General features: G+C 66.8%; 100 protein-coding genes, 1 other RNA gene and 1 pseudogene (2 of these 102 running past the window's edge). 56 read left to right on the top strand and 46 right to left on the bottom strand.

Annotation, left to right across the window (positions count from 1 at the left end):
• Positions 1-825 carry the 3' portion of a 16S rRNA (adenine(1518)-N(6)/adenine(1519)-N(6))-dimethyltransferase RsmA gene (rsmA, locus tag HUA78_RS36270; protein ID WP_174458123.1) on the top strand. The gene continues 57 nt to the left of window position 1, outside the view, so 825 of the gene's 882 nt are visible here — the last part of the coding sequence; its start codon lies off the left edge, out of view; its stop codon occupies positions 823-825.
• Positions 826-856: 31 nt separating this feature from the next.
• Here rsmA and HUA78_RS36265 read toward each other — a convergent pair whose 3' ends face one another.
• Positions 857-1138 carry a hypothetical protein gene (locus HUA78_RS36265; protein WP_141647303.1) on the bottom strand — a complete coding sequence of 94 codons (282 nt, stop codon included), beginning with the start codon at positions 1136-1138 and terminating at the stop codon, positions 857-859.
• A 227-nt stretch (positions 1139-1365) separates the two neighbouring features.
• Between HUA78_RS36265 and HUA78_RS36260 the strand changes: the two genes are divergently transcribed.
• From HUA78_RS36260 to HUA78_RS36240, 5 genes are all read left to right on the top strand, one after another.
• A complete protein-coding gene (locus tag HUA78_RS36260; RefSeq protein ID WP_174458122.1) occupies positions 1366-2010 on the top strand; it encodes a deoxynucleoside kinase in 645 nt (214 codons plus the stop codon).
• A 165-nt stretch (positions 2011-2175) separates the two neighbouring features.
• Positions 2176-3102: a 3-methyl-2-oxobutanoate hydroxymethyltransferase gene (gene panB, locus HUA78_RS36255; RefSeq protein ID WP_174478283.1), complete on the top strand. Its 927-nt coding sequence runs from the start codon at positions 2176-2178 to the stop codon at positions 3100-3102.
• Between the two features lie 2 nt (positions 3103-3104).
• A complete protein-coding gene (gene panC, locus HUA78_RS36250; protein ID WP_174478282.1) occupies positions 3105-3959 on the top strand; it encodes a pantoate--beta-alanine ligase in 855 nt (284 codons plus the stop codon).
• Positions 3960-3975: 16 nt separating this feature from the next.
• A complete protein-coding gene (gene smpB / locus HUA78_RS36245; RefSeq protein WP_141647299.1) occupies positions 3976-4467 on the top strand; it encodes an SsrA-binding protein SmpB in 492 nt (163 codons plus the stop codon).
• 32 nt (positions 4468-4499) lie between these two features.
• Positions 4500-5039 (top strand): ClpXP protease specificity-enhancing factor SspB, encoded by a 540-nt coding sequence (locus tag HUA78_RS36240; protein WP_174478281.1) that lies wholly within the window; start codon positions 4500-4502, stop codon positions 5037-5039.
• A gap of 52 nt (positions 5040-5091) precedes the next feature.
• Here the strand turns inward: HUA78_RS36240 and HUA78_RS36235 are convergent, their stop codons facing one another.
• From HUA78_RS36235 to HUA78_RS36210, 6 genes are all read right to left on the bottom strand, one after another.
• A complete protein-coding gene (locus HUA78_RS36235) occupies positions 5092-7026 on the bottom strand; it encodes a serine/threonine-protein kinase (RefSeq protein WP_174478280.1) in 1935 nt (644 codons plus the stop codon).
• Between the two features lie 25 nt (positions 7027-7051).
• Complete coding sequence (locus tag HUA78_RS36230) at positions 7052-7393, bottom strand: DUF971 domain-containing protein (RefSeq protein WP_174464353.1); 342 nt, start codon at positions 7391-7393, stop codon at positions 7052-7054.
• A gap of 70 nt (positions 7394-7463) precedes the next feature.
• Positions 7464-9170 (bottom strand): HD domain-containing phosphohydrolase, encoded by a 1707-nt coding sequence (locus HUA78_RS36225; RefSeq protein WP_174478279.1) that lies wholly within the window; start codon positions 9168-9170, stop codon positions 7464-7466.
• A 19-nt stretch (positions 9171-9189) separates the two neighbouring features.
• The gene (locus tag HUA78_RS36220) at positions 9190-10089 is read right to left on the bottom strand and encodes a peptidoglycan-binding protein LysM (protein WP_174478278.1); all 900 of its coding nucleotides are present in this window, start codon (positions 10087-10089) and stop codon (positions 9190-9192) included.
• On the bottom strand, positions 10086-10535 hold the full coding sequence (locus tag HUA78_RS36215; protein ID WP_141647293.1) for a FecR family protein: 450 nt from the start codon (positions 10533-10535) through the stop codon (positions 10086-10088). Before HUA78_RS36215 ends, HUA78_RS36220 begins: the two co-directional genes overlap by 4 nt.
• Before the next feature lie 60 nt (positions 10536-10595).
• Positions 10596-11399, bottom strand: coding sequence for a carbon-nitrogen hydrolase family protein (locus tag HUA78_RS36210; RefSeq protein WP_174458116.1), 804 nt, complete (start codon positions 11397-11399; stop codon positions 10596-10598).
• Positions 11400-11608: 209 nt separating this feature from the next.
• Here HUA78_RS36210 and rimP point away from each other — a divergent pair, with 209 nt between their 5' ends.
• From rimP to purB, 16 genes and pseudogenes are all read left to right on the top strand, one after another.
• Positions 11609-12094, top strand: a complete 486-nt coding sequence (rimP, locus tag HUA78_RS36205; RefSeq protein ID WP_141647291.1) for a ribosome maturation factor RimP — start codon at positions 11609-11611, stop codon at positions 12092-12094.
• Between the two features lie 61 nt (positions 12095-12155).
• Positions 12156-13856, top strand: coding sequence for a transcription termination factor NusA (nusA, locus tag HUA78_RS36200; protein ID WP_141647290.1), 1701 nt, complete (start codon positions 12156-12158; stop codon positions 13854-13856).
• Between the two features lie 91 nt (positions 13857-13947).
• On the top strand, positions 13948-14166 hold the full coding sequence (locus HUA78_RS36195) for a YlxR family RNase P modulator (RefSeq protein WP_246137650.1): 219 nt from the start codon (positions 13948-13950) through the stop codon (positions 14164-14166).
• A gap of 137 nt (positions 14167-14303) precedes the next feature.
• Positions 14304-14555, top strand: a pseudogene (locus HUA78_RS47835) (translation initiation factor IF-2 N-terminal domain-containing protein); the annotation flags it as partial.
• 15 nt (positions 14556-14570) lie between these two features.
• A complete protein-coding gene (infB, locus tag HUA78_RS36190) occupies positions 14571-17486 on the top strand; it encodes a translation initiation factor IF-2 (protein ID WP_371745746.1) in 2916 nt (971 codons plus the stop codon).
• Positions 17487-17594: 108 nt separating this feature from the next.
• Positions 17595-18203 carry a DUF503 domain-containing protein gene (locus tag HUA78_RS36185; RefSeq protein ID WP_174458114.1) on the top strand — a complete coding sequence of 203 codons (609 nt, stop codon included), beginning with the start codon at positions 17595-17597 and terminating at the stop codon, positions 18201-18203.
• A complete protein-coding gene (gene rbfA, locus HUA78_RS36180) occupies positions 18200-18559 on the top strand; it encodes a 30S ribosome-binding factor RbfA (protein ID WP_141644243.1) in 360 nt (119 codons plus the stop codon). Before HUA78_RS36185 ends, rbfA begins: the two co-directional genes overlap by 4 nt.
• A 32-nt stretch (positions 18560-18591) precedes the next feature.
• Positions 18592-19467 (top strand): tRNA pseudouridine(55) synthase TruB, encoded by an 876-nt coding sequence (gene truB / locus HUA78_RS36175; RefSeq protein WP_174478277.1) that lies wholly within the window; start codon positions 18592-18594, stop codon positions 19465-19467.
• A 209-nt stretch (positions 19468-19676) separates the two neighbouring features.
• Positions 19677-19946, top strand: a complete 270-nt coding sequence (rpsO, locus tag HUA78_RS36170; RefSeq protein WP_141644273.1) for a 30S ribosomal protein S15 — start codon at positions 19677-19679, stop codon at positions 19944-19946.
• A 376-nt stretch (positions 19947-20322) separates the two neighbouring features.
• Entirely contained in the window at positions 20323-22494 is a 2172-nt protein-coding gene (gene pnp / locus HUA78_RS36165) for a polyribonucleotide nucleotidyltransferase (protein ID WP_174478276.1), read from the top strand.
• A 163-nt stretch (positions 22495-22657) separates the two neighbouring features.
• Positions 22658-23464, top strand: a complete 807-nt coding sequence (locus HUA78_RS36160) for a hypothetical protein (RefSeq protein WP_141644246.1) — start codon at positions 22658-22660, stop codon at positions 23462-23464.
• Between the two features lie 8 nt (positions 23465-23472).
• Entirely contained in the window at positions 23473-24483 is a 1011-nt protein-coding gene (locus tag HUA78_RS36155) for a M23 family metallopeptidase (protein ID WP_174467455.1), read from the top strand.
• A gap of 134 nt (positions 24484-24617) precedes the next feature.
• The gene (gene dut / locus HUA78_RS36150; RefSeq protein WP_174464349.1) at positions 24618-25073 is read left to right on the top strand and encodes a dUTP diphosphatase; all 456 of its coding nucleotides are present in this window, start codon (positions 24618-24620) and stop codon (positions 25071-25073) included.
• Positions 25074-25185: 112 nt separating this feature from the next.
• Positions 25186-27747: an SUMF1/EgtB/PvdO family nonheme iron enzyme gene (locus HUA78_RS36145; RefSeq protein ID WP_174478275.1), complete on the top strand. Its 2562-nt coding sequence runs from the start codon at positions 25186-25188 to the stop codon at positions 27745-27747.
• Entirely contained in the window at positions 27744-28688 is a 945-nt protein-coding gene (locus HUA78_RS36140; protein ID WP_174458109.1) for an ABC transporter substrate-binding protein, read from the top strand. Before HUA78_RS36145 ends, HUA78_RS36140 begins: the two co-directional genes overlap by 4 nt.
• The gene (gene purB, locus HUA78_RS36135; protein ID WP_141644250.1) at positions 28685-29998 is read left to right on the top strand and encodes an adenylosuccinate lyase; all 1314 of its coding nucleotides are present in this window, start codon (positions 28685-28687) and stop codon (positions 29996-29998) included. The genes HUA78_RS36140 and purB overlap by 4 nt, the downstream gene beginning before the upstream one ends.
• A gap of 32 nt (positions 29999-30030) precedes the next feature.
• Here the strand turns inward: purB and HUA78_RS36130 are convergent, their stop codons facing one another.
• From HUA78_RS36130 to HUA78_RS36110, 5 genes are all read right to left on the bottom strand, one after another.
• On the bottom strand, positions 30031-30990 hold the full coding sequence (locus HUA78_RS36130; RefSeq protein WP_174464346.1) for a phosphoribosylaminoimidazolesuccinocarboxamide synthase: 960 nt from the start codon (positions 30988-30990) through the stop codon (positions 30031-30033).
• 77 nt (positions 30991-31067) lie between these two features.
• Positions 31068-31658, bottom strand: coding sequence for a hypothetical protein (locus tag HUA78_RS36125; RefSeq protein ID WP_141644252.1), 591 nt, complete (start codon positions 31656-31658; stop codon positions 31068-31070).
• A gap of 458 nt (positions 31659-32116) precedes the next feature.
• Positions 32117-32389: a vegetative protein gene (locus tag HUA78_RS36120; protein WP_141644253.1), complete on the bottom strand. Its 273-nt coding sequence runs from the start codon at positions 32387-32389 to the stop codon at positions 32117-32119.
• A gap of 145 nt (positions 32390-32534) precedes the next feature.
• On the bottom strand, positions 32535-33788 hold the full coding sequence (locus HUA78_RS36115; protein WP_174467457.1) for a S1C family serine protease: 1254 nt from the start codon (positions 33786-33788) through the stop codon (positions 32535-32537).
• 86 nt (positions 33789-33874) lie between these two features.
• Positions 33875-34162: a hypothetical protein gene (locus tag HUA78_RS36110; protein WP_174458105.1), complete on the bottom strand. Its 288-nt coding sequence runs from the start codon at positions 34160-34162 to the stop codon at positions 33875-33877.
• 95 nt (positions 34163-34257) lie between these two features.
• Here HUA78_RS36110 and HUA78_RS36105 point away from each other — a divergent pair, with 95 nt between their 5' ends.
• On the top strand, positions 34258-35334 hold the full coding sequence (locus HUA78_RS36105) for a CFI-box-CTERM domain-containing protein (RefSeq protein WP_174464344.1): 1077 nt from the start codon (positions 34258-34260) through the stop codon (positions 35332-35334).
• A gap of 62 nt (positions 35335-35396) precedes the next feature.
• Positions 35397-35909, top strand: coding sequence for a TlpA disulfide reductase family protein (locus HUA78_RS36100; RefSeq protein ID WP_174478293.1), 513 nt, complete (start codon positions 35397-35399; stop codon positions 35907-35909).
• A 314-nt stretch (positions 35910-36223) separates the two neighbouring features.
• Here HUA78_RS36100 and HUA78_RS36095 read toward each other — a convergent pair whose 3' ends face one another.
• From HUA78_RS36095 to HUA78_RS36085, 3 genes are all read right to left on the bottom strand, one after another.
• Positions 36224-38224: an OmpA family protein gene (locus tag HUA78_RS36095; RefSeq protein WP_254624088.1), complete on the bottom strand. Its 2001-nt coding sequence runs from the start codon at positions 38222-38224 to the stop codon at positions 36224-36226.
• A gap of 76 nt (positions 38225-38300) precedes the next feature.
• Positions 38301-39911 carry a pitrilysin family protein gene (locus tag HUA78_RS36090; RefSeq protein ID WP_174458103.1) on the bottom strand — a complete coding sequence of 537 codons (1611 nt, stop codon included), beginning with the start codon at positions 39909-39911 and terminating at the stop codon, positions 38301-38303.
• On the bottom strand, positions 39911-41272 hold the full coding sequence (locus tag HUA78_RS36085; protein WP_141644258.1) for a pitrilysin family protein: 1362 nt from the start codon (positions 41270-41272) through the stop codon (positions 39911-39913). Before HUA78_RS36085 ends, HUA78_RS36090 begins: the two co-directional genes overlap by 1 nt.
• A gap of 230 nt (positions 41273-41502) precedes the next feature.
• Between HUA78_RS36085 and ssrA the strand changes: the two genes are divergently transcribed.
• Positions 41503-41868: a transfer-messenger RNA gene (gene ssrA, locus HUA78_RS36080) on the top strand.
• A 13-nt stretch (positions 41869-41881) separates the two neighbouring features.
• Here ssrA and HUA78_RS36075 read toward each other — a convergent pair.
• The 11 genes from HUA78_RS36075 to HUA78_RS36025 form a co-directional block, all read right to left on the bottom strand.
• Positions 41882-43105: a tyrosine-type recombinase/integrase gene (locus tag HUA78_RS36075; RefSeq protein WP_174478274.1), complete on the bottom strand. Its 1224-nt coding sequence runs from the start codon at positions 43103-43105 to the stop codon at positions 41882-41884.
• Positions 43102-43329 carry a helix-turn-helix domain-containing protein gene (locus HUA78_RS36070; RefSeq protein WP_174478273.1) on the bottom strand — a complete coding sequence of 76 codons (228 nt, stop codon included), beginning with the start codon at positions 43327-43329 and terminating at the stop codon, positions 43102-43104. The genes HUA78_RS36075 and HUA78_RS36070 overlap by 4 nt, the downstream gene beginning before the upstream one ends.
• A complete protein-coding gene (locus tag HUA78_RS36065; RefSeq protein ID WP_174478272.1) occupies positions 43326-44258 on the bottom strand; it encodes a DNA cytosine methyltransferase in 933 nt (310 codons plus the stop codon). Before HUA78_RS36065 ends, HUA78_RS36070 begins: the two co-directional genes overlap by 4 nt.
• 11 nt (positions 44259-44269) lie before the next feature.
• Positions 44270-44839 (bottom strand): hypothetical protein, encoded by a 570-nt coding sequence (locus HUA78_RS36060; RefSeq protein ID WP_174478271.1) that lies wholly within the window; start codon positions 44837-44839, stop codon positions 44270-44272.
• Positions 44840-44899: 60 nt separating this feature from the next.
• Positions 44900-46909, bottom strand: a complete 2010-nt coding sequence (locus HUA78_RS36055; RefSeq protein ID WP_174478270.1) for a DNA polymerase — start codon at positions 46907-46909, stop codon at positions 44900-44902.
• An 83-nt stretch (positions 46910-46992) separates the two neighbouring features.
• Entirely contained in the window at positions 46993-47523 is a 531-nt protein-coding gene (locus tag HUA78_RS36050) for a hypothetical protein (RefSeq protein WP_174478269.1), read from the bottom strand.
• A gap of 197 nt (positions 47524-47720) precedes the next feature.
• Positions 47721-49418, bottom strand: a complete 1698-nt coding sequence (locus HUA78_RS36045; protein WP_174478268.1) for an ATP-binding protein — start codon at positions 49416-49418, stop codon at positions 47721-47723.
• A gap of 151 nt (positions 49419-49569) precedes the next feature.
• On the bottom strand, positions 49570-51492 hold the full coding sequence (locus HUA78_RS36040; protein WP_174478267.1) for a helicase: 1923 nt from the start codon (positions 51490-51492) through the stop codon (positions 49570-49572).
• Positions 51493-51931: 439 nt separating this feature from the next.
• Positions 51932-53170, bottom strand: a complete 1239-nt coding sequence (locus tag HUA78_RS36035; protein WP_371745745.1) for a PD-(D/E)XK nuclease family protein — start codon at positions 53168-53170, stop codon at positions 51932-51934.
• A 201-nt stretch (positions 53171-53371) separates the two neighbouring features.
• Positions 53372-54226 carry a hypothetical protein gene (locus HUA78_RS36030; protein WP_174478265.1) on the bottom strand — a complete coding sequence of 285 codons (855 nt, stop codon included), beginning with the start codon at positions 54224-54226 and terminating at the stop codon, positions 53372-53374.
• 124 nt (positions 54227-54350) lie between these two features.
• Positions 54351-56687, bottom strand: coding sequence for a VapE domain-containing protein (locus tag HUA78_RS36025; protein WP_371745744.1), 2337 nt, complete (start codon positions 56685-56687; stop codon positions 54351-54353).
• 534 nt (positions 56688-57221) lie between these two features.
• Between HUA78_RS36025 and HUA78_RS36020 the strand changes: the two genes are divergently transcribed.
• The gene (locus HUA78_RS36020) at positions 57222-57935 is read left to right on the top strand and encodes a sigma-70 family RNA polymerase sigma factor (protein WP_174478264.1); all 714 of its coding nucleotides are present in this window, start codon (positions 57222-57224) and stop codon (positions 57933-57935) included.
• 18 nt (positions 57936-57953) lie between these two features.
• On the opposite strand, the gene HUA78_RS36015 is transcribed toward HUA78_RS36020, so the two are convergent.
• On the bottom strand, positions 57954-58376 hold the full coding sequence (locus HUA78_RS36015) for a hypothetical protein (RefSeq protein WP_174478263.1): 423 nt from the start codon (positions 58374-58376) through the stop codon (positions 57954-57956).
• A 639-nt stretch (positions 58377-59015) separates the two neighbouring features.
• On the opposite strand from HUA78_RS36015, the gene HUA78_RS36010 reads away from it, so the two are divergent.
• From HUA78_RS36010 to HUA78_RS35935, 16 genes are all read left to right on the top strand, one after another.
• Positions 59016-59420 (top strand): hypothetical protein, encoded by a 405-nt coding sequence (locus tag HUA78_RS36010; protein WP_254624087.1) that lies wholly within the window; start codon positions 59016-59018, stop codon positions 59418-59420.
• Complete coding sequence (locus HUA78_RS36005) at positions 59413-60825, top strand: terminase large subunit domain-containing protein (RefSeq protein WP_174478261.1); 1413 nt, start codon at positions 59413-59415, stop codon at positions 60823-60825. The genes HUA78_RS36010 and HUA78_RS36005 overlap by 8 nt, the downstream gene beginning before the upstream one ends.
• A gap of 8 nt (positions 60826-60833) precedes the next feature.
• On the top strand, positions 60834-62180 hold the full coding sequence (locus tag HUA78_RS36000; protein WP_254624086.1) for a phage portal protein: 1347 nt from the start codon (positions 60834-60836) through the stop codon (positions 62178-62180).
• Positions 62181-62215: 35 nt separating this feature from the next.
• Positions 62216-62992, top strand: coding sequence for an HK97 family phage prohead protease (locus HUA78_RS35995; RefSeq protein ID WP_174478260.1), 777 nt, complete (start codon positions 62216-62218; stop codon positions 62990-62992).
• A gap of 4 nt (positions 62993-62996) precedes the next feature.
• Positions 62997-64088, top strand: coding sequence for a phage major capsid protein (locus HUA78_RS35990; protein WP_174478259.1), 1092 nt, complete (start codon positions 62997-62999; stop codon positions 64086-64088).
• Positions 64089-64099: 11 nt separating this feature from the next.
• Positions 64100-64513 carry a hypothetical protein gene (locus tag HUA78_RS35985; protein WP_174478258.1) on the top strand — a complete coding sequence of 138 codons (414 nt, stop codon included), beginning with the start codon at positions 64100-64102 and terminating at the stop codon, positions 64511-64513.
• Between the two features lie 79 nt (positions 64514-64592).
• Entirely contained in the window at positions 64593-65249 is a 657-nt protein-coding gene (locus HUA78_RS35980) for a hypothetical protein (RefSeq protein ID WP_174478257.1), read from the top strand.
• A complete protein-coding gene (locus HUA78_RS35975) occupies positions 65249-65572 on the top strand; it encodes a hypothetical protein (RefSeq protein WP_174478256.1) in 324 nt (107 codons plus the stop codon). The genes HUA78_RS35980 and HUA78_RS35975 overlap by 1 nt, the downstream gene beginning before the upstream one ends.
• A complete protein-coding gene (locus tag HUA78_RS35970) occupies positions 65572-65988 on the top strand; it encodes a minor capsid protein (RefSeq protein ID WP_174478255.1) in 417 nt (138 codons plus the stop codon). Before HUA78_RS35975 ends, HUA78_RS35970 begins: the two co-directional genes overlap by 1 nt.
• 40 nt (positions 65989-66028) lie before the next feature.
• The gene (locus HUA78_RS35965; protein WP_174478254.1) at positions 66029-66445 is read left to right on the top strand and encodes a hypothetical protein; all 417 of its coding nucleotides are present in this window, start codon (positions 66029-66031) and stop codon (positions 66443-66445) included.
• A gap of 41 nt (positions 66446-66486) precedes the next feature.
• The gene (locus tag HUA78_RS35960) at positions 66487-66879 is read left to right on the top strand and encodes a phage tail tube protein (RefSeq protein WP_371745743.1); all 393 of its coding nucleotides are present in this window, start codon (positions 66487-66489) and stop codon (positions 66877-66879) included.
• Positions 66879-67532 (top strand): hypothetical protein, encoded by a 654-nt coding sequence (locus HUA78_RS35955; protein ID WP_174478252.1) that lies wholly within the window; start codon positions 66879-66881, stop codon positions 67530-67532. The genes HUA78_RS35960 and HUA78_RS35955 overlap by 1 nt, the downstream gene beginning before the upstream one ends.
• Before the next feature lie 24 nt (positions 67533-67556).
• Positions 67557-67910: a phage tail protein gene (locus tag HUA78_RS35950; RefSeq protein WP_174478251.1), complete on the top strand. Its 354-nt coding sequence runs from the start codon at positions 67557-67559 to the stop codon at positions 67908-67910.
• Positions 67911-68131: 221 nt separating this feature from the next.
• The gene (locus tag HUA78_RS35945; protein ID WP_174478250.1) at positions 68132-70504 is read left to right on the top strand and encodes a phage tail protein; all 2373 of its coding nucleotides are present in this window, start codon (positions 68132-68134) and stop codon (positions 70502-70504) included.
• Between the two features lies 1 nt (position 70505).
• Positions 70506-71267, top strand: a complete 762-nt coding sequence (locus HUA78_RS35940; protein WP_174478249.1) for a hypothetical protein — start codon at positions 70506-70508, stop codon at positions 71265-71267.
• Positions 71268-71272: 5 nt separating this feature from the next.
• A complete protein-coding gene (locus HUA78_RS35935; RefSeq protein WP_174478248.1) occupies positions 71273-74512 on the top strand; it encodes a hypothetical protein in 3240 nt (1079 codons plus the stop codon).
• Between the two features lie 41 nt (positions 74513-74553).
• Here HUA78_RS35935 and HUA78_RS35930 read toward each other — a convergent pair whose 3' ends face one another.
• Positions 74554-75159 carry a hypothetical protein gene (locus HUA78_RS35930; protein WP_174478247.1) on the bottom strand — a complete coding sequence of 202 codons (606 nt, stop codon included), beginning with the start codon at positions 75157-75159 and terminating at the stop codon, positions 74554-74556.
• 187 nt (positions 75160-75346) lie between these two features.
• Positions 75347-76195 carry an FRG domain-containing protein gene (locus HUA78_RS35925; protein WP_174478246.1) on the bottom strand — a complete coding sequence of 283 codons (849 nt, stop codon included), beginning with the start codon at positions 76193-76195 and terminating at the stop codon, positions 75347-75349.
• A gap of 425 nt (positions 76196-76620) precedes the next feature.
• Here HUA78_RS35925 and HUA78_RS35920 point away from each other — a divergent pair, with 425 nt between their 5' ends.
• Complete coding sequence (locus HUA78_RS35920) at positions 76621-76899, top strand: hypothetical protein (protein ID WP_174478245.1); 279 nt, start codon at positions 76621-76623, stop codon at positions 76897-76899.
• Positions 76900-76908: 9 nt separating this feature from the next.
• Here the strand turns inward: HUA78_RS35920 and HUA78_RS35915 are convergent, their stop codons facing one another.
• Positions 76909-78255, bottom strand: a complete 1347-nt coding sequence (locus HUA78_RS35915; RefSeq protein ID WP_174478244.1) for a hypothetical protein — start codon at positions 78253-78255, stop codon at positions 76909-76911.
• Positions 78256-78484: 229 nt separating this feature from the next.
• On the opposite strand from HUA78_RS35915, the gene HUA78_RS35910 reads away from it, so the two are divergent.
• From HUA78_RS35910 to HUA78_RS35890, 5 genes are all read left to right on the top strand, one after another.
• Positions 78485-78769: a hypothetical protein gene (locus tag HUA78_RS35910; RefSeq protein WP_174478243.1), complete on the top strand. Its 285-nt coding sequence runs from the start codon at positions 78485-78487 to the stop codon at positions 78767-78769.
• The gene (locus HUA78_RS35905) at positions 78769-79302 is read left to right on the top strand and encodes a M15 family metallopeptidase (RefSeq protein ID WP_174478242.1); all 534 of its coding nucleotides are present in this window, start codon (positions 78769-78771) and stop codon (positions 79300-79302) included. The genes HUA78_RS35910 and HUA78_RS35905 overlap by 1 nt, the downstream gene beginning before the upstream one ends.
• 12 nt (positions 79303-79314) lie before the next feature.
• On the top strand, positions 79315-79767 hold the full coding sequence (locus HUA78_RS35900) for a hypothetical protein (RefSeq protein WP_174478241.1): 453 nt from the start codon (positions 79315-79317) through the stop codon (positions 79765-79767).
• A complete protein-coding gene (locus HUA78_RS35895) occupies positions 79764-80063 on the top strand; it encodes a hypothetical protein (RefSeq protein WP_174478240.1) in 300 nt (99 codons plus the stop codon). The genes HUA78_RS35900 and HUA78_RS35895 overlap by 4 nt, the downstream gene beginning before the upstream one ends.
• Before the next feature lie 246 nt (positions 80064-80309).
• Complete coding sequence (locus HUA78_RS35890; RefSeq protein WP_371745742.1) at positions 80310-81476, top strand: serine/threonine-protein kinase; 1167 nt, start codon at positions 80310-80312, stop codon at positions 81474-81476.
• Here HUA78_RS35890 and HUA78_RS35885 read toward each other — a convergent pair.
• The gene (locus HUA78_RS35885) at positions 81468-81818 is read right to left on the bottom strand and encodes a helix-turn-helix domain-containing protein (RefSeq protein ID WP_141647533.1); all 351 of its coding nucleotides are present in this window, start codon (positions 81816-81818) and stop codon (positions 81468-81470) included. The two genes, HUA78_RS35890 and HUA78_RS35885, sit on opposite strands and share 9 nt — an antisense overlap.
• 239 nt (positions 81819-82057) lie before the next feature.
• On the opposite strand from HUA78_RS35885, the gene HUA78_RS35880 reads away from it, so the two are divergent.
• The 3 genes from HUA78_RS35880 to HUA78_RS35870 all read left to right on the top strand — a co-directional run bounded on the left by HUA78_RS35880 (position 82058) and on the right by HUA78_RS35870 (position 86087).
• Entirely contained in the window at positions 82058-83887 is a 1830-nt protein-coding gene (locus HUA78_RS35880) for a serine/threonine-protein kinase (protein ID WP_254624084.1), read from the top strand.
• A gap of 39 nt (positions 83888-83926) precedes the next feature.
• On the top strand, positions 83927-84838 hold the full coding sequence (locus tag HUA78_RS35875) for a DUF2381 family protein (RefSeq protein WP_174478238.1): 912 nt from the start codon (positions 83927-83929) through the stop codon (positions 84836-84838).
• 739 nt (positions 84839-85577) lie between these two features.
• Positions 85578-86087 (top strand): hypothetical protein, encoded by a 510-nt coding sequence (locus HUA78_RS35870; protein ID WP_174478237.1) that lies wholly within the window; start codon positions 85578-85580, stop codon positions 86085-86087.
• Positions 86088-86152: 65 nt separating this feature from the next.
• Here HUA78_RS35870 and HUA78_RS35865 read toward each other — a convergent pair whose 3' ends face one another.
• Both HUA78_RS35865 and HUA78_RS35860 read right to left on the bottom strand, forming a co-directional pair.
• Complete coding sequence (locus tag HUA78_RS35865; RefSeq protein ID WP_174478236.1) at positions 86153-87397, bottom strand: polysaccharide deacetylase family protein; 1245 nt, start codon at positions 87395-87397, stop codon at positions 86153-86155.
• Positions 87398-87844: 447 nt separating this feature from the next.
• Complete coding sequence (locus tag HUA78_RS35860; protein ID WP_174467736.1) at positions 87845-88204, bottom strand: hypothetical protein; 360 nt, start codon at positions 88202-88204, stop codon at positions 87845-87847.
• A gap of 419 nt (positions 88205-88623) precedes the next feature.
• On the opposite strand from HUA78_RS35860, the gene HUA78_RS35855 reads away from it, so the two are divergent.
• Positions 88624-89343: a response regulator transcription factor gene (locus HUA78_RS35855; RefSeq protein WP_371745741.1), complete on the top strand. Its 720-nt coding sequence runs from the start codon at positions 88624-88626 to the stop codon at positions 89341-89343.
• A 75-nt stretch (positions 89344-89418) separates the two neighbouring features.
• On the opposite strand, the gene HUA78_RS35850 is transcribed toward HUA78_RS35855, so the two are convergent.
• Positions 89419-90039: a hypothetical protein gene (locus tag HUA78_RS35850; RefSeq protein WP_174463399.1), complete on the bottom strand. Its 621-nt coding sequence runs from the start codon at positions 90037-90039 to the stop codon at positions 89419-89421.
• 182 nt (positions 90040-90221) lie between these two features.
• Positions 90222-92342, bottom strand: coding sequence for a right-handed parallel beta-helix repeat-containing protein (locus HUA78_RS47830; protein WP_174478235.1), 2121 nt, complete (start codon positions 92340-92342; stop codon positions 90222-90224).
• Between the two features lie 340 nt (positions 92343-92682).
• Between HUA78_RS47830 and HUA78_RS35840 the strand changes: the two genes are divergently transcribed.
• Positions 92683-94872, top strand: coding sequence for an NBR1-Ig-like domain-containing protein (locus tag HUA78_RS35840; protein ID WP_174478234.1), 2190 nt, complete (start codon positions 92683-92685; stop codon positions 94870-94872).
• Positions 94873-95032: 160 nt separating this feature from the next.
• Here the strand turns inward: HUA78_RS35840 and HUA78_RS35835 are convergent, their stop codons facing one another.
• The 3 genes from HUA78_RS35835 to HUA78_RS35825 form a co-directional block, all read right to left on the bottom strand.
• On the bottom strand, positions 95033-98260 hold the full coding sequence (locus HUA78_RS35835) for an RCC1 repeat-containing protein (RefSeq protein WP_174478233.1): 3228 nt from the start codon (positions 98258-98260) through the stop codon (positions 95033-95035).
• Positions 98261-98460: 200 nt separating this feature from the next.
• Positions 98461-99411 carry a hypothetical protein gene (locus tag HUA78_RS35830; RefSeq protein ID WP_174478232.1) on the bottom strand — a complete coding sequence of 317 codons (951 nt, stop codon included), beginning with the start codon at positions 99409-99411 and terminating at the stop codon, positions 98461-98463.
• Entirely contained in the window at positions 99408-99746 is a 339-nt protein-coding gene (locus HUA78_RS35825) for a PadR family transcriptional regulator (RefSeq protein WP_174478231.1), read from the bottom strand. Before HUA78_RS35825 ends, HUA78_RS35830 begins: the two co-directional genes overlap by 4 nt.
• Before the next feature lie 205 nt (positions 99747-99951).
• On the opposite strand from HUA78_RS35825, the gene HUA78_RS35820 reads away from it, so the two are divergent.
• Positions 99952-100725: an RICIN domain-containing protein gene (locus tag HUA78_RS35820; RefSeq protein WP_174463394.1), complete on the top strand. Its 774-nt coding sequence runs from the start codon at positions 99952-99954 to the stop codon at positions 100723-100725.
• 69 nt (positions 100726-100794) lie between these two features.
• Here the strand turns inward: HUA78_RS35820 and HUA78_RS35815 are convergent, their stop codons facing one another.
• Both HUA78_RS35815 and HUA78_RS35810 read right to left on the bottom strand, forming a co-directional pair.
• On the bottom strand, positions 100795-101322 hold the full coding sequence (locus tag HUA78_RS35815) for a DUF6609 family protein (RefSeq protein WP_174478230.1): 528 nt from the start codon (positions 101320-101322) through the stop codon (positions 100795-100797).
• 78 nt (positions 101323-101400) lie between these two features.
• Complete coding sequence (locus HUA78_RS35810) at positions 101401-102297, bottom strand: type VI secretion system accessory protein TagJ (protein WP_174478229.1); 897 nt, start codon at positions 102295-102297, stop codon at positions 101401-101403.
• A 283-nt stretch (positions 102298-102580) separates the two neighbouring features.
• On the opposite strand from HUA78_RS35810, the gene HUA78_RS35805 reads away from it, so the two are divergent.
• The gene (locus HUA78_RS35805) at positions 102581-103222 is read left to right on the top strand and encodes an START domain-containing protein (protein ID WP_254624083.1); all 642 of its coding nucleotides are present in this window, start codon (positions 102581-102583) and stop codon (positions 103220-103222) included.
• Between the two features lie 92 nt (positions 103223-103314).
• Here HUA78_RS35805 and HUA78_RS35800 read toward each other — a convergent pair whose 3' ends face one another.
• The 5 genes from HUA78_RS35800 to HUA78_RS46860 all read right to left on the bottom strand — a co-directional run bounded on the left by HUA78_RS35800 (position 103315) and on the right by HUA78_RS46860 (position 110665).
• The gene (locus HUA78_RS35800) at positions 103315-104892 is read right to left on the bottom strand and encodes a DUF1501 domain-containing protein (RefSeq protein ID WP_174463390.1); all 1578 of its coding nucleotides are present in this window, start codon (positions 104890-104892) and stop codon (positions 103315-103317) included.
• A 12-nt stretch (positions 104893-104904) separates the two neighbouring features.
• Positions 104905-105942, bottom strand: a complete 1038-nt coding sequence (locus HUA78_RS35795) for a hypothetical protein (protein ID WP_174478228.1) — start codon at positions 105940-105942, stop codon at positions 104905-104907.
• Positions 105942-107780 (bottom strand): DUF1549 domain-containing protein, encoded by a 1839-nt coding sequence (locus tag HUA78_RS35790; RefSeq protein WP_174478227.1) that lies wholly within the window; start codon positions 107778-107780, stop codon positions 105942-105944. The genes HUA78_RS35795 and HUA78_RS35790 overlap by 1 nt, the downstream gene beginning before the upstream one ends.
• 257 nt (positions 107781-108037) lie before the next feature.
• Positions 108038-109990 carry a hypothetical protein gene (locus tag HUA78_RS35785; RefSeq protein ID WP_174478226.1) on the bottom strand — a complete coding sequence of 651 codons (1953 nt, stop codon included), beginning with the start codon at positions 109988-109990 and terminating at the stop codon, positions 108038-108040.
• A 21-nt stretch (positions 109991-110011) separates the two neighbouring features.
• Positions 110012-110665 carry a peptidoglycan-binding domain-containing protein gene (locus HUA78_RS46860; RefSeq protein ID WP_174458053.1) on the bottom strand — a complete coding sequence of 218 codons (654 nt, stop codon included), beginning with the start codon at positions 110663-110665 and terminating at the stop codon, positions 110012-110014.
• Between the two features lie 480 nt (positions 110666-111145).
• Between HUA78_RS46860 and HUA78_RS35775 the strand changes: the two genes are divergently transcribed.
• Positions 111146-112261 (top strand): hypothetical protein, encoded by a 1116-nt coding sequence (locus tag HUA78_RS35775; protein WP_174478225.1) that lies wholly within the window; start codon positions 111146-111148, stop codon positions 112259-112261.
• A gap of 87 nt (positions 112262-112348) precedes the next feature.
• Here HUA78_RS35775 and HUA78_RS35770 read toward each other — a convergent pair whose 3' ends face one another.
• Positions 112349-113601: the final stretch of a hypothetical protein gene (locus HUA78_RS35770; RefSeq protein WP_174478224.1), read on the bottom strand. It continues 1642 nt past the right edge of the window; the window shows 1253 of its 2895 coding nt (coding positions 1643-2895); the start codon falls outside the window, past its right edge; its stop codon occupies positions 112349-112351.

Raw genomic sequence — 113601 nt, 5'->3', positions numbered from 1 at the left:
GGCCAGAACTTCCTCGGAGACGAGGAGGCCCTCGAGGCCATCGCGGACGCGCTGAACCTGCGCCCGGGTGAGCCCGTCGTCGAGCTGGGGCCCGGTCTGGGCCACCTCACCCGCTTCCTCGCCGCCACCGGTGCGCTCGTCACCGCGGTGGAGCGGGACAGGGACATGGTGACGGTGCTGGAGAAGGAGGCCATCCCCGGGGTGCGCGTGGTGGCGGGCAACGCCGCCACCGTGGACTTCGCCGAGGTCGCCGGAGCCCCCGAGGTCGCCGTCGCCGGCAACCTCCCGTATCACCTCACCAGCTCCATCCTCTTTCGCGTGCTGGAGCAGCGAGCCCGTGTCTCGCGCGCCGTCTTCACGCTGCAGAAGGAAGTGGTGGAGCGGCTCGCCGCCGAGCCCGGCACGCGCGAGTACGGCCTGCTCACCGTGCTGCTCGGGCTGCACTTCGACGCGGAGAATGTCCTCACGTTGGAGGCGTGGCGTTTCCATCCGCCGCCGAAGGTGGACTCCGCGGTGCTGTCACTCACGCGCCGCAAGACGCCGCGCGCGCCCATCATCGACGAGGCGCGCTTCACCCGCGTGGTGAAGGCGTCGTTCGCCCAGCGCCGCAAGACGCTGCTCAACTCGCTCAAGTCCGACAAGTCGCTCGGCACACCCGCGGTGATGCTGGCCGCGCTGGAGACGGCGGGAATCGACCCGATGCGCCGCGCGGAGACGCTCGCGCCGGAGGAGTTCGCCGCGATAGAGCGCGCGCTCGGCCCCGTGGCTCCGGGCACGGTGACGCCCAAGGTGGACCTGTCCGACGAGGGTGGGGCGGAGGAGTAGGGGAGGGGCGGGCACTCGCCCGCCTGCCTGACTACCTGCAGCGCGTTCCGAGGGCCTGGAGCAGCCCGCCCTGTTGCTCCAGGAACGCGCGAAACTCCGCCTCCGGGATTCGCATGCGGGCCAGCACGTCGCGGAGGATTTCCTCCACGGTGCCGTCCTTGCGCCGCTTCAGCTCCAGGGCCGTCTTCAACAGCACCACGCCGTAGAGCGGGTCTGCTTCCACGGGAGGCTGCTCTGCCGGTGCCTTGGGCGCGGCGCTCTGGCGGGCCTCTTCGAGCCGCACCACCGTCTTCGCCCGCTGCCTTCCACTCATGACTGAAGGGCACCCCGCGCACACACCATGGAATCGGCGCGACCGTAAGGGGATGCCCCCCACAGCGTCAAGCGAGCGCTGGGGGTTCCCGTCATCGCCCAGGCCGTGGAAAATTGCCGATCCATCCGGCCATGTTGTGTTATCCGCGCCCCCACGCGAGGCCCCGCGTCCTCGTCAGAGGCGGGCATGGGCCGCACCGCGCATTCCGGGTCGGGAGGCCTCGGCGGATGGACTACCGGTACATCGTGGTCGAGGGGCCCATTGGCGTCGGAAAGACGAGCCTCTCCAACATCCTCTCGGAGCGGCTGAGCGCGCGGCGCGTCCTTGAAGTCGTGGAGGAGAACCCCTTCCTCTCCAACTTCTATACGGACCGGCAGAAGTTCGGGTTCCAGACGCAGATCTTCTTCCTCCTGTCGCGCTTCCGGCAGCAGCAGGAGCTGTTCCAGCAGGACCTCTTCCGCTCCGTCACGGTCAGCGACTACCTGTTCGCCAAGGACCGCATCTTCGCCCACCTCAACCTGGACGCCCACGAGCTGGCCCTCTACGAGCGCGTCTTCGAGGCGCTCGGGCCTCGCGTCACCAAGCCCGACGTCGTCGTCTACCTCCAGGCCCGCCTGGACGTGTTGCTCCAGCGCATCAAGAAGCGGGGCCGCGAGTTCGAACGCAAGTTCGACCCCACGTACCTGGAGGGCCTCGTCCACGCGTACAACAACTTCTTCTTCCACTACACGGAGACGCCGCTCCTCGTGGTGGATACGTCGGATATTGATTTCGTGAATAACGAGGCGGACCGGGAAGACCTGCTCGCCGCCATCCGGAAGGCGAAGCCGGGGACGCAGCACTACCTCCCCAAGGCATCCCGGCGGCCCTGATTTCGGGCTCCTGGTGGGTTGCCCGCTGATGAAGTCCCACGGGCGCCCTGGGGGCGTTAGACTGCTGGGGCCGACTTCGTGGCTTCCGGCGATCCCTTCCTGGGACGGCGAGGGGCAGCGAAGCGGCTTGAGCCGTATCCACCCTCACCCATCAGGAGGTGAACCGTGAAGGACAAGGTCACCATCCATTCGCTGAAGCGCTTCAAGCAGATCGGCCAGAAGATCTGCATGGTCACCGCTTACGACGCCACGTTCGCCCACATCCTGGACCAATCGGGTGCGGACGTATTGCTCGTCGGTGACTCGCTGGGCATGGTCGTCCAGGGACATGACTCCACGCTGCCCGTGACGATGGACCAGATGGTCTACCACTCGGCGGCCGTCACCCGGGGCGCCAGGAGGGCGCACGTGGTGGGAGATCTGCCCTTCTTGAGCTACCAGGTCTCCGCGCACGAGGCCGTCCGCAACGCGGGCCGGCTGGTGACGGAAGGCGGCGTGGGCAGCGTGAAGCTGGAGGGTGGCGCCGAGTTCGCGGACGTCGTCCGCGCCATCGTCCGCGCCAGCATCCCCGTCATGGGGCACCTGGGGCTGACGCCTCAGTCGGTCCACAAGATGGGCGGCTATGTCGTTCAGGGCCGTGACGAGGAGCAGGCGCGCAAGATTCTCGACGATGCGCTCGCCCTGGAGGCCGCTGGCGCCTACGCGCTGGTGCTGGAGGGCGTGCCGCTGGAGCTGGCGCGCACGATTACGCAGAGCCTGAGCATCCCCACCATCGGCATCGGCGCGGGACGTTATTGCGACGGGCAGGTGCTCGTCTGTTACGACCTCTTGGGAATGAACCCGGACTTCAAGCCCAAGTTCGTCAAGCGCTACGCCAACCTGCACGGCTCCATCACCGAGGCCGCCGGCGCGTTCTTCACGGAGATCCGCCAGGGCGCGTTCCCGGACGAGGACCACTCGTTCAAGGCGAGCAAGAGCATCCGCCTGGTGGCCCCCGCGGCCCTGGGCGCGGGCAAGGTCCTCGAGGGCGAGGTCGCATCTCCCGCCGAGGGTGAGGAGAAGGTCGGCCCCGTCTACGGGATTCCGGTCTAACCATGGCGCCCGCCGTCCTCCGCACCGTGGATGAAGTGAAGACGTGGGCGGCGGGGCTGCGCCGTGAGGGGCGCCGGCTCGCGCTGGTGCCCACCATGGGCTTCTTGCACGAAGGGCACCTCTCGCTCATCCGCGAGGGGCGCCGTCGCGCCGACGTGGTGGCCGTCTCCATCTTCGTCAATCCCACCCAGTTCGGTCCCCGTGAGGACCTCTCGCGTTATCCCCGCGACTTCGACGGCGACCTGTCCAAGTGTGGCGAAGCGGGCGCCGACGTCGTCTTCGCGCCCGTGCCCGAGGCCATGTACCCGCCCGGCTATGAGACCTACGTCGAGGTGACGGAGGTCAGCCAGGGGCTGTGTGGCGCCCGCCGTCCGGGGCATTTCCGGGGCGTGGCCACCATCGTCACCCAGTTGCTGGCGCTCTTCCGGCCCGATGCGGCCTTGTTCGGGGAGAAGGACTACCAGCAGCTCCAGGTCATCCGGGCGCTCAACAGGGACTTGCACCTGGGCGCGGACATCGTCGGGATGCCGACGGTTCGCGAGCCCGACGGGCTGGCGATGAGCAGCCGAAATGCCTACCTGTCCTCCGAGGAGCGGCAGCGAGCGCTGTCCCTGTCGCGAGGCCTCCGGGCCGCGCTGACGCTGCTTCAGGGCGGCAGGCGGGATGCGGAGGCGCTGACGGGCGCTGTCCGGCACGAGCTGTCGTCCGCCGGGCTGCGCGAGGACTACGTGGAGCTGGTGGACGCCCAGCGACTCACGCCGCTTGCGTCGGTGGCCCCCGGACAGGCTGCTCGGCTGCTGGTGGCGGCCTTCAGCGGCAATACACGCCTCATCGACAACATGGCGCTTGGCGGTTAGGAGACCCAGGACACGTATGGCATCGGGTGGAAAGTCGAAGGGGCCGGCAGGCGGCGAGCAGGGAATCAAGGTCGTCGCCGAGAACCGGCGTGCGCGCTTCGACTACACCGTGGACGAAAAGGTGGAAGCCGGTCTGGAGCTGACGGGAAGCGAGGTGAAGTCGCTGCGACAAGGAGAGGCCAACCTCTCGGACGCGTACGCCCTGCCCAAGGGCAGTGAGCTGTTCTTGCTCAATGCCCACATCGGTTCCTACAAGTCCGCCAGTGTGTTCGACCATCTGCCCACGCGCGGCCGGAAGCTGCTGATGCACCGGGCGGAGATTGACCGGTGGACCACCAAGGTGCGGGAGCGTGGTTATTCCATCATCCCGCTTGTGCTGTATTTCAAGCAGGGGCGCGCCAAGGTGGAGCTGGGGCTCTGTCGGGGCAAGACACACGAAGACAGACGCCACGATATCAAGGAACGGGAGACGAAGCGGGAGATGGACCGGGCCGTGCGCCGTCGTTGAGCGCGCCCGCATTTCTCTCCGCCGTACACCGGATGGACGACACGAAGGATTTGGACAAGAAGGAGCGGCTGCTCGCCTCGCTGGACCAGGGGATGGTGATGATCCACCTGGACGCGCGAAGGCCGGGCGTGCTCGTTCCCGCATCACTCCGGGGAGAGGCCCATCTGCGCCTCAACCTTTCGTACCGCTTCGACCCACCGGACCTCACGGTGGGCGAGTGGGGTGTGCGTTGCACGTTGAGTTTCTCGGGCTCGCGCTTCACGGTGGCGGTGCCGTGGTCGGCGCTGTTCGCCATCGCCAGCCACGTGACGAAGGAGTCGTGGATGTACATGGAGGACATGCCGCCAGAGCTGCTTCAGCAGCCCGCCGCCGCGCGTCCTCCGCCGCAGCCGCTCCCCGTCCCCGTCCCCGTGGCCGCCGAGCGTCCGCGCACCTTCCTGCGCGAAGTGCCCACCGAGCCCGTGGATGAGGTGGCGCCATCGCCTCCGCCTCCGTCGGAAGTCCCGCCGCCCGAAGGGCCGAAGGACGACTCGCCTCCGCCGCGTCGGAGTCATCTGCGTCTGGTGAAGTGAGCGAACCTTGTGGGCCACGCGACACGGCGTGGCCCGCGCGGGGTGATGCTCCTCAGCGCTGCAGCTTCACTTCGAGCTGCGCGGCCTTGGCTCCGGGGAAGGTGCCCTTCCAGGTGCGGTAGCCCTTGTGGCGTACCTGCACGGAGACGGGGCCCGCCGGATACAGGTTGTCGAGCGCGAGGGGCGTCGTCCCCACGGGCTTGTCGTCCACCAGCACCGTCGCACCCGAGGGCTCGCTCATGAGCATGAGCACGGGCGCGGCCATGGGCTGATTCACGCTGGCCATGAGTCGCCCCGTGAGTTGGGTGCGGTGGGGCCAGAGCCACACGCTGCCGCCCACCGCCGCCGCGACACCCAGGAGCGCGATGATGCGCCGGCCCCAGCGCCTCGGCGCACGCGAGGCGGGAATCTGGTCGAAGGTGCTCTCTGGCCGCGGAGCGCGTTCTTCCAGCTCCAGGGCCTCGGGGCCCGCGCGAAGCACGCTCGGTGCCGAGGGTCTGCGCGGTGCGCCTTCGATGCTGTCGGCGAGGGACTGCGTGCCGGAGGCCACCTCTCGAAGAGCAGGTTGCGGCGGGGGACGCCGCGCGGAGGCGGCAGGTGCTCCGACCACGGCGCTGCCTTGAGGCCCCGGAGGTGTCGCCCCGTAGAGCTTCGTCTTGGCGACCGGTGCAGGCGGCGCGGCGACGTTTCCGGGAGAAGGGCCGCGAGCGGGGGGCGGAGCGTGGCTCCCCTTCGAATGGCTGGGAGCGCCCTGAGACGCGGGCGCATGCGAGGCCTCGTCCCCGAAGGAGGGAAATGCATCCGCCGCGAGAAACCCGGAGCCATGCTCGTCCGGAGTCGAGAACGCGCCCGGGGCCGGTGGTGCGAGCTGTGCGGCACAGACGGCGCAGGGTGCGCGAGGCGCGGACAACGGCGAGCCACAGCGAACGCAGCGGTGGATGAGCCGTCCACTCGAGCTCAGCTCGATACCCGCCAGCTCCGAGGACTCGTCCGCCTCCGACGAGAAGGGAGGCGCTTCCGGAGCGAGCGACCTCGACGGGGCAGCTTCCGACGACGCGTCGCTGGCTGTCTCGCCCTGTTCCTTCAGCGTGGGGGGCAAGGGCAGCGTGGACAGGAAGGCGGTGAGGGCATGCGCGGTCGCGGGTTCACCCGACCGGGCGAGCCACCGCGCGAGCACCTCGGCCACGGCCTCCGGCGAGGCAAAGCGAGCCTCGGGCGCGCGGGCCATCATGCGCTGCACCGCGGCGGCGAGCGGCGCGGGCACGTCCGGTGGTAGCGGCGGCACCTCCCGCGAGACGATGGCCACCGCGACGGAGCCCGGTTGCGACGTGGCCGCGAAGGGATGCGCGCCAGTGAGCAACTCGTGGAAGACGATGCCCAGGGAGAACTGGTCGCTCAGCGCGGTGGCGGGCTCTCCCTGGAGGACCTCGGGGGCGCTGTAGGCTTCCTTGCCCTTGAAGAGCCCCGGTTCGGTGAAGGACGCACCGTTGAACCGCGCGATGCCGAAGTCCGTCACCTTCACCTCGCCCTCGCGGGACACGAGGATGTTGGACGGAGACACGTCCCGGTGCGCCACCAACAGTGGACGACCCTCGTGGAGCTTGCGGTAGGCGTGGTGCAGGCCCGCGAGCGCCTGGAGCGTGACGAAGGCCGCGAGGTGCGGAGGAAAGCGCTGTCGCTGCCGCGCGGCGAGGCGCAGCAACACGCCCAAATCCCACCCGTCCACCAGCTCCATCACCAGGAAGAGGCCCGAGGGGCTCTCGCCCACGTCGAACACGGTGGCGATGTTCTGGTGCTGCAACTGTGTGGCGAGTCGGGCCTCGGCCAGGAACATCCGCGCGATGTCGGGCTCCTGGGCCAGGTGCGGGAGGATGCGCTTGATGGCGACGGTGCGCTCGAAGCCCTCCGCGCCCCGGGCCACGCCGAGGAACAGCTCCGCCATGCCTCCGGAGGCCAGGGGCCTGACGAGCCGATAGCGTTCGTTCACGGCGGGCTCTCCGGGGCAGTCGCCCTCAGGCGGTGGGGGGCTGGGTGAGGTCGCGCAGCAGCTTCCAGGGGTAGATGCCGGTGGTGTGGCCATCGCTGAAGGCGAAGGTCAGCGCGTAGTTGCCCACGGGGTGGACCTGCTTGACGCGCAGGTCCGCGGGCACCTTGGTCTGGTCCAGCGTGCGCTGGTTCGTCCACTCGTCCACGCAGCCAGCGCAGGGGCACTGCTGACGCAGCGCCTGTGCGGAGACGCCCGATTTCGTGCCGTCGTCCCACGTCAGCTCCAGGTGGGAGCCGTCGGGTGACAGGCGGGCGTCCGTCGCGGTGGCGGAGGGAGTCGAGGGTTTGATGCGGTCCCAGAAGCTCAACGTTGCACCTTTCGAAATCTCAACAGCGGTGCGCCCTCCCTAGCATCCTTCCGGGTCGGGGGCGCGCGACTCACGAGGCGAGCTTGACGGGCAGCCGGTGGCCTTCCAGCCGCACGCCCTTCTTGGCCACCACCCGTTGCAGGGCCGCCACCACCTGCGGGTCCAGCTGCGCGCCGGTGAGGCTGTCGAGAATCTCCATCGCCTTCTCCAGCGGCATGGCCTTCTGGTACGGGCGGGTGGAGGTGCATGCATCGAAGGTGTCCGCGCAGGCGACGATGCGGGCCAGCAGGGGAATGTCGTCGCCCCGGAGCTTGTCGGGATAGCCCGTGCCGTCCCACCGCTCGTGGTGGTGGCGCACGCACGCGCGCACCGCGCCCAGGAAGCTCACCGGGCCGATGATGGCGTCGCCGATGGCCGGGTGCTCGCGCATGATGGCCATCTCCTGGTCCGTCAGCTTCGTCTGCTTGCAGAGGATGGACTCGACGATGCCAATCTTGCCGATGTCGTGGAGGATGCCGCCGTACTGGAGCTGTCGCAGCTCGCGCTCGGTGAGGTTCAGCTCCCGGCCAATCTCCACCGACAAGTCACCCACCCGCTGGCTGTGGCCGCGTGTGTACGCGTCCTTGGAGTCGATGGAGTTGGCCAGCGCGACGATGGTCTCGAGATAGCCCTTCTCCAGGCTCTCGTAGAGGCCGCGGTTCTCCATGTCGTACGCGAGCAGCTGCTTGCTCATGTAGTTGAACGTCTGGGCCAGCTCGCCCACCTCGTTCTTCTGCGGAATCTTCACCTCCACGCCGAACTTCCCGCGCGCCAGCTCCAGGGCGCCGTCGGTGAAGACCTTCAGGGGGCGGGTGAGGTTGCGCGAGAAGAGGGCCGCCATCACCAGGGCGACGAGGATGGCCGCGCCCAGCCCCAGGAGGATGCGGCGCTCCATCGTCTCCACCTGGCGATAGGCGTGCTCCACCGGCTGCTCGGAGACGATGGCCCAGCCCGTCTCGGGCAGCACGGTGTATGCCGCCACCACCGCGTCGCGGCCCTCGCCGAAGTTGCCCACGTGGAACAGCTCCGCGTCGGGCGTGCTGGCCAACTGCCGCAGCAGGTGCGCCACGGGGCTGCGCTGGGAGACATCTCCGCCCAGTGCCGCCACGCCGCCTCCGCCGACGACGAGGTGGCCGCGATGGTCCGACAGGTACGCGAAGCCCGTGCTGCCCACGCGCTCCTGCTCCAGCATCTGTCGCAGGCCCGCCAGGGACAGGTCCGCGGTGATGAATCCCTTGACCGGCTCGCCCACGGGGAACGCCAGCGTCACCACTGGTCCACCGCCGCCGGTCGCCACCGCGTCGGAGTAGCGAGGCCCCTCCATGCCGCCCTCGAGCAGCGCGCGACCGCGCTCCTCGTGCGAGGCGAGCGCGGTGGGCGGCACGTCGTGACGCGAGAAGGCCTGGAGCCCAGGGAGTCGCTTCCCATCCGGGCCGAAGACGGTGAGGGCCAGCACTTCGCGTCGCTGGGAGAGCACCGAGGCCAGGTGCGTCTGCTGCGCTTCCAGGGGCAAGCCGAAGAAGTCCGGAACGCGGGCCAGGCCCATGACGGCTTCGGTGGGCTCGCCCAGGAAGATTTCGGCCTTGAGGCGCAGTTGCTTCACGCGCTCCTGCGCCAGCTCCTGCGCGTCGCGCACCAGCAGCTCGCGGGTATGTGTGACGGACAGCCACCCCACCATCAGCGTGGGGACGATGCTCACCACGAGCATCAACAGGAGGATGGCTTTGAACAGGCGCACGGGGCGACTCCTCCAGGGACTACTGCCACTGGCCCTTCTGGACTTCGAGTTTGAGTCGCTCGGGGACGAGCTCGAACCGACGGACCACCGACGGCTCGGACCGGCCCGAGGCGCCCACCGCCCGCACCGTCCACCAGTAACGCCCTGCGGGCAGCACTGGCAGCTTCAGCTCCGGCGACGTGGCCGTCTGCGTGACGACGGCCGCGCCCTGCGTGTCTCGGGCGACTTCGACCTCATAACGCTCCACGCCCGTCACCGCCGCCCACGTCAGCTTCACCGGACCCAGGTGTCCCTTCGCGTCCGCGCGTCGCTTCAGCACCGCGCCCTGCTCGGGCTGCTCGGGCTGGGGAGGCGCGAGCGGCGTGGCAGGGACTACGGGAGGTCGTCCCTTCTCCACGAGCACGGTTTCACCTGGAGCGACGGGCCGCGTGACGCCCTCGGCCTCCACGCGGACCGGGGGGCCTCGGGTGACGCTGACAGTGGTGGTGCCCGCGTCCGGCTCCACGTGGACGCTGAAGGCGGAAGGGTGGGGCGCTCGCCCCCCGGACACCAGCGTCCCGGCCGCGTTGGCCGCCTCGGACGCCTGCGCATAACGCGCGGTGCGGAAGTAGACCTCGGCTTCACTCAGCCGTGCCTCCGCTTCTGGCAGGACTCCGGTGCCCTTCGCCTGTGCGACGAGGGTGCGCGCCGTCTCCAGGGTCTTGAGGGCCAGCCCCCGCTCCTGACCGGGGAGCTTCAGCCGCGTGCCCGGCGCGACGGCATCCGAGGACAGGCTGTTGAGGGCGCGCAGCTCCGCGGTGGCGTTCGCGTCTCCGAGCACGCGCTCGGCCACTTCCCGCAGGGACTCCTGGGGGCCCACCACGGTGGTGTCCGGGGGCGCGGCGCTCAGCCACGCGAGCAGGAGCAGTGCCGTCTTCATTGGAAGACAATCTCCCTTCCTGCCTGGATGGTGGCCGCGGGCGTGTTGACGGAGAGCGACTGCGTGGAGGGGCGCTCCAGTTCCGCGTCGATGCGGCCGCGCAGCACCGTCAGGTCCGTGCGCGGACGGCCCGGCCTCGGACGCGTCTCCGCGATTCCAATGAGCGAGTCACCGCCCAGGTGCACCATGCTCCCGTTGCCGCTGAAGACGAGGTCCGCGCCCGCGCCCGCCTCGGTGCGCACCTTGTCGTTCTCGAACAAGGGGACGCCGTCGCTGGCGGTGCTCCACTCGTCGGCGATGGAGCGTTTGATTTGGACGTTCCCTTTCAACCCTCGCAGGTGCGCGCGGGGTACGGGCGCCGGAGTCGTGGACGTCGTGGGCACGGCGGGCGCGTCCTCGGCGGTGCAGCCGAGCGGCGAAGCCGGGAGCGCGAGCGCGAGCAGCATGGGAAGCCAACGTCGACCATTCACGAGAAGGGGACCGTCCGGAAATCAGGTTCCCCCAGGCTAGTCCAATCGGCGGTGTCGCAGGCAGGGGAGGTCGCGACGGATGCGCGCTTGGAGTTCCAGGTCCACCGGCGCGACGGCCAGGCCCTCGCCCTCCGACGCCCTCGCCGTCACCAACCCCCAGGGGTCCACCACCATGGCGTGGCCATACGTCTGCCGTTGCGCCGAATGCCTGCCGCCCTGGGCGGGCGCCAACACGTACGCCTGGTTTTCGATGGCACGCGCCCGCAGCAGCACCTCCCAGTGGTCCTTGCCCGTCATCATCGTGAAGGCCGCCGGCACCGCCAGCAGCGTCGCCCCGTCCTTGGACAGCCGGCGGTACAGCTCAGGGAATCTCAAATCGTAGCAAACCGAGAGCCCGAGCCGCCCCACCTCCGTGTCCGCCGCGACGACCTCCGTCCCCGGCGCCACCGCCGCGGACTCCTGATAGGTCGCACCATCCCCCACCTCGACGTCGAACAGGTGCATCTTCCGGTAGACGGCCCGTCGCTCGCCATCCGGGCCGAAGAGGACGCTGGTGTTGTAGAGCCGCCCGCCAGGGGCGCCGGTCTCCAGGACGCTGCCCGCCAGGAGCGTCACCTTCCGCTCGCGCGCCAGCTCCGCCATCCGGGCGAGGGTGGGGCCATCCAGGCCCTCCGCCGCGCCCTGCCTTTCTGGCTCGGGTCCCATCCAGGAGAAGTTCTCTGGCAGTCCCACCAGGCGGGCGCCCAGGTCGTAGGCGCGCCGGACGAGCCGGGTGGCGACTTCCACGTTGTGGGCCTTGTCCGCGGTGGACACCATCTGGGCGGCGGCGATGAGGTGCATGGGCGCGTTATAACGCCCGCCCGGCACGCGGAACCCCTGGGAATTCCTTGCCCTGTTGGCCAGGTTTCACGGGACCCGAGAGGGAGCGTCCTTCCTTTACACCCCGCTGGGGCGTGTGTTACGGACGCGCCCGACATTTTTCGATGTGCACCTCGAAAAGTGGGCCGCCGTGCCCGCTTTTCGCGTTTTTGGAGCCTGGTTTCCCAGTTATGTCGGAGAAGAACCTCAAGCAGACGGTGGAGGAACGGGCCCTTTCGGTGCTCGAGCCCCTCGTTGCGGGCGAGGGCCTGGAGCTCGTGGACCTGGAGTTCATCCGGGAACGCGAGGGCTGGGTGTTGCGGCTCTTCATCGACAAGCCAGGGGGCCGGGTGGGACTGGACGAGTGCAGTCAGGTGTCCCGCGCGGTGGACCCGGTGCTGGACGTGGAGGACTTCATTCCCCACGAGTACAGCCTGGAGGTCTCCAGCCCCGGGGTGGACCGGCCGTTGAGGAAGCCGACCCACTTCGCGCAAGTTCAGGGGCAGAAGGTGAAAGTGAAGACGTTCGGGCCGGTGGGCGAGCCGCCGCGAAAGAGCTTCACTGGCACGCTGACCGGGGTGGCGGGCGACAGTATCTCGGTGGAGGTGGAAGGTGCCGGAACCTTCCACATCCTCTTCAAGGACATCGCCAAGGCGAACCTGGAGTTCGAGTTCTAGACGTCGACATACAGGGCACCCTGCCGCGCGGGGGGCCCGTGGACCCATTCAGGAGAAGACAATGCCTACGCAACAAGCCAACCCGACCGTCAACCTCAACCTTGTCCTGGACCAGGTCGCCAAGGACAAGGGCATCGACCGGGCTGTGCTGATTGCCACCCTCGAGGATGCGATGAAGACCGCGGCCAAGAAGCACTTTGGCCAGGACCGCAACCTCGAGGCCAAGTACGACGCGGACAAGGGCGTGGTGGAGCTGTTCCAGGCCATCACCGTGGTCGAGGAGATCACCGACCCGGTTCAAGCGGTCAATCAGATCAACCTGACCGAGTCGCACAAGAAGGGCATGGAAGTGGAGCCCGGCGACGAGCTCGTCTTCCAGATCTTCTACCGGGACGAGGACGCCAACGAGGCCAAGGCCCAGGACGACCAGTACGGCGACATCCTCCGGCTGAAGACCTTCCGCCGCGGCTTCGGCCGCATCGCCGCGCAGACGGCCAAGCAGGTCATCCTGCAGCGCACGCGGGACGCGGAGCGCGAGAACGTCTTCAACGAGTACAAGGACCGCAAGAACGAGATCGTCACCGGCATCGCCCGCCGGTTCGAGCGCGGCAACATCATCGTGGACCTGGGCCGCGCCGAGGCCGTGCTGCCGGTGCGCGAGCAGGTCCCGCGTGAGACGTACCGCCCCGGCGACCGCGTCCAGGCCTACGTGCTGGACGTGCTGCGCGAGTCCAAGGGCCCGCAGATCGTCCTCAGCCGCGCCTCCGTGAACCTGCTCACCAAGCTGTTCGAGATGGAGGTGCCCGAAATCGCCGAGGGCATCGTCGTCATCGAGGCGGCCGCGCGTGAGCCGGGTGGCCGCGCGAAGATCGCCGTCTCCAGCCGCGACTCGGACGTGGACCCGGTGGGCGCGTGCGTGGGCATGAAGGGCAGCCGCGTGCAGGCGGTGGTGCAGGAGCTGCGCGGGGAGAAGATCGACATCGTCCCGTACGATGAAGACCCGGCGCGCTTCGTGTGCTCGGCGCTGGCGCCCGCGGAGGTCAGCCGCGTCATCATCGACGAGGCCAACCACGCCATGGAGCTCATCGTCCCGGACGACCAGCTCAGCCTGGCCATTGGCCGGCGCGGACAGAACGTGCGCCTGGCCGCCCAGCTGACGGGCTGGAAGCTGGACATCAACAGCGAGAGCCGCGTGCGCGAGATGCGCGAGTTCGCCAGCCGCTCGCTGGGCGCGCTGCCGGGCGTCAACGAGATGCTGGTGGAGACGCTCTACGCCCACGGCTTCCGGCAGGCCCGGGACGTGGCGGAGGCCAACGCGGAGATGCTGGCGCAGATCCCCGGCGTGGACCCCGCCCGTGTCCCCTCCATGCAGGAGGAGGCCCGCAGGCGCATGGTGGAAGACCAGGCGGAGCTGTCCCGCATGGATTATGAAAGGGAGCAGGCCCGGCTGGCCGAGGCGCGCCGCCACCCCGACGAGCTGTCCCAGACCGAGCGCATGGCTCGCGTGCGCGGCGTTGGCGAGAAGACCATCGAACAGCTCGTGGCGTCCGGCTACCGCACGGTGGAGGACATCGCCAACGAGAAGGACCTGGCGAAGCTGGGCGACGTTCCGGGTGTGGGCATCAAGAAGGCCCGCCAGCTCAAGAGCGCGGCGGAAAACTACCTCGTGGAGGAGGCCAAGCTGCGCACGGAGCTGAACGCCGAGCGCGGTATTACGACGGCGACCCTGGACGGTGGCGCGGAAGCCACCAAGTCGCCGTAAGCTAGGAAGAGTGAAGAGGAGAGGGGATGTGGGGCGCCCAGCAGGTCGCTTGGTACCAGCGGAGCAGAGCGCGCGGTCAGGCCCGGTCCGGATGTGCGTCGGATGCGGGTCCAAGCGACCGCAGGCGGAGCTCACCCGGTTCGTGATAGGGCCTGGGGGCGCTGTCGTGGTGGACAGGGAGCGGCGGCTGCCCGGACGGGGCGCCTACCTGTGCGGTGTCGGTTGTATGACGGCAGCGCTGAAGCGGAAGGCGTTTGGTCGGGCCTTTCGCGGGAAGGCGGGGTTGGTAGACCCGTCGCAGCTCGGGTAGGCATAGGAGCCTGCGCCATGAGGGCGGAGGGGTGTTGGGGGGGAGTGGGTGTTAAGGACCACTCGCACACATTTTCGGGTTTGAGCTAGGGTGCTGCGCCCCGGAGTCGCCGGGTGCGGCAGGCCAACAAGGGCAATATGTCGAAGAAGCGCGTCCACGAAATCGCCAAGGAGCTCAAGGGCCACGGCATTGAGCTCGACAACAAGGAGGTCGTAAACGAGCTGTCCGCGCTCGGTTACGACGTCAAGAGCCATTCGTCCTCCCTCGATGACGACCAGGCGACCGCCGCCGTCCAGAAGATCCTGGACAAGCGCAAGCCGAAGCAGGCAGCGCCTCCCGTGACGGCGAAGGGGTTCGTGGTGCGCCGCAAGGTGGGCCCGCCCGCGGGCTCCGCCGAAGCGGGCATGGAGTCGCACTCCGCGGACTCCCATGACCACTACGATTCCGGACCCGTTGAGTCCGCTCATCCCCCCGTCGAGGCCTACCAGCCTCCCGAGGAGGCGCCTCGCGCCGTGGAGCCCCCGCCCGTCGCTGTCGAGACGGCTCCGGCTCCCTCCGTGGAGGAGTCTCCCGCCGTCACCGCCGCGCCCGCGGCTCCGACGGCTCCCCCGGTGACCGAGCAGCAGCCCGCTCAGGCCGCCACGCCTCCAGCCGCAACGGAGGCTCCCAAGGCCCCGGTCGAGGCGCCTCGCGCCCCCGCCGTTCCCCCAGCTGCCGCCGCGCAGCCTCGTTCCCCTTCTCAGGAGAGTACCCACTTGCCCCAACCCCCTCCGCGCTCGCCGGTTCCGCCGACTGTCCGGACGTCTTCTCCCCCGTCTTCGTCCGCGACCGTCGTGTCTCGGGGCCCCGCGCCGGGCTACGGGCAGCGGAGCGGTCCCTCGGGCGGTGGTCGTCCGGGTGGCCCGGGTGGTCCTGGTGGACGTCCCGGTGGTCCGGGCGGTCCGGGTGGACGTCCCGGTGGTCCGGGCGGTCCGGGTGGACGTCCCGGTGGTCCGGGCGGTCCGGGTGGGCGTCCCGGTGGTCCGGGCGGTCGTCCGAGCTATCCGTCGTACCAGAGCCAGAGCACGCGTCCCGGCCAGGGGCCGGTGCGTCCCAGCTCCGCTCCTGGAGCGCAGGCCTCCGCGGGCGGCACCGCCGCGCCGCAGGGTCCCACCATCATGGTGGGCGGTGTGCCGCACGCCCAGGTGTCTCCGACGGGCGGTCAGGCGCGTCCCACGGCCACTCAGGCCGTCGTCATCTCGCGCCCGCTCATCCAGGTGCGTCGGGTCACCCCCACGGCCGGCCAGGCGAAGCAGTACCCCATGGCGCCGGGCCGCGCGGGCATCCCCGAGCGCCGTGAGTACAAGGTGGTTCCGGACCATCTGGGCCGGGGCCGCGAGCTGGTGGACGTCTCCAAGAACAAGGAGCGTGGCCAGCGCAAGCGCACCAGTGGCGATACGACCAGCGTGTCCAAGCAGGAACTGACGGACATGGTCTGGGGCCGCGTCACCATCCCCATCCGTGGCAAGAAGAAGAAGCCCACGAAGAAGGGCGCCAAGACGCAGATCACCCAGATGGCCGAGGAGAAGAAGGTCATCAAGCTGCAGGAGGGCATTTCGGTGTCCGACCTGGGCCAGCGCATGGGTATCCGCAGCGCGGAGCTCATCAAGAAGCTGATGGCGCAGGGGAAGATGGCCACGGCCAACCAGCTGGTGGACGCCGACACGGCGGAGACCATCGCCAGCGACTACGGTTGGAAGATCGAGCGCGTGGGCTTCGAGGTGGAAGACTACCTGCCCGAGGTGGAGGCCCGTCCCGAGGACGAGCGTCCGCGTCCGCCGGTCGTCACCATCATGGGCCACGTCGACCACGGAAAGACGAGCTTGCTGGACGCCATCCGCAGCGCCAACGTGGCGTCGGGCGAGGCGGGCGGCATCACCCAGCACATCGGCGCGTACAGCATCACCACCGCGCGGGGTGACGTCACCTTCCTGGATACGCCGGGTCACGAGGCCTTCACGTCCATGCGCGCCCGCGGCGCCAACGTGACGGACATCGTGGTGCTGGTGGTGGCCGCCGACGACGGCGTGATGCCGCAGACGGTGGAGGCCATCAAGCACGCGAAGGCGGCGGAAGTCCCCATCGTCGTCGCCATCAACAAGATGGACGTGCCCGGCGCCAACCCGGACCGCGTGAAGAAGGACCTGGCCGCACACGAGCTCGTCCCGGAAGAGTGGGGCGGCGACACCATCATGGTTCCCGTCTCGGCCAAGACGAAGCAGAACCTGGACCTGCTGCTGGAGAACCTGGCGCTGCAGGCCGAGGTCCTCGAGCTCACGTCCAACCCGAACCGCCCGTCGGTCGGCGCCATCATCGAGGCCAAGCTGGACCGCGGCCGTGGCCCGGTCGCCACGGTGCTGGTGCAGGAAGGCACGCTCAAGCTGGGCGACGCCGTCGTCACCGGCTCGCACTACGGCCGAGTCCGCGCGATGAACAACAGCCGCGGCGAGATGGTGAAGGAAGTCAAGCCGGGCTACTGCGCGGAGGTCATCGGCCTGTCCGGTGTTCCCACCGCGGGCGACGCCATCAACGTGGTGGCGGACGAGAAGGCGGCCAAGCAGATCGCCGAGCACCGCAACATGAAGGAGCGGCAGACCGAGCTCGGCAAGGTCAGCCGTGAGTCCCTGGAGCAGTTGTTCGCCAAGACGAAGGCGGGCGGCGGTCCCAAGGAGCTGCGCGTCGTCATCAAGGCGGACGTGCAGGGCTCGGCCGAGGCCGTCAAGCAGGCCGTCCAGAAGCTCTCCACCCACAAGGTCAAGGTGGAGGTCGTCCACTCCGGAGTGGGCGCCATCACCGAGGGCGACGTGATGCGGGCGGCCGCCTCCAAGGGCGTGGTGCTCGGCTTCAACGTCCACCCGGAGTCGGGTGCGGAGGCCGCGGCCAAGGCTCAGGAAGTCAACCTGCAGAGCTACACCATCATCTACGAGCTCATCGACGGGGTGCGCTTGGAGATGGAGGGCCTGCTGGAGCCCATCCGCACGGAGAAGAAGCTGGGCCGCGCGGAGGTCCGCAACACCTTCAACGTTCCTCGCCTGGGCACCATCGCCGGCGCGGCGGTGTTGGATGGTGTGATGAAGCGAGGCGCCATCGTTCGCCTCATCCGCGAGAACAAGCAGCTGTTCGCCGGGAAGATGGCGTCGCTGCGGCGCTTCAAGGACGACGTCAAGGAGGTCGCTCAGGGCTTCGAGTGCGGTATCGGCATCGAGAACTTCAACGACCTCAAGGCCGGCGACATCATCGAGGCCTACGAGATCGAAGAGACCCGGCAGAGCCTCACCTAGTCTTCCGCCGCGTGTCCTCTCGCCCCCGGGAAGGCCCCACCTTCCCGGGGAGGTTTCGCCCTGGGGGCCTCGCGCAGTCGCCAGGTCCCCCGGGGTCGGGGGATTGGCATGTTCGTAGGTGTCGCACGTCTGACCCTCCAGATTCCGGACAGCGGCTCGCTGAAGTCCAAGCGACAGGTGTTGCGCCGGGTGACGGACCGGGTGAAGGCCCGCTTCAACGTGGCCGTGGCCGAGGTGGACGACCAGGACCTCTGGCAGAAGGCCTCGCTTGCCCTCTCGGTGGTGGGCAATGACCGCCGCCACGTGGACGAGCAGTTGGAGAAGGTCATCCACTTCATCGAGGAGATGTACGTGGCCCCGCTGATGGCGCGGGAGACGGAAATCCTCGCCTTTGGAGATCAGCTCTTCGCCGCGGGCAACACCGCGGATTCCAGGGCCCCGCGGTCCGCTCTGGACGACGAAGACGAAGCACCGCTGTCGCCGGAAGCGGCGGCGGCCCAGTCGGAGGCGGCGATCGCTCGCTTCCTGCGGGGCGAGCGGGCCTCCCTGGCGGAGGCCGAGGGGTTGGGTGAGTGGGAGCGCCGTCATGACGGCGACAACGACGGCGACCCCGGTACGGGTCGCCCGTCACCGTCGGGCGGTGGACGGATGACGCTGGACGAGGCGCGGGTTCGAGCCCGCTCCCTGCGCAACCCGCGAGACTGGGAGAAGAAATGACGACGCATTCCCGACCCGAGCGAGTGGGGCAGGAAATCCAGGTGGCCATCGGCGACCTGCTGACCCGGGGCGAGCTGAGAGATCCGCGCATCGGCTACATCACGATTACCGGGGTGAAGGTCTCCCCGGACCTGCGTGTGGCCCGTGTCTTCTATTCGATGATTGGCACGGCCGAGGAGCGCTCGGACACGCAGAAGGGGCTGGAGGCGGCCAAGGGCTTCGTGCGCCGCCACGTCACGTCGGCCGTCAACCTGCGCGTGTCGCCGGAGATCTTCTTCTCGTTCGACGAGTCCGTGGGCGAGGGGGACAAGATCGACCGTCTGCTTCGCGAGGTCCGGAGCAAGGAAGGCTGGTAGTTCCAGCCCCGGGCCCACAATATTGGCGCGACATGGACGGCGTCCTCGTCATCGATAAGCCCTCTGGCCCCACGTCCTTCGACGTGGTGCGACAGGTGCGCTCGCTGTTGAAGATCAAGAAGGTGGGCCACACGGGGACGTTGGACCCCATGGCCACCGGAGTGTTGCCCCTGTGTCTGGGAGAGGCCACCAAGGTGGCTGGCTTCATCACCGAGGGCGACAAGGCCTACGACGCCACGGTGCGCCTGGGGGCGGAGACGGACACCCAGGACGCGCAGGGGCAGGTGACGGCGCGCGCGCCGGTGCCCGTGTTGACGCCCGCACTCCTGGAGGCCGCGCTGTCGCGCTTCCGGGGGAGTTTCGACCAGATCCCGCCCATGTATTCGGCGGTGAAGGTGGCCGGCAAGCGCCTGTACGAGCTGGCCCGCGCGGGTGAGGAAGTGGAGCGCGCCGCCCGCCACGTGACGGTGTACGAACTGGTGCTGCGGGACTTCTCCGCGGACCGGCTCCATCTGTCCGTGCGCTGCTCCAAGGGCTTCTTCGTGCGCACCCTGGCCTTCGACCTGGGACGGGTGCTCGGCTGCGGGGCACATCTGGATGCGCTGCGGCGCACGGCCAGCGGGCCGTTCCCCCTGGCTCGCTCGCTGCCACTGGCGGACGTGCCTGCCCTGCTGAAGGACGGGACGCTGGCCTCACGGCTGGTGCCCATCGCCGAGGCCCTGGTCGACCTGCCCGAGGTGCGGGTAGGGGCCGACGACGCCAAGCGCGTGTCGCACGGCGTGCCGGTGGAGGTTTCTCCCTCCTCGCTGCGCCCAGGGAGGCTGCGCGTGACGGGCCCCGACGGCGCGCTGCTGGCGGTGGCGGAGGGCGTGGGCGGACGGCTGCGGTACCTGCGAGTGCTCGTCTAGGCCCGGCTGCCCCCTGGCTGTGCGTCTTCACACGCTCCACCCCCTGTGAGGCGCACGGGCAGGCGTCCAAGGTTGACCCTGGGTAGGGTGAAGCTTATAAGCCCCCCGCTCGTTAGAAGTGGAGCATGAGACCCGGTCTGTACCCCTCCGCGGACCTGGGCGACTCAAGTGGAATCACTCCGGAGCGGGGTACGAAAGACGAGAATCACATGTCGCTGCATCAGGAGCGCAAGTCGGAGCTGGTGACGAAGTTCAGGACCCACGAGACGGACACCGGGTCCCCTGAAGTGCAGGTGGCGCTGCTGTCCGAGCGCATCAACCAGCTCACCGAGCACTTCAAGACGCACAAGAAGGACCACCACTCCCGCCGCGGTCTGCTGAAGCTGGTCGGTCAGCGTCGCCGGCTTCTGGACTACCTGAAGTCGAAGGACGTCACCCGCTACAAGAAGCTCATCGAGAGCCTCGGCATCCGCAAGTAGGCATCTCGGCAGGACCCGGGGCGCTGGTTCAACCAGCGCCCCGCGCGTTTCAGACGTTGAAGTGGCAGCAGAGAAGCAGTTGAGAAGCGGTGGGTGGTGGCGGGCGAGGGAGTGGTGCCGACGGAGGTTTTGGTTTCCGTTCGGACCGGCTGACACGGTTGTCGGCCGGTGCGATCAGGGATCAAAAGTTCCGAGACATCCCTCCGGCGCTCCGCAAGCGCCCTTCCGCAGTACAGGCTGGCGGTTGCCTGTCATGTGCCTGTTTCGGGCCTTGGCGACCGCTCATACACCCCGAGGGCCCTCCCGGGGTGCCAGGTCCCTTGCGGGCCAGGTGCGTGCGGTGGGGTCCTCGCCCGAAGAATACCGAGGCAAGGACATGCTGAAGAAGAGCGTCAAGATTGGCGAGAGCGAGCTGAGCATCGAAGTGGGTCGTCTGGCCAAGCAGGCGGATGGCTCCGTGGTGGTGCGCTATGGCGACACCATGCTGCTCGTGACGGCGGTGAGCGCGCGGGAGAAGAAGGACATCGACTTCCTGCCGCTGACGGTGGAGTACCAGGAGAAGCTGTACTCAGCGGGTCGCATCCCCGGCAGCTACTTCAAGCGCGAGGGCCGGCTGACGGAGAAGGAGACGCTGGCCTCCCGCGTGGTGGACCGCTCCCTGCGTCCGCTGTTCCCGGAAGGCTACGCGTACGAGACGCAGGTCATCGCCAGCGTCATCTCCGCGGACCCGGAGAACGAGGGCGACGTGCACGGCATCACCGGCGCCTCCGCGGCGCTGTGGGTGTCGGACATCCCGTTCGATGGTCCCCTCGCCGGCATCCGCGTGGGCCGCGTGGGCGGTCAGCTGGTGGCCAACCCCACCGCGAAGCAGCGTGAGCAGAGCGACCTGGACCTGGTCATGGCGGTCAGCCGCAAGGCCATCGTCATGGTGGAAGGCGGCGCGGAAGAGGTGACCGAGGCGGACATGGTCGCCGCGCTGGACTTCGGCTTCAAGACGGCCCAGCCCGCGCTGGACCTGCAGGACGAGCTGCGCCGCGAGCTGAACAAGACGGTTCGCTCGTTCGACAAGCCGGCCACCGTGGACGAGGGCCTGCGCTCCAAGGTTCGCGAGCTGGCGATGGACGGCATCAAGGCCGGCTACGCCATCAAGGAGAAGGGCGCCCGCTACGAGTCTCTCTCCAAGACGAAGAAGGAGACCATCGCGAAGCTCAAGGAGCAGCTCGCCGAGGCCTACTCCCCGCTGGTGGAGAAGCACGCCAAGCAGGTGGTGGAAGACCTCAAGTACGAGCACATGCGCGAGATGACGGTCAACGGTGGCCGCATCGGCGACCGCGGTCACGACGTGGTCCGCACGATTACGAACGAAGTGGGCGTGCTGCCGCGCACCCACGGCAGCGCGGTCTTCACCCGTGGCGAGACGCAGGCGCTCGTGGTGGCCACGCTGGGCACCAGCGATGACGAGCAGCGGCTGGAGATGCTGGGTGGCATGTCCTTCAAGCGCTTCATGCTGCACTACAACTTCCCCCCGTTCAGCGTGAATGAGACGAAGCCGCTGCGCGGCCCGGGCCGTCGTGAAATCGGCCACGGCGCGCTGGCGGAGCGCGCGCTGCGCAACATGGTGCCCAAGAGCGAGTCCTTCCCGTACACGGTTCGCCTCGTGTCGGACATCCTCGAGTCCAACGGCTCCTCGTCCATGGCCTCCGTGTGCGGTGGCACGCTGGCGCTGATGGACGCGGGTGTCCCCATCACCTCGCCGGTGGCCGGCATCGCCATGGGTCTGGTGAAGGAGGGCGACAAGATCGCCATCCTGTCGGACATCCTCGGTGACGAGGACCACCTGGGCGACATGGACTTCAAGGTGTGCGGCACCAGCAAGGGCATCACGTCCATCCAGATGGACATCAAGATCACCGGCCTCACCACGGAGATCATGAGCCGCGCGCTGGAGCAGGCGCGTCAGGGCCGCATCCACATCCTGGGCGAGATGCTCAAGACGCTGGCGCAGCCCCGCAAGGAAATCAGCCAGTACGCGCCCCGCATCACCACCATCCAGATTCGTCCCGAGTTCATCAAGAACGTCATCGGGCCGGGCGGCAAGGTCATCAAGGACATCATCGCTCGCACGGGCGCGGCGATTAACATCGAGGACTCCGGCCGGGTGGACATCGCCAGCGCGAACGGCGAGGCCGTGAAGGCCGCCATCGCGATGATTCAGGCGCTGACCCGCGAGGCGGAAATCGGGAAGATCTACACGGGCACCGTGCGGAAGATCGCCGAGTTCGGCGCCTTCGTGGAGCTGTTCCCGGGCACCGACGGCCTCATCCACATCTCCGAGCTGTCCGACAAGCGCGTCAAGAGCGTCTCCGACGTGCTGAGGGAGGGCGACGAGGTGCTGGTGAAGGTCGTCAGCATCGACAAGACGGGCAAGATTCGCCTGTCGCGCAAGGAGGCGATGGCGGAGCGCGCGGCGACCCAGCAGCAGGGTGCCGCTGACGCTGTCGCCGCGCAGCCGGCCCCCGAGGCCACCCAGCCCGACGCGAAGGCCTGATTGACGCCTCGCTCCCGGGTCTCCTCACGAGGTCCGGAGTAGCTCCAACGCCCCCTTCCGCCTCCGCGCGGCAGGGGGCGTTTTCGTTTTGGCGGGCGCTGGCTTAGACCTGGAGCTGGGGGCCGTGCGTTGGAGGTGCGAGCCCCGCCTTCTGGAGGCCCCGTTGCCGCCCCGCCCGCCGCCCGCCGGACCCTCGACTTCCACTGGCTTCGTCACCGACGTCTCGCGCCTGCTGGGCGCCTTCCGGTGGGCCTTCATGCCCCTGGGGTTGCTGGCCCTGGTGGCGGTGGGCGTGCACGCGGCGGCGGACACGCTGGATGACCGGCTGGTGGCGGTGGTGGACCGCGTGGACGCGGCCTTCGACGGACTGGTGGGCCGCTACGACGTGACGGCCCCCATGGTGGAGTGGGTGTCGCTGGAGCTGCGCACGCGCATCGCTCGCATCCTGGCCCTGACGTGGGAGCTGGCCGCGGACCTGGTGCTGGCGCTGCCCGCCCTGGGCTACCGCGAGGCGACGGCGGCCGCCGTGAAGCCCGCGGAGTCGTGGCGCGCGGCGCTGGAGGGGCAGGAAGCAAAGCCTTCGTGGCGCGCGCTGTGGCAGCGCTGTCTGCGCCAGCCCACGCCCATGCGCTGGCTGCGCCCCCTGGCCACCGCGGCGGTGGTGGTGGCGGGCGCGTGCACGGTGGCGAAGCTGATGCAAGGCACGGTGTACCTGTCCTGGCGCGAGCTGATGGGGGACCAGGTCGCTGACTGGGGCGCGAGGGGCCTGGCGGTGGGGGCGCTGGTGGGCGTGTTGGCCACGCTCGGGTGGCGCGCGGTGCTGCGCAACCTCCAACACGCGGACGCGGCCTGCGCACAGGAGCGCGGCCGACGGGCCTTCACCCGAGGCCTCCTGGGTTGCGCGGTGGTGGTGCCGCTGGCACTGGCCGCCGTGCTGGACGCCACTCCACTCGTTTCCTTCCTGCGCTGAGGACCGCCATGTTCCCGAGCCGCGCCAGGGGGCTGCTGGACTTCTGCATGGCGGTGCTGTGCGTGTGGACGGCGTACCACCACACGCCCGCGGGCGCGCTGGTGCGCAAGGCCTCCGCCTGGGCCTTCTCCTCGAAGAGCACCGCGCGGCCCCTGCTGGCGTACTACGACGGCATGACGGGCACCTCGCTGGCCGCGCCCATGCTGGCGCCCGAGGTGTCCCTGGTGCGTCCGCTGACGGATGCGGAGTCGCTGGCCTGGGGCACGCACCTGGCAGTGAAGGGCCTGGACGCGCGAGCGCGGGAGCCCTTCGCCGCGCTGGCCCAGGAACTGGGGATTCCCATGGACCGGCTGTTGGACCCGGTGGAAGGGCCCGTCGCCGCGCGCAGGCTTCACGCGGCGCTCGAGGCGGACTTCCCCCGCGAGGAGGCGCGCCTCACGGCCCTCTTCGTCGGCCGCATCCCCGCGCGTTATGCCCAGGAGCGCGTGGTGGCGGAAGGTGGCGCGCCGACGCTGGAGTCACTGAACCGGCAGCTTCCTCCGGGTTTCGAGACGGCCTCGGTGGGCGCGGCGCAGGCGCTGGCGTTGTCCACCGCCTTCGGGCTCGCGTGGCCCGTGTCGGAGAGCGCCCGGGTGACGAGCCCCTTCGGCGAGCGGCACCACCCCGTGCTGGGAATGCGGCGGATGCACACGGGCGTGGACCTCAGCGTGCCCACCGGGACGGCGGTGTCGGCCGTGGCGGAGGGCGTGGTGCGGCGCGCGAGCGAGGACGCGGTGAATGGCCGCGTCCTGGTCCTGGACCATGGCCGTGGCGTGACGACGGCGTACTGCCACAACTCGGAGCTGCTGGTCCGGGTGGGCGAGCGGGTGGAGCGCGGACAGCTCATCGCCCGCTCCGGCAACACCGGGCGCTCCACGGGGCCCCACCTCCACTACCAGCTGGAACTCGCCTCCCGGCCCATGGACCCCCTCAAGTTCCGCGCCTCCGTCCGCGCCGTGTCCGGCGATTCCTCGCGCTGAGGATTCCAGCCAGGGCTCGAAGTCCGGGAGCGTGCCGAGTCTGGGGGCTTGCTGGGCTGTCGTCGCTTTCGCGGACTACCCGTGACGTTGGAGCGGGAACTGGAGACGGTGCAGGGGTGTGGTACATCGGCGCCATGGCCTCGTCCCTCACCGTGCAGGTGCGCCGCGTGCGTGCCCATCCGGAGCCCTTGCCGCTTCCCCGCTACGAGACGGAGCTCGCCGCCGGGCTGGATTTGAGAGCGGACATCGAGGGGGAGCGGGTGCTCGCGCCGCTGGCGCGGATGGCGGTTCCCACGGGCCTCGCGCTGGGGCTCCCCCCGGGCTACGAGGGGCAGGTACGACCTCGCTCCGGCCTGGCGCTGCGCCACGGAATCACGCTGCTCAACTCACCCGGGACGGTGGATGCGGACTACCGGGGGGAGGTGCAGGTCATCCTGGTGAATCTCTCCAACGAGCCCTTCACCCTGCGTCGGGGCGACCGGGTGGCCCAGCTGGTGGTGGCGCCGGTGTCGTCCGCTACGCTGGAAGAAGTGGAGGTCCTCGACGCGACGTCGCGGGGGGGGAACGGCTTCGGTTCCACCGGCCGGTAGCGCGAGAGCCGACGGCATCGTTCCTTGATGACAGGGGAGCGTGCAGAATATGAGGCCGGACCGCACCCCCGCTCGCGGTCCTCCTTCGACCGGCCCCTGGAGTCCGACTGCTTTGCTCTGCTACCGCTGCGGCAGCCACGTCCCCGAGACGACCGACACCTGTCCCACCTGCGGGATGAAGTACGACGCGGCCGCGCGACAATCGGCCGGTGTCGTCCGCAAGCGCGGCCTGGAGGGCGCTCCCTACAAGCCAGGGGACGTCGTCGCCGGCCGCTACGCCATCCAGGAGGTGGTGGGCTCCGGCCCCATGGGCTTCGTCTTCCGCGCACAGGACGAGGAGATCGACGTCGAGGTCGCGCTGAAGACGGTCCACCCGCGACTCGTCCAGCAGCCCGAGGAGCGCACCCAGTTCTCGTTCTCCATGCGGGTGGGCAAGAAGCTCAACCACCCGAACCTGCTGCGCGTCTACGAAGAAGGGCTCGACGGTGAGCGGCCCTTCTTCACCATGCAGTTGCTGGAGGGGATGACGCTGCGGCGGATGATGGAGCAGCGTGCCTCGCGCGGGCAGCTCTTCTCGCTGAAGGACGTGGAGCCGCTGCTGGCGCAGATGGCGGCGGCGCTGGACGCGGCCCATCGCTTCGGCCCCCACTCCGACCTCAAGCCGGAGAACGTCATCGTCCTTCCGGACCTGCTGAAGGTGACGGACTACGGGCTCGGCCTCGCCGTGCCGCAGCTTCCCTTCGTCCAGGCGCAGAAGGGGCATCGCGCGGATATCTACGTCGCTCCCGAGTACGTGGCGGGCGGTGAGCTGGACACGCGCATGGACGTGTACTCGCTGGGCGTGGTGATGGGGGAGATGGTCGCGGGCCTCGTGCCCGTCGAGGGCGTGGTGCCCGGGTTGACCTCGCTGCACCCGGACCTGCCCACGTCCTTCGAGGCGCTCTACCGGCGCGCGCTCAACATCAACCCGCTGGCGCGTCCGAAGACGGCGGGTGAGCTGCACGCGGAGTTCGCCAGCATCCTCGCGCGCGCCCCCGCGGCGGTCGCCACGCACGTGCGCGGCGTGCCGCCTCCCGCGGGCTCGGCGCAGGCCGCCGCGGTGCGGATGTCCGCGCGTCCGCCGCCTCCGGTGCCCACGGACATGATGCCGGTGCCCACGGGCATCGTGACCTCGGCGCCGAAGCCTTCCGCGCCCGTCGAGGAGGAGCCGCCTCCGCCCGATGCCACGCAGCCGCTCGACGCGGCGACGCTGGCCGCCATCATCGGCGCGAACCCCGGCGCATCCCAGCACCTCACGGAGCAGGCGCTGCCGTTCATCACCGCGTCCGCCGCGCGGGCCGCCATGGATTCCCCTCAAGGTGGGCGCTCGGCTTCCGAAGCGTCGGCGAAGGGACGGGCTGCCTCGGAATCGTCGCAGGGGGGGCGTTCCTCCAGGGGAGCCTCCGAGCCCGCTCACGGTGGGCGCCTGCCCCCCGAGCCCGCTCGTGCGGGTGGGCCCGCGCCGCGTGCCTCCGGACCGATGCCGGCTGCTCAGCCGCGCGCGGCGCCTCGGGCCCAGGAGTCGGGCGCGGGGCAGGAGCCGGCCCCTGCTGTTTCCGGTGCCCGCTCGGCGCGCGCGTTGGAGTCCTCGCCTTCGGCCTCCGGGCCTCGGCCCATGTCGCGGACATTGGATGCGGCGCCCGCGGTGCCGGTGCCGGCCATCCGCACGGCGCGCACACTGGAGTCGCCCGCGGTGTCGGGGGCACGCACGGGGCCTCGCTCGCTCGACTCCCATCCTTCCATGTCGGGCGCTCGCACGTTGGACTCGCCCATGACCTCGGCGGCGCGCTCGGCGCCTCGCATCGCGCCCACCCACCGGGCCACACGTCCGTCGAAGTCCTCGGCCTCCCGCCGTCGCTCGGCGTTCATCTGGATGGTGGTGTTGACCGTGGGCGGGCTCGCGCTGGGGGCCGGTGGCGGTTACCTGTTGCTGCGCTACCTGCGCTCGGCCCAGCGGACAGCGCCGGTGGTGCCCATGGGAGGGCCGTCCGCCCGCCAGGCGGCACCGGAAGCCAACGCTCCTCCCCTCGTCGCGCTGGCGGGAGGGTGTCCCGATGGCATGCGGTTGGTGAGTGGTGGGTTCTTCCGCCGGGGAAAGGCGCGGGACGACGACCAGGGGCAGGTGGAGGAGCCTTTCGAGGAAAGCATCCAGGTGGGCTCCTTCTGCATGGACGAGTTCGAGTACTCGAACTCGAACAAGCGGGGAGGGAGTCCTCGGGTGGAGGTGACCTGGGAACAGGCGCGCGGGCTGTGTGAGGCCGCGGAGAAGCGGCTCTGCACGGAAGAGGAGTGGGAGAAGGCATGCAAGGGACCGGGCAACGCGCGCTACGCATACGGCGACGATTACGTTCAAGGCGCGTGCAATACGAAGGTCTCGCTCCAGGAAACGCCTCCCACGGTCGCCCCCTCCGGGACGTTCACGCAATGCGTGTCACGGGGTTATGGCGTGGCGGACCTCTCCGGGAACGTGGCGGAGTGGACGAGCACCCGCGTCCCCAACCGGGGTGTCGTGCAGAAGGGCGGCTCGTTCAACGACTCGCAACTCGCCTCGAGGTGCAGCGCGCGCGCCTTCATCGCTCCAGAGAAGACCGCCCTCTCGGTCGGCTTCCGGTGCTGCGCGAGCGTGAAGCCATGAGCTGGCGGACCCTCGCGCTCCTGCTCCTGCTGGTGCCGGTGGTAGCGGGGGCTCAAGGGGCCGCCCGTCCCCGCGTGGTGGCGGTGAAGTCCGCCAACCTGGCGCCCTATGCCTCCGTCATCGCTGGCTTCGCCGCGGAGGCGCGCGCGGAGGTGCAGGAGATGACGCTGGACGAGAGTCCCGGCGCCGCCGCGCGCATCTTCAAGAAGCTGGCGGCCCAGAAGCCCGCGTTGGTGCTGGCCCTGGGGCCGCTGGCCGCCAACGCCGCGCGCCGCTCCCTGGGCGAGGACATCCCCGTCCTCTTCGCCATGGTGCCGTACTTCGAGAAGTACGGACTGGAAGGCCCCAACGTCACCGGCATCTCGCTCACCAGTGACCTGGGGCCGGAGCTGGAAGCACTGCTCGCGGTGGCGCCCAAGGCCCGGCGCGTGGGCATGGTGCATGACCCCCGCTTCTCCGCCAGCACCGTGACGCAGGCGCAGACGTCCGCCGCGTCCCGGAGCCTGTCCATCCTCCCGCTGGAGGTGGACTCACCGGGGAAGGTGGAGAAGGTGCTGGAGGGCGCCGCGGGCCGCGTGGACGCGCTGCTGATGGTGGCGGACAAGACGGTGGGCAACGCCGCCGTCGTGCAGCAGCTCATCGCCTTCGCGCAGGCGAAGCGGCTGCCGCTCGTGGCGCTCACGCCCAGCCAGGTGAAGGAGGGCGCGTCCCTCGCGCTGTCCCCCAGCCCCATGGCCATTGGCCTGCAAGCGGGGCGGCTGGCCAATCGCATCATCCACGAGAAGATTGACCCGGGGGCGCTGGCGGTGGCGCAGCCAGAGGGGTTGGACCTGTCCATCAATCTCACCACCGCCCGGAAGTTGGGTCCGTCCTCCGAGTCCGTGCTGGAGTTGCTCCGGTTCGCGGCGCGGAAGGACTTTGCCGTGAAGGTCTACGAGTGATTCCGCGATACAGCCGACAGGAGATGTCCAACCTCTGGAACGACGTGGCCCGCTTGCGCCGGTGGCGCGATGTGGAGCTCGCCGCGCTGGAGGGCATGGTGGAGGCGGGGCTGGCCCCGCGTGAGGCGCTGGAGGACTGTCTCCAGAAAGCCGGAGACTTCACGCCCGCGGATGCCGCGCGCATCGACGAAATCGAGCGCACCACCAAGCACGACGTCATCGCGTTCCTCACCTTCATGGAGGAGCGGGTGGGCCCCAGCGCCCGCTGGCTGCACCTGGGAATGACGTCCTCGGACGTGCTGGACACGTCCCTGGCGATGACGCTGCGCGACGCCGTGGACCTCATCCTCCAGGACATGGAGCGGGTGATGGCGGCGGTGGAGAAGCGCGCCTTCGAGCACAAGCACACGCTCCAGATGGGCCGCAGCCATGGCATCCACGCGGAGCCGGTGACGTTCGGCCACAAGCTGGCCATCTGGTACGACGAGCTTCGACGCGCCCGCACGCGCCTGCTGCACGCGCGGGAGACCATCGCCACGGGCAAGATTTCCGGCGCGGTGGGCACGTTCGCGCACCTGCCTCCGGCCGTGGAGGAGCACGTCTGCAAGAAGCTGGGCCTCAAGGCCGCGCCTGCCTCCAGCCAGGTGGTGCAGCGTGACAGGCACGCCGAGTACTTCACGGCGCTGGCGCTGTTGGGCTCCAGCATCGAGAAGTTCGCCGTGGAGATTCGCCACCTGCAGCGCACCGAGGTGCGCGAGGCGGAGGAGCCCTTCACCGCTGGACAGAAGGGCTCCAGCGCGATGCCACACAAGCGCAACCCCATCCTGTCGGAGAACCTCACGGGACTGGCGCGCCTGTTGCGCGGCTACGCGGTGAGCGCCATGGAGGACGTGGCGCTCTGGCACGAGCGGGACATCTCCCACTCCTCCGTGGAGCGTGTCATCGGCCCGGACGCCACCATCCTCGCGGACTTCATGCTGGTGCGCTTCGCCCGGCTGATGGAGGACCTGCGCGTCTACCCGGAGCAGATGAAGAAGAACCTGGAGCTGCTCGGCGGCGTGGTGAACTCGCAGCGGCTCCTGCTGGAGCTGGCGCGCAAGGGCATGGACCGGCAGGCCGCCTACGTCATCGTCCAGCGCAACGCGATGAAGCTCTACGAGGAGGGCGTGGACTTCCGGCAGGCGCTGCTCGCGGACGAGGACCTGCGCAAGATGATGACGCCCGAGGAGATCAACGACTGCTTCTCCCCGGGTTACCACACGCGGCACATGGACGACGTCTTCCGCCGCGTCTTCGGCCGGAGCGAGTAGCTCACGGCCGTCCCACAGGCTCGCTGGGAGGGCTACTTCAGGTAGCCCTTCTGGCGCAGGTTCCGTTCGATTCGCGCGTGCACGTCGCCCGGTTCGAGCGCGAGCGTCGTCCCCGTAATCTGCTCGAAGGCCGCCACGTACTTGGTGGCCAGCTCCACTCGGACGTCATCGGGGATGGGCGGAGGCGTGCCCTGACCGGAGAAGTTCCGCTCGCGGATGAGCCACTGGCGGATGTTCTCCTTGTCCAGCATGCGCTGGTCCTCGCCCTTGGCGAAGCGGGCCTCGTACTCGTCCGCCACCCAGTAGCGGCTGGAGTCCGGGGTGTGCATCTCGTCGATGACGTAGAGGTCGTCGCCCACCTTGCCGAACTCGTACTTGGTATCGACGAGGATGAGGCCGCGCGTGCGCGCCCACTTCTGCCCTTCCGCGAACAGTCCGCGCGCCGCCTCGGTGATGCGTGCCCAGTCGCGAGCGCTGGCCAGGCCTCGCGCGAGGATTTCCTTCTCCGAGATGGGCTCGTCGTGCAGCCCGTACTCCGCCTTGGTGGACGGGGTGATGATGGGCTCGGGGAAGGCCGCGTCCTTGCGCATGCCGGTGGGGAAGGGCAGGCCGTAGGCGGTGTGCGTGCCCTTCTCGTAGTCGCGCCACAGGCTGCCGGTGAGGTAGCCGCGGATGACGACTTCCACCGTGAAGGGCTGGCAGGCGCGCGCCACGGTGACGTTGGCGTCCGGCACGTCGAGCACGTGGTTGGGGCAGATGTGCTTCGTGCGCTCGAACCAGAAGGCCGCGAGCCGGTTGAGCACCTCGCCCTTGAAGGGGATGGTGGTCAGCACGTGGTCGAACGCGGAGAGCCGGTCCGTCGTCACCAGGACGAGCGTGTCGCCGCTCCGGTACGTGTCGCGGACCTTGCCGCGGTAGTGCTGGCCGAGCGCCGGCAGATTCGTCTGCTGGAGCGTGTGGGGGAGCTGAGCGTGAAGAGCGGAGGTATTCACTGGCGCCTCGCGGCCCGCCCCTCTGGAAAGTGGGGCACGGCGAGAGAAGGGTGGGCCTGTTGCTGAGGCGCGGGACTCTACTGGAGCGTGGCCGGCATGGAAGCAGGACCGTAGGCCGCCGCCAGGTAGAGGAACGCCGGGTTGACGCGCAGGATGCCGTCCACGTAGGCGACCGCATAAGGCGCCCCGGACGCCCGGTCCACCTGGACCGCGCTCTCCGGATGGATGCCCCAGTGCGCGAGCAGCGTGCGGGCCACTAGCTCCGCGGCTTCTCGCTCGGACAGTCCCTGCAGGCTCTCCCGCCGGTCTTCCGGCCAACGCTCGGCCGCACGGGCTTCCAACACCAGCTCGATGCCCTTGCCCGCGTCCGGCGCCTGGAACAGGTCCATGCGCGAATCGAAGCCTGGCGCGGCGAGCAACTCACCGTGCTGGCTGATGGGGAAGAGCACCAGCGCTTGCGCCGCCTGCCCGGCCTCCAGGTCCGACTGACGGGCCACCTCGCGGAACATCTCGAGGCGCGTCGCGGGGGACTCGAACTCCAGGAACTCTGGCGGATGCGACAGCGCCTGACGGGCACTCATGGTCGCGCGCACGGGCGTGCCCGCACCGCCACAAGCGGTGAGCACGGAGACGAGCGAGAGGAGCAACCCAGGGAGCCAGCGACGCATACGGGCGGGAATATACCGATCTGCTTCAGGATCAACCAGTGAAACTCGGAGGCATGCGTCCTGAGGAGCATCTCGCCTCTGTCCCGCACCTGACGCACTCACAGACACCCTGGATGCGGAGGTCCGCGTCATGGCCCTCTGGTCCTTTTGGACCCGGCCACGTGCTCGGCTCGCGGTGCGGAGCGGCTCGACGTGAAGGGTGACGCGGTGTTGGCGGGCATGGCCGTGACGGAAGGCTCGGCCCGAGGGCTGCGTGTACGTGGCTGGCACCGCATCTCGCACCTGGCTCCACGCGCTGGAGCGGACGGTGATGCGGGCGAGCGCGGACCCGAGGCGAGGCGGAGCGGTGGCTCACGGCCTTCAAGCGTGGGGTCGCGCGGTGGCGCGGGGCACCTCTCCCTGAGGATTCAGTCAGGGAAGAGAAGACCCCGGCGCCGCTGCGAGTACGACGGCGGGACTTAAGCCGCGTCCTTCTTGTACGTCTCGCCGTGGTGCTTCTCGCACAGGCCGGCCTTGAACGTCTTGATGCGGCAACCGTCCTTGGAGCAGGTGCGGTAGCGCGAGTGGGGCAGGTCGCCCTGGCGCCACTGCTTGAAGTGGAAGAAGCAGTAGCTCTTGGCGCGGTAGGGGCGCTTGCAGCCCTCCACGGTGCAAGCCTTCTTGCCACTGCCCTTGGCGGTGCGGGGCCAGTGGGTGAGCTTCTTCTGGGTCGTCGGGGTGGCCTCGGCCATTGTGGAACCTCTCCTGCGAAACGATGCGGGTACCTCGGCGCCACGAGCACGTGGACCATCCGCCGGGTACGAAAAAGGCGCACTGTCTAGCGCCCATGCCACCCGAACGCAAGGAGACGCCGGAAGACCGGTGTCCGCGCGGGTGTCAAGGCGCCGGAGCGCCGTCCTCGGAACCCGGGGCGTTCGGCTCGACTTCCGGGGCCGTGGGAGGGAGCGTCTTTGCTCGGGGAACGGGCGACAGCAGGTCGTCCAGTACGGACTGCGCCCGGGTGGGCCGCCGCCCCTGCCGTCGGGAGGCCAGGGTGGGCGCGGGGGGCTGCTCGCTCGGCATCTCCTCCAGGCGGACCTTGAGCCGCATCGGCTTGCCCAGCCGGTGGATGCGCAGCCGCACGTCATGGCCCACGCCCCGGGCGGCCACCTGCCAGCGCAGGGTGTGAGCCCGCCGCACGCGCCGCGTGTCGAGCCCGATGATGACGTCGCCGTGGAGCAGGCCCGCGCGCTCGCCCGGACCGCCCTCCACCACCTCCGTCACCACCACGCCCTGGCCCTGGCCCAGGTTGAAGGCCTCGGCGACCTCGGGCGAGTAGTCCTGCACGCTGATGCCCAGCCAGCCCCGGCGCACGCGCCCGTGGGCCCGCAGCTGCGGAATCACCGTCTTGGCGATGTCGATGGGGATGGCGAAGCCGATGCCCTGGCCCGCCACGTTGACGGCGTTGGCCACCGCCACCACGTCGCCGTGCAAGTCGAGCACGGGGCCTCCGGAGTTGCCCGGGTTGATGGAGGCGTCCATCTGCATGTAGTCGAAGTCGCCGTCGCGCCCGTTGGGCGTCACGTCCGTGCGACCCATGAAGCTGACCACGCCCACCGTCACGGAGTGGGAGAGGCCGAACGGGTTGCCGATGACGACAATCCAATCCGCCGAGCGCACGTGCGACGCGGACGCAAGCCGCAGCACGGGCAGCTTTCGCGGGGCGTCGATTTTCAGGAGCGCGCAGTCGGTGCGGGAGTCCTCGCCCACCACCTGCGCGACGTACTCCTCGACGTAGCCGCGCGGGTGCATCACCGAGATGACGACCTCCGACGCGCCCTCCACCACGTGAGCGCTGGTGAGGATGTAGCCGTCGGCGTGGATGATGAAGCCGGAGCCAATGCCCTTCTGGGGCTCCTCGCCCGACACCGACGCTTCGTCCGTCAGTTGTCGGGTGGTGATGGAGACCACCGACGGCATCGCCTTGCGAGCCACGTCACTCAGCGTGGCCCGCTGGTTGTCCAGCGAACGGTTCTGGGCTTCGAGCCACAGACGTCCGCGCCCGCGCCCGGCGGCCTGCGCTGGGGTCGCCAGCGCGCACACCAGCGCGGTGAGGATGACGACACTCTTGATGAAAGGCGCCCTGCCCATGCCCCGCCTCCGCCCCGACCGACCGTCCACCACCCACGCAACCTAGGGAGGGGAGACCTGTCGCGGAAGCGGACCTGTCGGCCAGGCTACTTCTTCTGCGCGATGATGCGGTTGACCGCTGCCCGGTCCTCCGCGCTGATGCGCTCGCGCGGGGCGGCGGGCGTCGTGCGGGAGACAGCGCCCTTCGCGTCCTCGTAGGCGTCCTCCAGCCCGTCCTTCATCCGGTCCACGGTGTCCGGCTTCACGGTGCGCTTCCAGGCCCGCTCCATGTGTTGCAAGGGCGTGCGGCCGTCCACCTCTCCCGTCGACAGGAAGATGCCGAGCCCCACCGCGCAGACCGTCCAGACGATGAACTTCAAAGCTCCCATGCTCACAGCCTCCTACGTCTTCTTACATGGGGTGGAGACGGGTGGCCAGTTTCCGACCGCGTGTATGTGATCCGCGCTGACAGGGCGACTCGCGGCACTTAATGTCCGCCGGCTTGCAGCCCGAAGAGCTCTTTCAGGCCGCCCGTGAAAGGGCGGCACAGCTGGACGTGGGGCGTGGAGACGCGGTGGTGGAACGCGTCCGAGCCGCTGCGTCCTCGTTGTTCAGCCGGATTCCCGAGCCGCCGGTGTACCGCCGCGCCGAGGACCCTTCACGCAAGGCGGCGCAGGCGTTGCTGCCGGAGATGGAGAAGGTGTTGGCGGAGGCGCTGGCGGCGGGCAGAGACCCGTCGATGGCGCCCGCGCTGGAGAAGCTGGTGGCCGCGTTGCTCGCGCATGGCGAGGCGCTCTGTCACACGGCGGGCGGGCGGTTGGAGGCGGCCGAGATTGCCTGGCGGCGCGCGCTGGAATTGGAGCGGGCCGCGCATCCCACTCGGCACCTGGTGACGGCGCCTCCGCGTCCTCCGCCGGTGTTCGACAAGTCGGGGGGAGGCTCGCGGTATGACCCTCGGCCCGCGCCGCAGGCGAGCGTGAAGCTCGTTTGTCCCAACACCGGCTGCAAGCGGGTGGGGGACTACGCCTTCCTGACGAGCCACGCGTACAACCGCTTCGTGTGCCCGGTGTGCGGCACGCCGTTCCTGGCGTACTTCGGCGAGCTGCGAGGGTTGGAGGTGGAGGTCCGCCGCAGCTCGAAGCGCTACTTCTTCACGGTGGACGAGGTGGGCACCACCAACTCCTCGCGCATCGAGTTCGAGGAAGCAGGCGGGCAGGAGTTCCCCGCCGCGCGCAGGGATTTGCTCGCGTTCCTCTACACGGAGGCGCGGGAGCTGAAGGTCGTGGTGAACCTCACCAACCAGCGGCTCATGTGGGTGAGCCCCGCGTCCTCGTGCTTCGTGGCGACGGTGGCGTTTGGCGAGGGAGCGCCGGAGTTGGTGGCCTTCCGTGCGTACCGCGATGACGTTCTGCGGAAGAGCGCGCTCGGGCGCGGGTTCATCCGGGGCTACTATCGCTGGGGTCCGGACGTGGCGCGGTGGGTGTCGCGGAGACCGGTGGCCCGAAGCGGAGTGCGCTGGGTGTTGAGTCAGGTGCATGACCGCCTGACCAGGAGTGGATTCTCGTGACGCAGGAAGGAATCGGCGCGCCGCCGCCAGCGAGGCCGCCGAGCGGCGGGACGAAGCTGTTCATGGGCCTGATTGCCGGGCTCGGATTGGCGGGCGTGGTGTACCTGGGCGTGCTGGAGGCCCGGCGCTCGCAGTTGGTTCCGGATGGCGCGGCGACCCGCTCGTTCGAGCTGCAGCGTCACGAGGGCGGCGTGCTGAAGTTGGAGGACCTCCGCGGCCAGGTGGTGATGCTGGACTTCTGGGCGACGTGGTGCCCTCCGTGTCGAGAGGAGATGCCCGCGCTGGTGAAACTGGCGAAGGAGTACGAGTCCCAGGGACTCGTCTTCCTGGCGGCCAGTCGGGATGACGGAGACATGGCGCCCCAGCTGGTGGACAACTTCATGCGGCGCCACCTGCCCGACTTGAAGCCCTACGTCGTGTACGCCGGCGACGACATGGCGCGGGCCTTCCAGGTCAGCGCGCTGCCGACGCTCTACTTCCTGGACCGCGAGGGCAAGGTGACGGACGCGCAGCGAGGCGCCCTGTCCGAGGACGCCCTGCGCCGTCGCATCGAGCGGGCGCTCAAGCAACAGTAGCAGCGACTCGCGACGGGACACGCCGCCACGTCGTGGCCGGACCGCACCCATGAGAAATGCGCCGATGCCCTCGTGGGACAAGGGCGCGTCGTCCCACTTCATTGCTCGACGACGTGCATGAGAAGGGCGCCGATGTCCTCGTTGGACATGGGCGCCTCATCCCACTTCATGGCCCGACGACGTGCATGAGAAGGGCGCCGATGTCCTCGTTGGACAAGGGCGCCCCATCCCGCTTCATGGCCCGACGATGCGCATGAGAAAGGCGCCGATGTCCTCGTTGGACATGGGCGCCTCGGTTCTCGACGGTGACCCGACTACTTCCCGGGTGTCTGTGGCGGCGGCTTGGTGTCCGTAGCAGCGGGCTTCGCCGCGGGAGCAGGTGAGCCCGGAGTCGTCGCCGGCTTGCCGTCCGTCGCCGGAGGCTTCGCCGTGGGGGCCGCTCCCGGCACGGGCGTCGTCGCGCCCGTGGGTTTACCGGCGGGAGCCGCGCCCGGAGTCGCCGGGGCCTGCTTGCCGGCGGGAGGCTGCTGTCCCGCCGGGACGACGGTCTCCCGACCCTCGGTCTCCACTTCGGAGCGCACGAGCTTGAAGTCGACGCGGCGGTTCTTCGCGCGACCCAGCGCGGTGTCGTTGGTGGCGATGGGCCTGTCGAAGCCGAAGCCCTCCGAGCTCAGGCGCTTGCGGTCGATGCTCTTGGACACGAGGTACTCGAGCACCGAGCGCGCACGCTTGTCGGACAGGCCCATGTTGAGCTGCCGCGAGCCCCGGTTGTCCGTGTGGCCTTCGATGAGCACCGGCCCCAGGGTGGGGTTCTTCCGGAGCACCGTCGCCACCTCGTCCAGCAGCGGATAGGAGCGCTTCTGGATGACGGCGGAGCCCGTTTCGAAGAGCACGTTGCCCTTGATGCGGATGCGGTCCGACTCGACGAAGACGTATGGAGGCGAGTCGAACGGGCAGCCGTTGTTCTCCGGCGGGCCGAACTGCTCAGGGCAGTCATCCTCGTTGTCGGGCACTTCGTCGCCGTCCGTGTCCGGGCAGCCGTCGTAGTCCTTGGGGCCGGGCTTGTCCGGGCACTTGTCGAACTCGTCAGTGATGCCGTCGCCGTCGGTGTCCACCTCGGGGCAACCCTTGCGCTCCTTGAGGCCCTTCACGTCGGGGCAGCTGTCCTCGCCGTCCACCACGCCGTCGCCGTCGTTGTCCGGGTCGGGGCAGCCGTCGCTGTCCTGGAAGCCGTCCTTGTCCTCGGCCTCGTTGGGGCAGCGGTCCCTCACGTCGGGCACGTTGTCGCCGTCGGAGTCCTGGAAGCGCTCGTCGTAGCGCAGCCCGAACATGACGCGCAGGGCCTCGCGCCCGTAGCCGGTGGTGAGGTTGAGGCCCCGGCCCACGTTCAGCTCCAGTCCCCAGTTGCCCCAGATTTTCGCGCGAGCGCCGACGAGCAGCTCCCACGGCGTCTTCAGCGAGTCGGACTGGTCGAAGTTGAAGGGGCGCACCAGCGGCGTGCCCAGGTGCATCTCCGCCGTGGCCTGCACGTCCGTGAAGCGCCCCATGTTGGGCAGCTCGCCGATGATGCCGGCGCCGAGCGTCAGCTCGTCGTCCACCAACAGATTCAGGTACTGCGCATGCTTGCGCAGCTTCACACCCGCGTTGCCCACCACGCGGATGGGGATGGGCAGCACGTCGAAGCGCTGCTCCACCGCGAGGCGCGGCGCGAAGACGAAGCCCCGCTCACCCGTGAAGCTGTCCGCGTCACCCGTTGGTGCGCGGACCTCCGCGATGAGCGACAGGCCCACGGGGAACTTCTCGCGGTCCAGCAGATGGATGCGCGGCACCAGTCGGATGTCGCCCAGCGTCGTGCGGCTCACCCCGGCGGCGCCCGGGAAGTCCGGCGCGTCCAGCGCATCTCTCAAGAGGTTGAAGTTGTCGCCCTGAAGGAGCGTGAAGGGCAGGTCGATGCCCAGCTCCAATCGCTCATGGAGCTGGTAGGCGAAGAGCAGGTGGGCGTCGAGCCGGTACGGCAGCAGGTCGCCCAGCTTCTCGTCACCCAGCTTCAGGGCGAGGATGCGCCAGTTGAAGTCGAACAGCAGCGCGCCGCGGAAGCTGCCGACGGGCTCGCCGTTGCTCGTACCCTCCAGCGCGATGCCGCTGTTCTGCGCGGGCGTGGGCTTGACGGGAACGGCGTCGAAGCCTCGGGAGAAAGGGTCGTGTTCCGCGTGGACCGCCGCCGAGGCCAGGAGCAGGCCCATCAGGACGAATCGGACGGCGGAGCCGCTCAGGGGCCGCCACCGTGGAGAGTGGCCGGAGCTGGTGCCTCGCATGATGGCAGCTCATACCATCCGGTCCCGAGGGGCGGAAACAAATGACCCACCCCTCGGGGCAAAATACAGCCCTGCGCTACTTCTCCATGAAGGACTGCGCGGGAATGACGGTGATGGCGTCCGGGCTCACGGGGAGCTTGTAGGGGACGATGACCTTGTCCAGCGCCAGCAGCTCCTGGGACTTGTCGGACGCGTAGGTGATGGGTGAGGGCTGTCCGGTGCGCAGGGCGTCGGCGAGCTTCTCCGCGTCCTGGGTGACGAAGGCGAAGTTGAGGCCCGTGGGGTGGAGCCGGCGGCGCAGCACCTCCTGCACGGACTGGGGCGTCATCTTCGTGAGCGCCTGGCGGTACTGCTCCAGGAAGTCAGGCGTGCCGTAGAACAGCGAGTCGATGGCGTAGCCCAGCCGGCGCGGGTCCGTCTGCTCCCAGAGGCGCGAGTAGCCCTGGAGGAAGCCACGCATCAAGTCGAAGCGCTCCTGCGGGATGGGCTCCTTGACGAGCTGGTCCATGAAGTACACCGCGCCGCGCGTGGCGAACATCGCGTTGCCGGGTTCCACCGGGCGAATCCACAGCGTGAGGTCCTGCTGGGTGCGCGCGATGTTGGTGCGGTTGTAGGTGGTGCCCGGGTCCTCGATGAAGTGCTCGGCGTAGGCATAGTCGCCGTAGTTGAGGCCGCGCTTCTCGCGCAGCTCGTTGAAGAGCAGGCCGATGGACTGACGGTGCTCGCCCAGGTGCGTGAGCGCGAAGGCCAGCGGGAAGAAGTCGGGGTCGCCTCGGCGCACCGGGTTGACGTAGCCCATGCTGACGGCGGTGGAGAGTGTCTGCTTCTGGATGATGACGGCGCGGCCCGCCGTGGTGGGCAGGGTGGGCAGCGTCACGCGAGGCGCGCCCGTGGCGGGCAGGGTGCCCAGGCGCGACAGCAGCGACTGCTTCAGCGCGTCGTCCACCGCGCCGGCGAGGCCGACGACGAGCCGGTCCTGCGTGAAGACGCGCTGGGCGTGGGCCTTCACGTCGTCCAGGGTGATGGACTTGAGGCCCTGCACGGTGCCGCCGGTGTAGTGCGCGTAGGGGTGGTCCTTGTAGATGAGCGCATCGAGCGCGACCTTGCCGAGCCCCTCGTCATTGGCGCTGCGCAGGCCGTTCTCCACGTCGCTGACGGCGTTGGCGCGCAGGCGCTCCAACTCGGAGGTGTCCAGGCGGGGCGCGAGCAGCACGTCGGTGAAGATGTCGAGGTAGCGCGGCAGGAAGTCCTTGTGGACGCGTCCGGAGAAGGTGGTGAACTCCTTGTCCGTGGAGGCCTCCAACTCGGCGGCCATGGGGAAGAGCGCCTCGAGCAACTGCGCGGAGGTGAGCTTCCGCGTGCCGCCCTCGGCCATCAGCGAGGCGGTGAGCGCGGTGAGGCCTTCCTTGCCCTTCGGGTCATCGATGGAGCCCGTGTGGAAGACGAGCCGGAAGGTGATGATGGGCGTGTCCGGGCGAGCGAGGACCACCAGCTCCAGCGGCTTGGGCTGCTTCAAGGGGACGACGGGCACTTCCTTCGGGGCCGCCGGGGTCTTCTCGGCGGTGGAAGGTGTGGCCGGAGTCTCCGTCGTGGCGGGAGGGGTCGTCTCGGGCGCGGGCTTCGGCGTGGAGGCGCAGCCGGCGAGGGACAAGAGGGCGGTGAGGGACAGCAGGGCCTTGGCGTTCATCACTTCGTCCCTCCGGCGGCATCGACCTTGGGCGTGAGGCTGAGCTGGGTGAGGTTGGTGGCCTTGAGGTAGCGCTTGGTGAAGTCGGACAGCTGCGCGGGCGTCACCTTGGCCAGATTGGCGAGCTGGCGCTGGAATCCATCCGGAGTGCCGAGGATGCCGGCGTACCAGCCGAGCTGGATGCCCACCTCGCGCGGCGTCTGGAGGGCCATCAGGGCGCCATAGCGCGCGTTGTCCTGGATGGCCTTGACGCGGGCGGCGTCGACCTTGCCGGCGGCGAGCCTGCTGACCTCCTGGAGCAGGGCCAGGCGCACGCGCTCACGGTCCTTCTCGTCCTTGAGGGTGGCAGTGAGGGTGAAGAGGTGCGGGTCGCGGTGCTCGGAGTAGTCGCTGCCAATGGCCTCGACGAGCTGCTTCTCGAGGACGAGCTGCTTGTAGGCGGGGCTGGTGGGGCCGACGAGGTATGCCACGAGCACCGTCTGCAGGGCGGAGTCAGCGGTGTTGGCGGACGCTGCGGGCGTGTGCCACGCGAGCACCTGGCGCGGCTGGGTGGGCTGCGGCCAGTCGACGTGGGCGGTGCGCGGCTGCGTCTGCGCGGGCTCGGTGGGGACGGTGATGGTGGACGTCTTGCGGTTCCACGGGCCGTAGTGCTCGCGCACGAGCTTCATCACCTGCGCGTCATCGAAGTCGCCGACGATGAAGAGCATGGCGTTGTCGGGGGTGTACCAGCGCTCGAAGAAGTCGCGGCTGTACTGGTAGGCCTCCGGCATGGCCTTGATGTCGTCGTAGAAGCCGAGCGTGGTGTGACGGTACGTGTGCTTCGTGAAGGCGGCGGCGTTGAGCGTCTCCTCCATCTTGAGGTACGGGGCCGCGGCGTTCTTGTGGTACTCGCCGAGCACCGCGAGCGCCTCGGTGCGGAAGGATGGCTCGGAGTACTCGAGGTTGCGGAAGCGGTCCGCCTCGATGTCGATGAGCTGGGGCAGGCCCGCCGTCGGTCCGTACGAGTAGTACAGGGTGATGTCGTCGGTGGTGAAGGCGTTGTCGTCGAAGCCGAACGTGCCGAGGATGCGCTCGCGCTCGCCTTCGGGGTGACGCTTCGTCCCCTTGAACATCATGTGCTCGAAGAAGTGGGCGAAGCCCGTCTTGCCGGCCTCGACCTCGTTGCGCGAGCCGACGCGCACGACGGTGACGTACGCGACGATTCCCTGGGACGGGTAGGGCACGCGCACGACGGTGAGGCCGTTGGGCAGCTTGTCCGTCTGGAGGGTGTAGGGGAAGGACTGGGTGGCGGCGCTCTTCTGCGCCAGCGCGGGGAGCGCGGTGCCCAGCACGAGCAGGAGGAGGGGAAGCAGTCGTCTCATTCGGGGTCCTCGTGGCCGCTGGGGAGCGCGAGGGCTGTCCGAGCGGGGAGGCGACCCTACGACGGTGAAGCTGGAGGGGAAGCGACTTCCAGGCTGAGTGTCCGCCTTCGTGCGAGAAGGTGAGGTGGTGGACGCTCAGGAGGATTGACGGGGCGCCGTCAGCGGTTAATGTGAGGAAGACGCGGTCGAAGCGGTGGCCGCAAGAGCAGCAGGCAGTCAGTCAACACCCCGGGGGCGACCCGGTTTCGACGGGGGCATAGAAGTTCGAGACGCGTGCCGAGCTTGTCAGGTAGCTCGTAAATCCAACCCGGCAAAGACACAAAAGCCAACGACAACGTTGAGCTCGCGCTGGCTGCCTAAAAACAGCTGTTAGTGCGCGGTCCCCCAGCTCTCGGCCCGTGGGGTTGGGATCGACCGTCATAATGCGGGCTGGCTGCCAAGGGTGCCTGGGCCCGAGGTGGCGAGACCTTTCCAGGACCGGCTTCAGGAATCCCGTCCGTGGGAGTCTTGAGGACGTAGCAAATCGCGGACTACGCACGTAGGGTCGAAGGACCGAAGGCTTTCGGACGAGGGTTCGATTCCCTCCGCCTCCACAGTTTAGCCTTGTAGTTACGGGTAGTTAGACGCTTCAACTGCCCGTGTTGCACGTATGTCGCATTCGGGAACAGAGGGGCGGTCGAGCACAGAGACCGCCTCTCTCCGAGTGTCGGGGCTCAGGTGGGCGTAGCGCATCGTCATTTCGATGGTCGCGTGCCCCATCAGCTCCTGAATCACCTTCAGCGGAACCGCCCTCATCGCAAGGTGGCTCCCGTAGGTGTGCCGCAGGTCGTGCCAGCCGATTTGCCCCTGCTCGCGGGTAATGCCCGCCGCCCGGAGCGCACGACGAAGCGGCGCCTTCATCAGCCCTGCCGTCAGTGGCTGTCCGTCCTCTTGGCAGAAGACGAAGCGGCCCCGAAGGTGCCGGTGTGCCTTGAGGGCATCCACCACGGATGCGGGCAAATCGACCGTTCGCTCGCGCCCGCTTTTCGGCAAGTCCTCCACGCCGTTCCAAATCGTCCGGTTGACGTTCAGCAGGCCCCGGGTCAGGTCCAGGTCGTTCCATTGGAGCCCCATCAGCTCCCCCTGCCGCAGCCCCGCCTTGAGGGCGACGAGGAGCACGGGCCGCCACTCCGGTTCAGCGGCTGCAACGAGCCGCTCGGCTTCCTCAAAGCTCAGGAAGTCGAAATCAGGCTTGGGCACCTTCACGAACAGCTTCACGTGTGGAGCCTTCGCGATGACCTCTTGCTCCTCCGCGACAGCTAGGAGCTTGCTGAGCGACGACAAGACGTTGTTGATGAATTTCTTGCCCAGCGTCTTGGGGGCAGCGTCCTTGCGCTTGCGAATGGCTGCCTTTGTGGGGGCTTCCTTGCGTGCACGAGTAGCTGAGGACTTCTTCTTCATTGCGGCTTTGAAGTCCTCGATTTGCGCCGGGCCGATGTCATCCAGCGCCATCTCTCCGAAGAACGGAATGATGTGGTTCTCCAGGTGCCGTTGCTGGGTGTCTGCCGTTGAAGCCTTGTTGTTGTTCTCGCTGTAGGTGAGGAATCGCGGCGCGAAATTCGCCAGCGTAGACGCGCTCCCCTCGTCTTGCTTGCTCTCCTTTCCGAAGGTCCCGTTGAGGAGTGCGCTCCGCAAGTCGCGTTCGTATGCCTCGGCACCCCGACGAGTCTGAACGGGCGAGAACTTCACGACTCGCTGTTTCCGTCCGTCCGCGTGCTGAAACACGAAGTCCACTTGCCACGCCTCCTCTGACTTCCCTTCCTTCGTCGTCCACTTCCGCAACCTGACGCTCATCGTCGACTCCCAAGCGCAGAATCGCGGCCCTTACCCGGGGTGGACTCTACCAGCGCGGCGCGGCGGATGCGGAGTGCTTTCCCGATGCGAACAACCCCCGGCACCTGCCCCAACCGAATCGACTCATAGAGCGTCTTCCGGTTCACGCGCAGGAGAGCTGCGGCCTCGTCGACCGTCAGGAACTCGGGCGGATTCTCCGCTGCGACCTGTTCGGGCGCCTTCATTTCGAGGCCCTCAATGCGGCACCGAACAGCCGCGCGTGCAGGAGTCCATAGGCGAGCGCCGCTTGTTGGGGCACGACGCCGTTTCCGAGGAGCCGCAGTCGGTCGATCCGATGGGCCAGCCCATCAGCCATTCGACAAACCGCGGGTTCAACGTCCGGGCGCTTCGCGAGGACTGCGCGCCATCCTGTGAGGTCGTCGCGTCCTGGGGGCCACGGGGGAATGTCAGAATCGCTTCCGAGAGCTGCCGGCGACGCTGACCGATGCAGCTCGCGACTTTCCAGTCCGATGCCCCCGGCGTCGGCCAGTCCTTCACGAGCGCGCTCAGGTCCGCCCCCGATTGCCGCCCGTTGCCCGGCTTCCCTCCACGTCTCCCGTGTCCGTTCGAACTCTCCCCGGTGTTCGGAGTGGGCCAGGACGAAGAGACGCTCTCGCTTGTGAGGGGCTCCGGCATCGGACGCTCGGAGACAAACCCACTCCGCATCGAACCCGAGCGAGGCAAGGTCGGCGAGCACGCGGTCGAAGCCCCTCGAACGGAGCGCCGCGACGTTCTCGACGAAGACAAAGCGGGGTCGTACCTCAGCGACGATTCGCGCGTATTCGCGCCACAAGCCCGAGCGCTCGCCTTCGAGGCCAGCACCCTTGCCAGCAACGCTGATGTCCTGACATGGGAATCCCCCACTGACGCAATCCACAACGCCACGCCATGGGACGCCGTCGAAGGTTCCAACGTCGTCCCAGACAGGCGCCGTATCCAGCTCTTCCTTTTCCATCCGGGCCACGAGGCAGGCCGCTGCGTATGCTTCCCGCTCGACGTAACAAACAGTCCGAAGGGAAGGCACGGCCAGCTTGAGACCGTGAGCGAGTCCGCCGCCGCCAGCGAAGAGTTCGAGTGCGCGGCGCGGATGAACTCCGACGGGATGAATAGCCATGCCATGCGCGCTCACCTGGGATAGACCTTCCGGGGCGCGAGTCGGCCGACGACATGCAGGCCAATGCCGATGGCATCCCAGACGTTGTGGTGCTTGTCCGACGCGCGGGGGAGCTGGACGCGAAGGTGTTCGTGCGGACGCTCGCCAAGGCGCGATTTGATGCGCTCGACCATCACGTCACCGTCGAGCGTTCCCTTCCACTCGCGCGGCAGGCAGCTCCGCTCCGAGGTGGCTCCCAGGGCGCCCGCGACGCGTCCGACGACACCGGCAAGTTCGATGAGGTCGTTCGGGTCGCCCTTGCTCTTCCCTGCCGTGTAGACCTGGGGGCACTCGCTCGCGACGGTGACGGAGACAGCCCCGCCTGCGGCCCTGAGCGGCTCCAGGAGCGACGAAACGAACGCGGCCACCCCATCGGCCATCCGAGCCCATGCCGGAAGCCCTCGGGCCTTCCGCTCGGAATTCGTGGGCATGCCCGCCGCGAGCAGTTCGCCCGAGTCCAGGTCGAAGAGTGCGACGCCGCATTCGCGAAGCCCGGGGTCGAGCGCCACGAGGAGCTGTCGCGCGGTGGAAACTGAGGTCATCCGTTGCACCATCCAGAGAGCGCGTGTGCTCTCTAAATGGGTGCGGATTCCGGGCGTGGTTCAGGCTGCGTGCTTCACGGGAGGCTCCCAAACGAGCAGCCTTCCGGAGCTGTCTCGCACGGTGGCGACGTCCTTCGACATGATGCGGGACAGCGCGGGCTCGGCTTCGATTGCCGGTGCCAGGTCAGGGGTTGTTTCCTTCATTGCTTCGCGCATCAGGAACGCCTTGCGCTCGGCCGCGTCGTGCAACCGTTGCGGGTCGTCGGCGCGTAGCTCGCTAATCAGCTCGTCATGCACCATGAGCACGAGCCGCGAGCCGTAGAGTGGGGAGCTGCGGTCGACGTACATCTCGCGACTGACACGCCACATCGCGCGCTTGCACCCGACGGCCCCGAGTCCCTGAAACGGCGTGTTGAGAATCTGGGTGTAGCCGCAGGCCCCGCGCAGGATGTTCGCGCCCGGAATCATCACGTCGGCGAACCCGCCCCCGTAGGTGCGCGACTTCGCCCGGTGCTGTAGCTCGCGCTGCTCGGGCCACGCGTTGAGCCACTTCGTGTCCAGTTCCTTTGCGACCTCAACGCACACCCGGCAGACCATCTTCGGCTTGCGCTGGACGTGAACGACGACGCGTTCGACACCGCAGACGTCTGCGCGTTTCGCCAGTAGGCAGAACGAAACCCGGTCCTTTGCGCGCGCGTTGTAGACGAGCGAGCCGCCCGTCATCCCGCCGCCCTTGCCGAAGTTGAGAATCTTCGCGAGCTGGCGGAAGGCGACCGCGACGGGGTCCTTCGCTTTCACCTTCGCGAGCAGCTCGTCGTAGTTCGCCCCGAGGAACTCGGCCGCGGCAAGGGTGTGGACGTCGAGCCCACTGTTCAGGGCGTCCGCCATCTTCGAGAAGCCCAGTTCCCAGATGGCACGCTGAGCCATGGTCCGAAGCTCAAGCCCGCCGTAGTCGACCGAGCAGTAGACGAACCCGGGCCGGGCCTCGTGGACCTCGCGAATGCCGCCCTTCTGGGGGAGCTGCTGGTAGTCGCTGGAGACGCGCGTCGTGGACACCAGCACGTTGAAGCGCGGGTTGATGGGAGCCTCTGTGCCGGCCTCGACGACGTCCAGGTAGGTCGACTTGTACTTGTCGACGCGCCCGCTCTTCCCCAGGTCTTCGAGCAGCGAGTCGCCCGAGCCGAGCAACGTGTCACGGTCCGTCGCGACCTGGCCGGCGGGGAATCGGTCGCTGGGCGCGGTGATGGGTGGTTGCCCGTCATAGGCGGCAGTTACGAGCGCCGCGAGGCGCTTCGAGTCCTTCGTGCCGTCCTCGCGGTAGATGCCAGCCGCCTGGAACTTGGCCCTGTTCTCGCTCCACTCTCGCTCGACGCGCCCACGGAGCTGGGCCACCGACGCGCCTTTCGTCCGCAGGCCCCAGATTGAGGCGAGGTGGAGCGCGAACGCGGCGCGCATCTGGTCGGCTTCGGCATGCAGGTTGCCGCCGTTGGGCGTCTCGCGAGCGATGGCTTCCTGCCGGTAGAACACGTCGAGCGTGTAGCGGGCATCACGCTTCGGGTAGTCAGTGGCTTCCTTCGGCCAGCGCTCGACAGGGACACCGTCGAGTTCCGCGTAGCGAAGGCGCCATGCCCTGGGGTTCTTCTTCTCCTCGCTGATGTCGAGCCCCAGGTGACGCTGCACGAGGAGCGCGAGCGGGTAGCGGGCTCCCTCATCGTCGTCGAGCTTCCGCCCCGTCGACGGGTCAACGCCGTACATGCCCCGAGCGATGTCGATAAGAGCTTCGCGGACCTGGACGCAATGCAGCCGGCCCGCTTCGAGCGCCGCGAAAATGGGCGCAACGAGGCTCGGGTCATCCGCCGCCATCACTCCGAGGTCGTAGGGGAGATTCGCGCCGACGATATCGGTGTCGGGGGCGGTGATGGCCTCGCGGAAGAACTCCCGGGCTTGGGCCTTGTCGAGCAGCCGTTCGCTACCGGGTTCGCGCGTCGCGATGCTGCCGCAGACGAGAGGTGGCGCAAGCAAGCCGGGCTGAATCAGCCGCGTTTCCGTGTCGAACGACCAGACACTCACGAAGGATGCCTTGTGTGAAAGGGAGAGCGGCCCGTGTCGTGGGCCAACCGCCGACGGAAAGCGCCGTCAGACGCCGCCCGATGTCAGGCGAGGGCTTCGGAGAGCGTGGGCAGCTTGCTCGCCTTGCGCGCCTGCTCGACGTGCGCGAGCTGCTCGTCGTTCAGCTCGACATGGGACCAGCGGAAGCCGGTGATGACCTTGCCCTCGTGTCCGTCCTTCACGGGGAGCTGCTTCGGGAAGACCTCGCAGCGAATCAGGACGTGCGTGCCCGCCTGCCGCTCGTCGAAGAACTTCTTCAGCGCGACCGGGTTGGCGAACTCGTGCTCTTCGGCGCCCACCAGCGTCATCAGGAAGGACTTGAAGCGACCGCCGCCGCCCTTCTTCTGGTCGCTGAGGTTCTCGACGTAGTCGACCGTCTCGCCCACACGGTTGGGGGACTCGCCACCCGGAAGGGCCTCGGACTCGCGGACCTTCAGCTCGGCGATGGCCGAGTCGCCCTTGAAGCCCTCCTTCATGCGGATGACCGCGACTTCGAACAGGTAGCGCCCGGCGCGGGGGTAGCGGCCTCCGGTGGCGGCCTGGGCGGTGGCAATCTTCGTCAGTGCGTTGTTCATGTTACGTGAGCCCTTCGGCTTGGGTTGCGTCAGCGGCGAAGTGCGCTGACCCCACGTAAATGCGTGCGGATTCTGGCAGTGGCTCACCTCACGTCATTTTAGCAGAAGGGGAGGACGTGGGTCTCAGCGGTTTTGTCGTGTGACCGCTTGAGCCACTCTGTGGCCATCTGGAGATGGCCAATGGTTTGGTCGGGCAGTCAGCTTTGCCAAGAGTTGTCGGTGTCCGAAAGAGAGATCCCGAGCTTCTTGGTTTCGCGATCTATGATTCGGCCTAGTCGAGAGCCCGGTGAAGTATGGAATGTTTGTCTAAGGGCCTCGACGATGCGGCCTCGTATCTTATAGAGTTCGTGGCCCGCGTGGGTGTTTGCGAGAAGTGATTTGAAAATATAAAACATGGCTCGGCGCTCTTCGATGGAGCATGTTTCGACATAGTTTCGGATTTCGACAATGGGTGTGTCACTAAGCGTCTGTAAGTGGCGATGCTGAGAGCCTTTGTCTTGAGACAGCATCTCCAGCGCGGCGCCGAATGTGGGCTTGGGGAACGCCTCTGCGCGAGCGTTGTCTATGGCTACACGGAGAAGCGGATGAGGGCCTTCGAGACCGAAGTCGAGTTCGAACATGACTTTCTCTGCAATGCTCTTGAGGTCGGCTTGGTTGCGATTTATCCATGCTTCAGCGAGCGGTTTGGCCATTTCGCTAAGGCCGCTGTCTTCTGCGAGATGGATGAATGTGCTGGCTGTTTGAAAATCAAGAATATCCATGTTTGACTTGGCGTCCTCAAGAATCGCCTGAATGGTGTCGGTGGGGAGGACTGTGCTCCAGTGAATTTGTTGGTAGGCTTCGGAGAGGTGGGTTGTGAGCCTGCTTCGTCGACGTCTGTTGCTCGCGAAAACTGCGTAGCCTGAGATGTTTTGGTGATTTAGGTGTCCGGTTTTGATGTATGGTAGGAGGATCTGTGTCTCAAAGTCGTCTGGGCGACCAAGGTTGTACCGTCGCAGTAGTTCGCGTGCCTTTTGCTGCTGTTCCGAGAGATTCTCCGGGGATGTGGTCGTCAGTTCAATGGGGGAAAGGGCTTGGGCGAGTGTTATGGGGGTGCTGAGTGTGCCTTGGTCTACCCCGATAAATAGGACGATGCTTGGAATGATGAGTTCCCAGGTGTCATCGGGGATAAGCCCGGTGCTCTCAAGAGCATCATAGGTGCGACGTATTTTCTGGATTGTTCTTATGTTTGTTATTTCGAGCTGTTTGATGCAGTTGCTGAAGATGCTTTGTCGGACTGGCGGAAGGTTCCCAAGGCCGATGGTAACGGTTTCTTCAGTGTCGGTTATCAGGGCGACCTCAATGCCTATGGCCTTTTCTCGAAGCTCGGACCAGTGGGGTGAGGTTGCCAGCTTTGACTTGTTTGCAATGAGGACGATGCGGGCCTGTGGAAGTGTGGCAAGAGAGAGTATGAATCCAATCAGTTCTTTGGGGCTGATTGTGTCTGGCACGCGTTCGATGTCGTCGAATGCGATCACTGGTTGTGCTGGAATGTTGGAGTGTAGAAGATGAAGGAGTGGCTGGAGTTCGGAAAATGATGTGACGAGTTGGAAGTTTTTTGGGAGGCGGTCTCGGACTGCCTGGAATGCCGCCGACAGGAGGTTTGTCTTGATTTTGCCTGAGGTTGATTGTCCGAGCAGGAGGGCGCCAAATGTAGCGGCCTTAAGGGCATGCATTGAGTTGTGGTCCATGCATGATATGTAAATGGGTGTGCGCCCCATCTCTTCCAGTGCTGTGGAAATGTCTCTCCATAGGTGTGTTTTCCCCGTGCCCCAGTCGCCATGGAGGGCAATTGTTGAGGTGTGGGGGAGCTTGATGGCGTTGAGGAGGGCGGTTCGTGATTTTTGGTAGGTCATGGTTCTTGGGGGACGACGGATTAGTCAAAGTTTGTAGTATCGATCAGGGGCGAAGTTGCCACAAGTTGGATTGTGATGCAGTGCCAAGACTGGGGACGATGGGGTGTTGCTCTATGGTAAACGGCTTGCGGGCCACCATCTGCTCCGCGTCTCATTGGGGGCTATTGGCGCTCTTGAGGCACAGCTTCTGCGGCGTGCCCTCCGTCTGTTCAATGAACCGGGCGAAGTCGCGGGCCTTCTGGACGGCCCCGACTAGCTCGGCGGTGTGCTGGTACAGCTCCACTTCGACTTCGTCGGCGAGCTGCCCCTGCCGGTGACACCGACCGATGGCCTGTTCCCACGCGGCGCCATCGGCAGGTGGGTTCACGAACAGCATCCGCGAGAACATCGTCAGGTTCTTGCCTGTCCCGTGCGCGCGGAGTGACGCGACGATAGAGCGCTTCCCACTCTCACGGATGATGGGCGCCGACGCTTCCGGGCCGCCGCCGTAGAAAGGCACGCCCGCCGCCTTCGCGATGCGCTCGCCGAGTTCCGGGAACTCCACCCAGACGATTCCCGGCTGCCCCTTGCGGAGCGCCCACTTCGCCGCGTCCTTCACAATGAAGTCGGACACCCACACCGCCTCGGTGACGTGGACGACGCGTTTGTGAATCTCGCCCCAGGTGGGCCAGGACACCGCGCGCCACGTCGGCAGGTCCCCGTCATAGGGCGGGGACTGGTGGGCGCGAATCGCGGCGCGCACGAGGAGCCCCGGGGAGTCCAGGTGCTCGGCGGGGCGCTTGAGGCGCTCGCGCAGCTCCCGGTTGAACTCCTGTCGCCGTGAGAACCAGCGAAGAATCAGCTCCGGGTCCTGCGGCACGCCCTGAATGGCCGGGTATCGCCAGCGATGGAAGAAGCCGCTCGCGAGCTGCCGTGCGCAGACGACCCGTTGCAGTTCGTCGACGAACTCTTCACCGTCGGGGCGTTGCCCGCCGAGCGCCGTTTGAATGTGGGCGAGCAGCTCGTCGGGGACCTTGCCTGGGTCGCGCGTCCGGATGACCAGGGACATGCCAACGGCGCTTTCGTCCGTGGCCACGACACCCGGCGTCGCGTTACGCCACCGTCGATAGGCGTCGCGCACTCGACGGCGCTCGCGTTCGGCCTCGTTCTCACCTTCGAGCGGGGCGAGTGGGTGTGACGGGTCGACGAGCTTGAGCAGCTCGCCCGGAGGCGCAACGGCATGGCCTGGGTCCAATGCCGCAGCCCACTCTTCGACGACGTGTTGCTTGAGCGGGAGCGGGCTGCCGTCCCGTAGGGCGTACTCCGCGAGGTGGGCGTAGTCCTTGACCGTTCTCGTCGCCAGCGTGCCCGACTGGGCCACGAGACGCGTTTCGGGGTGCTGTTCCAAGTAGCGAAGGAAGCGGCCGGTGCGCGCGCTCTTGCGGTCCTTCAGCTTGTGGGCCTCGTCGCAGACGATGAGGTCCGGCCGGATGCGCGTCAGGAGGTCAGTGCCTTCCTGGGTTGAGAACTTCTCGTAGGTGATGACGTGGAGAACGGGCAAGCCAGGTCGGAACCACCGGCCGCCTGCGAGGTTGGGCAAGCGCCAGTGCCCACCGTAGAAGTGCCAGTCGACGTCGATGAGCTGGGCGCGCAGGTTGGACGGCAGGAGGAGCACTGCGACCTTGCACCCGGGCATGACCAGGGGAAGCAGGAGGTCAATCAGCGTCTTCCCGTGCCCCACGCCAATGGGGAAGAGCCCGCCACCCGTGCGCGCGGCTTCCAGGAGGGCAAGGCGCTGGATGGGGAGCAACGAGGACGGGCACCGTTTCCCCAGCGTCCGGCAGGTGCAACGGGTCTCCTGCGGCGCGCCCAGTGTGGCTTCCAGCGCGACGAAGTCGCCGTCCCCGTAGGCGCGCGAGAGGTCTCGGCGTGGGAGGCCAAGAACCCGCGCGAGGTCCGGAGACCAGCCGACGGGCTGCCCCTTCGCGATGGTGGCGCGGTCACCCGTAAGCCTCGCGAGGGCGATGGGCGTAGCGGTGGCGGAGCGCTCGGCAAGAGTCGACGGGTCTGGGTTCAGCCGGTGGAGAAGTCTCATTTCGATGCAGATGTAAATTGCCCCCAAGGGCAGGTGGCCCTTGAGCAGTTGCGCTGGGTACGTGCAGAAGGGGTCCTGCCTCGTTAAGAGATCAGCCGAGGGCGCCGTAGCTGATTTCAGAAGGCCCTTCTCGATGACAGCCCCCAATCAAGGGGGTGTACCTGGAATGAAAGGAGGCGAAATGTCCGGTAAGAACTGGCATTCCGCAACGCACGAGTGGAAGGACCTGGTTAGGCCGTCAACGAAGGCGAATGCAGTGCGCGCGAAGACGATGCGTGTTGCAGGCATGCCTGTTTCTAAGATCGCCACGCAGCTTGACCTGAGCAGGAGCAGGATCTACGAGCTGTTGAGGCAGTAGGCGCGACGTAGTCTCGTGCTGCTGCGTGCGGGTGCTGTTCTTGCACCCGCGCGAGCGGCAATTGCCTTTGTGCTGATGGCGCTAGCGAACGCCGCGAACGACCACGTCGAAGGACGGTTCGAGCGCCTCGACGATGACCTGCATCAGCTCCGACTGGGCGACCCCGAGCGCGGTGTAGATACCGGGAGGGGGCAGCTCGGCACGTGCGGCCATCGCGAGCGCGCCGCGCCACTTCCCGAAGCCGAGCGACGAGTCGGAGCCCGCGAAGCGCACGTCGTCGACGCCGCCCGCTTCGGCGACCTTGCGGTGCATGTCGTCGACGTAGCCAGTGAGGGACTCGTGACTTGACCCGTCATGCTTGGTCGGCACGCAGTCGACGAAGAGAACACGAAGGTCACTCTTGAGTTCTAGCTGCTCGGGCTCGGGAGCCTTGCGCGGGCGCCCTCGTCGCTTCGGCGCGGGCTGCTCGGCGACCTCGGAGGCCACCTGGACGGGCGCGGGCTGCGGCGCGTCGGGGGGCAGGACGGCAGGCAGGTCAACCGCGGCGACGGTGGTGGGGACGGACTCGGAAGGCTTGCTGAGCAGCTTATCACGCAGGGACATCGGTCTGTTCTCTCCTGTGAGGCACTTCGCCATGAACGGACACCCGCCGTACTTGGTGCAGGCGGGGCCGTAGTTCGCGGGCACGTCGGCAGCTCGGGCGGCTTGCGCGTGCGTCTTCATCGCTTCGACCTGGGGCTCGACCTTGGTCCGCCACTCGCGCGCGACGTGCCCGACAGGCACGGAGGCGAGGACGGATACAGCAAGGCGCTGGCCCCGGGTCTGGTAGTAGATGTGCTCCAGCTCCAGCTCGCGCAGGCCCGGGAAGCGGTCGACCTGGCTGAGTGCCCACGCGGCATAGCCGACCATTTGCAGGCCCGGTTCTGTGTTGGCGTCGGCGAGTTGCTCGGGCGTCGCGGCGTTTCTTGCGACGTTGCTCGTGAACTTGTGGTCGGTGATTCGCAGCACGCCGTCAGTGGCGAGCTGTCGTGTGTCCACGAGGTCGATGAACCCAGTGAACGGGATGCCACCCGCCGTCAGTGGCGGGGCACCGTCGAGGGGCTGTTCGACGAGCAGGTCAGGGCCGGGAGTCGGCAGGAGATGGGCACCTGACTTCGCGAACGCGCCGAGCACGTCTTCGCCCGTCGACAGGAAGTGCTCAAGCTGCGCGTGACCTTCGGTGCCGACCTGCTGCGCCCCCGTGGTGGGCTCGGGCAACCGCAACACCTTGGCGAAGTACCAAGCACGGGGGCACAGCTTGTGTTTCTTGAGCTGGGACACGCTCAATCGTTGGATGAGCCCTGCGATGACCGAGGGGCCGCGAGTCGGAGCTTCAACGGAGGGCGTCACCCTCCCTAAATGAGTGCGGCTTTCGAGAGTGGCTCAGCTTCTTGAGGGTGCGATGGACATGCGAAGGTCTAGGACGTGGCCTCCTGATGCCGGAGGTAGTGGGGCCTATCGCAAGGTAAGTTTGTTATCTGTTTATCGTGCTGCTGTGCATGTGCAATTAATCCGTGACTTGTCTAGAGCGAATACCGACCATGTGAGCATTGCGGTGGTTCCGTGCGGCACGGCCAGTTCTTTGATCTCGGGACTGGCCAATTTGGTGTACATACAGACGGTGGATGTGAAAGACAGCATGGTTCTTATGTCGCATCCCTTGCGGGCGTCAGTTGGCGGTTGGAATGTGACGCCGGGGATAGAGGTCTTTGGCGGAGGCTTAGTCAGTGTTTCGAGTGCCTCCTGGCGGAGATCGATGGATTCTTCTGCTGTTGCCGCGAGCTTTGCAGTTAGTACTTCAATTTGTCTTTGGGCTTTTTCACGTTCCTCCTGGTGTGATGCGATGTCACCTTTGGTCTTGGCTTGAAGCGTGCTGAACTTACTCTCTGCCTCCTGTGCATTGCGTTTTAGGGAGGCGGCCTCTCTTTCCTTTGTCTCTAGCTGTTTCTTGAGTTCAAGAAATCTGTCGACGTTGGCTAGTTCTTCTTTTGCCCAGTCCTTGAGCTGATTCTCCTCACCCTCTTTTGCGAGGAATCGTAAGAGTTGCTGACGAGTCTCCGCAGGCTTTGTGATGTCTAGGGCCAGTCCCAGATATAGGATATTGATGTCGACCTTTGCTTTTTGGCGGCCGATTTCGATTTGGTGAGTTTTTTCTATCTCGGCAAGTTTGATCTGATGGGTCTTTTCGATCTCTGCGAGTTTGATGTTGTAGTAGGTTGCGGATGCAGATGTGCATGCGGCGAAAACGGCCGCAACTCCAGCACCAGTCCAAGTTCTCCACCAAGGTGCTGGCGCTGCCGCTTTCTCATCCTCTTTCTCCTCCCATGCAAATATCATTGTGTGATCTTTCTGTGTGTGCGTCGTCTGGTTCGTTGTCTCGTCAGTCGAAAGGCAGGCGCTGGGTAGAATAGCATGTGCCTGCTGACGGCGGTTAAGATGCTGCTTTGCAACGTTTGGCCGGCTAAAGGGCTTTTCGCCGCTCGCCGCGCTTCTCCATCGGCGCGTTCTTCAGCTCGTCCGGCACGTAGTAGACGAGCGGCCGTGTCCCATCCCCCATCCGGCGCTGGCCTCGGGTGAAGTGCAACGACTTCAGGGCCGCCCCAATCTCCCGCGAGAACTTCAGGTCGACCTGAGCGGGGTGGAGGGCGAAGGCTTCGACGCCGACCTGGAGCAACGTCACGTCCGAGGGGCGCCTGTCGGCCGGCATCTCCAGCAGCCATTTCAGGATGACTTCCTTTCGGCTGTCCCCCACGTTCTCCATCCGAAGCGCGGCCTGTTGCTCGGCCCCGGCCGCTTCTTCGTTGCTCAGCCACCACTCCTCGCCCTTGTGGAAGCGCGCGACGGCCTCAGCCCAAATCTGGTTGCGGTCGCGCGCGAGGGCTTTGGTGTCGATGTGGCTGCACTTCACCGGCCAGAAGCGCCGATGCCCAGTGGGGTCTCGCAGGTAGTCGTCGTCGTTCGTGGTGCCGACGAAGATGCACCGACGCGGGCTCTTCACGTTGGCTCGCGCGTAGGGCGGCCGGTAGGTGTCCTCAATCCGGGTGATGAACGCCTTGAGGGCCTGGTCCTCGCTCTTCCGGAACGTGCTCAGCTCCGCCAGTTCGATGAACCAGAACTGAGAGGCCAGCATCGCGCTGTCCTTGCTGGTGACGTCGATGGTCGCATCGCTGAAGTACCTGCCGCCCAGAATCTGGAACGCCGTCGACTTCCGAAGGCCCTGGGGACCCTCAAGAATCATGACCGTGTCGACCTTGCATCCGGGGCGTAGGGCGCGCGCGACGGCAGAGATGGCGAACTTCGCGCCGACGGCCCGCAGGTAGCCGGGCTCACCCCGCGCGCCGAAGTACGTCACGAGCAGCTCGTCGAGCCGCGGCGTCCCATCCCAGACCAGTCCCGCGAGGTAGTCGGCCACCGGGTCGTAGCTGTTGGCCTTCGCCACGGCGAGGAGCTGCTGGGCGACAACGTGGGCCTTCGGCATCAGGCCGAGCTGCCCGTACTTGCTGAGCTGAATCCAGTTGGCAACGAGCACGTCGAGCGTTTCCAGGTCCACCCTGGGGCCGAGCGGGCTGGCTTCCACTTCGAGCCCCTTCGTCACTTCGTTGAAGCGGAAGACGCCGCGCCATTCGGGGGACTTGAGGAGCACCGTGAAGACGTTCGCCTCGCAGTTGCGAATGCGCTTGCCGCCGTCCTTCGTGATGTCGAGCAGCAGCTCCCCCACCCAGGCGTCGGGGTCCGGGGCGTCTTCCTCGAAGCCGGGGGCGTCGATGGAGAGCGAGGCAGGCGTGCTCCCGCCAAGGGCCTCCCAGATGGCGCGGTTATCGGCGAGCTGCGACGCATCCCGGGCCCGACGGCGTTCCTTGTGGCGCCGCAGCTTGAAGAGGGCCTGCTCGCACAGGTGCTCCGTCCCTTCCTGCCAGTCCGTGGCCGCGAAGGACGCACGGAACAGCTCGACGATGGCGGATTCGGGCGTGGCGAGCGGCAGGACGAAGGCCGCGCATGACATCAGGGCGTTCAGGGCGTTGTCTTGGCCGCCGACAGGGGCCAGGGGCTCACCGGCAAGGGCTCGGCGCACGAGGTCGATATGCTCGGGCTTCCGGATGCGCCGCAGAAGGGCCCTCAGTTCGTGCAGGTCGGTCGGAGAGGCATCCGGGGGTGGGGGAGTAGCCGGAAGGCCCGAACGTGCCATGGCGAGTAGCCCGTCGACGTCCAGGGGCATTCCCTCGCCACTGAGGGCCATGGGCTCGACTCCCTCGGGGGCGTCCGGCAGGAAGTAGAGGCGCGCCAGGTCCTTCGTGGCCGGGTCGGCGGGGAGGTCGAGGAGGCGGATTGCGGCCTCGCGAACGGCGGACCACTCCCGGGGCATGACGGGCCGGGACAACGGCATGACGAGCCGCAGGCAGTAGTCCTCGGGCGGGCGATTGCTGTGCGTCGAGTGGACCGCGAAGGCCAGTCCCCGGTTCCTGACGGCATCCAGGCAGGAGAGCTGCGACGAGCCGAGGTGGTCCAGGTCGAACACGGCGACGGTGACGGCGCGCACGTTCTCGGTGCGTCGTCGCTCGACGATGTCGACGGGGCTCCATGCCGGGCCGTTCTTCGCGGGACACCCACGAGGGCAGGGGGGAGTCGGGCACTGACTGCGACGGTGGGCGACGAGCTTTGCTGACAGCTCGGGCCACGAGAGTTCCGCGACTTGCGGCACGTTGTCTTGCGCGGACGCGTAGAAGGCGACCTTCAGCCGGTGGGCATGAAGGGGCGAGGGGACGGGCTTCGGGGCGGAAACGTCGAGTGGTTGGTTCACCCCTGCTAAATGCGTGCGACTTCTCGCAGTGGCCCGCGTGCTCGCTTTGTTCACCGGCAGGAGGGGTGTCAGCTTGTCACTCGTCAAAAAGGCTGTTTTGCTAAACCCCTTAGCTCCCCCTGCCTCTTCTCCTCCCTTATACTACTTCACCTTCTTATTCTTTAGAGAGATAGAGAGAGTAAAGAGAAGAGAGGATAGACAGTTGACTAGATAAGGTCGGTTTTGAGCTGAGGTCGCTACCTCGGGCTCGACTCGCCCCTTCTGCTGCTGCCGCCCGCTTCGTTGGGCCACGGTGAGAAGTCACACGCATTTACTCGGAGACGGCACTCATGCCGTTGGGCTGCCGCTGCGCGGTCCAATTCCGAGGGGCGATGTATCACCGTGTCTGAGACTGCGTGTGAATCGGGTGGGGTCGGCATGGCGCGTGCTAACGGCGCGGCGATGTTTCACTCGCCCAATTGTATCAGGGCCAGCGCTGAGAGGGCCCTTGCACGATACGGGTACGCCACTGAGGCAGCACAGCAGACTGTCCTCGTGTCGCGCATCATGCAGGCCCGGGAGGATGGGGACGCTGCACTGGAGCGACGCCTGTCCGCCGAGCTGCTTGTGTCCGTTCGTCCAGTCATCCGCCGCGCAGTCGGAAAGTGCCTGTCGTTCGCGGGCACTCTGTCCCCTGAAGATCTCGAACAGGTCGCTGTGATGGCCGTGCTTCGCACCGTCGACAAGTTCGACCCCACGAGGGGCCGGCAGTCATTCGGCGAGGTCGCGTACTTCCGCGCGAGGACCGCCTGTGAACAGTACGCGCGATTGCACGCGAGCGACGTTCACCCGAGCGATGGCGCGCACAAAGGCCGCACCGTTCGTTCAACCCCTTGCACCGGAAGTAGCGCCATTCGAATCCAGCGCATAGATATGCCGTCTCATTTCTCGGACGGTGCCCTGGGCTGCGACCCGTTGGTCGATGCGCTGGAAGCCGCACTCGGCGAGAGGTCGGGGCGAGATGTCGACGACGAGACGCCCGAAGCAATGCTGCTGGCTGCTGAGCGACGCTCCCTCGTGTTCGAGGCCGTGCGGCAGTTGGCTCCCGAGCAGCGAGAGCTGGTGTCGAGCGTGTTCGGCATCAACCGCCCCGCGCAGTCGGTGCGCTCCGTGGCCGAAGCATGGGGCGCGCCAAAGAGCCGAGTCGACAGGATGCTGGCGCGGGCCCTGGGGGAGCTGCGAGAGCTGCTCGTCTGCGGGGAAATTTAGTTAAGGACGCCCTGCGGTTCAGTGGGACTGCGTCATCAACAGCGTGATGTCTTCGATGTCTTTGGGTCGCCCGGTTCCAGTCTTCAATCGGATAAGGCTCGGGCGGGCGATGACTCTTGCCTTGTGGAATCCGATTCTCGCATGGCTTGCATTCTGCCATTCCACCTCGAAATCCGTATCTGGATTCGGGGTGACCAGATCTACGAGAAACTCGGCCGTATTGATGTGAACCTGCTGGGTCGGCCGGGTGAGTTGTTCGATGGGGCCAAGGGGCGTAAGTGATAGCTGAGCGAAGCTACGAAACACACGCTGCGCGTTACTGGGCGTGGCGTCGATGAGGAGATCGAGGTCTCGGGCGATGCGGATTGGCGCGTAGTGGCGCACCGCGAGTCCTCCGATCACGAGGAATCGAACCGCTTGATCGCAGAGCGCGGCGACCAAGCGGAGATTTCCGCCGAAGACGGTTAGCTGTGGCTCCAAATGGAACCCCCTCGTGAGGCGGATAGTTGCGTCATTTTGCTTTGGGAGTCTTCGTGGGCCCAGAGATAAGAACAGGCTCCAGGAATGTTGCTGTCGTATTCCAAGACATAAGCTCGTTGCCGCAACTGGGGCAGTCCATCGAGTCTTTATCTCGTGCGGGTAGTTCCCTTTTTCCCACGCGGAAGATTGCGCCACAATGACTACAGGTCTTCTCAACTTCGGATGGCATCTCTGGTCGCTCCTCTTTGAAGGCTCTGCGCGGCACCCTTCGGCTTCCGAGAATACTACGCCAATGCCAGTAGTGCGGCTTGAAGGCGGAAGGGCAGTGATGCCGTCGATGTTGCGGAGGGCATTCCGCTGTGGGTGAAATTTCCTCTGGGTTGCCCCCCGGGGCGGATTTTCTGTCTGGGGCGGCTTCCTGGCTTGCTCGGAGCGCACCCACTTTCAGAAAATTTTGAGAAAAACCGCTGGGCTGATGCGTTTTGTTGGGCGCACCCCTGAAAAAGGCCGCGAAACCGCACTCATTTAGTTGAGGTGGCGCGACCGACCAAACTCACCCCTGAGCTTCAGAAGCAGATCTGCGACTACTTGAGGTCCGGCTTGTTCCGCCGTGCGGCTGCGGGCCTCGTGGGCGTCGACGAGCAGACCGTCTCCCGTTGGTTCCACCGTGGCGCAAGCGAGCAGCGCGGCCTCTACCGCGAGTTCTTCGTCGCGGTGAACCGGGCCGAAGCCGAGTTCATGCAGGGCGCGACGGAGACGCTCCAGGCCGCCGCCACGACGAACCCCAAACACGTCCAGTGGCTCCTGAGCCGTCGGTTCCCCGAACTCTACGGGCGGAAGGACAACGTCGAGGCGAAGAGTCCCGAGGACCAGTCCGCCGACACCGCCGCGTTGCGCGAGCTGCTGATTGACCGGCTGGGGAAGTTCCTTCCCGACGAGCCTCCCGCGCCCACCGATGCCGCCACGCCCCCGCAGCCCACAACGAAGGGGGCGAGTGATGCGTAGCGTGCTCACTGGGGCCTGGGGGAAGTTCGCCGAGGGACTCGCCCCCCACGAGTCGCCCGCGTCAAGGATGGTCCAGACGGCGGGCTCCCGCGCGCAGCTCGCGAAGCTGTTCGGCGGGCTCGACGACAAGGAAGTGGAGCTGCTCGTCTACGACCTCGACTTCTGGGCGCGGCGCGAGCAGACCCCTCCGGACAAGTTCTCGACGTGCTTTGTCATGGCCGGGCGCGGCTTCGGGAAGACGTGGTGCGGAGCGCGGTGGGTCATCAAAAAGGCGTGGCAGGCGAAGAGCGTCGGGGCGCTGATTGGCCCGACGGCGGCGGACGTGCGCGACACGATGATTCGCGGTTCGTCCGGCATCCTGGCCCTGTCGCCCCCGTGGTTCACCCCGAAGTATGAGCCCTCGAAGCGGCGGGTGACGTGGCCCAACGGCGTCTATGCCATCTGCTACTCGGCGGATAAGCCCGACCGACTGCGCGGCCCGAATGCCGGGTGGGGATGGGGCGACGAGCCCGCTTCGTGGAAACACGACATGGCGGCGGTGGACCAGCTCCCCCTGGTGCTGCGCATCGGCACGCGCGAGGACCCGCCGCAGCTCCTGCTCACGGGGACGCCCAGGCCGCTGAAGAAGATTGAAGAGCTGCTCTTCGCGAACACGGAGACCCAGGAGTTGAAGCCGGGCGTCGTGCTTCGCACGGGCTCGTCACTGAGCAATGCGGCCAACCTGGCGCCTTCCGCCGTGGCCAACATGCGCGCGCTGGCGGGGACTCGCTGGGGTCAGCAAGAGGTACTCGGGCGCCTGCTGATGGACGTGCCGGGCGCCATCTTCGGCTCGGCGAAGTGGAAGCGCGTCGCTGCGGACCCGCACGAGTATGCCCAGCAATTGGACAGGCGAATCGTCAGCGTCGACCCGAGCCCCACCAGCGAAACCGGCTCGGACGAAACGGGAATCATCGTCCAGGGGTGCAAGTCGAGCGCGCTCTTCGGGGCAGACAACGTGCCGCTCAAGCGCGTGTCGGTGCTCGCGGACCTGTCACGCCGGGCCAGTCCTCGTGAGTGGGCGACGACGGCCATCCGCGCCTATCTGGAGTGGGGCTGCGACGCGCTCGTGGTGGAGGTGAACACGGGTGGGGAGATGGTGGAGACGCTTATCAGCACCGTCGCGGGCGAGATGGGTGTCAGCGTCAACGTGAAGCCCGTCCGGGCTACGAGCGCGAAGAGCAAGCGCGCCGAGCCGGTGTCCGCCCTGGCCGAAGCGGGCCGCGTCGAGTTCGTCGGGACATTTCCCAAGCTGGAGCAGCAGCTCAGCAAGTTCACCGGCATCAACGGGCGCCGCGATGACCGGGCCGACGCCTTCTGTTGGGGCGTCCACGACCTCGTGTTCGCCGAGCAGTTCTTCGCGGTGTGAGGTTCTCCATGGGGTTGTTGGACAGGATGCGCGCCGCGCTGGGCGGTGGTGCGAAGCGGAAGGGGACGGGGCTGGAGCTGAGCCGGTGGACGTCGGCCCCACCGCGCCGCGAGGTGCCCGCGCTGCTCGCCGCATATGCGGAGATGCCGTGGCTGGGGACCATCGTCGACACGGTGGGCGATGCCTTCGCGGACGTGACGTGGCGCGCCTTCGTGCGGCAGGACCCCACGACGCGGAAGGCGCTCGTCGACGTATCGCTGCGGCGGGCCTGCGGCGACGTGCGGCGGGAGCGGTTGAAGTCGCTCGTCGATGGGGCCGGTGCGGTGGAACTGCCGGACCATCCCCTGTTGCGGCTGCTCGCGGACCCGAACGACTACATGACGGGCCGCGACTTCGCGAAGCTGTTCTGCCTGCACTACGACCTGGTGGGCGAGTTCTTCGCCGTTGTCGAGGAACTGGCCGGTGTCCCTGTGGGACTGTGGCCGGTGCCGCCCGACTGTGTGCTCGCGCTGCCGGACCTATCCAAGCCGAAGTCAGAACGCACGTACACGGTGACAGCAGGTGGGCGCCTGTTCTCGCTTCCCGCCGCGAGCGTGGTCTACGTGAAGCGGTTGAATCCGGCAGACCCGCTCGGCCGCGGCATCGGCATCGCCTATGCGCTCGGCGACGAGGTCGACACGGACGAGCACGCCGCGCGCTTCACTAAGAATGCCTTCTTCAACAACATGCTGCCGGGCGCGGTCATCGCCATTGAGGGGTTCAACGAGGGGCAGGCCGGGCCCGCGCGCGCCTTCAAGGAAAGCCTCGCGCGCGAGTACGGAGGCCCCGCCAACGCTGGCCGGGTGATGATTACGAGCGGCAAGACAACCTTCGCTCGGCTCGACACTCCGTTCCGCGACATGCAGCTCGTCGAGTTGCGCCGCTTCCTGATGGACTTCGTTCGCATGGTGTACCGCGTGCCTCCGGAGATTGTAGGCGACGTGACGAGCAGCAACAAGGCGACGAGCTACGCCGCGCGTGAGCATCTCGCGGAACAGGCGACCAAGCCGCGCGCGGAAGTCTTCCTGGCGTCGATGCAGAAGAGTCTTGCGCCGCGCTTCGGTGACGACGTGCTGCTCTCCTACGACTCGCCCGTACCCGCCGACCGTGAGCATCGGCTGCGGGTGATGGGCACGCTTCCGAGTGCCTTCACGTTCGACGAGTGGCGCACCGAAGCGGGCTTCAAGCCTCACCCCGAGCGCCAGGGGTTCGCGGAGTTGCTGCCGGGCCAGAAGCCCAACGAGTCAGGTCAGACGCCGACGCCCGCCGAGGGCATCTCAGCGGAGGCCCACGCGGAAGCCGAAAAGGGCACCTGAGCCAATCACGGAAGCCGCACGCATTTACAGGGGGAATGCCTGCACCCATTACACGCTCCCTTCGGCTGAGCGCCGTTCGCAAGGATGCGGCGACGTTGAGCGCTGTCGAGTCCATCGGCGGTCGACGCGTCTACAAGTTCCGTGCGAGTGACGGCGACTTCGACCGCTACTCGGACCGGCTCAACGTGAAGGGCTGGCGCGTCGACGGGTACAACGCCAACGGCGTCGTCCTCTTCAATCACGACGACGGGGCCGAAGCCGCTTCGTCGGGTGCCGAGCCGCAGTTGCCCATCGGCAAGGGGCGAGTCTACGTCGAGGGCGACGCGTTGATGGTCGACGTCGAGTTCGACGACGAGGACGAGTTCGCGAAGAAGGTCGAGCGCAAGGTCGCCAAGGGCATCCTGAACGCGGTCTCCGTCCGCTACCTCATGCTCCCGGGCCAGTACCGGCAGAACGAGCGGGGCGGCTACGACTGCGACGCGCAAGAGCTGCTCGAAGTCTCGATTGTGACCATTCCAGGCAACGCGCGGGCTGTGCGCGCGAAGTCCTTCGAGGACGAAGGCGAAGACGTCGTCGAGCGGATTGCCGCGCGCGTCGTTGAGCTGCTCGACGCACGCGCCGAAGCGAAGTCGACGGACGACGAGGAGCCCGAGCCGGAACAGGCCGACGAGCCCGCGTCCGAGACGGAAGAACCGCCTGCCGAATCGCCAAAGGCAGACGACGAGGAAGACGACAAGGCGAAGGGTTTCAACGCCTCCGACGCTGCGAAGAGCTTCGTCGAGGCATTCAAGAGCTACATCCGAGGAGTGTGAAGGAATGACTCGCGAGCAGGTTGCGGAGATGGTGAAGGCGCTGGGCCCCGAGGTCGCGCGAGAGCTGATGGACGCCGCTGCTCGAAGCGCGCCCGGCCGCATGGAGTCGGGCAAGGGGCCGCTCCCGGGTGGCGTCTATTCGAGCCCCGAGAACCTGGGCGCGTTCGCGAAGAGTGTCATCGCGGCGGGCCGGCGCACGGGGGCCGCTGAGCTGGTCGACGCAGCGAAGCGCTTCGGCAACGCCGATGTACAGAAGGCCGTTCAGCTCAGCAAGTTTGACTCCGCTGGTGTGCTCGTGCCCATTCAGCAGAGTGGCGAGGTCATCGAATTCCTTCGGCCGGAAGCGGCGCTGCTCAAGCTCGGCGTGCGCACCCAGGCGTTCAAGGGGGAGTTGCACCTGGGCCGCCAGACGGGCACTTCCGAATTCCGCTGGGTCGGCGAAGGCGAGACGGTGCCGAAGAGCGCGCCCAAGTACGGCAAGGTCGTGCTCAAGGCGCACAAGGGCATGGTGCTGGCCGACATCAGCAATGACCTGCTGCGCACGCCGGGCGTCGGTGATGCGGGCGTGGGTGAAGACATCCGCGCGACGGTGGCCGATGGCCTCGACGACGCGGGCTTCAACGGCGATGGGGCGGGTGCCGCTCCGAAGGGTCTCTTCGCGCAGCTCGACGCCGCGCACGCCTTCGCTTCGACGGGTGTGACGGCCGCGGCCTATCTGGCCGACATCGACAAGGCGGTGGAACTGCCGCTGACGGCGCATGTCCGCATGGGTAACGCGGCCTGGGTCATTCACCCGACGCGGGCGACCGCCCTGCTTCAGCTCCAGAACTCCGGAGTCTGGGTGTTCCGTCAGGAGATGCTCGACAAGGGCACGATTCGCGGCTTCCCGTTCGTCATGACGACGCGCGTCCCCTCGACGCGAATCACCTTCTCGGCCGACTGGCGCCAGTTCATCTACGGAATCGACGAGGACCTGATTCTGTCGGAGCACGACACGCGGGCCGAGTTCGACGAGACGACCATTCGCGCCATCGTGAAGGGGGACTTCAAGGTCCGCCAGCCGAAGGCGTTCAGCTCCATCACCTACGGCACCTGAGAGGCCCCACCATGAACGCCAATTCCACTGACGCGGGCGTGCTCGTTGGCATTCGCCCCGGAACCGTGCCCGCCGCTGTGAGCGCTGGGACTCGCAACAGTGCCGCTGTCGACCGGCTCGGCTTTGACTCCTGCGTGCTGGTTGCCTCGACGGGCGCTTCGTCCGGAACGCCGACGGCCCTGTCGCTCGCCGCGAAGCTCCAGGAGAGCACCGACGGCCAGAACGGGTGGACGGACCTGCCCGGTGCCGCAGTCGAGCCGCTCACGGCCCCCAACGCCCTTGCGCGCGTGAATGTCCGCCTGTCCACCGCGAAGCGGTACGTGCGGGTCGTCGAGGCCACCACCCTCACGGGCGGTACAGCGCCCACGCTTGGCGCGTCCAGTCTGCTGGTGCTGTGCGGCCCTGACGAGATTCCGGCCCCCTAGCAGCGCGCGACGGGCCGGGGCCCCCCCTCACCCATGGGGCCCTGGCTCCGTCGTTCCTGAGCCCTCCTGAGCCCCTTCCATGGCCCGCCCTACTGACCTCTGCCTTGCCGCGACTGTCGCCGCCGACCTGGGCGTACCTGTCGACCCACACGTTGAACGCTGCGTCAGTACCGCGAGCGGTGCGATTGCCGCCTTGTGTGGCCGGGCCTTCGAGCGGGCCACGGTGACGGAGCACCCCGCGAGCTACGGGCGCCCCTACGTCCTGCTCGCTCGCCCGCCGCTCGTCGAGGTCATCATCGTCCGGGAGGGGGGCGAGCTGCTCGACGCCACGGCCTACACCGTTGCCGGGGACCTCGCAGCCGGGGGGCTCCTCTACCGCCTTGCTGGCGTGTGGCCCGAGACGGCGCATGTGGGCGGGCTCGTCACGTTGACTGTCGACAGCCGACAGGGCCACCCGGGGGCGCTGGCGGTGACGTATACGGGGGGCTTCGTGACACCGGGACAGGTGGCGGTCGACGCGTCCCTGGGGCCCGTCACCCTGCCCGCCGAAGTGGAGGAAGCCGCCATCCTCGAAGCCTGCGCGCTCTACCGGGGGCGTGGGCGCGACTCCGACGTGTCCGCCGAGAGCCTCGGGGACTGGTCCGTGAGCTACCGGGAGCGAGGGGCAGGCCAGCGGCTCGCGAGTCCCCGCGCCGAGCTGCTCGTCGCGCCGCACATCCTGTGGAGGGCGAGTTGATGAGCGGCCCCGCAGCGCACTTCCGACAGCTCGTGAGCTATGCCGAAGTCATCGGACGCGACGCCTGGGGAACGCCGTTGCTCGGCCCCTTCCGGATTGCCGCCGCGCGCATCCAGCCAAGCCGCAAGCTGATTCGCGATGCCCAAGGGACTGAGTTCGTCGCGTCCTTCGTCGTCTACACCGCCGCGCCCCTCACGTTGCGGCACCGGCTTTGGTTCCCCGGTGACGACCTCTCCGACATCAACCACGCCCGCCGCCCTGCCGCCGTTGACGAGCATGTCGATGGTGGAGGAACGACGCGCTACCGAAAGGTCTGGCTCTAATGGCCCGTGACGTTGCCGCCGACCTCGCGAGCATCCTGGGCGCGGAAGGGTTCGGGCTGAGCGTTGGAAGCAACCTGTTTCTGGGTCCCACGCTCGAGGACGACGACGCGACAGTGCCGGACGTGTCGTGCTTCGTGTTGCAAACCGGGGGCGACGCTCCACTGGGCTACCTCGGAGGGCGGAAGACATACCGAACCGTCACCTGCCAGGTCCGAGTGCGCTCGGCCCGCGAGAGCTTCCGTGCGGGACAGGCCCTCGCGCTCGCCGCCCTCGACGTGCTGCACCTTGCGACTGCCGCGCCCTACGTGCTGATTGAGGTCGACGAAGGGAGCCCGAACTACATCGGCACGGATGGCAGTGACCGCCACTGGTGGACCTTCACGGTGAATGCCGCGTTTGTCGATTCGGGCGCGTGAGTGAGCCGCTCGCGGAAACCGCACGCATTTACAGGGGGAGATGCCACTCAAGGTTGCGCTTGATTTCAGACTGCTCGACAAGCTGCGGAAGGTCGAAGGGCCCGTGCTCGACGACCTCGCGCCGTTGGCCCGCGAGCATGCATCCACGGTACTCCAGGCGAGCCGCGCCCTTGTCCCCGTCGGCAAGCGCGACACGGATGGAAAGCCACCGCTGAGCACATCGGGATTCGTCGATGGCCCTGCGGTGAATGCAGAGAAGGCCAGCGTCAGCGCAACGGCTGGGTACGAGCACGAAGCGGCGGGCGCGATTCACGAAGGATTCCACTGGGGCGCGCAGCGCTTCGCAGAGCCCGTTCACTTCCTGCGAAAGCCCGCCCGGAAGGGGCGCGCGAAGTTTCGGAAGGCTGTCGCGGCTCAGATTCTTGCAACGCTTTCGAGGCTCTTCCCGAGCCGGTAGGGATTCAAATGTCATCCCCTGTTGCTGCTCACCTGGATAGCGTGTCGGTGCGCTCGGACACCAATGCCGCGCAGCCTGTTGACCGCGTGGACGGACTGACCGACGCGTCGCTGAGCGAAACAGGCGACTTCGTCGAGACGAACTACCTGGGAGGCTCGGGCTACAAGTCCCGAGTCCAGACGCTCAAGGATACGAGCGCGGACCTGTCGGGCCATTTCATGCAGGGCGATGCGCCGCAGTCTGTGTTGCGGGATGCGCGCGACACCGGGGCCAATGTCTACGTGACGTTCGTCTTCGACCCGAACGCCGTCGCGGGGACCAAGGGCAAGCGCATCCCCATGGTCGTCAACAGCTACGACGAGAAGCTGACGCCGGGCGGTGTCGTCGAGTTCACCTGCAAGCTCTTGGGCAATGGCGCCCCGGTGGCCGTCTGATGTCCGTCATCCCCGCGCACGTCGGCTCGCTGTCCATCGCGGGCGAGCCGGAAGAGTTCCTCAATGCCGAAGCAGTGCCCGCGCAGGATTTCACCGGCACGGAGTACCGCATCGCCGACCCGGAACTACGACGGCTCAACCCCGGAGCGCCCGCGTTCGTCGAGGTCTCCCCGGACGGTGACACGGATGCCGGTGCGTGGGTGCCCGCCGAAGCCCACGTCGACCCGCTCTTCGGCTTCGTCTACCTCACCACTGCCCCCGGTCCTTCGGCGCTCGTGCGCGTTTCGGGTGCGTCGCTCCCAGTCCATCCGGTGGCGCTCGTGCGCTCCATCTCCCTCTCGGTGACGAACGACGCCGTCGAACTGCAAGTCATGGGGGACGGTTACAAGCGGCGCGCGGTGTCGCTGCGGGACTTCTCTGGGGAACTGGTGGGGCTGACTGCGCTCGACGCGGGGCTCGTGGATGGAGCTCCGTTGCTCGTCGAGGTGAGCAAGGGCGCTGGCTCCGAGGTCTTTCGCGCGTGGGTGATGGTGCCCGAGCTGTCACACAAGCTGACGCCCGGAGCCCTCTACGAGCGCACCGTGAAGTTCATTGGCCACGCCTTTCCCATGGGGACTGGCGGCGCCATCGCTTGGGGCTACGGCAACCCCTGAAACACTGCCGGAAGGGAAAGAGTCATGTCGAACAAGCACAAGCTGCTCGCGAAGAACCGTCGCGTCATGAAGTCGGTGGAGATTGACGGAGTGAAGGTCAACATCATCAAGCCGACGATGGGGGACCGGCTTCGACTGATTGAGCAGGCCCGCGCCGCTGGCGAGATGACCGAGCAGAACGAGCCGACGGGCGACCGTGCCGGAGCGCGCATGCTGGCGCGAATCGCCGTCTGCGTGATGAACGACGCGGAGACAGGACGCCCGATGTTCGCCGTCAACGACCTTGACGAGCTGCTCGACGAGTCCTGGCTGGAAGACTTCGCGACGGACCTGACCGACGTGTTCAACATCAGCGAGGAGAAGATGCGGGGAAAATAGAGAGCGACCCCGAAGCGAGTCTGCTCTACGGGGTCGCGTCACTCCTGAAACTGCCCCCCGACGTGGTTCGGGCGATGGCTTACGAAGACGTCGTCGGGCTGGTGGCCTACGCCCGGAAGGAAGCTGAGGAATTGGAGCGCCGCTCTTCCTCGCCAAACACCCCAGGCGCTTCTCCACCAGGGCAACAGTCCGTTCGGCGTTTGCGCCGGAGGTGATTCAACATGGCTGGCGGTGGTCTCAAAGTCGGTGACGTCTATGTCGTTGTGACGGCCGCCGTCGGTGAGTTCACCAAGTCGATGCGGAAGATTGTCGCCGACGTGGCTTCTGCCGCGGGCAAGATTGAGCAGCTCGGGAACAAGATTGGGGAGATTGGCGCCATTGTGAGCGCGGGCCTGTATGGGGCGCTCGCTGCTGCGGCTGCCTTTGATTCGTCAGTCACGGAGCGGATGGACCGAATCAAGCTCGTCTTCCAGAACGTCGGCGCGGAGATTGGCAACGCAATTCTGCCGCACCTGGAGCGCCTGTCGGATGCCCTGGAGCGTGCCTTGGGGTGGTTCCAGCGGCTCGACCCTGTCGTGAAGTCGGCGATGGGCAGCTTCCTCTTCTGGGGGACTGCGGCGGGGCTTGCGGGTGGGGCCGTGGGCAAGGTGGCGGGCGCGGTGAAGCAGTTCGCCGAGAGCTTCCTCGCGTTCGTGGTGCCCGCGCTGGATGGTGCTGGAAAGTCGCTGGTGCGGTTCTCCGCGTTCCTGACGAGCGAGACGCCAGCCGTCGAAGGCAACCTGAAGAAAGTCGCGAAGGGGGCCGAGCAGGTCGACGCGAGCTTCACGACGGCTTTCCGCAACGCCGCCGCTCGTATCCTGACGGTGACGGCTCCTCTTGCCGCCGTTGCGCTCGCGGTGGCAGGCGTCGCGATGCTCGCGGGTACGCTCTACAAGGCATGGCACGACAGCAGCACCGGCATGCGCGATGACTTCGTTTCCACATGGCGGGCCGTGACGGATGTTGCCGAGCGAGTCGCGAAGTTCTTCCAGGAGGTCTTCGCGGGGCTGGCGGCCATCGTGGGTGCGTGGGCTCGCGGGCAGCTCGACACGTTCGCCTTCGTGGTGCGCAACCTGGCTCGACTGGCGGCGCCTCTCGCGCGAGCACTGAACCTCGACGGCGTGGCGAATGCCCTGGACGGTCTGAAGGAACTGACGGGCGACGCGGTGCTCGGCGGATTGAAGGGGCTCGTCGAGGGCACCGTCAGCACCCTTCGCGATGGGATGTCGAACGTCTGGGAAGGCGTATCCTACGGCGCGAGATACGCCTTCGACGGCGTGAAGCTGATGGGAGGCGATGCCGCCGCTTTCCTCCGCGAGAAGTTCGGCGGTGTGTTCGACGACATGCTCGGGCCGAAGGGCAAGCTGCGCACGCTCTCGGAGACGCCCGAGATTGAGGTCGGGCATGTGGAGGTCGGGAAGTTCGACGCGAAGAAGTTCCTCACGAGTGTCGGCAACACCGCGTCGGTCATCGCCGAAGTCGCCCGGCGCAAAGCGAAGGAACTCGCGGACGCCCTCGCCCGTGCGGCCGACGAAGCGAAGCGGGCCCTGGCGAGCAGGTTCAGTCAGGCATTCGGTCGCATCTACGAGCTTGTCGACCGCTTCCAGCAGGGCATGTCGGCCGGCGGTGTCTGGGGTGGCCTGATTGCCGTCGTCGCGGAGCTGCTCTCTCAGTCGACAACGTTCGGCTCGTTGCTCCAGATGGTGACGAACTTCATCCAGTACGTGGCCGACGTTCTCGGGCGGGTGCTGGCCCCCGTCCTGCCGCTCCTGGCTTCCGTGTTCAACATGGTGACGCCGTTGCTGGATGCACTGGTGCCGGTGCTGGAGATGTTCTCGAAGCCCGTCCAGGCGATTACGCCCATCTTCGAAGTGCTCGGCACGCTGTTCAAGGGATTGGCCCCCATTATCACCGTGTTTGGTCAGATTCTTGTCGCGCTCCTCCAGCCCCTGACGCTGCTCTCCGGTCCCATCATGAAGGGACTCTTCGCCGTCATCCGCGTGGTGGCGATGGGCATCCTCTACGTCGTGAAGGGAATCGGCACGGTGTGGAATGCCATCATTGGGTTCATCGCGGGCGTGTTCAAAGCCCTCGGCAAGATTCCCTTCGTGGGTGGTGCGTTCAAGAAGATGGCGCAGGGCTTGGACAGCATGAAAGTCCCCATGGACGCGGTCGACAGTGCGCTCGAAACTCTGAAGGACACCACCTACGACACCGCCGCAGCAAATGCCGCTGCTGGTGTCGCCGCGTGGGAGAACGCAGCCGCGACCAACAAGGCGACCGAAGCCCTGACGAACGTCCCGACTGGCTTCAAGGTGGCGCTCGCGCGGTTCAACGCACAGGTCCCGATTGAGGGAGCTCCGTCGACCTCCGGGGCGTCACCTGTCGTTCCAAGCCCCGTCGTGCCGGTGCGCGGTGGCAACGTCAGTGTCGGGCAGATTGTCGTCCAGGGGGCCGAGGACCCGGAGGAGACCGCGCGACAGGTCTACATCGAAATGAAGCGCGAGGCGCACCGACGCCGCGGCAACGGTGAGTGGCTGAATGGGAGGTACTGAGATGGCCTTCCTCGTGCTGAACGGAATCCAGGTGCCTGTCGCGGAGGGTCGGCGAAGGCAGGTGAACATCGGCACGGACTCACGCGCCTTCAGCGGGGCCTATCGACTGGGCAGGCGCGCGGTTCGTCAGGAGTGGGAGTTCAAGACGCTCCCCTTGCCGCCCGACGAAGTGCTCGCCCTTCGCGGACTGATTGCGGGTGACGGCCACACGGTGGCTTTCGAGGGCGACGCCTTCACAAGCCGTGGGCTCAATCAGGCGAGTGTCGCGGGGCAGCTCTTCCAGGGCGCGCGCTTCGGCGGTGGGCTGAACCTGGCCGTCGGCGCGTCCGCCTCGTGGGCCATGCAACTCGGGGCACGCTGGACGGCCCTGCACCACGTCTACAGCGGCGCGGCGGGTACGTGGCTCCAGGTCATCAACCGGAGCGACGGCAAGCGGTGGACTCAGGGAGTGCCGTCGGAGAATGCCGGGGGCCTGTCGGTCGTCTCGGGGTCGCTCGCGGTGACGGGCGCTACCAACGCGGTGAGCTTCGACGACGTGGTGGGGCTGCCGTTCATGGTGCCCGACGCGTGGGTGCCCTACCTCGTTGCGTGGCACACCAGCCGAGCTTGGAGCGCGCTTCCGTTCCTCACCGCGAGCGGCGGCTTCACGGCCACCGAAACGAAGGTGCTCGGCGAGGTGCGGGACGGCGAGTTCGTCGAGTTCAGTCACAACGGGGCGCGCGTCGTCGGTGAGCGGCTCGAATTCACGTTGAGGGAGGTTTAGTCGCCATGCGCGGTATGTCGTCTCAGGGGCTCGCGGTTCTCTCGAATCCGGCGGGGTATGCGTCCCATGTCCGGGTGAAAGTCCGTGACGGGGCGGGTGTGTGGGTGAATCTGAGCCGCCTTGAAGGGCGCGACTTTCTCGACGCCGTCGAAGTCGACGAGGACGTGGACCAGCCCGTCTCGGCCGCGACGGTGACGCTCAAAAGGCAGGTCGACTTGTTCAGTCTGTCCCCACTCCGGGCCGACTCGAAGTTGAACGCGGGCAACGGGCAGCTCATCCGGCCTGGGCGAGAGTTCATCGTCGAAGCGGCGGTGTCACCTGTGGGCATGTCGCCGAGCGCGGGCGAGTGGCGCGTGCTGTTGCACGGGGACATCGACGAGGTGGACTTCGCCGACGAGCAGCTCGTCTTCCGGGGACGGGATTTAGGGGGCCGACTCCAGGACGCGTTCATTGAAGTCGAGCGCCCCTATGGGGACTCCACTGCCGGTGTCGCGGTCGAAACCGTCATGCAGGCCATCCTGACCGACAACGGGATGGGTGTGGTGCTGCATACGCCCGTATCCCCCGGCTGGAGGATTCGGCGGTACGCCCAGAAGAAGGCGAGTGCCCTCGACGCGCTTCGCGACCTGGCTCAGCAGATTGGATGGGAGGTGCGTTACCGCTGGCGCGAAGCGAGCGGAACCTTCGTGCTGACGTTCAGCGAGCCGAACAGAACGAACCCCACGTTGGCCTGGGCCTTCGGACCCGGCGATTACCGCAACGTCGCGAAGCTCACCATCAACAAGACGGAGATTCGCAACAGGATTGAGGTCGTCTACTCGGACGCGGGGGACCTGGATGTCACGGGGCAGCCGAAGCGCAAGAGCGTCATCGTCGGAGATGCCGCGAGTCAGGCCGCCTATGGCGTGCGCTTCATGCAAGTCGCCGAGGACGCGTCGAGCAACATCGACCGTGAGGCCGAAGCGCGGAAGATGGCGGAAGCGGCACTGTCCGACTTGAAAGAGCCGCTCGCGGACCAGGAGGTTGAAGTCGACTTCTTCCTGCCGGTGGAGCTGGGCGACCTTTACTGCTTCCGTGCGAACGGCGCGCACTACTCGGATGACCAGAACCTGGCCGTCACTGGGTTCCGCCATGCCTTCACTGCGGAAGGTGATGCGCGGACGACCATCACCACTCGGGGGAAGCCCTCGTTTGGTGTCTCCATGTGGCTGGAGATGGACACGCGCCCTGGGTTGAGCGAGCCGGCTCACACGTCACCGCCGCTCGACCCTCTCAACGTGTCGGTGACGGCCGTCGTGAACGGCTTCATCCTGTCGCTCATGCCGGCCCTGAGCGGCCCTCCGGTGGCTTCCTACGAGCTGCACGTCTCGACGACGAGCGGCTTCACGCCGAGCAGCTCCACGTTGCGCGGCACGTTCGACATGACGACGTTTGGCGTGTCCGACCTGATGCCGGGAACGACCTACTACGTGCGCGTCGTTCCCCGAGACCGCTTCCGCAACCGGGGCAATGCGTCCCCTCAGTTCGAAGTCACTCCGAAGAAGCTCGAAGGCGCGTCGCTGGGGGATGCCGCGGTCAGCTACCAGCATCTTCTGCACCCGCCGACCGACAACCTCATCCCCAACGGCTACAACGAGGTGGGCCTACGTGCAGTGGGCAAGCTCCCCGAGGGTGACAGGCTCGTCGAGGACCCCGTCAACGCGCGCTCCGGACGGTGGGTGCGGCGGGTGGAGCTGACGAGCGCGGGGAGCTGGGTGGGGCTAAGCTGGACGGGAGGCTATGGCTCCGCAGCTCCAGGAGGACGGCTCAAGTGCTCGCCCGGGGACCAGTTCTTCGCCGAGGTCTACGCCAAGGCGTCGTCGGCCACCGTGGGAGGCATGGGCACGCTCTATCTGCTTTGGGAGGACGCGAGCGGCACCTACTCGGGGCAGTCGTCGGCGGTGGCGTTGGGGCCAGTGGGCACCGCCTATCGCCGCGTGCCGCTGACGGGGACATGCCCGGCTGGTTGCACCGGAGTGCAGCTCTTCTGGGAAGCGGAAGTCTTGGCCGCCGACGTGGGGAAGCGGCTCTACTTCGATGCCGTCTCGCTCCGGAAGATGGTCACCTTCGACCTGCTCGCGGCGAACACGTTGAAGACGTCGAACTACGCGGAGGATGGCAGCGGCATCCCCACGGCTGGCGCGAAGCTCGACAACGTGGGGACGACGCTCAAGGTCGCTTCGAACAACGTCCAGGTGGGGCGCTACTACCTGAGTGACGGGTTCTTCCGCTCCGTTCAGGCACTCGCGGACACCGGAAGCCGCATCTACTACCGGGGCAACAACGATGGCGTACCGAACATCGACCGTCTCAACATCCAGGTCGTCGAGGGGTACGCCATTGCCGGGGCAACGGGAGGCGCGAGCTTCTTCACCTGGGCGCACTATCGCGCGACGCTCCAGCCCCAATCGGCGAGCGACAACCTCGACGCGCTTCGGTTCCTGGAGGTCGGTTTCTACTGGGCGTTTGGCGACATCCACCCTCCAAACTTCCTCTACGGCGCGACGGTCCCCATCGCTGACCGCAAGTACCAGAATGGGGCATGGGATGGTGACGGAGCCAACGCGACGAGCGCGGGCTTTTCGTTCATGTTTGGCGACAAGTTCAACCGCCTACGCGACGACCCGCTCGTCAACAAGTTGCTCTATCTCAAGGTGTCACTTCACAACGCCGTGGGGTTCAGTGCCGAGCGCTGGTTCTTCCCTCCGCATGCCTACAACACGGACATGGTTCGCCGTGCGACGGGCCCTGCGTCCACGCCTTCTGGGGGAAGCGGTGGCGGCGGCTTGGAGCACGGGACCTGTGTGGCGCCCTGGGAACCGGTGCTGCTCGGCGACGGTACGGAGCTGCCCGCCGAGATGCTCAAATCCGGCATGCGGGTGCTCACCATGCACGAGAACGAGAAGGACGGGGGCGTGTTCGAGGTCACCCACGTCAGCCGCCACCATGCCGCGCGCTGCAAGCTCGTGCTGATGGACGGGCGGGTGGTTGTCGTGACACCGGACCATCGCTGGCGCACGGTGGAACGTGGCTGGATTCGCACGGACGATCTGCGGCTGGGAGAGACGATTGAAGGCTTCGCCCCGGGTCGGGTGGCGAGTGTGGAGCCCATGGCGGCCGGCGACGTGATGAAGATTACGATTCGCTTCGCGAGGACCTACGTCGTGAAAGGGCTCCTTGCACACAACCTAAAGCCCCGAGATTAGCCGGTGTTTAGATTGCTCAGAGGAATTATGCGTAAGGTTCGTTAGCGGCCTGCGTGTTCAAGAGCGTTTCGTTTTTCGCGTTCGAACTCATCTGCGTATTTTTCATTCTTCCCTGCAACGTATTCCACCAGTGCTGGCGAGTCGCCGACAGCGAAGAGCCGGAGGGGAGGGGAAAGAGCTACGTCGTCGGTAACTTCCACCATGTTTGCGCTGTTGTCGACAAGGAAGACCACATCGCCATTCTGCATTACAGGCGCGTGTTTCGGGTCTGGGTGCGGAGTTACGTCGACTAGGATGTTGTCATGTGGGGGGCGCCAAACCGCGTGTGGTGTGGCGATGATGTAATACCCAACCCCCGCCCGCATTCGAATGAGGAACATCCATCCACTCTGTCCAACGCCCCCCTCGCGGCGCATCATCTCAAGGACGTTGCCGTAGCAAGTATGTGGTTGCGCCCATGCCTGTGGTCGATGATAGGCCAAGCCCACCGGTCCGTCGCTGATGCTGCGAGCAGCCCGATTGATGTCTTCCGGCCGGACTTCTTCAGGGTTGTGGGGGCTTGATTGATTGTGGTGATCTTGTTGCTTTTGCTTTGTGAGATTCATTTGCTTCTTCTTTTTTCGGTTTTGACGGTTGTTTTTGCTCATCCTTAATCCCATGCCTCGGTCTTCGGTCGCGATGCGGTTGCATTTTAGCCCACCTGATGGGGCCCTGTTTAGGAAAGACGCCAGCCGAGAACCTTCACGGTGGTCATCCTGAAGGAGTGTTTGCCTGCATTGTTTTTCAGCATAGGACTGCGCGCCGGGTCGACTGAGTTGCCTCTGTGTCTTCGTGTTAGGCTCCAATGTGATTGACGGCGCCTATGAACTTGTTGCCAATGATTGGATATTTAAGGAGTTTGTCGTAGCCGCCATCATAAAGGGGCGGAGGGAAGAAGTGACGGGTTGAGACAAGGTCTCCGGTCCCGAGCCATGCTCTGGCTTGAGAAATCTCTATCTCAATTGTTCCGATTACTAAGTCGTTGAGGTCGGTCTTGGCTAAGGTGTTGCAATTGCGTCGACGGAGCAGGATGCCATGCTGGGCGTGCGGGCGAAGATAGTTTGACGGGGCTGCCCTTCTGAGATCAACAATTTCTGCATGTGTGGTTCGGAGGAGCCCTGGTTTGTCCGCCTCAGGAGTGCCATCGCCTGCTTGCATGAGGACTACAAATGCTTTTGGTGAGACTGTTGGGGCGAAATGGAGGTATTGACCAAAGAGGCCGGAGGCGTAAGCATCCTGACACGCGAACCAGAGCGCTGTCCAAACGTTGTCGACAAGGTCCAGCCAGCGCGTCTTGACACCATAGTGCTGAAGGATTGGTTCGTGTGCGTACTCTGGGGTGTTGTCCAAGAATGCCTGCTGGGTTCGTGATTGTTCTATGTATTTATTAAGTAGTGCTTCTCTTTTGTTTTTTCCACTTTCCCTGGCTAGATTGCGATAGAGCGCGGGAACCATCTTGGGATGAATTTTGTTTTGTCCGCGAAAGTAGACTGCCCCCTCATTCCGGCGCGCGTATTTCAGATACCCGACTGCCTGGACGAGAGCGTGAGGAGTCGTGACGACCAGCGTCGATGTAGTGGGATTCCACTTCATTCCCTGATTTCCTCGTTGGCCGAGGTTCTCGAACGTCTTGCTGCTGGGCATCAGGTTTCCTCCAGAATGGATCTTCTGTGAGGATATAGTGCCACGCGCAAGTGGCGCTGGTGAAGACTTCTTGGCTTGAGGCTGGGCCATTCCCAGTAGCTGCACGCATTTACCAGTCGCAACCCCATGCCCTGGTGATGCTGTGACCACCGAAGAATCCAGTCTGTTCAGCTCATAGTCGGCTCCCTGCTCGGAACGGCGGGGGTCGGCGTCCTCACATGGGCTGCGAAGTCCCTCGCGGGGGAGATCCGCTCTCTGGTCGAGAAGGTCGCCCAGCAGGACGAGCGCATCAATACCCTCGCGGTGGAACTGGGCGCGCTGCGTCGGTGGTGCGACGAGTTCCGCGTCGGGCTTCCCGCCCAGGTCCGACAGACCGTCGAGTTGGAGCTTCGCCGCATGACCCGAGCCGGGGCAGGGGATTCCCGATGACCCAGGCAAGCTTCAAATGGGTCGACCTTGACCGCGTCTTCCTGCCGCTCGTCGCGGTCGCCCTTCAGGCCATCGCTCGTTGCGAGACCCGGGGCGTCAGCTACGTCGCGACCTACGGCTTCCGCAGCCGCGAAGAGATTGAATGCTTCGTGCCGAGCAGCGTGGTACGGGCCGAGCCAACGGCAGTCGGTGACGTGACGGAGATCGCTGTTCAGTTCGCGAATACTTACGTCGTGAAGGGGCTGCTCGCGCACGGTCTCAAGTCTCGTGACTAAAGGGCTCGCTCAAGATGTTAATCCATGCGTGTGAAACAGTCCGTCCCAGAAGTCGCTGACAAGGCGCTCGCACGTCCTATCGCGTAGCTCGTAGCCACCAAAGCGATATACTTCGTATCCGCGCAATCGCAACTCGCGGTCGGCGCGCACGGTGTCGGCATAGACTTGAGGGCTTGGTAGACTCATATGAGGCATGGGCGGGTGGGGGGTGTTTGTTGCGTCTACGTAGTCGTATTTGGTGGATGGCCTCGTGATCGAGTAGTGCTGTTTACCATCTATTTCGATTACGATGCGCCGGTTCTCAGGAAGAAGGAGTAGAAAGTCCATGCGTTGGATTAGGAATTTACGCTTCTGCCTCCTCTCGTCCTGAGTCTTGGGGTCGTAATGCACATAGACTTGGGGAATTAGAGCGGGCAGTTTTTCCCCCAGTGTTTGCTTTATTGTTCGGAAGTAAGTGGAGAAAAAGAGACGCTCCGGTGGAGATGAGAGTGCTTCTTGTAGACGGGCGCCAAGGCTTCTTCTTGCTTCTTCGGTGTTTGAGATTTTCTGCTTTTTTGCCCACCAGTCGGCAAGCCGCACCCAGGTGAGCCCCTCGTTAGGGGTGGGGTCATCGTACACTAAGCATGTGTCCTCATTTTCGAGAACGATTAGTTCGTTGTCGAGAGCGTCTGCGAGCCCGATGATTGGTTTGAAGCCCTTCGTACTAGATGCGAAGATGATGTTCTTGGGTCTGTCGTGGCGGGACGAATGTAGCCGTTGAATCGAAAATACAGGATGTCCAGATATGATGCCTGTTACTCTGGGGGTTAGTCCATCTGGACGCAAATGAGTGTCTATGAGGGCTGCTAGTTCAGTTTGTTCGGAGCCACGACGAATTTCTGGGTGGATAAGAGATTCGAGAAAAGAGATGACACGGCGATCTGACCAATCCAGAAAGCCGAATGCCTCAAGTGCTTCTCGGTGCGTTGCTGGGACTTTGATGGATGAGAAAAAATCTGAACTGACTAGTTGTCCGTTGGGATCGTACCTGAATGATGTGTAGATGCCGCTGTCTCGCTCAAAGCCTATGCTGCCAATGAAGCCGTCGAAGTCGACGTTGGGCGTGAGGACTCTGCCCTCAAATGCTGTGGCGAGAGAGATTCTGGTTACTCTTGATATTGCCTGGCGGTCATTTGTGGTGATTCTCTCTAGGATGTCATCAATGTGTCGAGTTTTTCCTTCGGCGGGGAGATTTGTGGTGCATTTGTTGGCTAGTTCGATGAGCTTGGCGTCTGGAAGGTCTTTGAGTACATGCTCGACGTACTTTCCTTTCCCCCAGCCAGGACTCAGATCATCTCGCCAGTCCAGTTCGAGCACGGCGAATCTCTCCTGGATGATTCGCCACGAGCCTTCGACTAGAATTGATGAGATGATTTCCCGAAGTTTTCCTTGGTGTGTCATCTGGGCGAGCCTTGTTGTTGGTGTGGTGCTTAGCGGAAAGCATACCTCACGTGGGACGCGTGTTGGGGCCGCCGGGCTGAGCGCTTGAGCCAATCCTGGAAGTCGCACGCATTTACCAGGGGCAACCTCCTCCCCTGGTGACGCCGTGACCTCCGAAGAGACTCAGACCGTTCAGCTCGTAGTCGGCTCCCTGCTCGGAACGGCGGGGGTCGGCGTCCTCACTTGGGCTGCGAAGTCCCTCGTGGGGGAGATCCGCTCTCTGGTCGAGAAGGTCGCGCGTCAAGACGAGCGCATCAATACCCTCGCGGTGGAACTGGGCGCGCTGCGTCGGTGGCGCGACGAGTTCAGCGTAGGGCTTCCCGCCCAGGTCCGGCAGACCGTCGAGTTGGAGCTTCTCCGCATGACCCAGGTCAGGGAAGGGAACTCCTAATGGTCAGGGCAAACTTCAAGCGGGTCGACCTTGACCGCGTCTACCTGCCGCTCGTTTCTGTCGCCCTTCAGGTCATCGCGCGTTGCGAGGCCCGGGGCGTGAGCTACGTCGCGACCTACGGCTTCCGCAGCCTCGAAGAACAGGCCGAGCTGCGGCGCCTCTTCCTTGCGGGCAAGGGCGGCAAGGCGTCTGCGGCGGGGCTGTCCCCTCACAACTACGGGCTGGCATTCGACTTCGTCTGTGACGGGGACACGAAGCCCGGTGTTCAGCCCGACTGGCGCCTGCCGGCGTACCGCGTGCTGGGCGAGGAATCGACGAATGCGGGGCTCGTCTGGGGCGGGAGGTTCGGCGACGCGCCGCATGTGCAGTGGCCGGGCTACGTGAGCGCGCTTCAGCTCACGCCCCTTCGGACCCTGGTGGAGAGCAGTTCGGTCGCGGCTGTGTTGGCTCGGCTCGACGAAGAGCGCAAGTCGCCGCAGTGGCGTGCCGCAAACCCGAAGCTCGCGGCCGAACTGGAACGGCTGGGCTTCTAACTCGGAGGCAACATGGTTGACGTGGGTGTTATCGGGCCGAGTCCCGAGCAGTTCGAAGTGTTCGCGCAGCTCCTGTTCAACGCGGTGACGAGCCAGAACTACGCGCTCGTCGCTTCCCTGGTGGTGGTGCTCCTGGTCTTCCTCCTGCGGAAGTTCGGTGGCACGTTCGTTCCCTTCTTCAACACGGACCGGGGCGGCGCGGTGTTGGTGCTCGGCGTCTCGCTGGCTGGTGCCGTGGCGAACGCGCTCGCCGCTGGGGCGCCGTTCTCGCTTTCCCTGATGCTGACCGCCGTGAAGGTGGCCCTGACGGCTGCCGGTGGCTTCACGCTCGTCAAGCGTCTCCTCTTCGGGAGCGCCGTGATTGAGAGCGCCGAGCAGGCGGGCGAGATTGCCGCAGGCCAGGTCGCGGGCAAGGCCGCGGCGATTGCCGTCCTGGAGCAACTCGACAGGAGAGGCGACCGGTGAAGCTCGGCGCGCTCGTGCTGGTGGTGCTCGTCGCGGTTCCTGCGTCGGGCTCGGAGGTCATCGGCGTCGAGCGCGCTCAGCTCTTTCCGGATGGTGGGACGGCAGCCGTCGAGGTCGAAGGCGGCTGCTGGTTGTCCGAGAGCCGCTGTGTCCGCACGGCTGCCGAGATTGAGCGGCTACGCGCGGAGAACGAAGAGCTGCGGCAGCAGGCCAGGGATACGCCCTTCACGGTCGCCGTCGTGGCGCTGGTTCTGGGGCTCGGTGCTGGGTTCGCCGTTGCGAAGCTAGCGAACTGAGAGCGGGCGACTGCGGAATCGGCGCGGTTGGTCTTGGACCTCGCAACGCCGTGGAACAACGCATACACCGCAGCCGCCCGGACGGACTAAGGCACAGGTCGGCTCGTGGGCGCAAAGGGGCTGCACTGCGGCACGATTCGCTCTTCAGGGGAGTTTAAGGTTTACTGTGGACTAGACTTTTTAGGTTCAGTCCGCGAAGAATCCTCGGGTTGCACCAGTGCATTGCCCCCTAGCCCCCGAGGACTCGTGCCCAGGTCCACTGATAGCGGCAGCACCCCTTCCACGCCCTCCAGCACATCGCAGCCACCAAGACCCTTCCCACTCTTCAAGGTAGGGACATTCCGGTATGAGGCGGTCCGCAAGTTGGCCGTCATGCCGTCGGGGGAAGTGTTGCTCCTGGCCCACCGCTTCGCGATGGATGAACCGCATCCCGGCCTCTGTCTGGTGAGGCGCCTGCCGAATCCTTCGACGTTCATGGGGCGTAAGCGCCTCGCCGAAGAGATTCAGCTCGCCTTCCTCCTCCACCACCCCAGCATTGCCCAGGTGCATCTCGCGAAGATCCACCTTCGGAGGGTGCACGTCGTCATGGAGTACGTGGACGGCCCCTCGGTGGACACGCTGGTGAGTGCTTCCGTTGTGAGGGGGAAGCCTGTTTCAGGAGCCTTTGCCCTCTACGTGGGCGCGGAGCTGGCGGACGCTCTGCACTACGCGCACTCGTTGAAGGGGGAGGGTGGCAAGCCGCTCGGCATCATCCACCGCGACGTCAATCCCAGGAATGTCTTCGTCGGTCCGCACGGCGAGGTGAAGCTGTCGAACTTCGGAGCGGCGTACTCTTTGGTGATTGGCCGGGAAGAGTCTCCCGCGAGTCTTGTCCGGGGCGACGTCGCCTACGCTTCACCCGAGTACCTGGAGCGAGTTCCGTTGACCCCGCGCTCCGATGTCTTCTCCCTGGGCGTCCTCCTGACGGAGTTGCTCACCGGCCGGCATCTCTTCGCGCTGGACGTGGCGGTCCGTGCGCCCCAAGGGGTGACCCCGCTGCGTATGGAGTACACCCCCTCTCTTCCGCTGGAGCAGATGAGGGTGCTGCTCTCCTCGTTCGGTCCAGATGATGTCGAGCAAGCCGTGGGCGCACTGGCACCAGACATTCGAGCGTTGCTGCACACGGCCCTGCGAGTTGCGCCGGGGGAGCGATTCGCGACGTCGGCGGACATGGGTGCGGCGCTACGTGCGGTACTGATGAAGAGGCACCCTGGATACGGGCGTCACGAAGCGGCAGCGGAAGCGGCACGTGTCGTGGCCGAGGGTGGATGCGCGCGAGACCAAGTCGAGTTCGGGGAGAGCGGCTTGTACCCGGAAGGGTTGGACGAGCATGAGCTGAAGGCGCTCGCCAAGGTCACCCCTGCGTCATCGTGACAAGACGGTGGCCATGTGGAGGAGCGCATCCAGCTTCTCCGCATCCAGCTTCCGCGCGAGGTGCTGCAAGCGACGGAGTTCGGGCGTCGCCTCCTCACGGGCGCGCGACTTGTTGCCTTTGCTCTCACCACCCAGGTCGAGCATCACTTCAGGGGACACGCCCAGTTCACGGCAAAGCCGATAGAGGGACGGGACGCTGGGCAGCATCTTGCCTCGCTCCAGCCGGCTGTAGACCATGGGGACCAATCCCACGCGCTCGGCCACCTCGGCTTGAGTCAGCCCGAGATTCTGACGCGCGGCTCGTGCCGCCGCGCCGATGGTGACTGCCAGTTCTTCATTCATGGGAGCATCCACCGGAGGGCAGGAGTTCGAGATTGGAGCGAGGCTCCTATGTAGCTGACGGACCCGCGAAGGTGAACTCTGGAGGAGCGACATTCCTTTATGGACCTGGGACGTCTCAACCGGCGCTCCCATGGAATGGACGGACTCCCTGGTGAGTGGGGCTGTCTGGTAACATGTCCCTCTGTTGGGAGGGTATTGATGCGAGAGGCTGATGCCGTGGGGTTGGGGAGTGGAACGCCATGAAGGGAGGGCCAGTTCTCGCGGTCCTCGCGCCCGGTGCCCAGGTGATGGGTTACACGGTGGAGCGGCGCCTGGGCAGTGGCGGCTTCGGTGCCGTGTACCTGGCTTCTTTGGACGGCCAGCGTGCCGCACTGAAGTTTCTGGACCTCTCGCGCGTGAAGGACAGGGTGGAGCGTGAGGTCTCCATTCTCCTGCGCCTCAGTCACCCCAACGTCGTCGGGATTCGCGGCCTCGGCTATTGGCCTTCGGCGGCGCCGGAGTTCGCGGTCATCGCGATGGAGTTCGTAGAAGGGCGCGAGCTGGGCACGTGGGCGAATGAGGAGAACCCGTCCGCTCGGCAGGTGACCCGCATGGTGCTGGACGTGGCGCGCGCGCTGGCGGCTTCTCACGAAGCGGGCGTCATTCATCGTGACGTCAAGGAAGCCAACGTCATGGTGCGCTCCGATGGGGTGGCCAAGCTGGTGGACTTCGGCGTGGGCGACTACGAGGGCGCGCGGGAAATCACGTCGGACGTCCTTCCCCCTGGGACGCCGGACTACCGTTCCCCGGAGGCGTGGACGTACTTCCGCCAGCACGTGAAGGTTCCGGGAGCCTGCTACGAGCCCGGTCCCTCCGACGACTTGTGGGCACTGGGAGTCGTCCTCTACGTCCTGCTCACCACGCATCGCCCCTTCGAGGGGGAGCATTTCACGCTGCCGGATGTCGTCATTGCGAACGCGGCTGTGTCACCCCGCGAGGTGAACGAGCGCGTGCCAGAAGCGCTGAGTGACGTGTGCCTGCGGCTGCTCGCGAAGACGCCGGCCACGCGGACTCCGAGCGCCCAGGCGCTTTGCGTGGAACTGGAGGCGGCACTTCAGCGTGCGGACGACGCGTGGGACGTGCCCCTGTGCGACGCGTATGGAGAGGACACGGCAACGACGGACGGTGGCCCGGACAAGGACGATGACCTGGGCGGCTTGGAGGAGTGGGTCAACGAGCTGCGGAAGCGTCCCCGTCGAGGCAGGCGCCCTCAGAAGAAGCCTCTGCCTCTGGCGGATGGAGGCACAGCCACGGAGCGCGTGCCGGTGCGGGCGCGGAGTTCGTGGCGGCGGGGAGTGGTGGTGGCCGTTGCCCTCGTGCTTGTCGCCTTGGTGGCTGCGTGGAGCTGGCGGACGTCACGCGTAGCGGGGGCGGTACCGACCCGTCAGGAAGTAGCGCGACTTGACAGACATAATACTTCTGTTAGCGCCACAGCTTCCCAGCCCCGAACGGAGGCCACCCCTGCGGTCGTCGCCGTTCCCGCGATGCTTCCCGAGGCCACAACCGTGATGATGGAGAAGACCGAAACCCCGATGCCCCCGAAGCCCGCGAAGAAGGGGGCGGGCATCATGAGTAGAGCCGTTGCCGCGGCGGTGGCCTGCTCGGCACTGGGTTGCCCAGGCACGCAGGTTCGCCCACCGCCTCCACCCGCACCGTGCCCGTCAGGCGCAGTCGAAGCGATGGATGCGCGAGGTATCGAAACGGGCGATTACCATGGCGCGACGTTTGGTCCCAGAGGAGGAGCCCAAGTCATTTCCGTGAAGGACGGAGCCACGGAACTTCTGTTGCTCGGCGAGTGGAAGCGGATGCCGACTGGCACCATCTTCTCGGGAAGGCTCACGGTGAGTGACCGCGTCTATGGTCGGTTCACCCGTGCTCGCACACCTGGAGGTGAGAGCTTCCCGGTGTGCCTGGAACTGCTAGCCGAGGGAAACGTGAAGGGCTTGGAGCGGGAATCGGGCGATGACAGCCCTACGTCGGCCCGAGTCTTCTCGACAGGGGAAGTACGAGCAGTGCGCGAGTTCGAGTGATGTGGTGTGCGCAAGATAACGTGCGGGAGTCGCAGACGGATGCATGCATCATCATCGGCCATTCTCCTGGGGCTCTGGCTCGTTGCAGGCGCATCGACAGCGCAGGGAGCTACGGCCTCGGGTGAAGGGGCTCGGCGCATCGAGCTGGAGCCGAATGTGTCCGGAGCGTCGGTTGAGGTGGCCGTAAGCCCAGGCTTGTCCACGGTTCTACTCTTCGACTCTGAACTGGTGCTGGAAGGCACCGAGTTTGAGGGGCGGGATTTCTTCTCGAACGTAGATTCAGGGCGAACGACGATGCGGTTGGTCCCATCGGCGCGCGTGAGTCCAGGCGAGAAGTTCCGCGTGGCGGTGAGGTTTCGCGACGGAGCGGCACCCGTCGGCGCTTCATTCTTGCTCGTGGTTCATCCCGCGCGTGCTGACGCACTCGTTGAGGTGTACCGAAACAAGAGAACGGTCGAGTCGTACCAGGAAGAAACGAGGGAAGCTCGGGCGGAGACCTTGCGCTGTCAGGACGAGAATGCGCGCATCAAGTCAGAGCATGGCGCCCCGGGAGGGCTGGCGGGACTGCTCGCGGTGGGCAGTGTTGACGTCGGCGGTCTGGCCGGGCGGATTGTGACCAAGTCGGTTACCTCGGGTCCGAAGAACGCCCTTGCCGCAGACAAGATTCACACCTACCGCTCGACGAATCGAGTGGCGCTGGAGATTTGGCTGACCGCTCAGCGCAGTGAAGCGCCGTGGGTGGCGAGTGGCGCGGCACTTCGCAGCAGCACTGGGATTGAAGTGAAGGTGCTTCGCGTATGGCAGGTCGCGCCCGTCACGTTAGGCGAACCACGGCGAGTGGTGGTTGAAGCCGAGGCCCCTGCCGATGCCTCCCGAGGGAGCTACTCACTCAAGCTGTGGGAGGATGCCGGGCCGCGTACCGTGACCCTCAGCGGTGTGACGTTCCCATAGGGGATGGCTGGATCCGGTGGAGCTGGGCACCGATGAATGCGATCCGCGCATGCTGTGGGAGGCTGATGGGGCGCGCACGGTGACGATTGGTAATGTGGCCTTCCCGTAGGTCGCGACTGAACCGGGTGGAGGTGGCCCCCATGAAGGCACCCTTCCCATGTTGCACGTATGTCGCACGAGCCTGCGGAATGGACTGGAACAGGTCGGGACGAGATGGGACGCGGAGGGATACCGAAGTTGAGTCGTTCCGGACGGTTACGAGGTAAGGGCGCGATTCTGCTGGGTTTTCGCACCGTCCATACGAGGGTTCGATTCCCTCCGCCTCCACAGTGAGAAGCCCAGCAATCCAGTACGGGTTGCTGGGCTTTTTCTTGGGCTGCGTGGCCGCCTGCTCCTCCTGGACGACCGCGAGCGGGACACCCCTCATGGGAAGGTGACTGCGGCAAGTCGTGCCCGCCGCTGCGCCCCTTCTCGCGGCGGGTGCCCGGAGCGCGCGCTGGGGTGGCCGGTTCATCAGGCCATCGGTGCGCGGCTGTCCGTCGTCCTCGCGGACGCGGAGACGCCACACAAGTACTGATGTTTCCTGGGTGTGTATGGATGGAAGGCGGATTCCCGCGCTCCTGTCAGTCCGCTGTCTCAATCCCGCGCGACTGCCGCGCAACAACAGCTTGGACCGCGGGAGCACGTGTGCGCCCCGGGCCAGACAGCGTGGCGGAAATGATTGGGATAGGCTGGGGCGATGGCCGTTCCCGCCCACTATCACGCCCGTGCCGCGTTGGAAGCGGACCTGCACGTTCAAGTCGAGGTCGACCGTGTCGTGCTGCCGTCTCCCACGCCGGGCGAGGCGGTGGTGGAAGGGCGGGTCGCGCGGGTGTTCCGTGGCGACCCCGCCTTGCTCTCCTCGCGCATCAGCTTCGAGGTGAGTTGCCTCAGGGACGGGGACCTGGTGCCGCCGAGCGGGATCGACTGGAAGCATGTCGATACCTTGGCGGAGGCGACCGTCATCGAGGTGTATCTCAACAGGTGGGAGGGCGGTTACGCGGTGGCTTTCAGTCAATCCTATCTGCTCGATGCCGTGACGGATGCGCCGCGATATCCCTTCACCGAGGAGGACGCGCGGGAGCCGGCAGTGCCTCCCATGAACTGGAGGGAGCGCCTGGAGTTGGTGGCTCTCGTTGGGGGGATGATCCTGTTTCTGGGCGGGGGGCTTGCCGGGTTCGTCTACGCCTTCCGGGCCTTGCTCCAGTAAACGCTGCCCCCTCGTCCACACGCCCGGCGCTGTCTGACGCGATGCCGCTCCCTGGATGCCGCAGCTCACGGGGACGCGCTCGCCTCCACGTCCGAGAGAGCGAAGTCATCCATGGTGAGCGTGCCGACCCGGTCGATGGACAATCCCACGCTGAGGGCCCGGGCCGCGGAAGGGGCGGGCGGTGTCGTCCACTCGGCGAAGGTGTAGCTGGTGCGCGCGGGCAGCAGGGGACCCTGGGCCCAGTATTCCCACGCACCCGCGCTGGTCCGGTAGTACGCCTTGAACCTGACCGACGTGGTGGCCTTGTACCAGGCGGAGATGCGGTAGTGATGCCCCGTCGCCGGAGTGGGCGTGCACGTGCTGTCGTCCTGCCGGGTGATGAGCTTGCGGTCGCCGCTGGAGATGGCGGTGATGCGCACCTGCTGGGCCCAGCTCCCCCCATGCGCGTCCGACGTCCGCGTCCATGTGAATGTGTTGGAGCCGAAGCCGCCGCGCTGCCAGCAGTCCGGTGTCCCGTCCCCGTTGAGGTCCGTTTCGAGCGACGGGTTCCGCAAGAGCTGCGTGGGTGGCCAGCTCACGGGTGGCTTCAGCACGCCGCCGATGACCGCGTCCATGGTGGCCACGGTGGTGCCCCGCGAGACGCGAGGGGCCAGCCAGTCCAGGAATGACGTCAGGAGGGTGGGCGAGATGGAGTAGGTCTGCGGTGGATTGCACGGCCCGCAGATGTGGTGGAAGACGATGGGCACCCAGCCGCCCCCCGACTCCTCCGCGCGCAGGACGTAGTTCTTCAGGTCCGTGAGCGTGGTGGTGGTTTGCACGGAGCCATGGGTCCGGATGGCGTAGGGGTCCGAGGGTGGCACGGGCTCGGCGGCCGGGCTGCTGCCGCTCGAGGAGGTGCGCAGTCCGCCGCTTTCCCGTGCGGAGTTGTAATTGCAATCCATGACAATCTGTCGCGTGGTCGAGTCCTTGTCGCCGAAGGGGTAGGCGAACGAAGTGACGCGGAAGCCGGCGTTCAACAGGGCCACCCGGTCGTTGCAGATTTCCCGGCGCTGTTCATCGGCCGAAAGCTCGGTGAGGTGCGGGTGTGTCAGCGTGTGCCCGCCAATCTCGTGCCCGGCGTCCCGGAGTGCCTGCACCTGGGCGAGCGTAAGGCGGCCGGACAGTCCCATCCGGGTGCTGTGGACGTAGAAGGTGCCACGCATTCCACGGGCCTCCATGAGGGCGGCCCCCGTGGTCTGGGTTGCCAGGCAGTCATCGAAGTTCAGCGAGACGATGACCTGACCGGGCAGAAGGGCTCGGGTTGTGCCCATGGTTTCCATGAAGGGTGCTGCTCCCGTGCGCGCGCAGCCGAGGATGGACATCCGCACCGTGCGCGCACGAGTCTTCGGCGCGAAGGCCTCCCTTGAAACCATGTGCACGGCCGTCGCCTCACGTGGGCCTGGTGGCCCGGGGGCCGAGGGAGGAGCGGCGTGCCGCGCTCTTCTGGTGACAGTCCGGCGCGCCGAGCTTCTGGCGGGGCGTTGGGGCGAGCTCGGCGGAGGCTCCAGCGGGCTGCGCCTCAATTCAGGGAATCGGGCAGGTCGTCTTCGTCAAGCCAATCGCGACCAGGGTCCTGTTGTCAGGCATTCCGTAGATGGCGCCGTCGTTGGCACCCAGGATGGGGAAGGACAGGAGAGCGTTTCCCCATCGGTGGTTGTGTTGCAATCGAGGTCAGCCTGCTGCCCTGCGCGTGTTGCGATTCCATGTGCTTGTGTCGCTCAGGGCGCCAGGTCGGCTCCCGGGCGTGCGAGATAGGCTACCGCCTCCACTGCTCCAAGCTGGCCTGGAGGGCTCTTGAGCGCGGCCATGAAGGGGCCTTCCCACGCGTTCGTGTCATGGACGAGCCCCTCGCGAATGAAGTGCTGAAAGGTCTCCAGGCTGGGATGGGACATCTCGAGCCGGCACATGGAACCGCGGCACTCCATGGACACAAAGCGCGCCCCGTGGGGAAGCTGGGCGCGAAGTCGCTCCGCGCGCCGCGTGGCCTCCTGACTCCAGGCCAGGTCCACCCTCTCGTTGAAGAATCGGGAATCCAGTCGTGCGACTGCCTCTTCTGGAGTCACCTCCTGGGGACGCACTGCCTCGCTCTCCGAATGGGTGTCTGTCTCGGACGGACTGATGGCTTCGGACTCTCGTACCGGAGCGGTGGGCGCAGCCCACGTTGTTCGAGGACGTGGCGCCATGGGCGGAGACGTTCACTGTCTTGTTGCCGTGGGTGCTCAATGGCAGGGGGGATGTTGTAGCCCTTTCGGGTCGTGCAGCCATTCGCTTGAGCTGACTTTTCATGCGCCTCTCTCTTTCAGTGGGGTTGTGAGGTTCAGCGGGCCCCTCCTGATTTAAAGTGGATAATCGTGTAATTCGCTAAAATAAGGGATGCCCCATGGGGCGCGATTCGGGAGGTCCGATGGTCGATGGCAGCCTTCGAAGTTCTCAGGTTCGTGCACTGGTTCGTCTGGTCAATGAGGCGCGTGAGCTGACAGAGGGGCGGCAGACGCGTGTGCGGCATCTGCTCTCTGGTGTGTTCCGCATCCTGGGGGCGGAGGCGGGGGCCTTCGTCCTGGAGCGCGACTTCAGGCCGGGAGGGCACGGAGAATTCACGGCCATCGTCCTGGAAGGGTGGGAAGGCAGCGCGCTGCCAGCGCTCGAGGCGCTCCAGCGGATGGGCAGCGACAGCAATCCGGCCATCCGCTCATTGATGGAGCGTCCGTCGATTCCAGGCGCCGTCATCACCGCGATGAGGCAGGAACTCGTCGGGGACCGGACCTGGTACGACGCGCCCTACGTCGAGCACTTCCTCTACCCGTCAGGCCTCGATGACTCGGTGTATTCGAGTCGGTGGTCCAGGCTCCCCGGCGTGGTGCAGTGCATCGGGGTCTACCGTGGGCGAGGCAGGCATCCCTTCGATGCCGCGGACCGCGAGCTGCTCCACCTGTTCCACACGGAGTGGGGGACCCTCCTCGGCGCACCAGGAATCACGGGGGATGGGGCCTACGGCATCAGGCTCTCTCGGCGAGAACGCCAGACGCTGGAGCTGCTCCTGGCCGGGCTTGGTGACAAGCAAATCGCGGCTCAGCTCGGTATCAGCCGCTTCACCGTGAATCAGTACACGAAATCCATCTACCGGCGCTTCGAGGTCAATTCGCGGGTGGCGCTCATCGTGAGGCTGCTTGGTGGCGACGTGAGGGACACGCCGGAGGCACGCGGCGACCGCTGTTGATTGTATGGATGTGTCGGGTATCGCGGAGGGCCACGGGACGATGGTCCGTGGCCCCTCGCTGGGCCTCCGAGGCGCTCAGCCGCCCTCGGAGGTTCCGCCGCCGTTGGTGCAGGTGTAGCAACTGGGCTCGATGCCACACCAGCCCGTGCCGCGCGTGCTGGAGCAGGAGGGGCCGCACGCGTAGCAGCTCGGCTCCGTGCCGCACCAGTTCTGGCCCCGCGTGGATTCACAGGACAGGGGGCAGAGGTAGCAGTTGGGCTCGCCGCCGCACCACTCAGGGCCTCGGTTGACGGAGCAGTGGACCGGGCACGAGTAGCAGTTGGGCTCGGTCCCGCACCATCCACCGCCGCGCGTGGTCGAGCACACCTTGGTGTTGTGGGGGATGGGCGAGGTCGAGGGGAGCTTGCTGCAGAATGGCTCGAAGCCGACATAGCCCGAGCCGCGCGTGTAGTAGCAGGACACGCCCCACGCCGGCTGACAGCCCCAGGTGGCGTCCCACTCCTGGCCGGCCGGACAGTTGTGGACGCTGTAGCTCGCTTCGCCCATGGCGGAGCCCTCGAAGAACTCGTCCTGCTGCGTCCAGGACTCCGAGCTTTCCGCTTCCAGCCCCATGCAGGCAGCCGTGAGCGCGCCCAGCGTGAGCGCGAGACACGTGGTGAGGATGTGCCGCCAGGGATGACTGGAGATGGATTTCATGCGCGGAACTCCCGGAGAGTGGGCTCAGTCTCTCTGGGAGTGTGCCTGGATGACAAGAGGGAATCCGAGGCCCAAGCGCAATCCTGTTGCGACATGGCACTTTGGGCCGTCCTCAAGGGAAAGCCCCCATGGCGGTGTGCCACGGGGGCTTCGTTGCTCCGACAGAGGAACGCTGAAATACCTCACTGCTGGCTGGAGGCCTTGTCCACGCCGGACAAACTCTTCCAGTCGTTGATGCTCTTCGTCTCCTTCCCTTCGGACTTGAAGTTGCCGTTGGGCGCGTAGCGGTTGTTGTCCATCCGCAGCCCCGGGCGCTTGTTGCCGAGGCGCACGAGGTTCGCCGTGCGGACGGTATTTCCCTGCACCAGCACGTCCTTGCTGGGGGCTCCGTTGTTGGACCCCAGCCCGAGCATCATCCCGTATCCGGCCGTGCCCTCGACGGTGTTGCCTTCAATCTGGACGCCCTGGGCGTTCTCCACGCGGATGCCCGTGCCATCACTGCCTCCGGCCTTGGAGATGCCGTTGATGCGATTGCCACGAACCACGATGTTCTTCGGGTCAGGCCCCTCCTTCATGCCGCCGACCGAGATGCCCCGGCCCGCGTCGGAGATGCCATTCTTCTCGACGCGCACGTTGCTGGCCGAGTAGTGGACGACGACCGCCTCGCCTGCGGAGGAGCGGGACTTGCGGAAGCCGTGCATCCGGTTGCCGACCACCGTGACGTTGCGGCAGGTCTTGATGTCGACCGCGTTCTCGCGGGTGTGGTGGAGGTGGTTGTTCTCGATGCGGACCCCGTCGGCGGGCGCCTGATTGCGGTTGTCCGGCTTGAGGCACTGCACTCCATCCGCCGAGGTGTCATGGATGTCATTCCCGCGAATGGTGATGTTCCGCGACGTGGCCTGCACCACCACTCCGTGCGAGTCGCCCCCGCCCGTCTTGCGGAAGTCGTGGATGTGATTGCCCTCGATGAGCACTCCCCGCGCCCCCAGGGCGGTGCTGACGCCGGCGCCCAGCGCGCCACCGTGCAGTGTCGAGCGAAGCAACGCGGAGCCTTGGGTGTCCCGCTCGAACGCGACCGCGAAGCGCTTCTGCTTGCGCACGTCCACGTCGAAGCCTTCGACGCGCCAGTAGGGGCGCCGCAGCTGGACGAGGGTGCCGCGCTCGCCGCCAGGGACGATGCGCACGCGGCCCTCTCCCACCAGGCGGATGGGAGCGCCGGGCTGGCCTCCGCGCACGGGGCCATCGATGACGATGTTCCCTGGGTACTCGCCTGCCTGCACCCGGATGACATCCCCGGGTTGGGCGGAGGTCAGCGCGCGACGGATGGTGCGGAAAGGCGCCTGCTTCGAGCCCGCCTGTTTGTCGTTACCGGCCTTGCTGACGTGCCATTCCTTCCGTGGGCCCCCTGCGGCCGTCATGGCCGAACTCGTCGAGGCCATGGCGGTTGGCGCACTCGCCGCCACCGCCGGCTGGGCGGGAGCGGGAGCCGGTGTCGCCGGCCGCGGTGCCTGGGATGAGGTGGCGGTTGGCGACCCCTTGGCTTGAGGCACCTGGGGCGGTGGTCCTTCCTTCACGAAGGCCTGAGGAGACTCGACGGGCATCGTCGCTTCCGGCGCCACGGGCTCGGGTGGCACCTGGACCGCCTGATTTGGCGCGGCCTCGGGATGAATCGTCGGAGCGTCCATCTCCCCCACGACCTCTCCTGTCGCAGGGGCGACTGGCTCCGACCCACTTCCACCCATCGCCTCTCCCGAATCATCCGGAATGGCAGGCTGCGCTTCCTGAGGGACGACGGGAACGGTCTGCTCTCCCATTACCGGGCCCGAATCATCTGGAATGGCGGGCTGCGCTTCCTGCGGGACGACGGGAGCGGTCTGCTCGCCCATCACCGCTCCCGAGTCATCGGGAATGGCGGGCTGCGCTTCCTGCGGGACGACGGGAGCGGTCTGCTCGCCCATCACCGCTCCCGAGTCATCGGGAATGGTGGGCTGCGTTTCCTGCGGCACGGCCTGCGCGTCCATGCCACTGCCTCCCACGGCTTCCTGCCCTGAATCGATGGGACTCGGGAGCGACTCGGCTTCGGGCGGAGCCGCCGGGACTGTCTCGGCACCACCGCCTTCCGCTACCGAAGGCTCACTGGCGACGGGTGCTTCGGGCACCGGGGCCGCCTGCTGCACGGGCGGTGGCGCTTCCGCCTGTGGCTCTACCGGCTGCGCCTGCTGCACGGGCGGTGGCGCTTCCGCCTGTGGCTGCTGCTCCTGGGCAAAGGCGCCATACCCGCAGAGCCCCGCTGTGAGGGCCACGAGTCCGCCAATACGTCTGAACACACCAAACATTGCTTTCCCCCCTGAGTGGCATTGGAAACTTCTGGAGCCTCTCGATGAGGGGAGTTCGCTCCGGAGGAGATGTGAGCGAGTGGGGACCGGCCATTCACCCGCCACCCGCCAGGCAGCTCGGATCAGGTGCGTGGCAAGGAGCCTGGGACGACGTCGGACACGGAACCCTGGCCGAACTGGCCCCATGGGTTGTCTCTCCGACGAAACACCTGCTCGTCGACGGAAGGAACCGGCCGGTTCACATCAACCAGGTTGATGCCTGCTTGCGTAATGCCGCGTGGACATCGGTGTCTCCGAGGCCACAGCCATGCATCACCCACCATCCCGTTCCACCGTCCCGCACTCACGCCACACCTTCCGGTGGCTCACCGCCTCGCGGCTCGCGGGCGTCAGCCTGCTCCTCGCGAGCCTGGGCTCCGCCTCCGCGGCGTCTCCCCACTCCGAACGCGGCGGGCTCCACACCACGCCCCTGGCCGACCAACCCTCCACGACGTCCGCATCGCTCGACCCGCGCCGCTCGCTCGCCATCACCGACTTCGCGACCGTCTCCACCATCACCCTCCGGATGGTGATGAACCAGCTGGTCCAACAGGCCGGGAGCACGGGCTTCACCGCCGAGCAGCTCTACCGCCAGCTCTGGGACACCCAGAATCCCGCGCCGGGTGAGGCCGACCTCCCAGGCGGAGCGCACTGCAGCGACAACATCTTCACGCTCAATGGGGCGCCCTATCACTGCCGTCAGTCCGAGGGGAGGGAGGCGGTCCTCGGCAACGGGTCCGTCCTGGACCGCTACAACCTCATTGGCCTCTTCAACCGCTTCGACCTGGCCCCTCCCGATGGCGCCAACTGCGGCCAATACCGCATGGTCTTCGCCCACCCGCCCCCCGACCGCAACCTGGTCATCTTCGAGGCCGTCCTTCCCAACCCCCGCCGCGAGCTGGGTCTGGAGGGCTGCCGCCCCATCGCCCAGACCTGGGCGAGCTTCTCCACCCTCACGGACCCCGTCGCCCGCCGCGCCCGCGTGAAGTCCTTCTTCCTGGAGGCCAGCAGCCCCGGCCATGTCCCCGTCGTCCACGCCAATCACTACGGCAACAACCCTCTGGGCGAGGGACAGGTTCGCACCAACCAGTTCATCCAGCAGGGGCCGCCGGCCCCGTGGATGCTCCACGAGTTCAAGCTCAAGCGGCAGTGTGGCCCCACCGGCTGCACCCTGCGCTTCGTGCCCGTCACCGTGAAAGCCAACCCGCGCGGCGACTTCTTCAACATCTTCAACACGGAGCCGCTCGCGGTGAGCTTCCGCGAGTACTTCATCACCCAGGTGGCGAGCCTCGCGGTCGATGACATCAACCGCTTCAACTATGAGGTCCCCGACATCTACAATGACGCCGAGAGCGACTCGGAGTCGTTCAACGCCTCGGACAACTACCTCAACGAGTTCCTCTTCGGTCCTCCCGAAAACCGCTTCGCCACCGCCATCGCCGCGGAGCTCCAGCGCATCGGTAGCCCGCTGAGTCCCGAGCAGGTCGTCTCGCGCGCCCAGGCGCTGTCCTGTGCCGGCTGCCACAACCGCAGCAGCTTCGCGGACCTGGGAGGCGCCATCGGCACCTTCCCCCCCATCCGAACGTCCTTCGTCCACACCAACGAAGTTCCGGACCCCACCGCCCCACCCGACGAGCCGCGCTTCCTCCTCTCCAATCTGCTGACGGGAACCTTCCTCCCTTTCCGCCAACAGATTCTGGGCGGCTTCCTGGACACCCCCGCCCTCGGCGCACTCCAGCGCGATTCCAACGGAAGGATTCCCACCGTGGTCGCCGGACAGCCCTTCAACGCCTCCGTCTCCGTCACCAACACCGGCACCACGCTCTGGAGCGCGGCCAATGGCACGCACGGCGTCTCGCTCGACGGGGCGCAGAGCCTGGTGCTCGCTCCAGGCGACGCCATCCTCCTGGGCCAGCACAAGACGTTCACCGTCACGCCCACCGCGCCCCTGACGCCAGGACCCTTCACCTACCGGTGGAGGATGCATCGAAACGGCGCGGCGTTCGGCCCCGAGCTGACCCTCTCCGTCAACGTGAAGTCCCCCGCGTTCGCCTCGGAGCTCGTGGAGCAGACCCTGGTTCCCGCCACCGTGGCCCCAGGGGAGAGCTTCCAGTTCTCCGTCCGGATGAAGAACTGGGGCACCAAAAGCTGGAGCGCCCAGACGCCCGTCGAGCTCGGCTCCCAGAACCCGGTGGACAACCTGTTCTGGGGAGTGGCCCGAGTCCCGCTGCTGCCCTACGAAGTCGTGGACCCGGGCGAGGACACCACCTTCCTCTTCACCGCCGTCGCCCCCCCGCTGACGGGGACCTACCTGTTCGAGTGGCGACTCATGCAGGGCAATCAACCGTTCGGGCAGAGCACGCTCCCGCTCACCATCAGCGTCATGCCGCCGCTCTCGTGCGATAGCTGCACCTTCGGATACGACTGCCCCCACTCCTGCCCGCCGCCCATCGAGTAGCCCACGGCGCGTCCAAGGCCTCGGAGGGTGGGGGCTCGCGTCACGAAGCGCCAGGGGTCCGCCCTCGAACATGCGTTGTTCGAGTGCGGGCCCGGCCGAACATCCGAGAGTTCAAGTCACCACTTGATTCCAGACATGCGCGAGTGGCGGACCGCCGCGCTCACCAGAGCTGGAAGGGCTCGCTCCGCTCTCCGGTGATGCCGTTGCCCAGGGCGCCATAGGCATTGTGGCCCCAGCCCCACACCGTCCCATCCGCGGTTCGCGCCAGGGTGTGGCCGCTTCGCGCGGACGCGGCGACGATGCCCGTGGGCCCTGGCATCGGGACGGGAACGAAGCGCCGGGAAATCGTCCCGTCCTCCGTGGACTGTGTGCCCCAGACCCAGAGCGTCCCATCCGCCTTGATGGCCACGGACATCGGTCCCGCCGCCACGCTCACCACGCCCGTGAGGCCCACGACGGGGCCCGCGACGAGTCGCGGCGTCGTGCCGCCATCCCCCAGGGTGCCGTTCTGGTTGGAGCCCCAGGCCCACACCGTCCCGTCGGCCTTCCTGGCCAGCGAATGGCTGCGTCCCGCGGATATCGCCTGCGCGCCGGAGAGGCCGGACACCTGGACGGGACTCGAGCTGAACGTGGTACTGCCATCTCCCAACTGACCATTGAAGTTGTAACCCCAGCTCCACACGGTGCCATCCGCCTTCAGCGCGAGGGAGAACTCGTTCCCCGCGGACACCGCCACCACGCTCGACATCCCCAGCACCTGCACGGGCAGTTGCCGTTGGGTTCGCGTCCCATCCCCCAACTGGCCCGCGCCATTGAAGCCCCAGCTCCACACAGTCCCATCCTGCTTCAACGCCAGGGAATGGGTGCTGTTCGCCGCGATGGCCTTCACGCTCACGAGCCCCACGACCGGCGTTGGCAGCGGGCTCGAGGTGGTGGTCCCATTCCCCAGTTGGCCCAGGTGATTGGCGCCCCAGCCCCACACCGTCCCATCCGTCCTCAGCGCCAGCGAGTGCGAGTTGCCCGCGGCCACCGCCACCACGCCGTCGAGCCCCGACACCTGCACCGGCGAGGCTTGAAGCGCCGTGGTTCCATCACCCAACTGACCTGAGCTATTGGCGCCCCAGGTCAGCACCGTCCCATCGCTCCTCACGGCCAACGAGTAGAAATCTCCCACGGTGACCTCCCGAAGATGGGGAGGCAGCGTCGTCGTCGGACCGAAGTAGGTCGCGATGCCGAGCCCGAGCTGGCCAGAGCTGTTGGAACCCCATGCCCAGAGCGTCCCATCCGGCTTGAGCCCCAGCGCGTGCAGGGTGCCCAGGCTCACGGTCGTCATTCCATCCAGGGACGCCGCCCTCACGGGGGTCCGCTGACCCGAGCCCCACTTCCAGAACGTGCCGTCCGCCTTCCGCGCCACCGAGTCGTCGTTCCCCGACTCCACGGCCACCACCCCCGTCAGCCCCACCACCTGGACGGCCAGGCGCCGCTGCGTGATGGTGCCATCGCCGAGCTGGCCCGAGCCATTGGAGCCCCAGGCCCACACCGTGCCGTCGCTCTTGAGCGCCAGGACATGGTCATACCCACCGGACAAGGCCACCACCCCCGTGAGCCCCACCAACTGCGCGGGTGTCCTCTGCAACGGATAGACGTTGCCGACGAAGCCCCAGAACCACACCGTGCCATCGCTCTTGAGCGCCACTGACCGGTTGCTTGTCGTGGCCACGGCCACCACCCCAGACAGCCCCGCCACCTGCGCGGGCACCGAACGCGCCGTGGACGTCCCATCGCCCAACTGCCCCTGTGAATTGGCTCCCCAGCTCCACACCGTCCCGTCCGACTTCACCACCAGGGAATGGCCCGACGCCGACGCGCTGACCACCTGGGTGAGCCCTGGCACCTGGACGGGGCTCGTGCGGGACACCGTGGTTCCGTCCCCGAGCTGGCCCGCGCCATTGGCGCCCCAGGCCCACAGGGTGCCATCGCCCTTGATGGCCAGCAGATGACCCGAGCCGCACACGCTCACCACGCCGGTCAGCCCTGTCACGCGCGTGGGCACCGGGCTCAGGGTGGGAATGTCATCCCCCGACTCCCCCAGCCGATCCGAACCCCAGGTCCAGACCGTCCCTCCGTCCCGGACGACCACTGAGTAGTACCCACCCGCGAAGATGGACTCGATGCGAGACAGGCTCAGCACTCGCTTGGGCACCAGCGCCAACAGCGTGCTCCCATCGCCCACCTGTCCCTCGCTGTTGCCACCCCACGCCCACGTCTCTCCATTGGCCTTCATCGCCACGGTGTGCTGGCCACCGCCCGCCGTGATTCCCATCACTCCGCTCAGGCCCCCCAACGCCACGGGCAGCAGGCGCGACACCGTGGTGCCATCCCCCAACTGCGCACGCGTGTTGCTACCCCACGTCCAGACCGTCCCATCCACACCCAGGGCCGCGGAGTGCTGTCCGCCCCCCACCACCGCGGTGAGGCGGGCCAGGCCGGACACAGCGACGGCCACGGGCACGTGGCGCGAGGTCGTGGTGCCGTCCCCCAACTGACCGAAGGCGTTGCTGCCCCACGCCCACGACGTGCCATCCACCTTGAGGGCCAGCGAGTGTGAGCCACCGCCCGAGACGGCCGTCACATCCGCCACTCCCGCGACGAGCGCGGGCACGTGGCGCGACGTCGTGGTGCCATCCCCCAACTGCCCGTCCGCGTTTCCTCCCCAGGCCCACACCGTGCCGTCCGACTTCAATGCGAGGGAGTGCGCATTGCCCGCGGCGATGGCCTTCACCCCTCCGAGTCCCTGCACCTGCGCCGGCACCGGCTGGTTCGCTGTCAGCCCATTGCCGAGCTGCCCCGTGGCGTTGTTGCCCCACGCCCACATCGTGCCGTCCCACTTCACCGCCAGCGAGTGGGAGAAGCCCGCCGCGATGCCCATCACGCCCGTCAGCCCAGGCACGCGCACGGGCACCGCTCGGGAGGTGGTCGTCCCGTCCCCCAACTGGCCCCGGTCGTTGAAGCCCCAGGCCCACACCGTGCCGTCCGCCTTCAGGGCCAGCGAGTGCAGCTCCCCCGTGGCCACGGCGGCGACGTCATTCAGCCCCCAGACCCAGGCGGGCCTCGACGCCGAGCGTGTGGTGCCGTTGCCCAACTGCCCATGTGTATTGCTGCCCCAGGCCCACACCGTGCCGTCGGAGCGCAGCGCGAGCGTGTGCAGCCGCCCGGCGGCCACCGTCCCTTGACCCAACGTCCCCTCCGCGGAGTGGACGACCCCGGGACGCTCGTCCCACTCGCGTCCCTCTTCGGCGGGGCCCGCCGAGCACCCCGTGCCCCACGCGAACCACGCACACACCGCGAGCCACCCGAGCCGGCCGGCGCTTGTCGAACTGCTCTTCATGCATGTCCCTCTGAAGGGGCGCCCTCCAGGGGAAGGCGCCTCCGTTCCTGACGACGAGATGACCGAGGGCGGGCGGGAGACCCGGGCAACGACAGACGCCAGGTCGAGGAGGAACGAGTCACGTCACGCGCGCGGCGATGCGCAGCCTATGCGCCATGACAGACGTTGTAGAGGCAGGGTCATTTCCACCCTGCACGTCGTCATCCATGCATGCCGCGGAGGGATGGAGCAGGGCGAACGGTCCGGAACATCCGGATGCCGTAGTGGAGCAGCACGGAGGCGATGATGAGGACCAGGCAGAACCGGACCGTCCGGTCGCTCACCTCCGTGCGGAAGACCGGGCCATCCAGGACGGTCCATGCCATCACCGCGCACGTGAGCAAACTCAGTCCCGTCTCAAGGCGCCGCATGCCCGTGGACCACCGCCCGCTCACGATGACGGCGAGCCACATGGGGACATTGATCAGGAGGAGCACGAGCAACCAGGGCGCCTGGCGCTGACGGAAACCGTCGGCGTAGGTGAGCGCCTCGTACGCCGCGGGAGCTGCCCGGCCCCCGAAGCAGATGTCCAGCACCCAGGTCGGCTCGAGGAGCACGAACACTCCGCTCAGGACGCCGACGATGCCCAGGACCATGGCCGCGCGGCCTCCCTGGATTCGATCCTCCGCACGCGGCTTCCACTTCGACGTGTCAGGCCACCGGCGGCGGACCCAGGCAGCGCCGCCGTAGCCCACGACCAGCAATCCAGGCCACCACAAGGACCCCACCACCGTGTGCACCCACCACTGACCGAGCGCCTGGGGCACCCCCCTCCCAGTCTGGAGGGGTTGCCACAGGTGCGTCAGCAAGCCGGCGCACCAGATGAGGGCCAGTCCGATGACGGTCGCCCGCAGGAAGCCGCGCGCATCCGCTGGGTCGATGATGGTCAGCGGGGGGCGGTAGCGCGCCGCCACGACCTCCGGATGACCGAAGGAATGCAGCAGCTCCGTGGCCATGGCCGCATCGGCGTCGCGTCCATCCGCCAGGGCCCTGGCCTGAAGCTCCTCGGTGAGCAATGCACGCAGTTCGAACGCCACATCGTCGCGTTGCTTGCGTGGCAATCGCACGGCGACATCGGTGATGTAGGACTCAAGCACGTCATTCGCGTTCATTGCCCCTCCTTCAGGAGTTTCTCCATGGCGTCATTCATGCCCTGCCAGGCGTCGGTGAGCTTCTTGAGCAGCTTCCGGCCGTCCGCGTTCAGCGCGTAGTAGCGCCGCGGTGGCCCGTCTTCGATCCTCCACTCGCTCTGCAGGACACCCTGCGTCTCCAGACGCCGCAGCAAGGGGTACAGCGTGCCCTCTTCAATCGGCATTCCCTTGTCCGCCAATGCCTGTCGCAGCTCGTACCCGTAGCGAGGTGCTCTCAGCTGCGACAGGGTGGCCAACACCACCACTCCACGGCGCAGCTCGAGTTCCAGCTTGCTGAACGACTCCGCCTGACCCATGTGGAACACAGTACTGTGCGGCGCACAGTACCGCAAGGGCACCAGTCCCCGTGGGAGCTGGCGACCTCGTGAGGAAGGGTGCCGAGGGCACGTACCTCCCGGCCAGGTGAATGAAGTTCCCGGGCCTCCGTCAGGAAGGACACAGGGCGAGCGGGCGGCGAGAGCGGCCCCTCCGCTGGAGACCTCAAAAACAAGGAGAAGTCCCATGTTGGCGGTTCGGAGTGGCTCCGAGGGTGTTCGTGCGAGTGAAAACCGGTCGTCCGCGAAGGGGAGGGGATGGGCGGCGCTCGCGTTGCTGCTCCTGCCTCTGACGGCGGCGGCGGGGCCTGGGCCGGACTACCGCAGGGACGAGTCGCGCAACCACCCCGGGCCCAACCGCTGCCACGATGCCTCCCAGTGCGATGGCGCACGCACGTGCAGTTCCGCGGGCTGGTGCCAGGGCGAGGCGCGCCCCGCGCCGCCCCCGCCGCCGCCCGGGCGTTCGGTCCGAGACCACGACGGACAGGACTGGGACCATGGCCGGGGAGAGGGGCGTCCCCAGCGCAGCACCTTCATCCGCAGCAAGCTCGCGGGGCTCGTCATCGACATCGCGGGCAACAACCGCTCGCCCGGCGCGGGGCTCATCGCCCACCGGGCCAAGTCCAACCGTGAGGGCAATGACAACCAGAAGTGGGAGCTGGTGCCCACGCGCGGCGGCTACCTCATCCGCAGCCGGCTCAACGGACTCGTGCTCGACGTGGAGGGCGCCAACAAGGCCTCGGGAACACGCGTGGTCACCTGGGAGGCCCACGGACAGCCCCATCAGGTGTGGCAGCTGGTGCCCGGTCGTGTCCGCGGCACCTACTACATCCAGAGTCAGCTCAACGGCCACGTGCTCGACATCGAGGGTGGCAGGGCGGATGGCTCGGGGCGGCTCATCACCTACCCCATGAAGCGCGACAGGGCGGCGGACAACCAGCTCTGGTACCTGGACATCTGACCCGGCTCAGCCCCGGGTGCTTCGTCGAGTCACCTGGGGCGCCCCGACACATCGTGCCTGTCGTCTGGATCAAACGAATCTGTAACTGACCGCGACCATCAGCGCGCCCGCGCCGATTTTGAGCACGCCGTCGATCGCCCAGGACACGCGGAGGTCGACGGTGGTCGCGCGAAGCCCGATCCAGGCGTTCGTCATGCAGAGGACCGCGAGCAAGGCGCAGATGGGACCGTGGCTGGGTCCGAGGATGAGGAAGTGGGCTCCGACGACGAAGAGCAGCCACATCCAGAAGGGACGTGACTCGGTGTCGGGGAACTTCTGTGCGACGACGCTGACGAGGTAGACCTCGACGAGCATGGCGATGCCGAGCACTCCCCACTGCCAGATGGGCGTGCGCACACCCTCGTCGAAGATGAGCCGGGTGGCACCACCGACGGCCATGATCAGGATGCCAATGGCCGCGCCCGCGAGGAGCCCGCCGAAAGGCCATCTGCCGCGACCGAAGGACCCGACGAGGATGCCGAGCCCGATGGCGACAAGGAATGCGCCGCCGCCGCGCATGAGCGGGAACAACTCAGGCATGTTCGTGAAGAGGTCCACGAGGTCGAGCCTGACAGCCTTGCGTTGGCATGGGCAGGCCCGTCATTGACAGGCATTCGCCCGCACCGAGGTCCCGACTCAGCCGAAGAGTTTCGACCAGAAGGATTTCTTCGCCTGGGGTTGCGGCTTTCCGCTCATGGGCCTGCTCGCATCATCGAAGTCGATCCTTGCCACCTGAAGGAGCCCGACCATCCCCATGCCGCCATCCTCATGTGTCAGCTTGAAGTCTCGCTGGCCGAACGCAACGGCATACCCGTGGGGGTCGTGATGCCACGCGGTCATTTCGCCCAGGCGGATGGGAGCGTGGTCATGCAGGCCTGACCCGGGGTACAGCGAAGGCACGCGGGTTTCGACCTCGCGGCCGTCGAGCGTCTGGAACTGGGCCGGCAGCCAGACGACATCCATTGAGCTTTGCGGCTTTTCGAATTGGATGGAGCGAAGCTCGCTGAAGGGCACGTCCAGCACGGTGCCACCCTGGAAGCAGGGGAGGTGTGGCCCCGTCAGCTCATCCGAGTCGGTCAAATCGGAGAAGCGCACCCGGGCGCCATTGGTCCGCGTCAGGATTCCGGATGTCTTGGGGGCCGAGCGCGCGCCCTCTTCCAGGGCACGAGCCGCGTCGGAGAACTCGCCCTTCGCATGGCTCACCGCCGCCTGGAGGTAGGCACGTGAGAAGGGCTGGGGTGCCTGCAGCGCCCCGCGCTCCTTGGCTCGCTCGGCGTCCTTCCTTCGCAGGGAGTGCAGGCGTTCGAGCTCGGCACAGTGGTGCAGGAAGGTCACCGCTTCGGAGACTTCAGGCTCCAGCTTCTCCAAGTCCTCGAGCGCGCGCAGGGCCCCGTCATAGTCCTCCAGGCGCACCCTTACGTTGAACGCCATCAGCAGCCGCTCGCCCGAGGGGGCCTTGGCCACCTCCGCTTCAATCAACTGGAGTGCTTCCTGGAAGGAACCTTCCGCGAGGTGTTGCTCAATCTGCTTCATGGCACATGCCCCCAAGTGCCGCGCGGCGACCCTCGCGCGTCCTTGTGACTCTAAATCGGTTCGGATGGGTTGGGGTCGGCACTTCCACTCGGAAGAATTCGAGCGCTGTCGAGGGCCACAGGGCCTCGTGGCTGCTCGCATGGCGGCCCCGAGCCGTCATGGCTGGCAGCTTGGAGGCTGCCCTGCCCCCTGGCCGGGTGTGCCTCCGCGAATTCGTCGGGGCGCTCGTGTGTCGGAAGCGGACGTGAAGACGCACCGGGCCCGAGTCGCCCAGGAAGAACGCATGAAGATGCTGTGGAGTGGAGCGGCACTTGCCGCCTGTGCGCTGGGGCTCGCCGCGGGGACGTCCCAGGCGGCGGAGGGCTGGAGCACGCTGGCGGAGAAGCCATACGTGGTGAAGGTCCGGGCCCGGCCGGGGACGCAGGCCAAGGACGTCTGGGCGGAGGGCGAGCTGGCGGCGAGCGCCGTGGACGTGCAGGCCGTGCTGCGGGATGTGGACGCCTACCGGCACTGGATGCCGTACGTGAAGGAGTCCCGCCTCTTGAAGGAGCTGCCGGACGAGGGGCAGCTCACCTACACGAGACTGGACCTGCCGGTGGTGTCCGCGCGGGACTACATCAGCAACGTGGTGCTGGAGTCCAAGCTGGTGGAGGACGGCTCGGGCGTGTTCGCGCAGAGGTGGCAGGCGGAGCCGGACGCCATTCCCCAGCGGCGTGGCACGGTGCGCATCCGGCTCAATGAAGGAAGCTGGCGCGTGGAGCCTCGTGGCGAGGACAAGTCCCATGCCGTGTATCGCTTCACCGTGGACCCGGCCGGCTCCATCCCTGGCTTCCTGGCGCGCATGGGCCAGAAGGACGCGGTGGAGGACACGTTCCGCGCGGTGGAGAAGCGGGCGCGGCAGCACGCCGAGTCGCGCCAGCAGTGATGAGGGTGCAAGGGCGCCAGGACCTGCCCGAGGGCGTGCGCGAAGCGCTGAGGGGCAGTCCCCAGGTGTGCCGTGCGGCGTCTTCACCGCCGCTACCCCTTCCGGAGCCCCACCACCTCGCCGTAGCCACCGGGGATGAAGAACTCGTTCGGCTCCATGCCCATGATGCGCAGCGCGGTGGTGACGACGTCCGCGGACCGGGGGACGCGCTTCTGGGTCTGCCCCGTCTCCTCGATGATGTCCACCGGGACGCCGAGCCCGCGCGTCGTGTACGTGCCCACCTGCCGGTTCGCGGCCACGTTTCCCCCCGCGAAGAAGACCGAGGTGTAGGGGTGGTGGTCATCCGGCAGGTTGTAGCTGCCGTCATTCGCGCGGGAAGCCCAGCTCCGGCCGAACTCGCTCATCACCAACACCAGGGTGTCATCGAGCAGCGTCTTGCCCGGCTTGCCCGGAGCGGGCGTGGCCTTCATCTCGCCCAGGAAGCGCGCGACACAATCCATCAGCCCGCGACCATGCGCGCAACTGAAGGCATGGCCCGCGCCGCTGTGCGTGTCGAAGTCCATGCGCAGCGAGACATGCACTGACGTGCACAGGTCCGACTTGAGCAACCGCAGCGCCATGTCCATGCGCGGGTCCAACCCGGTGAGGTGGAAGTTCGCGTTGCCGAACGTGTAGGTGAACGTCTCGTTCAGGTAGCTCGACAGGTACGCGGGCCGGTTCGTCTTCAGCGTGTCGATGCCCTTGGTGCCCTCCAGCAGGGACACCACGTCCGTCGCCAGCACGCGGGAGACGGACGACAGCGAGCCATGCAGGCCCTCCAGGTAGTTGTCCACCTTCGCCGTCGAGCGGCCCAGGAGCGGCTGCGCACGCGCCAGGGAGTAGCGCTCCACCGTCGTCGTCTTCAGTTGGGCCCCGGTGGGCGTGCCCCGTGCATCCAGCTCCGCGCCCTCGGTGCGCGCCTCCAGCCCCGACCACCAGGCGTTGTCCGCGGCCTTTCCGGAGAGCATCGGCTTGAGCGCATCGATGGACGGCACACCGACCGGCGAGGCGTGCGAGGGCAACCCCATGCCAGAGGGAACGCCCCGGTCTCCAGCGACCACCACGAACGGCAGCGGCCGGGTCTCCCGGTGCCGCGCATACAGGTGGTTCGCGATGACCGAGTGCATCGCCGGCGCCCGATAGTCCGCGCCCGCGACGCCGCACATCGCGGAGATGAAGGCGCTCGCATGGTCATTGGTCCCCTGGTCGATGCCATGCAGCACGCTCAACTGCTCATGCAGCGCGAAGTGCTGGTAGCCGTACATGAGCGGGCTGAAGGTACCGCGCGCCGCCGGGTCCTGCGGATTCCAGGACTGCCACGTCCGCAACGGCTTGTACGCGCCGTTGGCGGGCGCCAGGTTCACCACCTTGCTCGCGTCGTAGAAGACCGGCTCGCTGCTGAAGTTGGAGGACCCCGGGACGCAGAGCGGAATCTCCGAATCCTCCATCGGCGTGAAGCAATACGCCGGACGGAAGCCGCCCGGGACGTAGAGCACCACCAGTCGTGAAGGGACGTCGGCGTCCGCGGCGTGCGCGAGGCCAGCGCCGAGGAGCCCCGCGCGGTCGAGGAGGGCGAACTGACCGGCTCCGAGGGCCCACTTGAGCAACGTGCGTCGAGAAGTGTTCGGCATGGCGTCCTCGGCTCAGTAGGTGATCCACAGCGGGTGACGGATGAGCGCCGCGCACGTGCCAACCCAGGCCAGGCGCGCGCTCTGCGCTTCGAGCGGGAGGTAGACCTGCTCATACAGCGCCTTCAGCTCCGCGTCGTCGGGCGGCTGGCCCAGCATGCGCAGATAGAGGTTGCGCAGGTTCTTCTGCACCGCGTCCGGGTTCTTCGTGGACGTGTCCGCGAGCGTCACGAAGCGCAGCACCGCCTTGTTGTTGGGTTTGTCCACCGCGCGCCCACACCAGGCCTGGGACACCTGGACCAGGGCCTGTCCGGCGGAGGGGCCGAAGGTCGTGTCCTTCTTGCGGTACGCCAGGGAGTTGCCGCCTCCGAGCGCCTCGAACCGCTCGACGGTGCGCAGGTCGGAGACGTACTCGCCCGAGATGCCGGGAGACCAGTCACCAGGCCAGATGAAGAACTTGCCCCAGTTCACCACGTACGCCCGGTTGCGCCAGTCGGGGTTGCTCGTGCTGACGAAGTCCTCGAGCGTGAGCCCGAGCTGGTCCATCAGGCTCACCACCATCTCCTCGGCGGACAGCCGGCGGACGCGGAACTCCTCGGGTGACGGCGTCTCCAACTGCGCGGGGGGCGCCTTCAGGTCGCGAATCCACGCCTCCACCTGGGAGATGGTCATCGTGACGCGGCCGTTGGCGACGAGCTGCTCGTAGGGCTGGCCCGGAGGCATCTGGGCGTAGCTGCCAGGGGCGGTGCCCTTGAGCATCTGGACCAGGACGCTGCCCTCCGGGTCTCCGCGCTTCACGAACCGCTCGTTGTAGACGAGCCCGCTCTCGAACGCGGCGAGCGAGGCGAAGAAGGGCTTGTTGCCGTTGACGTGGCAGCCCTCACACGCGGGAGCGAGCGCGAGGCGGACCGCGTCGTTGTCGCTCGACGCGGCGCAGGTGTCGCCCCCGTCCGGCGTGCCATCGCCCCCCTGCGGGTGCGAGACATCCCCGAAACAAGCCCCCAGGCCGAATGCGAGCGCGACGGGCCCCAGCAACGAACGCAGTGTGCGCATCACAGGCCCCTCCGCAGCTCGGACTGTTCGAAGAGATGGCGGATGAAGGGCCGCAGCTTGCGCTCCCCCGCGACGAACTCCCGCGCGAGCTTGTCGATGAAGCCCTTCTCCGTGGCCGGATTCAGCTCCCGGCCAATGAACATCGCGTAGAGCTTGCGCGCCGCGCAGCGGTCGAACTCACCGGAGCGGACCAGCAGCTTGCCGAAGCCCAACGGGCCCATGGTCCCATCGCCATGTTCGCCCAGCAGCGTGTACGACTCCGGCATCGTGTCGAGCAGCACCGCCTCCGGATTCGCCGTGAGCTCCTCCGGAGTGACGGGCGTCAGCACCGTGTTGGGCGCGAAGGCGTTCTTCCAGCGCAGGCCCGGCGCATTGCCGATGTGCGGATACTTACCGGACAGCCACTCCGCGGTGATGCGCTGATTGCCGATGCCCCCGATGAAGGGCCACGGAACGTAGTAGCTCGGGAAGGGACTGAAGTCCCAGCGCTTGAAGGCGATGGCCGCGGGGTCCAGCGTCTTGTGGCAGTGCAGGCACGTTCCGCCCGTCGCCGGGTCTATCTCCAGCGGCGGGAAGTGCACGTCCGCGGGAGGCGGCGAGAAGTTCTGGCAGGCGAAGATCTCCAGGAAACGCGCGGCCCGGACGCGCTCGCGCGGAAACGACGACATGGACCCCATCATGGTGAGCACCCCGGCGGCGGGCAGGCCCAGGGGCGCGTCCTTCGTCTTGCGCGGGTCGAAGCGATAGGTGCGGTCCATGCTGCCGGAGCGGGTTTTGTCGGGGGTGAGCGAGAGGTGGTAGGGCTCCAGCTCCTCCACCACGAACTCCCGCCACGCCTGTGGATCATCCGGCGTCGGGTGCATCGGGTCGCGCGGGGCATTGCCCACGTCCGGCCGCCACCACGTGCTGTTCTGGTCCACCACGTCGCTGCCCATCTGCCGGCCGAAGCGGATGTACAGCGCGCGCAGCCAGTTGGTTCCGACCGAGTAGTTGCCGACGACCAGGTCCGAGAGCGGCCGGTCATGCCACGCCAGGTGCGCGAACAGGCGCGCGGGCTCCTCGTAGGGGTGGCGGCGCTGTCCATTGAGGGTGGAGGTGCTCGCGGAGCCCAGGCCGGCGAGCGGCGAGCACCACATCAGATTCGGTCCGCATCCACAGCCCCGAGGCAGCCCGGGGTCGTAGTAGCCGCCGCTCGCGATGCCACAGTCCCAGGTCTTCCCGGTGGTGGTGTCGACGACCTGCTTGATGTCGGAGCCCGCCTTGCCCAGCACCTGGACCGTGGTGCCTGGCGCCCACCAGGGCTCGACGGTGCGCGCTTCCGGCACGGCGGGGTTCCCGCCACCGTCCTTGTCGGAGCACTGCTGCCCCGGGTCCCCCGAGGCGAATTCGTTCACCGCGTAGAGCGCGCCCGGGTGCAGGGTGTTGTCGGCGCACCGGTGCAGGTGTCCGGACATGTCGCCCTGGTACGCGTCGCCCGTGGCGCCCGTGGTGTAGGCGCCCACGGCGATCCACTCGTGTCCGAAGCGCAGCATCCGCTCATAGAACTTCGGAGAGGCGAGCACCTCGTCGAGCGTCGAGCGGAGCAGTGAGGCCCGCGCCTCGGGCGAGGCCGCGGCCGCCATGGCCTCGTACTGCTCCAGGGTCGGAGTCGTCCCCGTGAGTCCGAGCACGATGCGCCGCAGCAGGCGCGTGTCGCTCAGCTGGTCCTCGGGTGGATCGACCGGCGAGGTCGGCCCGGGTCCACATTGCTGCGCGTGCGCGTCGGGCACGACGAGCCCGGACATCGCGAACAGCACGACCGCGAGGGCCGCGCTCTTCAAGTGCAGGTGCCAGTGCATACATGCGACAATAGCATCAGGCGACGTGACAAGGCACGAGAGGAAATGTCTGTCATTTCGCGAGAATGAGGGGTGGACTCCCCTCCACACCTGACTGTCTTTTGTTCAGACGGCGGCCGTGACTCGAGGCCACGGTGGGGTGGACTCCCCTCTACACCGCCTCGGTGACGGATTCTCCCGGGCGTCCGAGGGCGCCTTCAGGAGCGCCCCATGCCGCGCCGCTCCATCCCTGGCGCCGCCCCCGTGGATGCTCGGCGCTAGCCAACGATTCGGATGAGGGAAATGGCCACGAGCGGGGCGTGGGTGGGCGTGGGTTTGCCCGCCACGTGGTCCCTGACGTGCTGAATCATGGCTTGAATGGCTTGCTTCAATGGATTCGCGCGGGTCTCCACCGTCTTGTTGTAGAGGCTGTTGAGCCGATACCTCACCACCACATCCGTGAAGCGGTTGTAGAGCTCGACGAAGTTGTCGTGGGCTCCTTCCATGAAGTCTTTCACGAAGGTGGAGATGTGCGCCTTCCCGAGCGTGTGGTCCACCCGCTCGACGAAGAAGGAATGCATCTTCAGCCAATGGGCCATGGGGTCGCTGTGCGCCTTCTTCGTGTCCGCGTCCTTGATGCAAAGCGCATAGAACGCCGGGATGTCCACTCGGAGCAGCTTGCTTCCCTGCGTGACGAGCTTGAGGGCCGTGGCGAGGTCCGTGGAGGCGAGCAGTTCCTTGAAGAGGGGGGTGAGCGACTCCGTCACCTTCTGGAGGCAGGCCAGCAGGAGCGGCTCCTCGCTTGCGTCCTCGATGCCCCGGGCGAACTGCTCCTGGTAGTTCTCCACCTCCTCCTTGAGGAAGCCATGCCGCATCACGGCCTCTTGGGTCTTGAAGGCCTTGGCGCGGTGGTGGACCTCCTTCCATGCCGCCTCGTAGTCCTCGATGAGCGTGTTCAACTCGCCGTGCAGCGCCACCCGCATGGCGCTCTGGTCCGCCTTCTCCTCGGTTCCCACGGTCCAGCGGTCCTTGCAGTAGTGCGCGACGATCTGGCGGTAGTCCTGCGTCTGTCCTTCGAGCGTCGTGGACAGGCTCGCCGGAAGCCGAGGCGCCAGGCTGTGGGTGGCGCCGATGTTCGCGCTCCCTCCCGAGGCTTGCGTCGTGGCTTGCAGTGTCTGCGTGGCGCTCACGCGAGCGAACTCCTGGATGCTCCAGGTGACGACGGCATCCAGGGCGAGCGCCGTGTATTCAGCCCAGGGCTGGATGCTCGCGACGAGCCTGCCGAAGGCCAGCACGGCCTCCTTGCTGGCCTTGTTGCTCCCGGCGGCCGTCGCGGCCTGTGCGAGCAGGTTGGCGAGCGGGTCTGAGCGAGGAACCAGGGTGTCCTTCTGCTTGAAGCACAGGGCTCCGAACTGGACGAACTGCTGGAGTGCCGGCAGGTCGCCGAGGATGGGTATCAGGAGCAGGTGCAGGCTCAGGAGGTGCCGGGCGCGCGCCTCGACGAGCGCCGGCCGATTCAATCCCAGGACCTCGATGGTCTTGGCCGTGCGACCGTAGGCGAGCGCCTTGTCGCCCTGGAGCAGATTGATGGTCGGGCTGGGCATGGCCTGCCCGTTGCGAACATCGAAGCGGATGAGGACGCGCGGTTCGTCGACTCCAGGGTCGATGAGGATGGCCTGCTCGAGGAGGTTGGGATTCGCGGGGCTCTGTCGCTTCTCCGCGACGGTGGGAACCTTCAGGGGGCCCACGCCCAGGTACTGTTGCTCGGCGGCGGTGGCGGTGAGGCTGGGCAAGAGGCCGAAATAGTTCTTCTTGTACTGCTCGTTGCAGACGCCACAGGAGAGGAAGAGGTTGTTCCAATCGAAGGCGCGCCAGAAATACGCGTCGGCGATGGTCGCCATCTTGCCTGTCTTGTCGAAGAAGGTGACGCCCTTCTTGGGACGGAAGTGCTCCACGTCGCCGTAGTGGCTGTGGATGATGCGCGTCTCGCAATATGCGCACTTCCCGTAGTGACAGGCGACGAGCTGGGCCTTGACCTCATTGGGCGCATAGCTCTTCGAGCTGATCTCCAGTTTCGCGAGGTACTCCTCCTGGTTCTTCGCGATCTGGGTCGCGGAGAGTCCGGTGCTCGCGAACTGATTGTATTCGAGCAGCCACGCGGCGGCCTGCTTCGCGGTCTCCACCAGCTTCGCGGGTGGGGGGCCCTTCTGGGCCGCTGAGATTTGAATCATGGAGAGGGTCTCGGTGGGGGCTCAGCGCCCGTGGCGCGCGAGGAGTGTCTCGCGGGTGCGTGCGTCCAGCTCACCCGTGGTGGGAAGTCCCTGCTGCTCCTGGAAGCGGCGCAGCGCTCCCTCCAACACGTCTGCGGGAGGGTTGTCGATGGGGCCGTCATGAAGGCCCAGGTTGCGCAGGCGGGTGAGCGTCCCATGGGGAGTCTCCACGGGCGCGAGCATCCTCAGGTCCAGCTCGTAGGTGAGCAGGAAGGGCTCCTCGCCCAGGTATACCGTGGCGCGGGGCGCATCAGGGCGGATGAAACACTCCACGAGCCCCCGGTCCGTGGTCTTTCCCTGGAGCTCCTTTCCCTCCACCACGACGGTGAAGGGCGTGCGAGGCATCGGTTGGCCAAAGACGAGGGGAAGAAATCGCAGCACCGAGGGCACGCCCCGGCGGGTGAACTTGTGCACGGCCCCGGTCCTGACGGTGACCTTCTTCTCGCGGAACGGAGGGATGTAGAGCACGTCTCCCGCCGCGAGCGCGTTGGGGTCACGCCCCTCCTTCCGGAGGGGTTCATTCTCGGCGTGATTCCAGAGCGTCCTGCCCACGTGCCCGGATTCGTAGGCAATGCTTTCGACGCTCTCCCCCTCGCGCACGGTGTGGTGCGTGCCCGGATTCAATCGGTTCACCATGAATCATCCAGACTGCATGTGACGTGCCTTGCACGGGCATGTCCCCGGAGGCTCACGGCGAGGAGGGCCGGCCTCCCGGAGGAGGCCCGGTGTGCGTGCGTGGGAGACGCGCATGCGTTTCGAGAGGACGCGCTTCGTCCAGAAGGACTGGAACCGTCCACGCGGCTTCGGCGTCAAACACCGCCCCACGTATCCCGCCCCCGCCATGCGCCCAATCCTGCTCCTGCTCCTGTTGCTGATGCTCTCCGCTTGCGCGACCTCGCCCTCGACCTTGGCCGGGAAGAAGGCCGCCGCGGCTGTCGCGGAGCCCCCCTCGTCCGCTCCGAGCGGCCCGTGTGGAACGGCGCATCGCTTCAATCCGGTCCAGGCGTCTCCGGACGGGAGGTGGCTGATGGAATGTCAGGCCCGTGAGGATACGAATGGAGACGGGGCAATCGTGGCGCTCGACAAGAAGGGCCGGGTCCTGCAACGGAGCGCACCATGTGGCCTCAGGTCCTGCTGGTACTGCTGAGCACGTCGCCGTCCGAGGGGCCCGATATCGGAGAGGTCTCCTCCTTCTCCGACGTCACCGAGGGGTGGCAGCTGGACCCCGCCCTCGACCTGTCCGAGGCGATTCTCCGAGGACCCCAGGCGCCCGTCTTCAGCACCGCGGATGGCGGCGTCTGCGTGGACATCGGGAGATGGTCGGGTACCCACGGGAACCAGAACTGGGTCTGGGTCCATTGTCCCGTGCCCCCCGATGCGGGAGGGGCCTCCCGTCCCTGCCAGAAGCTCATCTCCAGCGTGACGGACCTGTCCGTGCTCGGTGAGTTTTGCCCGAAGGCCGCCGTCGCCTTCGCGGAGCTGGAGCTGGCGAGCTGCGGCCTGGGGGACTTCGAGCGCCTCCTGCGTCGCTCCTCGTCGATGAAGGTCCGCGTGCCGAAGACGAAGGACAAAGCCATCCAGGCGCTTCGGCGAATGGCCAGGTACGACCGAGGGGTGTTCCAGTCGGAGACTCTCGGGTGCGCGGAGACAGTCACCTCGCCTGACGGACGCCTGCGGTCCTGGACCCTGCGGCGCGCCACGCGAGGCCTGAAGGACGAACTGGAGAGAGGCCGCGCGTACCTCCAATGGCTCACACCCGAGGGGAAGTTCGGGGTCGCTCTCGACAGGTCGCTGGAGGAGCTCCAGCTCGACGCCATCCTGGACGGACTCACCCCGATTCCCGGCAACCCCCAGGAGTATCTGCTGACGGGCTACAGCCTCCTGGGTTTCGACTATCTGCGCTTCGCGGAGGTCATCACGCTGGCGGAGGGGCGCCCGAGGCTTGCGAAGGGCCGGTTCCTCGTGGAGGGACAGAAGGAGGACGTGCTCATCGTCACCGGAGGTGTTCCAGAGACGGGCAAGCCTCGGCACAGCCCGGTCTACAACCACTTCCTCCGGTTGAAGGGCGCGCAGCTGTGGGCAGAGCCCATCCCGGGGAGCACGTGTTGCAGCCGCGTGCGGAAGCCCTTCGTGCTGGGGGAATGGACGGGCGAGGCCTTCACCATGAAGGAGGGCGGCTGGGCCCGGCTCCTTCGGCTCCGGGGGACTCGGGTGCTTCACCCAGGACGTTGAGACCCGGCCCGCCCACGCGAGGGACCCCGGGCCGCGCGGCGGAGCCCCCTTCGAGGCGGCCGCGCGGCCAGAGACGTCGTCCTCGACTCAGAGGAAGTCGCTGCCGCCCTGGTTCAGACCATTCAGGGCCTTCTGGTGCTCCTCGCGGAGCTTGATTGCGGCCGTGCGGGGGTTCGGAGCGGGGAGGGGCAGGGCGTTCCCGGAGTGCACGAGGCACCGCGACAGGTGGACAATCCAGGGGCCGCAGCTGTGCTGTCCCCCAAAGCCACCACCGTGATTGTCATTCTGATAGGGGATGTCGCACCGCTCGACTTCAAGGTCCGGAAACGCGCGCCGCAGGGGACCGAGATTCGGCACGCTGCTCGGGTTGAGCGGGTCGATGTAGAGCACGCGGGCCTGGGCCCTGCCTCCGAACGGTGACGGCGCCGCCTTGATGTAGATCAACCCCCAGTGGTTGCCGTTGACGTTGTAGGGCTGGACGATGATGCGGGGCTCGCGATCTTCGGCCATGCCCTGGAGGGCATCGTCAAACGCGTCGGGCCCCAGGCGACGGAGCTGGTAGGCCCCGAGCCCGGGGCGCACGACCACATTCGGCATGTGCCCGATGTAGTGCTCCATGAGCCGGAGGATCTGGCGATCCGTGTAGTAGTGCTCGTCCTCGATTTTGTCGCCGTTCGAATGGACGTCCGGGTCCTTCTTCTTCTGGGCCTTCGGCGAGGAGGGCTCCGAACTCGACGGCACCGACTCCTTGGCGAGCTGCCGCTCCACCACTCCCACCTTCGCGGCCTCGTCGTCCTGCTGAAGGAGGGAGTCGAGGTTCTCGGTCTGGGACACCTTCACCCGTTTGACCTTGCCCTGGTTGTCGTTGCTCAAGAGCGGCGGAAAGATGCCCAGGCCACTCCCTCCGCCGAAGCCGCTCAAGCCTGTCTTGCCGAAGAGCGGTGTCGACATCAGGCCCGCCAGGAGCAAGGGATTGCCTCCTCTGCCACCGAGCAGCGACGAATAGAGGCCGAGTCGGGGCCCCAGCAACGAGGGCAGCTTGGGCTTGGGCTTCTCAGGGCGCGTCTTGCAACCCCCTTCGCACCGGGGATTGACACAGTGCAGTCCCGAGTAGTCCCACAGGGGCTCCCAATACGACTCGAGCATGTCCTTCACGGCGGACGCGCCCTCCACCAGGTAGTTGAACTCGGAGAGGAAGCCTGGATAGAGATTGTCGGACCCGACGACATACGACTCGTCGTCGACAATCATGATTTTCGCGTGATTGCCCGGCGCGGACGGAACCTTGGGATAGAAGGCGCCGCTGGCCTTCTTGACCGACTCCTGTGCGCTCCCGATGA

Source organism: Myxococcus sp. CA033, from assembly GCF_013336625.1.
In the GTDB taxonomy this organism is placed as follows: domain Bacteria; phylum Myxococcota; class Myxococcia; order Myxococcales; family Myxococcaceae; genus Myxococcus; species Myxococcus llanfairpwllgwyngyllgogerychwyrndrobwllllantysiliogogogochensis.
This window is presented reverse-complemented; position numbering and strand designations above follow the sequence as displayed.

What these genes read in the sequence shown, in the direction of transcription:
- HUA78_RS36265 (WP_141647303.1), bottom strand. Translation starts at nt 1,138, where the DNA reads ATGAGTGGAAGGCAGCGGGCGAAGACGGTGGTGCGGCTCGAAGAGGCC.
- HUA78_RS36260 (WP_174458122.1), top strand. Translation starts at nt 1,366, where the DNA reads ATGGACTACCGGTACATCGTGGTCGAGGGGCCCATTGGCGTCGGAAAG.
- panC (WP_174478282.1), top strand. Translation starts at nt 3,105, where the DNA reads ATGGCGCCCGCCGTCCTCCGCACCGTGGATGAAGTGAAGACGTGGGCG.
- smpB (WP_141647299.1), top strand. Translation starts at nt 3,976, where the DNA reads ATGGCATCGGGTGGAAAGTCGAAGGGGCCGGCAGGCGGCGAGCAGGGA.
- HUA78_RS36240 (WP_174478281.1), top strand. Translation starts at nt 4,500, where the DNA reads ATGGACGACACGAAGGATTTGGACAAGAAGGAGCGGCTGCTCGCCTCG.
- HUA78_RS36220 (WP_174478278.1), bottom strand. Translation starts at nt 10,089, where the DNA reads ATGAAGACGGCACTGCTCCTGCTCGCGTGGCTGAGCGCCGCGCCCCCG.
- HUA78_RS36215 (WP_141647293.1), bottom strand. Translation starts at nt 10,535, where the DNA reads ATGCTGCTCGCGCTCGCGCTCCCGGCTTCGCCGCTCGGCTGCACCGCC.
- HUA78_RS36210 (WP_174458116.1), bottom strand. Translation starts at nt 11,399, where the DNA reads ATGCACCTCATCGCCGCCGCCCAGATGGTGTCCACCGCGGACAAGGCC.
- rimP (WP_141647291.1), top strand. Translation starts at nt 11,609, where the DNA reads ATGTCGGAGAAGAACCTCAAGCAGACGGTGGAGGAACGGGCCCTTTCG.
- nusA (WP_141647290.1), top strand. Translation starts at nt 12,156, where the DNA reads ATGCCTACGCAACAAGCCAACCCGACCGTCAACCTCAACCTTGTCCTG.
- HUA78_RS36195 (WP_246137650.1), top strand. Translation starts at nt 13,948, where the DNA reads ATGTGCGTCGGATGCGGGTCCAAGCGACCGCAGGCGGAGCTCACCCGG.
- infB (WP_371745746.1), top strand. Translation starts at nt 14,571, where the DNA reads ATGGAGTCGCACTCCGCGGACTCCCATGACCACTACGATTCCGGACCC.
- HUA78_RS36185 (WP_174458114.1), top strand. Translation starts at nt 17,595, where the DNA reads ATGTTCGTAGGTGTCGCACGTCTGACCCTCCAGATTCCGGACAGCGGC.
- rbfA (WP_141644243.1), top strand. Translation starts at nt 18,200, where the DNA reads ATGACGACGCATTCCCGACCCGAGCGAGTGGGGCAGGAAATCCAGGTG.
- truB (WP_174478277.1), top strand. Translation starts at nt 18,592, where the DNA reads ATGGACGGCGTCCTCGTCATCGATAAGCCCTCTGGCCCCACGTCCTTC.
- rpsO (WP_141644273.1), top strand. Translation starts at nt 19,677, where the DNA reads ATGTCGCTGCATCAGGAGCGCAAGTCGGAGCTGGTGACGAAGTTCAGG.
- pnp (WP_174478276.1), top strand. Translation starts at nt 20,323, where the DNA reads ATGCTGAAGAAGAGCGTCAAGATTGGCGAGAGCGAGCTGAGCATCGAA.
- HUA78_RS36155 (WP_174467455.1), top strand. Translation starts at nt 23,473, where the DNA reads ATGTTCCCGAGCCGCGCCAGGGGGCTGCTGGACTTCTGCATGGCGGTG.
- dut (WP_174464349.1), top strand. Translation starts at nt 24,618, where the DNA reads ATGGCCTCGTCCCTCACCGTGCAGGTGCGCCGCGTGCGTGCCCATCCG.
- HUA78_RS36140 (WP_174458109.1), top strand. Translation starts at nt 27,744, where the DNA reads ATGAGCTGGCGGACCCTCGCGCTCCTGCTCCTGCTGGTGCCGGTGGTA.
- HUA78_RS36125 (WP_141644252.1), bottom strand. Translation starts at nt 31,658, where the DNA reads ATGCGTCGCTGGCTCCCTGGGTTGCTCCTCTCGCTCGTCTCCGTGCTC.
- HUA78_RS36120 (WP_141644253.1), bottom strand. Translation starts at nt 32,389, where the DNA reads ATGGCCGAGGCCACCCCGACGACCCAGAAGAAGCTCACCCACTGGCCC.
- HUA78_RS36115 (WP_174467457.1), bottom strand. Translation starts at nt 33,788, where the DNA reads ATGGGCAGGGCGCCTTTCATCAAGAGTGTCGTCATCCTCACCGCGCTG.
- HUA78_RS36105 (WP_174464344.1), top strand. Translation starts at nt 34,258, where the DNA reads ATGTCCGCCGGCTTGCAGCCCGAAGAGCTCTTTCAGGCCGCCCGTGAA.
- HUA78_RS36100 (WP_174478293.1), top strand. Translation starts at nt 35,397, where the DNA reads ATGGGCCTGATTGCCGGGCTCGGATTGGCGGGCGTGGTGTACCTGGGC.
- HUA78_RS36095 (WP_254624088.1), bottom strand. Translation starts at nt 38,224, where the DNA reads ATGCGAGGCACCAGCTCCGGCCACTCTCCACGGTGGCGGCCCCTGAGC.
- HUA78_RS36090 (WP_174458103.1), bottom strand. Translation starts at nt 39,911, where the DNA reads ATGAACGCCAAGGCCCTGCTGTCCCTCACCGCCCTCTTGTCCCTCGCC.
- HUA78_RS36085 (WP_141644258.1), bottom strand. Translation starts at nt 41,272, where the DNA reads ATGAGACGACTGCTTCCCCTCCTCCTGCTCGTGCTGGGCACCGCGCTC.
- HUA78_RS36075 (WP_174478274.1), bottom strand. Translation starts at nt 43,105, where the DNA reads ATGAGCGTCAGGTTGCGGAAGTGGACGACGAAGGAAGGGAAGTCAGAG.
- HUA78_RS36070 (WP_174478273.1), bottom strand. Translation starts at nt 43,329, where the DNA reads ATGAAGGCGCCCGAACAGGTCGCAGCGGAGAATCCGCCCGAGTTCCTG.
- HUA78_RS36065 (WP_174478272.1), bottom strand. Translation starts at nt 44,258, where the DNA reads ATGGCTATTCATCCCGTCGGAGTTCATCCGCGCCGCGCACTCGAACTC.
- HUA78_RS36060 (WP_174478271.1), bottom strand. Translation starts at nt 44,839, where the DNA reads ATGACCTCAGTTTCCACCGCGCGACAGCTCCTCGTGGCGCTCGACCCC.
- HUA78_RS36050 (WP_174478269.1), bottom strand. Translation starts at nt 47,523, where the DNA reads ATGAACAACGCACTGACGAAGATTGCCACCGCCCAGGCCGCCACCGGA.
- HUA78_RS36045 (WP_174478268.1), bottom strand. Translation starts at nt 49,418, where the DNA reads ATGACCTACCAAAAATCACGAACCGCCCTCCTCAACGCCATCAAGCTC.
- HUA78_RS36040 (WP_174478267.1), bottom strand. Translation starts at nt 51,492, where the DNA reads ATGAGACTTCTCCACCGGCTGAACCCAGACCCGTCGACTCTTGCCGAG.
- HUA78_RS36030 (WP_174478265.1), bottom strand. Translation starts at nt 54,226, where the DNA reads ATGATATTTGCATGGGAGGAGAAAGAGGATGAGAAAGCGGCAGCGCCA.
- HUA78_RS36005 (WP_174478261.1), top strand. Translation starts at nt 59,413, where the DNA reads ATGCGTAGCGTGCTCACTGGGGCCTGGGGGAAGTTCGCCGAGGGACTC.
- HUA78_RS36000 (WP_254624086.1), top strand. Translation starts at nt 60,834, where the DNA reads ATGGGGTTGTTGGACAGGATGCGCGCCGCGCTGGGCGGTGGTGCGAAG.
- HUA78_RS35995 (WP_174478260.1), top strand. Translation starts at nt 62,216, where the DNA reads ATGCCTGCACCCATTACACGCTCCCTTCGGCTGAGCGCCGTTCGCAAG.
- HUA78_RS35990 (WP_174478259.1), top strand. Translation starts at nt 62,997, where the DNA reads ATGACTCGCGAGCAGGTTGCGGAGATGGTGAAGGCGCTGGGCCCCGAG.
- HUA78_RS35985 (WP_174478258.1), top strand. Translation starts at nt 64,100, where the DNA reads ATGAACGCCAATTCCACTGACGCGGGCGTGCTCGTTGGCATTCGCCCC.
- HUA78_RS35980 (WP_174478257.1), top strand. Translation starts at nt 64,593, where the DNA reads ATGGCCCGCCCTACTGACCTCTGCCTTGCCGCGACTGTCGCCGCCGAC.
- HUA78_RS35975 (WP_174478256.1), top strand. Translation starts at nt 65,249, where the DNA reads ATGAGCGGCCCCGCAGCGCACTTCCGACAGCTCGTGAGCTATGCCGAA.
- HUA78_RS35970 (WP_174478255.1), top strand. Translation starts at nt 65,572, where the DNA reads ATGGCCCGTGACGTTGCCGCCGACCTCGCGAGCATCCTGGGCGCGGAA.
- HUA78_RS35965 (WP_174478254.1), top strand. Translation starts at nt 66,029, where the DNA reads ATGCCACTCAAGGTTGCGCTTGATTTCAGACTGCTCGACAAGCTGCGG.
- HUA78_RS35955 (WP_174478252.1), top strand. Translation starts at nt 66,879, where the DNA reads ATGTCCGTCATCCCCGCGCACGTCGGCTCGCTGTCCATCGCGGGCGAG.
- HUA78_RS35950 (WP_174478251.1), top strand. Translation starts at nt 67,557, where the DNA reads ATGTCGAACAAGCACAAGCTGCTCGCGAAGAACCGTCGCGTCATGAAG.
- HUA78_RS35945 (WP_174478250.1), top strand. Translation starts at nt 68,132, where the DNA reads ATGGCTGGCGGTGGTCTCAAAGTCGGTGACGTCTATGTCGTTGTGACG.
- HUA78_RS35940 (WP_174478249.1), top strand. Translation starts at nt 70,506, where the DNA reads ATGGCCTTCCTCGTGCTGAACGGAATCCAGGTGCCTGTCGCGGAGGGT.
- HUA78_RS35935 (WP_174478248.1), top strand. Translation starts at nt 71,273, where the DNA reads ATGCGCGGTATGTCGTCTCAGGGGCTCGCGGTTCTCTCGAATCCGGCG.
- HUA78_RS35930 (WP_174478247.1), bottom strand. Translation starts at nt 75,159, where the DNA reads ATGAGCAAAAACAACCGTCAAAACCGAAAAAAGAAGAAGCAAATGAAT.
- HUA78_RS35925 (WP_174478246.1), bottom strand. Translation starts at nt 76,195, where the DNA reads ATGCCCAGCAGCAAGACGTTCGAGAACCTCGGCCAACGAGGAAATCAG.
- HUA78_RS35920 (WP_174478245.1), top strand. Translation starts at nt 76,621, where the DNA reads ATGACCCAGGCAAGCTTCAAATGGGTCGACCTTGACCGCGTCTTCCTG.
- HUA78_RS35905 (WP_174478242.1), top strand. Translation starts at nt 78,769, where the DNA reads ATGGTCAGGGCAAACTTCAAGCGGGTCGACCTTGACCGCGTCTACCTG.
- HUA78_RS35900 (WP_174478241.1), top strand. Translation starts at nt 79,315, where the DNA reads ATGGTTGACGTGGGTGTTATCGGGCCGAGTCCCGAGCAGTTCGAAGTG.
- HUA78_RS35885 (WP_141647533.1), bottom strand. Translation starts at nt 81,818, where the DNA reads ATGAATGAAGAACTGGCAGTCACCATCGGCGCGGCGGCACGAGCCGCG.
- HUA78_RS35880 (WP_254624084.1), top strand. Translation starts at nt 82,058, where the DNA reads ATGAAGGGAGGGCCAGTTCTCGCGGTCCTCGCGCCCGGTGCCCAGGTG.
- HUA78_RS35875 (WP_174478238.1), top strand. Translation starts at nt 83,927, where the DNA reads ATGCATGCATCATCATCGGCCATTCTCCTGGGGCTCTGGCTCGTTGCA.
- HUA78_RS35870 (WP_174478237.1), top strand. Translation starts at nt 85,578, where the DNA reads ATGGCCGTTCCCGCCCACTATCACGCCCGTGCCGCGTTGGAAGCGGAC.
- HUA78_RS35865 (WP_174478236.1), bottom strand. Translation starts at nt 87,397, where the DNA reads ATGGGCACAACCCGAGCCCTTCTGCCCGGTCAGGTCATCGTCTCGCTG.
- HUA78_RS35850 (WP_174463399.1), bottom strand. Translation starts at nt 90,039, where the DNA reads ATGAAATCCATCTCCAGTCATCCCTGGCGGCACATCCTCACCACGTGT.
- HUA78_RS35840 (WP_174478234.1), top strand. Translation starts at nt 92,683, where the DNA reads ATGCATCACCCACCATCCCGTTCCACCGTCCCGCACTCACGCCACACC.
- HUA78_RS35835 (WP_174478233.1), bottom strand. Translation starts at nt 98,260, where the DNA reads ATGAAGAGCAGTTCGACAAGCGCCGGCCGGCTCGGGTGGCTCGCGGTG.
- HUA78_RS35830 (WP_174478232.1), bottom strand. Translation starts at nt 99,411, where the DNA reads ATGAACGCGAATGACGTGCTTGAGTCCTACATCACCGATGTCGCCGTG.
- HUA78_RS35825 (WP_174478231.1), bottom strand. Translation starts at nt 99,746, where the DNA reads ATGGGTCAGGCGGAGTCGTTCAGCAAGCTGGAACTCGAGCTGCGCCGT.
- HUA78_RS35820 (WP_174463394.1), top strand. Translation starts at nt 99,952, where the DNA reads ATGTTGGCGGTTCGGAGTGGCTCCGAGGGTGTTCGTGCGAGTGAAAAC.
- HUA78_RS35810 (WP_174478229.1), bottom strand. Translation starts at nt 102,297, where the DNA reads ATGAAGCAGATTGAGCAACACCTCGCGGAAGGTTCCTTCCAGGAAGCA.
- HUA78_RS35805 (WP_254624083.1), top strand. Translation starts at nt 102,581, where the DNA reads ATGAAGATGCTGTGGAGTGGAGCGGCACTTGCCGCCTGTGCGCTGGGG.
- HUA78_RS35800 (WP_174463390.1), bottom strand. Translation starts at nt 104,892, where the DNA reads ATGCCGAACACTTCTCGACGCACGTTGCTCAAGTGGGCCCTCGGAGCC.
- HUA78_RS35795 (WP_174478228.1), bottom strand. Translation starts at nt 105,942, where the DNA reads ATGCGCACACTGCGTTCGTTGCTGGGGCCCGTCGCGCTCGCATTCGGC.
- HUA78_RS35790 (WP_174478227.1), bottom strand. Translation starts at nt 107,780, where the DNA reads ATGCACTGGCACCTGCACTTGAAGAGCGCGGCCCTCGCGGTCGTGCTG.
- HUA78_RS35785 (WP_174478226.1), bottom strand. Translation starts at nt 109,990, where the DNA reads ATGATTCAAATCTCAGCGGCCCAGAAGGGCCCCCCACCCGCGAAGCTG.
- HUA78_RS46860 (WP_174458053.1), bottom strand. Translation starts at nt 110,665, where the DNA reads ATGGTGAACCGATTGAATCCGGGCACGCACCACACCGTGCGCGAGGGG.
- HUA78_RS35775 (WP_174478225.1), top strand. Translation starts at nt 111,146, where the DNA reads ATGTGGCCTCAGGTCCTGCTGGTACTGCTGAGCACGTCGCCGTCCGAG.